This is a genomic window from Enterococcus hermanniensis, from assembly GCF_001885945.1.
Taxonomy (GTDB): Bacteria; Bacillota; Bacilli; order Lactobacillales; family Enterococcaceae; genus Enterococcus_A; species Enterococcus_A hermanniensis.
The window spans coordinates 57,672-173,014 of record NZ_JXKQ01000003.1 but is presented as its reverse complement, the minus strand read 5'-3'; the positions used below and the strand labels follow the sequence as shown (position 1 = coordinate 173,014).

The 115,343-nt window shown below is 36.0% G+C and carries 103 protein-coding genes, 5 pseudogenes, 2 riboswitches and 2 other annotated features (2 of these 112 cut by a window edge); of the genes and pseudogenes, 73 read left to right on the top strand and 35 right to left on the bottom strand.

The annotated features are described in order from the left end of the window. Both RV04_RS04760 and RV04_RS04755 read left to right on the top strand, forming a co-directional pair. Positions 1–1,144, top strand: the 3' portion of a protein-coding gene (locus RV04_RS04760; protein ID WP_071857324.1) for a M20 metallopeptidase family protein. 29 nt of this gene lie to the left of the window's left edge; the window shows 1,144 of its 1,173 coding nt (coding positions 30–1,173); its start codon lies off the left edge, out of view; it ends in the stop codon at positions 1,142–1,144. A 3-nt stretch (positions 1,145–1,147) separates the two neighbouring features. Continuing rightward, entirely contained in the window at positions 1,148–2,356 is a 1,209-nt protein-coding gene (locus RV04_RS04755) for an MFS transporter (RefSeq protein ID WP_071857323.1), read from the top strand. Positions 2,357–2,401: 45 nt separating this feature from the next. Here RV04_RS04755 and RV04_RS04750 read toward each other — a convergent pair whose 3' ends face one another. Continuing rightward, entirely contained in the window at positions 2,402–3,133 is a 732-nt protein-coding gene (locus RV04_RS04750; RefSeq protein WP_071857322.1) for a DUF554 domain-containing protein, read from the bottom strand. Positions 3,134–3,245: 112 nt separating this feature from the next. Between RV04_RS04750 and RV04_RS04745 the strand changes: the two genes are divergently transcribed. The 9 genes from RV04_RS04745 (at position 3,246) to RV04_RS04705 (ending at position 10,904) form a co-directional block, all read left to right on the top strand. After that, positions 3,246–4,118: a LysR family transcriptional regulator gene (locus RV04_RS04745; protein WP_071857321.1), complete on the top strand. Its 873-nt coding sequence runs from the start codon at positions 3,246–3,248 to the stop codon at positions 4,116–4,118. Between the two features lie 98 nt (positions 4,119–4,216). Beyond that, positions 4,217–5,689 (top strand): UbiD family decarboxylase, encoded by a 1,473-nt coding sequence (locus RV04_RS04740; protein ID WP_071857320.1) that lies wholly within the window; start codon positions 4,217–4,219, stop codon positions 5,687–5,689. A 9-nt stretch (positions 5,690–5,698) separates the two neighbouring features. Next, positions 5,699–6,271: a UbiX family flavin prenyltransferase gene (locus RV04_RS04735; protein WP_379952742.1), complete on the top strand. Its 573-nt coding sequence runs from the start codon at positions 5,699–5,701 to the stop codon at positions 6,269–6,271. Further along, positions 6,261–6,671, top strand: coding sequence for a prenylated flavin chaperone LpdD (lpdD, locus tag RV04_RS04730; RefSeq protein ID WP_071857318.1), 411 nt, complete (start codon positions 6,261–6,263; stop codon positions 6,669–6,671). The genes RV04_RS04735 and lpdD overlap by 11 nt, the downstream gene beginning before the upstream one ends. A gap of 217 nt (positions 6,672–6,888) precedes the next feature. After that, entirely contained in the window at positions 6,889–7,584 is a 696-nt protein-coding gene (locus RV04_RS04725; protein WP_071857317.1) for a deoxynucleoside kinase, read from the top strand. Between the two features lie 47 nt (positions 7,585–7,631). After that, a complete protein-coding gene (gene pnuC / locus RV04_RS04720) occupies positions 7,632–8,375 on the top strand; it encodes a nicotinamide riboside transporter PnuC (protein WP_071857316.1) in 744 nt (247 codons plus the stop codon). 134 nt (positions 8,376–8,509) lie between these two features. Beyond that, positions 8,510–9,571, top strand: coding sequence for an ABC transporter permease (locus tag RV04_RS04715; RefSeq protein WP_071857315.1), 1,062 nt, complete (start codon positions 8,510–8,512; stop codon positions 9,569–9,571). Positions 9,572–9,634: 63 nt separating this feature from the next. Continuing rightward, positions 9,635–10,336 (top strand): ABC transporter ATP-binding protein, encoded by a 702-nt coding sequence (locus RV04_RS04710; protein ID WP_071857314.1) that lies wholly within the window; start codon positions 9,635–9,637, stop codon positions 10,334–10,336. A gap of 31 nt (positions 10,337–10,367) precedes the next feature. Continuing rightward, the gene (locus RV04_RS04705) at positions 10,368–10,904 is read left to right on the top strand and encodes a TetR/AcrR family transcriptional regulator (RefSeq protein WP_071857313.1); all 537 of its coding nucleotides are present in this window, start codon (positions 10,368–10,370) and stop codon (positions 10,902–10,904) included. A gap of 35 nt (positions 10,905–10,939) precedes the next feature. On the opposite strand, the gene RV04_RS04700 is transcribed toward RV04_RS04705, so the two are convergent. The 4 genes from RV04_RS04700 to dapA all read right to left on the bottom strand — a co-directional run bounded on the left by RV04_RS04700 (position 10,940) and on the right by dapA (position 14,100). Then, positions 10,940–11,575, bottom strand: coding sequence for a hypothetical protein (locus tag RV04_RS04700; protein ID WP_071857312.1), 636 nt, complete (start codon positions 11,573–11,575; stop codon positions 10,940–10,942). Between the two features lie 120 nt (positions 11,576–11,695). After that, positions 11,696–12,397: a 2,3,4,5-tetrahydropyridine-2,6-dicarboxylate N-acetyltransferase gene (gene dapD, locus RV04_RS04695; RefSeq protein ID WP_071857311.1), complete on the bottom strand. Its 702-nt coding sequence runs from the start codon at positions 12,395–12,397 to the stop codon at positions 11,696–11,698. A gap of 61 nt (positions 12,398–12,458) precedes the next feature. Continuing rightward, on the bottom strand, positions 12,459–13,214 hold the full coding sequence (gene dapB, locus RV04_RS04690; protein WP_071857310.1) for a 4-hydroxy-tetrahydrodipicolinate reductase: 756 nt from the start codon (positions 13,212–13,214) through the stop codon (positions 12,459–12,461). A 1-nt stretch (position 13,215) separates the two neighbouring features. After that, positions 13,216–14,100, bottom strand: a complete 885-nt coding sequence (gene dapA, locus RV04_RS04685; RefSeq protein WP_071857309.1) for a 4-hydroxy-tetrahydrodipicolinate synthase — start codon at positions 14,098–14,100, stop codon at positions 13,216–13,218. Between the two features lie 316 nt (positions 14,101–14,416). Here dapA and RV04_RS04680 point away from each other — a divergent pair, with 316 nt between their 5' ends. The 18 genes and pseudogenes from RV04_RS04680 (at position 14,417) to RV04_RS04595 (ending at position 29,734) form a co-directional block, all read left to right on the top strand. Next, positions 14,417–15,571 carry a M20 metallopeptidase family protein gene (locus RV04_RS04680; protein WP_071857308.1) on the top strand — a complete coding sequence of 385 codons (1,155 nt, stop codon included), beginning with the start codon at positions 14,417–14,419 and terminating at the stop codon, positions 15,569–15,571. A gap of 10 nt (positions 15,572–15,581) precedes the next feature. After that, positions 15,582–16,880: a diaminopimelate decarboxylase gene (lysA, locus tag RV04_RS04675; RefSeq protein WP_071857307.1), complete on the top strand. Its 1,299-nt coding sequence runs from the start codon at positions 15,582–15,584 to the stop codon at positions 16,878–16,880. Between the two features lie 23 nt (positions 16,881–16,903). Beyond that, on the top strand, positions 16,904–17,737 hold the full coding sequence (dapF, locus tag RV04_RS04670) for a diaminopimelate epimerase (protein ID WP_071857306.1): 834 nt from the start codon (positions 16,904–16,906) through the stop codon (positions 17,735–17,737). A 142-nt stretch (positions 17,738–17,879) separates the two neighbouring features. Next, positions 17,880–18,761 carry a LysR family transcriptional regulator gene (locus RV04_RS04665; protein WP_071857305.1) on the top strand — a complete coding sequence of 294 codons (882 nt, stop codon included), beginning with the start codon at positions 17,880–17,882 and terminating at the stop codon, positions 18,759–18,761. Positions 18,762–18,848: 87 nt separating this feature from the next. Continuing rightward, positions 18,849–19,367 carry a flavodoxin gene (locus RV04_RS04660; RefSeq protein ID WP_071857304.1) on the top strand — a complete coding sequence of 173 codons (519 nt, stop codon included), beginning with the start codon at positions 18,849–18,851 and terminating at the stop codon, positions 19,365–19,367. 21 nt (positions 19,368–19,388) lie between these two features. After that, positions 19,389–19,811, top strand: coding sequence for a cupin domain-containing protein (locus RV04_RS04655; RefSeq protein WP_071857303.1), 423 nt, complete (start codon positions 19,389–19,391; stop codon positions 19,809–19,811). A gap of 1 nt (position 19,812) precedes the next feature. After that, positions 19,813–20,124 (top strand): carboxymuconolactone decarboxylase family protein, encoded by a 312-nt coding sequence (locus tag RV04_RS04650; RefSeq protein ID WP_071857302.1) that lies wholly within the window; start codon positions 19,813–19,815, stop codon positions 20,122–20,124. Positions 20,125–20,201: 77 nt separating this feature from the next. Further along, positions 20,202–21,182 carry an aldo/keto reductase gene (locus tag RV04_RS04645; protein ID WP_071857301.1) on the top strand — a complete coding sequence of 327 codons (981 nt, stop codon included), beginning with the start codon at positions 20,202–20,204 and terminating at the stop codon, positions 21,180–21,182. Between the two features lie 43 nt (positions 21,183–21,225). Then, on the top strand, positions 21,226–22,083 hold the full coding sequence (locus RV04_RS04640; RefSeq protein WP_071857300.1) for an aldo/keto reductase: 858 nt from the start codon (positions 21,226–21,228) through the stop codon (positions 22,081–22,083). Positions 22,084–22,274: 191 nt separating this feature from the next. Continuing rightward, positions 22,275–23,195, top strand: a complete 921-nt coding sequence (locus RV04_RS04635; protein ID WP_071857299.1) for an ABC transporter ATP-binding protein — start codon at positions 22,275–22,277, stop codon at positions 23,193–23,195. After that, positions 23,179–24,045 carry an ABC transporter permease gene (locus tag RV04_RS04630; RefSeq protein WP_071857298.1) on the top strand — a complete coding sequence of 289 codons (867 nt, stop codon included), beginning with the start codon at positions 23,179–23,181 and terminating at the stop codon, positions 24,043–24,045. Before RV04_RS04635 ends, RV04_RS04630 begins: the two co-directional genes overlap by 17 nt. 1 nt (position 24,046) lies before the next feature. Further along, a complete protein-coding gene (locus RV04_RS04625; RefSeq protein WP_071857297.1) occupies positions 24,047–24,499 on the top strand; it encodes a LytTR family DNA-binding domain-containing protein in 453 nt (150 codons plus the stop codon). Next, positions 24,492–24,890: a DUF3021 family protein gene (locus RV04_RS13675; protein WP_071857296.1), complete on the top strand. Its 399-nt coding sequence runs from the start codon at positions 24,492–24,494 to the stop codon at positions 24,888–24,890. The genes RV04_RS04625 and RV04_RS13675 overlap by 8 nt, the downstream gene beginning before the upstream one ends. A gap of 216 nt (positions 24,891–25,106) precedes the next feature. Further along, positions 25,107–25,151: riboswitch (PreQ1 riboswitch) on the top strand. Between the two features lie 24 nt (positions 25,152–25,175). Further along, positions 25,176–26,150, top strand: a complete 975-nt coding sequence (locus tag RV04_RS04615; protein ID WP_071857295.1) for a nucleoside hydrolase — start codon at positions 25,176–25,178, stop codon at positions 26,148–26,150. Positions 26,151–26,168: 18 nt separating this feature from the next. Further along, positions 26,169–26,735: an ECF transporter S component gene (locus RV04_RS04610; protein WP_071857449.1), complete on the top strand. Its 567-nt coding sequence runs from the start codon at positions 26,169–26,171 to the stop codon at positions 26,733–26,735. Between the two features lie 407 nt (positions 26,736–27,142). Beyond that, positions 27,143–28,192 (top strand): Cys-Gln thioester bond-forming surface protein, encoded by a 1,050-nt coding sequence (locus RV04_RS04605; protein WP_071857294.1) that lies wholly within the window; start codon positions 27,143–27,145, stop codon positions 28,190–28,192. A gap of 9 nt (positions 28,193–28,201) precedes the next feature. Beyond that, positions 28,202–28,378, top strand: a pseudogene (locus RV04_RS13670) (Cna B-type domain-containing protein); the annotation flags it as partial. A 24-nt stretch (positions 28,379–28,402) separates the two neighbouring features. Then, complete coding sequence (locus RV04_RS04595; protein ID WP_071857293.1) at positions 28,403–29,734, top strand: EF2685/EF0750 family sortase-dependent surface protein; 1,332 nt, start codon at positions 28,403–28,405, stop codon at positions 29,732–29,734. Positions 29,735–29,858: 124 nt separating this feature from the next. On the opposite strand, the gene RV04_RS04590 is transcribed toward RV04_RS04595, so the two are convergent. The 4 genes from RV04_RS04590 to RV04_RS04580 form a co-directional block, all read right to left on the bottom strand. Next, on the bottom strand, positions 29,859–30,500 hold the full coding sequence (locus tag RV04_RS04590; protein ID WP_071857292.1) for a FadR/GntR family transcriptional regulator: 642 nt from the start codon (positions 30,498–30,500) through the stop codon (positions 29,859–29,861). Next, entirely contained in the window at positions 30,490–31,044 is a 555-nt protein-coding gene (locus RV04_RS13480; protein WP_245791042.1) for an MFS transporter, read from the bottom strand. The genes RV04_RS04590 and RV04_RS13480 overlap by 11 nt, the downstream gene beginning before the upstream one ends. 21 nt (positions 31,045–31,065) lie before the next feature. Further along, positions 31,066–31,668: an MFS transporter gene (locus RV04_RS13475; protein WP_245791041.1), complete on the bottom strand. Its 603-nt coding sequence runs from the start codon at positions 31,666–31,668 to the stop codon at positions 31,066–31,068. Positions 31,669–32,216: 548 nt separating this feature from the next. Beyond that, positions 32,217–32,735 carry a VOC family protein gene (locus tag RV04_RS04580; protein WP_071857291.1) on the bottom strand — a complete coding sequence of 173 codons (519 nt, stop codon included), beginning with the start codon at positions 32,733–32,735 and terminating at the stop codon, positions 32,217–32,219. Between the two features lie 266 nt (positions 32,736–33,001). On the opposite strand from RV04_RS04580, the pseudogene RV04_RS04575 reads away from it, so the two are divergent. Continuing rightward, a pseudogene (locus RV04_RS04575) lies at positions 33,002–33,409 on the top strand (NUDIX hydrolase). 45 nt (positions 33,410–33,454) lie between these two features. Here RV04_RS04575 and RV04_RS04570 read toward each other — a convergent pair. From RV04_RS04570 to RV04_RS04560, 3 genes are all read right to left on the bottom strand, one after another. Continuing rightward, the gene (locus RV04_RS04570; protein WP_071857290.1) at positions 33,455–33,793 is read right to left on the bottom strand and encodes a RidA family protein; all 339 of its coding nucleotides are present in this window, start codon (positions 33,791–33,793) and stop codon (positions 33,455–33,457) included. An 86-nt stretch (positions 33,794–33,879) separates the two neighbouring features. Next, the gene (locus tag RV04_RS04565) at positions 33,880–34,185 is read right to left on the bottom strand and encodes a hypothetical protein (protein WP_071857289.1); all 306 of its coding nucleotides are present in this window, start codon (positions 34,183–34,185) and stop codon (positions 33,880–33,882) included. A 180-nt stretch (positions 34,186–34,365) separates the two neighbouring features. Continuing rightward, positions 34,366–35,268, bottom strand: a complete 903-nt coding sequence (locus RV04_RS04560) for an NADP-dependent oxidoreductase (RefSeq protein WP_071857288.1) — start codon at positions 35,266–35,268, stop codon at positions 34,366–34,368. A gap of 125 nt (positions 35,269–35,393) precedes the next feature. Here RV04_RS04560 and RV04_RS04555 point away from each other — a divergent pair, with 125 nt between their 5' ends. After that, positions 35,394–35,957 carry a TetR/AcrR family transcriptional regulator gene (locus RV04_RS04555; protein ID WP_071857287.1) on the top strand — a complete coding sequence of 188 codons (564 nt, stop codon included), beginning with the start codon at positions 35,394–35,396 and terminating at the stop codon, positions 35,955–35,957. 50 nt (positions 35,958–36,007) lie between these two features. Here the strand turns inward: RV04_RS04555 and RV04_RS04550 are convergent, their stop codons facing one another. After that, the gene (locus RV04_RS04550; RefSeq protein WP_071857286.1) at positions 36,008–36,700 is read right to left on the bottom strand and encodes a response regulator transcription factor; all 693 of its coding nucleotides are present in this window, start codon (positions 36,698–36,700) and stop codon (positions 36,008–36,010) included. Beyond that, positions 36,700–38,043, bottom strand: coding sequence for an ATP-binding protein (locus RV04_RS04545; protein ID WP_071857448.1), 1,344 nt, complete (start codon positions 38,041–38,043; stop codon positions 36,700–36,702). Before RV04_RS04545 ends, RV04_RS04550 begins: the two co-directional genes overlap by 1 nt. 311 nt (positions 38,044–38,354) lie before the next feature. On the opposite strand from RV04_RS04545, the gene RV04_RS04540 reads away from it, so the two are divergent. After that, complete coding sequence (locus tag RV04_RS04540) at positions 38,355–39,308, top strand: DUF4822 domain-containing protein (protein WP_071857285.1); 954 nt, start codon at positions 38,355–38,357, stop codon at positions 39,306–39,308. 21 nt (positions 39,309–39,329) lie between these two features. Next, a complete protein-coding gene (locus tag RV04_RS04535) occupies positions 39,330–40,124 on the top strand; it encodes an ankyrin repeat domain-containing protein (protein WP_071857284.1) in 795 nt (264 codons plus the stop codon). Between the two features lie 130 nt (positions 40,125–40,254). Here the strand turns inward: RV04_RS04535 and RV04_RS04530 are convergent, their stop codons facing one another. Both RV04_RS04530 and RV04_RS04525 read right to left on the bottom strand, forming a co-directional pair. After that, positions 40,255–41,439 carry an NADH-dependent flavin oxidoreductase gene (locus tag RV04_RS04530; RefSeq protein WP_071857283.1) on the bottom strand — a complete coding sequence of 395 codons (1,185 nt, stop codon included), beginning with the start codon at positions 41,437–41,439 and terminating at the stop codon, positions 40,255–40,257. A gap of 155 nt (positions 41,440–41,594) precedes the next feature. Then, positions 41,595–41,897 (bottom strand): ArsR/SmtB family transcription factor, encoded by a 303-nt coding sequence (locus RV04_RS04525; RefSeq protein WP_071857282.1) that lies wholly within the window; start codon positions 41,895–41,897, stop codon positions 41,595–41,597. A gap of 161 nt (positions 41,898–42,058) precedes the next feature. On the opposite strand from RV04_RS04525, the gene RV04_RS04520 reads away from it, so the two are divergent. Both RV04_RS04520 and RV04_RS04515 read left to right on the top strand, forming a co-directional pair. Next, positions 42,059–42,925, top strand: a complete 867-nt coding sequence (locus tag RV04_RS04520) for a VOC family protein (RefSeq protein WP_071857281.1) — start codon at positions 42,059–42,061, stop codon at positions 42,923–42,925. Between the two features lie 127 nt (positions 42,926–43,052). Then, the gene (locus tag RV04_RS04515) at positions 43,053–43,967 is read left to right on the top strand and encodes an aldo/keto reductase (protein WP_071857280.1); all 915 of its coding nucleotides are present in this window, start codon (positions 43,053–43,055) and stop codon (positions 43,965–43,967) included. A 67-nt stretch (positions 43,968–44,034) separates the two neighbouring features. Here RV04_RS04515 and RV04_RS13080 read toward each other — a convergent pair. Both RV04_RS13080 and RV04_RS04510 read right to left on the bottom strand, forming a co-directional pair. Beyond that, positions 44,035–44,138, bottom strand: a pseudogene (locus RV04_RS13080) (2-hydroxycarboxylate transporter family protein); the annotation flags it as partial. Positions 44,139–44,366: 228 nt separating this feature from the next. Beyond that, positions 44,367–44,948 carry an isochorismatase family protein gene (locus RV04_RS04510; protein WP_211271176.1) on the bottom strand — a complete coding sequence of 194 codons (582 nt, stop codon included), beginning with the start codon at positions 44,946–44,948 and terminating at the stop codon, positions 44,367–44,369. A 150-nt stretch (positions 44,949–45,098) separates the two neighbouring features. Between RV04_RS04510 and RV04_RS04505 the strand changes: the two genes are divergently transcribed. Next, on the top strand, positions 45,099–45,557 hold the full coding sequence (locus RV04_RS04505) for a MarR family winged helix-turn-helix transcriptional regulator (RefSeq protein WP_071857278.1): 459 nt from the start codon (positions 45,099–45,101) through the stop codon (positions 45,555–45,557). Between the two features lie 113 nt (positions 45,558–45,670). Continuing rightward, positions 45,671–47,023, top strand: coding sequence for a dihydrolipoyl dehydrogenase family protein (locus tag RV04_RS04500; RefSeq protein WP_071857277.1), 1,353 nt, complete (start codon positions 45,671–45,673; stop codon positions 47,021–47,023). 72 nt (positions 47,024–47,095) lie between these two features. On the opposite strand, the gene RV04_RS04495 is transcribed toward RV04_RS04500, so the two are convergent. After that, on the bottom strand, positions 47,096–49,408 hold the full coding sequence (locus RV04_RS04495) for an HAD-IC family P-type ATPase (RefSeq protein ID WP_071857276.1): 2,313 nt from the start codon (positions 49,406–49,408) through the stop codon (positions 47,096–47,098). 293 nt (positions 49,409–49,701) lie between these two features. On the opposite strand from RV04_RS04495, the gene RV04_RS04490 reads away from it, so the two are divergent. The 3 genes from RV04_RS04490 (at position 49,702) to yjeM (ending at position 54,110) form a co-directional block, all read left to right on the top strand. Next, the gene (locus RV04_RS04490; protein WP_071857275.1) at positions 49,702–50,463 is read left to right on the top strand and encodes an ABC transporter ATP-binding protein; all 762 of its coding nucleotides are present in this window, start codon (positions 49,702–49,704) and stop codon (positions 50,461–50,463) included. Then, on the top strand, positions 50,456–52,051 hold the full coding sequence (locus RV04_RS04485) for an ABC transporter (RefSeq protein WP_071857274.1): 1,596 nt from the start codon (positions 50,456–50,458) through the stop codon (positions 52,049–52,051). Before RV04_RS04490 ends, RV04_RS04485 begins: the two co-directional genes overlap by 8 nt. Positions 52,052–52,622: 571 nt before the next feature. After that, a complete protein-coding gene (gene yjeM / locus RV04_RS04480) occupies positions 52,623–54,110 on the top strand; it encodes a glutamate/gamma-aminobutyrate family transporter YjeM (RefSeq protein ID WP_071857273.1) in 1,488 nt (495 codons plus the stop codon). Positions 54,111–54,150: 40 nt separating this feature from the next. On the opposite strand, the gene RV04_RS04475 is transcribed toward yjeM, so the two are convergent. Beyond that, on the bottom strand, positions 54,151–54,450 hold the full coding sequence (locus tag RV04_RS04475; protein WP_071857272.1) for a DUF2316 family protein: 300 nt from the start codon (positions 54,448–54,450) through the stop codon (positions 54,151–54,153). 258 nt (positions 54,451–54,708) lie between these two features. Here RV04_RS04475 and serC point away from each other — a divergent pair, with 258 nt between their 5' ends. The 6 genes from serC to RV04_RS04445 all read left to right on the top strand — a co-directional run bounded on the left by serC (position 54,709) and on the right by RV04_RS04445 (position 61,199). Continuing rightward, positions 54,709–55,791, top strand: a complete 1,083-nt coding sequence (gene serC, locus RV04_RS04470; RefSeq protein ID WP_071857271.1) for a 3-phosphoserine/phosphohydroxythreonine transaminase — start codon at positions 54,709–54,711, stop codon at positions 55,789–55,791. Further along, entirely contained in the window at positions 55,792–56,976 is a 1,185-nt protein-coding gene (locus RV04_RS04465) for a phosphoglycerate dehydrogenase (protein WP_071857270.1), read from the top strand. After that, positions 56,976–58,202, top strand: a complete 1,227-nt coding sequence (locus RV04_RS04460) for a DUF1015 domain-containing protein (RefSeq protein WP_071857269.1) — start codon at positions 56,976–56,978, stop codon at positions 58,200–58,202. Before RV04_RS04465 ends, RV04_RS04460 begins: the two co-directional genes overlap by 1 nt. Before the next feature lie 84 nt (positions 58,203–58,286). Then, positions 58,287–59,387, top strand: coding sequence for an SLC13 family permease (locus RV04_RS04455; RefSeq protein WP_071857268.1), 1,101 nt, complete (start codon positions 58,287–58,289; stop codon positions 59,385–59,387). Positions 59,388–59,502: 115 nt separating this feature from the next. Continuing rightward, complete coding sequence (locus RV04_RS04450; RefSeq protein ID WP_071857267.1) at positions 59,503–60,660, top strand: trans-sulfuration enzyme family protein; 1,158 nt, start codon at positions 59,503–59,505, stop codon at positions 60,658–60,660. An 80-nt stretch (positions 60,661–60,740) separates the two neighbouring features. Further along, the gene (locus RV04_RS04445) at positions 60,741–61,199 is read left to right on the top strand and encodes a hypothetical protein (RefSeq protein ID WP_071857266.1); all 459 of its coding nucleotides are present in this window, start codon (positions 60,741–60,743) and stop codon (positions 61,197–61,199) included. A gap of 144 nt (positions 61,200–61,343) precedes the next feature. Here RV04_RS04445 and RV04_RS04440 read toward each other — a convergent pair whose 3' ends face one another. The 3 genes from RV04_RS04440 to ald all read right to left on the bottom strand — a co-directional run bounded on the left by RV04_RS04440 (position 61,344) and on the right by ald (position 66,192). Beyond that, positions 61,344–63,095: a putative polysaccharide biosynthesis protein gene (locus tag RV04_RS04440; RefSeq protein ID WP_084405521.1), complete on the bottom strand. Its 1,752-nt coding sequence runs from the start codon at positions 63,093–63,095 to the stop codon at positions 61,344–61,346. Positions 63,096–63,263: 168 nt separating this feature from the next. Next, positions 63,264–64,961, bottom strand: a complete 1,698-nt coding sequence (locus RV04_RS04435) for a M3 family oligoendopeptidase (protein WP_071857265.1) — start codon at positions 64,959–64,961, stop codon at positions 63,264–63,266. A 103-nt stretch (positions 64,962–65,064) separates the two neighbouring features. After that, positions 65,065–66,192 (bottom strand): alanine dehydrogenase, encoded by a 1,128-nt coding sequence (gene ald / locus RV04_RS04430; RefSeq protein WP_071857264.1) that lies wholly within the window; start codon positions 66,190–66,192, stop codon positions 65,065–65,067. 319 nt (positions 66,193–66,511) lie between these two features. Between ald and RV04_RS04425 the strand changes: the two genes are divergently transcribed. After that, positions 66,512–66,901, top strand: coding sequence for a hypothetical protein (locus RV04_RS04425; RefSeq protein ID WP_071857263.1), 390 nt, complete (start codon positions 66,512–66,514; stop codon positions 66,899–66,901). On the opposite strand, the gene RV04_RS04420 is transcribed toward RV04_RS04425, so the two are convergent. Together RV04_RS04420 and RV04_RS04415 are read right to left on the bottom strand one after the other, a co-directional pair. Further along, on the bottom strand, positions 66,902–68,437 hold the full coding sequence (locus RV04_RS04420) for an AcpB/EbpR/MafR family transcriptional regulator (RefSeq protein ID WP_071857262.1): 1,536 nt from the start codon (positions 68,435–68,437) through the stop codon (positions 66,902–66,904). Between the two features lie 171 nt (positions 68,438–68,608). Further along, a complete protein-coding gene (locus tag RV04_RS04415) occupies positions 68,609–69,937 on the bottom strand; it encodes an AcpB/EbpR/MafR family transcriptional regulator (protein WP_084405520.1) in 1,329 nt (442 codons plus the stop codon). A 324-nt stretch (positions 69,938–70,261) separates the two neighbouring features. Between RV04_RS04415 and RV04_RS04410 the strand changes: the two genes are divergently transcribed. The 3 genes from RV04_RS04410 to RV04_RS04400 all read left to right on the top strand — a co-directional run bounded on the left by RV04_RS04410 (position 70,262) and on the right by RV04_RS04400 (position 72,489). Then, positions 70,262–70,537: an HU family DNA-binding protein gene (locus RV04_RS04410; protein WP_071857261.1), complete on the top strand. Its 276-nt coding sequence runs from the start codon at positions 70,262–70,264 to the stop codon at positions 70,535–70,537. 178 nt (positions 70,538–70,715) lie between these two features. After that, positions 70,716–71,642, top strand: coding sequence for a permease (locus RV04_RS04405; protein WP_071857260.1), 927 nt, complete (start codon positions 70,716–70,718; stop codon positions 71,640–71,642). Between the two features lie 10 nt (positions 71,643–71,652). Then, on the top strand, positions 71,653–72,489 hold the full coding sequence (locus RV04_RS04400; protein ID WP_071857259.1) for a TIGR03943 family putative permease subunit: 837 nt from the start codon (positions 71,653–71,655) through the stop codon (positions 72,487–72,489). Positions 72,490–72,632: 143 nt separating this feature from the next. On the opposite strand, the gene RV04_RS04395 is transcribed toward RV04_RS04400, so the two are convergent. Beyond that, the gene (locus tag RV04_RS04395) at positions 72,633–73,793 is read right to left on the bottom strand and encodes a cation diffusion facilitator family transporter (RefSeq protein WP_071857258.1); all 1,161 of its coding nucleotides are present in this window, start codon (positions 73,791–73,793) and stop codon (positions 72,633–72,635) included. A gap of 236 nt (positions 73,794–74,029) precedes the next feature. Here RV04_RS04395 and RV04_RS04390 point away from each other — a divergent pair, with 236 nt between their 5' ends. From RV04_RS04390 to RV04_RS04365, 6 genes are all read left to right on the top strand, one after another. Then, positions 74,030–74,368, top strand: a complete 339-nt coding sequence (locus RV04_RS04390) for a hypothetical protein (protein ID WP_071857257.1) — start codon at positions 74,030–74,032, stop codon at positions 74,366–74,368. A gap of 377 nt (positions 74,369–74,745) precedes the next feature. Then, complete coding sequence (locus RV04_RS04385) at positions 74,746–76,773, top strand: glucosaminidase domain-containing protein (RefSeq protein WP_071857446.1); 2,028 nt, start codon at positions 74,746–74,748, stop codon at positions 76,771–76,773. Positions 76,774–76,952: 179 nt separating this feature from the next. Then, positions 76,953–77,810 (top strand): formate/nitrite transporter family protein, encoded by an 858-nt coding sequence (locus RV04_RS04380; protein WP_084405519.1) that lies wholly within the window; start codon positions 76,953–76,955, stop codon positions 77,808–77,810. A 268-nt stretch (positions 77,811–78,078) separates the two neighbouring features. After that, positions 78,079–79,599: a metal ABC transporter solute-binding protein, Zn/Mn family gene (locus RV04_RS04375; RefSeq protein WP_071857256.1), complete on the top strand. Its 1,521-nt coding sequence runs from the start codon at positions 78,079–78,081 to the stop codon at positions 79,597–79,599. A gap of 238 nt (positions 79,600–79,837) precedes the next feature. Continuing rightward, entirely contained in the window at positions 79,838–80,356 is a 519-nt protein-coding gene (locus RV04_RS04370; protein WP_071857255.1) for an RrF2 family transcriptional regulator, read from the top strand. A 122-nt stretch (positions 80,357–80,478) separates the two neighbouring features. Continuing rightward, positions 80,479–83,172: a YhgE/Pip domain-containing protein gene (locus RV04_RS04365; RefSeq protein ID WP_071857254.1), complete on the top strand. Its 2,694-nt coding sequence runs from the start codon at positions 80,479–80,481 to the stop codon at positions 83,170–83,172. 104 nt (positions 83,173–83,276) lie between these two features. Here the strand turns inward: RV04_RS04365 and RV04_RS04360 are convergent, their stop codons facing one another. Continuing rightward, on the bottom strand, positions 83,277–83,558 hold the full coding sequence (locus RV04_RS04360) for a hypothetical protein (RefSeq protein WP_071857444.1): 282 nt from the start codon (positions 83,556–83,558) through the stop codon (positions 83,277–83,279). Between the two features lie 188 nt (positions 83,559–83,746). Then, entirely contained in the window at positions 83,747–84,706 is a 960-nt protein-coding gene (locus tag RV04_RS04355) for a YncE family protein (RefSeq protein WP_071857253.1), read from the bottom strand. Between the two features lie 124 nt (positions 84,707–84,830). Beyond that, positions 84,831–85,068 (top strand) — a binding site (T-box leader). Between the two features lie 46 nt (positions 85,069–85,114). Then, positions 85,115–85,345, top strand: a binding site (T-box leader). A 97-nt stretch (positions 85,346–85,442) separates the two neighbouring features. Here RV04_RS04355 and RV04_RS04350 point away from each other — a divergent pair. From RV04_RS04350 to cydC, 13 genes are all read left to right on the top strand, one after another. Next, the gene (locus RV04_RS04350) at positions 85,443–86,789 is read left to right on the top strand and encodes a chorismate-binding protein (protein WP_071857252.1); all 1,347 of its coding nucleotides are present in this window, start codon (positions 85,443–85,445) and stop codon (positions 86,787–86,789) included. Continuing rightward, positions 86,786–87,316: an anthranilate synthase component II gene (locus tag RV04_RS04345; RefSeq protein WP_071857251.1), complete on the top strand. Its 531-nt coding sequence runs from the start codon at positions 86,786–86,788 to the stop codon at positions 87,314–87,316. Before RV04_RS04350 ends, RV04_RS04345 begins: the two co-directional genes overlap by 4 nt. Further along, positions 87,317–88,330 (top strand): anthranilate phosphoribosyltransferase, encoded by a 1,014-nt coding sequence (gene trpD / locus RV04_RS04340; protein ID WP_071857250.1) that lies wholly within the window; start codon positions 87,317–87,319, stop codon positions 88,328–88,330. Beyond that, the gene (gene trpC, locus RV04_RS04335; RefSeq protein ID WP_071857249.1) at positions 88,330–89,085 is read left to right on the top strand and encodes an indole-3-glycerol phosphate synthase TrpC; all 756 of its coding nucleotides are present in this window, start codon (positions 88,330–88,332) and stop codon (positions 89,083–89,085) included. Before trpD ends, trpC begins: the two co-directional genes overlap by 1 nt. Further along, positions 89,082–89,687 carry a phosphoribosylanthranilate isomerase gene (locus tag RV04_RS04330; RefSeq protein ID WP_071857248.1) on the top strand — a complete coding sequence of 202 codons (606 nt, stop codon included), beginning with the start codon at positions 89,082–89,084 and terminating at the stop codon, positions 89,685–89,687. The genes trpC and RV04_RS04330 overlap by 4 nt, the downstream gene beginning before the upstream one ends. Positions 89,688–89,698: 11 nt before the next feature. Next, a complete protein-coding gene (gene trpB / locus RV04_RS04325; RefSeq protein WP_071857247.1) occupies positions 89,699–90,889 on the top strand; it encodes a tryptophan synthase subunit beta in 1,191 nt (396 codons plus the stop codon). Next, complete coding sequence (trpA, locus tag RV04_RS04320; RefSeq protein ID WP_071857246.1) at positions 90,886–91,638, top strand: tryptophan synthase subunit alpha; 753 nt, start codon at positions 90,886–90,888, stop codon at positions 91,636–91,638. Before trpB ends, trpA begins: the two co-directional genes overlap by 4 nt. Positions 91,639–91,760: 122 nt before the next feature. Further along, complete coding sequence (locus RV04_RS04315) at positions 91,761–93,167, top strand: C69 family dipeptidase (RefSeq protein WP_071857245.1); 1,407 nt, start codon at positions 91,761–91,763, stop codon at positions 93,165–93,167. A 152-nt stretch (positions 93,168–93,319) separates the two neighbouring features. Further along, complete coding sequence (locus RV04_RS04310; RefSeq protein ID WP_071857244.1) at positions 93,320–94,219, top strand: diacylglycerol/lipid kinase family protein; 900 nt, start codon at positions 93,320–93,322, stop codon at positions 94,217–94,219. Between the two features lie 304 nt (positions 94,220–94,523). Then, positions 94,524–95,942, top strand: a complete 1,419-nt coding sequence (locus RV04_RS04305) for a cytochrome ubiquinol oxidase subunit I (RefSeq protein ID WP_071857243.1) — start codon at positions 94,524–94,526, stop codon at positions 95,940–95,942. Beyond that, positions 95,935–96,951, top strand: a complete 1,017-nt coding sequence (gene cydB / locus RV04_RS04300; RefSeq protein ID WP_071857242.1) for a cytochrome d ubiquinol oxidase subunit II — start codon at positions 95,935–95,937, stop codon at positions 96,949–96,951. The genes RV04_RS04305 and cydB overlap by 8 nt, the downstream gene beginning before the upstream one ends. After that, positions 96,948–98,660: a thiol reductant ABC exporter subunit CydD gene (cydD, locus tag RV04_RS04295; protein ID WP_071857241.1), complete on the top strand. Its 1,713-nt coding sequence runs from the start codon at positions 96,948–96,950 to the stop codon at positions 98,658–98,660. Before cydB ends, cydD begins: the two co-directional genes overlap by 4 nt. Continuing rightward, positions 98,657–100,405: a thiol reductant ABC exporter subunit CydC gene (cydC, locus tag RV04_RS04290; RefSeq protein WP_071857240.1), complete on the top strand. Its 1,749-nt coding sequence runs from the start codon at positions 98,657–98,659 to the stop codon at positions 100,403–100,405. The genes cydD and cydC overlap by 4 nt, the downstream gene beginning before the upstream one ends. Before the next feature lie 156 nt (positions 100,406–100,561). Here the strand turns inward: cydC and RV04_RS04285 are convergent, their stop codons facing one another. Next, the gene (locus RV04_RS04285) at positions 100,562–101,857 is read right to left on the bottom strand and encodes a chloride channel protein (protein WP_071857239.1); all 1,296 of its coding nucleotides are present in this window, start codon (positions 101,855–101,857) and stop codon (positions 100,562–100,564) included. A gap of 53 nt (positions 101,858–101,910) precedes the next feature. Then, a riboswitch (Fluoride riboswitch) is annotated at positions 101,911–101,985 on the bottom strand. 361 nt (positions 101,986–102,346) lie between these two features. Here RV04_RS04285 and RV04_RS04280 point away from each other — a divergent pair. Then, complete coding sequence (locus RV04_RS04280) at positions 102,347–103,174, top strand: class F sortase (protein WP_071857238.1); 828 nt, start codon at positions 102,347–102,349, stop codon at positions 103,172–103,174. Between the two features lie 49 nt (positions 103,175–103,223). On the opposite strand, the gene RV04_RS04275 is transcribed toward RV04_RS04280, so the two are convergent. Further along, entirely contained in the window at positions 103,224–104,774 is a 1,551-nt protein-coding gene (locus tag RV04_RS04275; protein WP_071857237.1) for an AcpB/EbpR/MafR family transcriptional regulator, read from the bottom strand. Positions 104,775–104,936: 162 nt separating this feature from the next. Here RV04_RS04275 and RV04_RS04270 point away from each other — a divergent pair, with 162 nt between their 5' ends. The 3 genes from RV04_RS04270 (at position 104,937) to RV04_RS04260 (ending at position 107,704) form a co-directional block, all read left to right on the top strand. After that, positions 104,937–106,310, top strand: a complete 1,374-nt coding sequence (locus RV04_RS04270) for a M24 family metallopeptidase (protein ID WP_071857236.1) — start codon at positions 104,937–104,939, stop codon at positions 106,308–106,310. A gap of 187 nt (positions 106,311–106,497) precedes the next feature. Then, complete coding sequence (locus RV04_RS04265; protein ID WP_071857235.1) at positions 106,498–106,998, top strand: RrF2 family transcriptional regulator; 501 nt, start codon at positions 106,498–106,500, stop codon at positions 106,996–106,998. Next, positions 106,982–107,704: an SDR family oxidoreductase gene (locus RV04_RS04260; protein ID WP_071857234.1), complete on the top strand. Its 723-nt coding sequence runs from the start codon at positions 106,982–106,984 to the stop codon at positions 107,702–107,704. Before RV04_RS04265 ends, RV04_RS04260 begins: the two co-directional genes overlap by 17 nt. Before the next feature lie 1,880 nt (positions 107,705–109,584). Here RV04_RS04260 and RV04_RS04255 read toward each other — a convergent pair. From RV04_RS04255 to uxaC, 5 genes and pseudogenes are all read right to left on the bottom strand, one after another. Continuing rightward, entirely contained in the window at positions 109,585–110,589 is a 1,005-nt protein-coding gene (locus RV04_RS04255; RefSeq protein ID WP_071857233.1) for a sugar kinase, read from the bottom strand. 4 nt (positions 110,590–110,593) lie between these two features. Beyond that, the gene (locus tag RV04_RS04250; RefSeq protein WP_071857232.1) at positions 110,594–111,238 is read right to left on the bottom strand and encodes a bifunctional 4-hydroxy-2-oxoglutarate aldolase/2-dehydro-3-deoxy-phosphogluconate aldolase; all 645 of its coding nucleotides are present in this window, start codon (positions 111,236–111,238) and stop codon (positions 110,594–110,596) included. A 66-nt stretch (positions 111,239–111,304) separates the two neighbouring features. Further along, a pseudogene (locus RV04_RS04245) lies at positions 111,305–112,809 on the bottom strand (UxaA family hydrolase). A 96-nt stretch (positions 112,810–112,905) separates the two neighbouring features. Beyond that, a complete protein-coding gene (locus RV04_RS04240) occupies positions 112,906–114,339 on the bottom strand; it encodes a glycoside-pentoside-hexuronide (GPH):cation symporter (protein ID WP_071857443.1) in 1,434 nt (477 codons plus the stop codon). Between the two features lie 125 nt (positions 114,340–114,464). Next, positions 114,465–115,343 (bottom strand): annotated as a pseudogene (gene uxaC / locus RV04_RS04235) (glucuronate isomerase); it runs 535 nt beyond the window's last position.

Below are 115,343 nucleotides of genomic sequence, written 5' to 3'. Positions count from 1 at the left end.
AACAGAATTGGTCGCTATTCGTCGTCATTTACACCAAAATCCTGAAGTAGGGATGAATTTGTCAGCCACAAAAGAGTTTGTTTGGAATCAATTAATCACCTATGGTTATCAACCAAAAGCATGTGGAAAAATGGGGATCACGTGTACGATTGGTCAGGGAGAACAAGTCTTTTTATTAAGAGCAGATATGGATGCGCTTCCGTTAGCGGAAGATACAGATTTAGCTTATCGTTCAACCAATGGAGCGATGCACGCTTGTGGGCATGATTTACATACGACGATGCTTTTAGGAGCAGCTAAAATTTTAAAAGAACGCGAAGCAAATTTGACCGGCACTGTAAAGTTCCTTTTTCAGCCTGGAGAAGAGATTTTACAAGGCGCAAAAGATTGTTTGGCCGATGGGTTACTAGAAAATCCTAAGGTGGATGCTGGAGCTATGATCCATGTTTTTCCGTTTAGAAATCAACCAAAGAAAAGAATTTTTATTGCACCAGCAGGTACCTTTATGGCAAGTGCCGATTGGTTCGAAATCAAAGTCGAAGGGATTGGTAGCCACGGATCAATGCCAGAAGTATCGATTGATCCCATCAATGTCGCAGCTAAAATCTACGATGCTCTACAAACGCTTTCTGCGCGTGAAATCAGTTCGGCTGAACGTTTTGTATTGACGATTGGAGAATTTGTCGGGGGAACACCAGGATCGTCAAACGTTATTCCAAATTCCGCATATATGAAAGGAACGTTACGGACATTGAAAGAACCCATACGCCAAAAAATCAAGAGTCGAATGGTCGAAATATCTGAAGCAATCGCCCAGGCTTTTGGCGCAAAAGTGACAGTAGACTTTACTAACGGCTGTTGCAGTAATGAGATTGATGAGTCAGTAACAAAAACAGTCAAAACAGGAATTGTAAAAAAATTTCCAGATAACTTGGCGCCAGATACACTGGTTCTACCACCGCTGATGGGGAGTGAGGACTTTGGAGAAATCAGTCACCAAATCCCAACTACCACTATTTTAGTGACCGCAGCGGACACCGAATTGATGTTGCATAATCCTAAAATTGTTCTTGATGAAGAAATATTAGAATTTCGGGCCAATGTTTATGTCGAAGCTGCATTGGCTTATTTGGGACAAGAATAGCTTATGGAGAAGAAGAAAACTAATCGTTCATTGATTTTGATCTTTTTAGGCTATACATGTGTTTATCTAGATAAAAATATCATCAGTCTTTCAGTTATTCCAATTGCTCAAGATCTTGGAATTGATGCGAGTCAAAAAGGATTGATTTTAAGTGCCTTTTTCTTAGGCTACACACTGTTTCAAATTCCCTTTGGCTTTATAGGAAATCGTGTTGGAAGTCGTAAAATCATGACTTTTGCTATTTTCTTGATCGGTCTATTGATGATTTTTCTAGGAATGGGTTTTTCATTATTGTATTTATTATTTATCCGTTTTGCAGCCGGGTCTTTTGCGCATGCGGGCTATCCTTCTGCGGTAAGTGCTTTTGTGACTAAAGAAGTTGAAGCAGAGCGACGTGGCTCGGTCCAGTCTTCCATGATCGCTTCATCAGGATTTGCGGGAATCGTTGGTCCATTATTAGTAGCGCCATTGTTGACGCTGGTTGGTTGGAAAACCACTTATTTTATATACGGCGGAATCGTCTTGTTGATTGGCTTTTTTATGCTCAAGGGAATCCCAAAATCTGAGGGCCAGCCGATCGTATCAGCGAATCAATCAAATGTTTCTTTGGCTGAAGTGATCAAAGATCGAAATGTCTGGATCATGGTCTTAGCTGCGTTTTTTATCAATGCGGCTGTATATGGAATGACAGGTTGGATTGCTTCTTATTTAGTGGATGAGTTTAGTTTAACGATGAATAAAATGGCGATGATGAGTGCGTTGATTGGTTTTGTGATGATGATCAGTGCGATGTTTGCCGGTTCAATGGTTGGGCGACACTTTAAAGATCGAGAGAAACAAGTGATTTTGGTTGCTTCTATTTTAGGAGGGTTAGTGGCTTTCTTACTTTCGCGTAGTCATTCTTTGGTTTTGAGTATGTTGTTCTTAGCACTGGCCGTTGCTGCTGCAAGCATTGGCTTTGCGACATTAATGAGTTTACCGGTAAAATTATTTGCCGAACGAGAAGTTTCAACTAAATATTCGATTATCAATGCAATTGGGGTTTCTGGTGGCTTTTTTGCCCCAATGATCATTGGCTGGTTAGTAAACGCTAGTGGAACATACGGTGGCGCCTTTAGTTTTATTGCCTTAGTTTTTATTTTAGCCGGTTGTGTTTCATTAGGGATCAAAACAAACGAGAAGAAACAAGTAGTTGGAGAATTAGAAAATTAAAACAACAAAAAAAGGTTTGAGTATCATACTCAAACCTTTTTTTTATTAGCTAAGCAAAGGTAAAATCCAATTAGCCCAAATCCAACTACAAGGCATGATTAAAATCATTGCCGGTATCATATCGGCAGTTGGGAACATTTTGACTTTGATCATTCTGAAACCAGTTGCTAACATTAAAATACCACCAGCAGCTTTAAAATCTAAAATCATATCTGGTGTAGTTAATGGGAAGATGAATTTTGCTAATAAGAACAAAATATAGAAAATAATAAATTGTGGAATAGCAATGATTGAAACGACATAGCCTAAATTCGTGGCAAAAATAAGAGCAGTGAAGAAATCCAAGATTGATTTAGCAATCAAAACAGAACTGTCACCAGTCATTCCTGAGTCCAAGCTACCATAAATCCCAGTGCCACTCGCACAAAATAGTACAATCACAGTAACTAATGTAGCAACAAACTCATCATGTGTCATGCCTAAATTTTCATTTGGAAAAATCTTTGAAATCGGCCGTTGCATAACCATCGCTCCACGATTCAATAAATCTCCTAAATGGAAGAAAAGACCCAAAGCAGTTCCGATAACGACCGCAAAAATGACTGCCGGCATATATTTCATCGGTGCGACTGCGTATATCCCCATCGCCATTGAACAAGCTCCAAAAATCATATTGATTTCAGTTTTGAACTTTTCCGATAAATATTTTCCAAAGAACCCTCCAATAATTCCGCCTAATAACACGGATCCAGCATTGATAATAACTCCAGTTGGCATAAAATAAATCCCCTTTCTACAATTGCGATGCTATTGTAGCATCGTTTTTCATTCGCACCAATTCCATTTTTGTGCTAGATTATTCTTAATTAGAATAGTTAGGAGCATCAGTATGGATATTCATAAATTGGAAGTCTTTATCGACCTTTCAGAAACCTTAAATTATACCGAAACAGCTGAGCGGCAATTCACTAGTCAAGGGAATGTTTCAAAACAAATAATTTCCTTAGAAAAAGAGTTAGACACTAAACTATTCACTCGCTCACATAAGAAAATAGAATTAACTGAAGCCGGAAGAGTTGCACTGAACTATGTTCAGACGATTGTAGATCAATACCACCAAATGAAAAATAAGTTAGTCGATTTGAGAACCGGATCAGAAACGATCTTGCACATTTCTACAATCCCTACTTTGATCAAATATGAAGGATTTACGACAATCATGTCTTTCTTAAACAAACACCCTGAAACAACGTTGCAATTGCGAGAAGCAGAGACAGATGCACTAGTGGCAATGCTTGAACATGGGGAAAACCGGTTAGTATTTTCGCGTTTTTTTGAATGGAATCACCCAGATACAGAGGTATTAATAACGGAAGAAGACGAATTTGTAGCAGTATTTACTAAAGAACATCCGCTAGCAAAAAAATCAGAGCTCTCATTAAAAGAGTTAGAACATGAGCGCTTCTTATTATTAAGAGAGACAAGTCAATTAAAACAACCAGTGATTGATTTGTGTCATCAAGCAGGTTTTGAGCCGATTATCGCAAATGTTAGTTCACGGATCGATTTATTGATCCAAATGGCGAAAGAAAATTTAGGAATTGCTATTTTAATGAGTAAAACATTTAAATTAAATCCCGAAGATCATTTAGTGGCATTACCGATTACACCGAATGTCAAAAGTAAATTGGCCTTTATCAAACGCAAAAATGATACATCACTAATCGTAAATGAATTTTGGGACTATTTGAAAAAACAATAATAGTATTCCAGTTTGGAATTTAATTTGACTAAATATGAATTGTTTCCTTTGATTAGATGATTAGAATAGAGAGTGTAATAATCAAAGGAGGTTCAATTATGTCAAATCAACCATATGATTTACGTAAAGTAATTGAAGAATTAAAAGAATTACCTGGCCAATACCATGAAACAGATGTAGAAATCGATCCAGAAGCAGATCTATCTGGTGTATATCGTTATATTGGTGCTGGTGGTACTGTTAAACGTCCGACGCAAGAAGGTCCAGCAATGACTTTCAATAATGTAAAAGGCTTCCCTGGAACTCGTGTCAATATCGGAACCATGGCTAGCCGTCGTCGTGTAGGTGAAATTTTGCATCATGACTATAAAACATTAGGTCGCTACTTAAAAGATGCTGTCGAAAATCCAGTGATGCCTGAAAAAGTTACTAAAGCAGAAGCCCCAGCGCAAGAAGTAATTCATTTAGCAACTGATGAAGGTTTTGATATTCGTAAAATTATTCCTGCTCCTAAAAACACGCCAGAAGATGCGGGTCCTTATATTACTTTAGGTGTTGTTTTGGGTTCAGATCCAGAAAAAACAATGAGTGACGTAACAATTCACCGTATGGTTTTAGAAGATGAAAATACGATTGGAATGTACATCATGCCTGGTGGTCGTCATATCGGACATTTCCATAAACAATATGAAGCATTAAACAAACCAATGCCAATTACAATCAATATCGGTTTAGATCCAGCAATTGCGATCGGTACGACCTTTGAACCACCAACCACACCGCTTGGTTATAATGAATTATGGGCTGTGGGTGCCTTACGTAATGAACCAGTTCAAATCGTGGACGGTGTTGCAGTGGATGAAGTCGGAATCGCTCGTGCTGAATTCATTATTGAAGCAGAACTTATGCCTCACCAAACAATGCAAGAAGATATCAACACAAACACTGGTAAAGCAATGCCTGAATTCCCTGGCTATACTGGCGATGCAAATCCGGCTGTGAATGTGGTAAAAGTAAAAGCTGTAACACACCGCAAAAATCCAATCATGCAAACAACGATCGGACCTTCTGAAGAACACGTATCAATGGCCGGTATCCCAACAGAAGCCAGCATCTTATCATTAGTTGATAAAGCTATCCCAGGAAATGTATTGAACGTCTACAATCCTCCAGCTGGCGGCGGTAAATTAATGTCAATCATGCAAATCAAGAAAAATGCACCTTCAGACGAAGGAATTCAACGTCAAGCAGCTATTTTAGCTTTGTCAGCATTCAAAGAATTAAAAACAGTTATTTTAGTTGATGAAGATGTGGATATTTTTGATATGAACGATGTCATGTGGACATTGAATACTCGTTTCCAAGGAACAAAAGATATCATGGTGCTACCTGGTATGCGGAACCATCCATTAGACCCTTCTGAATTACCAGAATATGATCCAGCAAACATTCGTTTCCGTGGAATGAGTTCAAAAACAATTTTAGATGGAACATACCCATATGATATGAAGGAACATTTTGTTCGTGCGCAATTTAAAGAAGTTCCTGACTGGGAAAAATATTTGAAGTAGGTGGAAAAATTGACCAATAAAAAACGGATCGTGATCGGTATTAGTGGAGCTTCTGGAACTGTTTATGCCATTGATTTGCTAAAGAAATTAAAAACTATTCCTGAAGTTGAAACGCATGTAATCGTTAGTCAATGGGCAAAAGAAAATTTGAAACTTGAAACAGATCTAACAATGAAAGATTTGTCAGAATTGATCGATGTTGAATACAGCAATAAAGATTTAGGTGCGGCGGTAGCTAGTGGTTCATTTTTAACTGAAGGAATGATCATTGTACCGGCAAGTATGAAAACTGTTGCTGGGATTTCGATTGGCTTTGGTGAAAGTTTGATCTCGCGCGCAGCTGATGTCACAATGAAAGAACAACGTAAATTGGTGATTGTCCCACGGGAAACCCCACTGAATGCGATTCACTTAGAAAATCTAACAAAATTAGCACGTTTAGGTGTGCAGATTATCCCACCAATTCCAGCCTTTTACAATCACCCAGAGACAATCGATGATTTATTGCATCATCAAACGATGAAATTATTAGATGCTCTAGGAATTGAAAATGAGGGACGTAGGTGGAAGGATGGAAAGTAAACTCTTTTCGATCCAAAAAGCAGGCTTTACGATCTCGATTTCACTTCAAATTATTGGTCAAGATGTTCTAGCTACAATCACTGGTGGAAATACACCTCATATTGGGACGGTTACAACCTATTCTATAGAAGAAAAAAAAGTCACTCGATTTCCGAGTCACGATGGTCGCTTCCATAAAGACGATGTTCTAGCAGATATTTTTATCAAGTCGGTGGCTAAAACGATTCCTCATTATTTAGTCGTAACCTCGGGTGTCCATGTTGACCATATTTCAAAAGCACAAATTGCGGCCTCTTTTCCAATGGTCGAATCATTGAGTCAAGAAGTGGTTCAATGGTTAGAGACAGTCAATTGGGGTGCTGAAGCAATTTATTATCAAAATGGTGAAACCCCACAATAAAATAAAAACCTTTTCCTTAGTTTTCAGAGGAAAAGGTTTTTTTGCGAAGAAAGCACATACATTTTATAGAAAGCAATTACACTATATGTTGTATGCATTTTCTATATACCATTAAAAAAACACAAAATCTAGTCTTTACTTTACAAAAATTTAGACGTACTATTATCAAGGATCTACTAGGTATTTTTAAATTTATTAAGAAAGGATAGATGAAACAATGTTACTGATAGCGGGAACGATCGGTGCTGGGAAAAGTAGTCTCACAGACATGCTATCCCAGGAAATGAACTCAAGGCCTTTTTATGAAAATGTTGATGATAATGAAATCTTGCCGTTGTTTTACTCGAATCCAGAAAAATATACGTATTTGTCACAAATATTTTTTCTAAACAAGCGATTTTTAGCAATGAAAGATGCCTTGCAACAAGCAAACAATGTCTTGGATCGAACGATTTATGAAGATAGTCTGCTTTTTCATTTAAATGCGGATCTTAAAAGAGTCAGTCAAGACGAAGTTTTCCAGTATGATCATTTGTTAGATACGATGTTAAAAGAATTGGAAAAGGTAGCGCCTAAAAAACGACCGGATTTACTGATCCATATCAATATCTCTTTCGAAGTGATGTTGGAGCGAATTGAAAAGCGTGGCCGTGATTATGAACAAATTTCAACCAATCCAGAATTGTATGAGTATTATCGATTAGTCAATCAGCGTTATCAAGAATGGTATGATCATTTTGATTTATGTCCTAAAATCCAACTCGATGGTGATCGGTATGATTTTGTGGCAGATCCCACAGCTGCGGAGATCGTGATCGCTGAAATTAAAGAGAAAATGCATCAAATGAGTACACTAGAAAATGGATATCCTAAATATTATTCTTCAAATCCACTTGAAAAAGGCATTTTTTAAATTTTTTTAATCAATAAAGAACGACTGTTTTATAGAAGGAGCCAATCATGTTAAATTATTTCAAGTTTTTATTCCATCAATTAAAAGGATGGCCGCAACAAAATTATTACTTATTCTTTTTTAGTTTAGGTTGTCAAATTATGACGCTTGTCAATCAGCCCATAACTTTTTTAACAGTCGTAACGTTTATCGGAACTACTTTAGGCGTACTATGTATTTTATCGATCAACGCCGCTAAATCAGTCAATGGTGTTCTAGGTATCATTTCAGCTATTTGTTTTATCTATGTTGGTTTTTCAGCCAAAAATTATTTGAGTATTGGTGAGCAGATTGCCTATATGATCACGTTAGATATTCCGGTGTTATTGAGCAAAGAATGGAATTATAATATGGCTGCAAAAATACGTAAATTTACCGGGAAAGTCTGGGTGATCGCAATTGTCAGCACGATCATCGTTTATTTTATTTCTGGGACCTTGATTCAACGCTTTACTGATGATCCAAGACCTTGGATCGATGCGATCGCCTTTTCAATCAGTTTGACTGCCGGAGTGATCAGCTTCTTACGTTACAACAATCAATACTATTGGTGGTTAGCTTCAGGTTTAGCCCAAATGGTATTATGGTATATTTCGTTCAGACATGGTTCAGCTAGTCTAGCAATGTTTGTAAATAGCTCCGTTTATTTGATTAACGACGTCTTAGCTTTCACTGTTTCACCTTGGTACAACAAGAAAGAACGTGAACGGATGCAAGCGATGGAAGAAGAATATTATCATTTAAGTCATTGAATTTTCAATGGCTTTTTTTTTTTTGAAAATTTGCCGATCATAACTCTGTGAAGGACACCGCAAGCATTTTAGTAACAAATAGGAAATAAACGTGTTACGGTAATTTTATCAAGTGATAAGTAGGAGGGAAAAGTATGTTTTTAGCAATTAATGAGATTCGACATTCTAAATTACGGTACACATTAGTAATGGGAGTAATGTTTTTGATCGCTTATCTGGTCTTCTTTTTGACTGGTTTAGCGTATGGCTTAGCGCAAGACAATCGGACTGCGGTAGATAAATGGAATGCAGACACGATTCTTCTAGCAGAGGAAGCCAACGATAATTTAAATATGTCGATGATTCCATTGAAAACATTTGATAAAGTGAAAGCGGATCAAAAAGCCTATCTAGCCCAAACGGCTGGGGTCATCAAAGGAGACAATGGGGAAAAAATTGATGTCAGTTTTTTTGGTATCGATAAAGATCAATTTTTGGCCCCTAAAATTACTAGCGGAAAAATGTTTGACTCTGATGGGGAAGCTGTTGCGGATCTTTCTTTGAAAGAACAATATAGCTTAAAGTTAGGAGAAACCGTTAAAATGGCCGGTAATGATAAAACTTTGAAAATTGTTGGCTTTACGGATAATGCAAAATTTAATGTAGCACCCGTTTTATATACTACTTTGGGTGCCTATCAAGAAATTCGGTTTGAAACCCAAGGTACTAGTGAAAACACGCGAATCAATGCAATCGTAACCAAGGGTGTAGTCGATTCGGTTCCAAAAGATCTGGAAAAAACGAGCATCAAAAACTTTATCAATGAATTACCAGGGTATAGTGCGCAAGTTCTGACTTTTGGTTTTATGATCGGTTTTTTAATTGTGATTGCAGCGATCGTCATCGGAATTTTTATTTATGTGTTAACGATGCAAAAATCAGAAATTTTTGGAGTGATGAAAGCACAAGGGATTTCTAGTCGCTATATCGCTATTTCAGTTATTGCCCAAACTTTTTTATTAGCAACTGTCGGAGTAGTGATTGGCTTAGTAGCCACAGTAGGGACTGCTTTCGTATTACCCGACGCAGTGCCTTTCCAAGTCAATAGTTTATTCTTTATTGCCATCAGCTTACTAATGATTGCGGTGGCATTAATTGGCGCCTTTTTCTCAGTTCGTACAATTGTCAAAATCGATCCTTTAAAAGCGATTGGCTAGTTCTTTGGATAAAAATTTAGCTTTACGATGGGTAGAGACATAAAATAAGTTAGGAGGGGTAAAATGAGTGCCATTGAATTTAAACAAGTCAAAAAAGATTTTAAAGATGGAGATACAACAATCGAAGCATTAAAAGAAACCAATTTTTCGGTGGAAAAAGGAGAATTTGTAGCAATTATTGGCCCGTCAGGCTCTGGTAAAAGTACCTTTTTGACGATTGCAGGTGGACTGCAGTCGCCCACTTCAGGAGAAGTCCGGATCAACGATGAAGATTTCAGCGGGAAAAAGGAAAAGGAACGGGCAAAACGACGCTTTAAAGAGATAGGCTTTATTCTTCAAGCGTCAAATCTAGTGCCTTTTCTTACAGTCAAAAAACAATTAACACTGGTAGATAAAGTCAGCAAACAAGAAAATACCGGAAAAGCTACTGAGCTTTTCAAGCAGTTGGCGATTGATCGCTTAGAAAATAAGTATCCCGAAGAGCTTTCTGGCGGTGAACGGCAACGTGTAGCAATCGCTCGAGCATTGTACCATGATCCAACGATTATTTTAGCAGATGAGCCGACAGCTAGTCTGGATTCTGAAAAGGCCTATGAAGTCGTTAAGATCTTAGCTAAAGAAACCAAAGAAAAAAATAAAGCGACGATCATGGTGACTCACGATACTCGTTTAGTGAAATACTGTGATCGAGTACTGGAAATGAGAGATGGGCGGTTGACAGAAAAAGAAATCAATCGAGCAGAGAAGACGGAAACGGTTGTATAATAAAGTTATCAAATTAGAATGAGGCAATGCCATGTATGAAGAAATCTTAGATGTCGCAGAAGAATTATTTATGAAGCAAGGCTATAATGATACCTCGACACGACAAATCGCCAGTATTTTAGGAATCACTCAGCCAAATATCTATTATCATTTTAAAAATAAAGAAACGATTTATTATCAAGTAATGCAACGTTTAGCCAAAGAAGTCCGAAAAAACTTGTTTGAAATCGGGACTAGTGAAGATAGATTCGAAGAAAAAATAATGGCGATGGCTTTTTACCTACAAGCAAGACATCCATTTAGTTTATTCATGATGATGCATGATATCCAGCATGTCTTGCGTCCTGAAACGTCAAAAAAATTATTTGTTTTATGGGAACGTTCGTATAAACAGCCATTTATTGATTTATTTCAGCAAGAGTCAACAGTACGTTCGACTGTAGATACGGATTTTGCGGTGCGCCAATTATTTATCTTGATTTCTGCGTATCTGGATTCACCGATAGAAAATCGCAAAGAAAATCTGCAGGCCTCGATTCAGTTATTTTTTTACGGTATTCTCAAATAAAAAACCCACTACCTTTGAAGGTAGTGGGTTTTTTATTATGCTAAGACAGATGCAATCATATCTGGTAATTCTTTTTTCATTACGCGTTTGGTTGCTAAAGCATCCATGTAAGTAATGGTTTGGTCAGCCGCGACAGTCGCTAATAATTGGCGCTCTTTTTTAGGCGGGTTGTAAAAGACTTCGATTGATTGATCTGCATCAGACCATTCAGCAGAATAGTTAGCTTTCGACTTTAATGCTTGATTCAACGCTTCAGCTTGTTCAGCAGAAACACCAGATGCTGTAGGTTCTTTCACGACATCTGCTAAGATATCTTGGGCTAATTCAGTCGCTTGATCTGTTTCAGAAACAGCAGTTGAATCTTTAAAGCTTTCAGACCATAAATTGTATAGGCTGTTTGTTAGTTGATTTAATGTTTCTGTTTCAGGTTTTTGTAAATAGCTATCAACTAAATTTTTAAATGAATGATCATCTTCAGCACTTACGATTTGACGAGCTTGGCCATCGGGAGTCTTTTCATCCAAATGAATGCGATAAGTTTCAACTTTATCAAAATAAATTTTAACATCGCTGTGGATGTGGTTCGCTAGAGTCTCTTCTACTTGTGCGAATGCTCTGCTGATTTGTTTGTTACGAGTTTTGATAGATTTCTTGATACTTTTTAAATTCACGAGAATAATTCAGTCGCTTTCTTTATAGAGTTTCTTTCCGTTTGTATTATAGCATATTTCCCGCAAAGTGCAGTAAAAATACGCAAAAAAGGCGGAGAGAAGCATCTCTTCGCCGCTTTTTTAACGTAAATCGTCTAAAAACTCTGTTTTCCCAGGATCTACTTCAGCTTTGGTTTTGATAATTTTTGCCGGAGCACCAGCTACAACAGCACCTGCCGGGACATCTTTAGTCACGATCGCCCCTGCAGCTACAACAGCATCTTTGCCGATATGGACTCCTTCTAAAACGACGGCATTTGCACCAATCAAAACATTATCTTCTACAATGACAGGGGAAGCACTTGGTGGCTCTAAAACCCCAGCTAAGACTGAACCAGCCCCAATATGTGCGCGTTTTCCAACTGTTGCGCGGGCACCAAGAATCGCCCCCATATCGATCATTGTTTCTTCGCCAATCGAGGCACCGATGTTGATCACTGCGCCCATCATGATTACCGCTTTGTCACCGATAGATACTCGATCGCGAATCATCGCGCCGGGTTCAATTCGCGCATTGATACTTGTAATATCCAGCATTGGAATCGCAGAGTTACGGCGATCGTTTTCTAGATGGACAGCACTGATTTTTGTTTGTTGTTCATCTAATAGTTCAGTGATCGCTTGGCTTTCACCAATAAGGATCCAAGAATCCCCTTGACCAAAAAATTGAACGTTTTCTTTTTTTACATTGGTCAGAGCGCCTTGTACATAGGCTTTGACGGGCGTTGTTTTTTCAGCATCTTTAATATATTTTGCAATCTCATATGGATCTGTTAACGTCATAAAATTTCTCCTATCTTATCTTAATAGCAAATTACTTTATCTATTTAAAAATGATTATTGATTACTTTTCATCGATCAGCTTTTCCATATCGAATAAACCAATCGTTTTTTGACTGATATATTTTGCTGCTTTGACTGCGCCGCTAGCAAAAATATTCCGAGACAACGCCAAGTGATTTAATTCGAGCACTTCATCAGGACCAGCATAAATCACAGTATGTTCACCGGGAATCGTGCCACCGCGAACGGCATGGATCCCTAACTCAGCCAAAGGATTTTCTAAATCGTTACCATGCCGACCATAAATATAGGTTTTGGGTGTTTTAACAGCGTCATTCACAGCGTCGGCTAATAAAAGGGCCGTTCCACTAGGTGCATCTTTCTTCTGATTATGATGCTTCTCCACGATTTCGATATTGAATTCATCTTCTAATAAGGGGGTAATTTCACGAATTGCTTTAGCTAGAAGATTGATTCCAATCGACATGTTAGCTGAAAAGAAGACAGCTGTTTCTTTGCTGGCAGAAAGTAATTGCGTCTTTACTTCATCAGTCAAACCGGTCGTTGCGATTACGACTGGCAACTGATGCTTGATACAATACGTTAAAACAGCTGGTACTGCACTGTAATGAGAAAAATCAATCACGACATCCGCCGCTTCACGACAATCAGAAATTGCTTGATAAGTAGGAAAGTCTGCCTCAAAAGCTTCACGATCAATCCCCGCAACAACTTGCATCTCAGCTTGTTGGGCAATCAACGCTTGCAATACTTTCCCCATTCTTCCGTTAGCACCGCTTAAGATTACGTTTAACATATTAAACCTCCAATCCGTAGGCAGCCATTTCTTTTTTCAACCGTTCAATCGTTTCTACTTTGGCTGGTGAAAGTGGCAATCTAAAATGAACATCAAATTTTCCAAGCAAACTAACCGCTGTTTTGACTGGAATCGGGTTGACTTCACAGAAAAGTGCGTGAATCAACTGGATTTGTGCTAATTGAAGTGTTTTTGCTTTTGCAAAATCACCAGTTAAAGCTGCAGCTGTCAATTCGTGTGTTTGTCTTGGCGCGATATTTGCAATCGTTGAAATAGATCCATGTCCGCCTAAGGCCATGATGGGTAGGACTTGATCATCATTACCAGAATAAATGGCAAAATCAGCAGGCATTCGTTGAGCGATTTCGGCGATTTGTGAGATATCTCCGCTGGCTTCTTTGATACCAACAATATTTTGGATCTCAGCTAATCGTTTAACCATTTGCGGTGTGAGATTCATATTTGTCCGTGATGCGACTGAATATAAAATAATTGGAAGTTCGACACTTTTGGCAATGGCTTGATAGTGTAAAAATAATCCTTCTTCAGAAGCTTTATTATAATAAGGGGTGACAACTAATAGCGCATTTGCCCCAACACGCTCTGCACCAGTGGATAATTCGATCGCATGACGAGTATCATTTACCCCCGAACCTGCAATAACAGGAATACGACCAGCAACTTTTTTAACTACTGCCTCAATCACAGAAAGATGTTCATCATTGGAAAGAGTAGAGGCTTCACCAGTCGTTCCGCAAGCGATGATTGCGTCGGTTCCTTCGCTGATTTGCCATTCAACTAGTTCATCCAACTTCTTATAATCCACCGCACCATCTGCTTTCATAGGGGTAACTAAAGCGACACCAGATCCTTCGAATATACTCAAGGAAATCAACTCCTTCATTCATAATTATTTTAAAAAACACTAAAAAGGTCTTTAATATTAGAATTATAGCGCAACTGTTAATGAAAGCCAATGCAAATCTCATGATATTTTTACTTTATCTTATTTATAAGAGTAATTTAGGCGCAAGTATAAAAAGAAAACGAATACATAAATTTACTCTTATATTTGTAGAAAGATAATCGCAATAAATTAATGACCATGACAGGTTTCTGTACTATAATATGAGAAACTATCAATTAGATTTTAATCTAAAGAACACTATTATCAGAATATAGATAAGAAATGAGTGGTATAAATGATCGATTCAGAAGTCAAAGGATTAGAAGAATTAGTGACGAGAATGCGGCGTGAATTGCATCAAATCCCTGAGCTAGGATTAAAAGAATACCAAACAGCCGCCTATATCCGTGAAAAATTAGTTTTATTTGGGATAACAGAAACGTATGAAGTACTAGGTACAGGAACAATAGCTGTTTTGCGTGGTAGTAAACCCGGAAAGACGTTAGCTTTTAGAACCGATATCGATGCATTGCCGGTAGAAGAACAAACCGGGTATGATTTTGCCTCAAAAACGCCAGGAAAAATGCATGCCTGTGGTCACGATGGACATATGGCTACAGTCTTAGGCTTTCTTGCGTATCTGCACCAGTATCCGGAAAAAATCCAAGGAACACTTGTCTTTGTTTTCCAACCAGCAGAAGAAGGCCCTGGCGGTGCGGAATTAATTATGAAAGACGGCATTTTACAAAAACTAGGCGTTGAACAAATCGTTGGTCTGCATGTATTCCCAGATCTTCCTGTAGGAAAAATTTCTTGTCGCCCTGGAGCTATGATGGCTCGAAACGCTGAAGTGACGATCACGATCAAAGGAGTTAGTACCCATGGAGCACAACCGCAACTAGGTGAAGATGCTATCGTGGCGGCTGGCGGTGTCATCACTGGTTTAAACAGTATTTTAGCGAGAAATATCAGTCCATTAGACAATGTTGTTTTGACATTTGGGACGATTCATGGTGGAGAGGCGATGAATATCGTGGCCAAAGAAGTCGTTCTTCATGGTACGATGCGAGCGTTCGATGATCGAGTTTATGATGAGGTCGTTCGTCGCGTAGAATTAGTCGCAGGAGAGATTGCTAAAGGCTATGGTTGTGAAGCAATCGTTGAATTCAATCATATGTATCGAGTCGTGGATAATGATCCTGAGATGGTTCATGTGTTAGAAAAAGTGGCGGGCGATTATTATGTTGAAACACCACCGTATTTGATTGCTGAGGATTTTTCTTGGTATCAGCAAGAAATTCCTGGGATGTTTTTCTTCTTAGGTATCCGCGATGAAGAAAAGGGTTATACATATCCGTTACATAGCGGGAAAATGAAATTTGATGAAGTGAATTTATTACTAGGTGTTCAAACCTATATTAATTTGATCACTGGTTTAAATGAAGCGTAGGAGGCTAAGCATGAAATTTGAAACGAACAATGGGCATTTACTTTGGGATGGCTGTGATACAGTAGCATTAGCAAAAGAGTTTGGTACACCACTTTATGTGTTTTCTCAAACGCAGATTGAAGAAAAATGTCATGAGTTGCAAAAGCATTTTGTCCAAAAATATGATCATGTCCGTGTGGCATTTGCTAGTAAAGCTTTTTCAACGTTGGCGATGTTAAAAATAGTTGAGCAACAAGGCTTTTCTTTAGACGTTGTCTCTGATGGGGAATTATATACGGCCATCAAAGCTGATTTCCCGGCAGAACGGATTGAAATGAATGGAAATAATAAATCGATTGAAGAATTAGAAATGGCGATCGACTATGGGGTTGGTCGGATCATTGTTGACAGCTTACAAGAAGTTGGCTTGATTGCAGCAATCGCAAAAGAAAAACAAAAGACTGTCAACATTCTATTTCGGATTACGCCAGAAGTGAATGTAACGACCCATTCATTCATCTCTACCGGTCAAAAAGATTCGAAATTCGGAATTCCGATCGATGAATCTATTTTGTTTCCACAAATAAAGCAGGCAATCGAAACACCTGAAGTTCAATTTTTAGGCTTTCATTTCCATGTGGGTAGTCAATTGTTTGATCATCAAGCCCATTTGGCGGCGGTCGATATTGCCTTAGATTTAGTAAAACTGGTCCAAGAACGTTTTGATTATACAATTAAAGAATTGAACTTTGGTGGTGGTTTTGGTGTTAAATATACAGATAGAGATCAGCCCAAACCGTTCCATTATTTTACGGATCCAATGATGGATAAAGTGCTTGCTTTTTGTGAGCAAGAAAATTATCCGCAACCAGCAATTGTGATCGAACCAGGGCGCAGTATCGTTGCTGAAGCGGGAATCAGCTTGCACACAATCGGTGCAATCAAAGAATTACCTGGGCTAAGAAAATATGTCAGTATTGACGGTGGGATGACGGATAACATTCGCCCAGGTCTTTATGAAGCAGAATACACGGGTGTTTTGGCTAATAAAAGCGATCAAGCAAACGAAGAAATCGTTACTATATCAGGAAAAGCTTGTGAAAGTACTGATATTTTAGTGAAAGATATTAATCTACCTATTGTAGAAACAGGAGATATCTTTGCCACTTTTTCAACGGGTGCCTACGGCTATTCGATGGCCAGCAACTATAATAAATTAGCAATTCCAGCGGTTGTTTTAGTTAAAAAGGGTAAAGCAGAAGTTATCGTGAAAAGACAGACATTGGACCAAATCATCCAAAATGAAGTGATTCCAGAATCATTAAAATAAAAGTCAATGAACGAGGTGAAAAAATGGAAATACCTTTTTATAAGATGCAAGGTGCAGGAAATGATTTTATCTTGATTGATAATCAACCTTTAGGCTTTTCAAGTGAAGAATTGGCAAAATTTGCACTACGAGTTTGTACGCGCCGTGTTTCAGTCGGTGCTGATACATTAATCGTGATCGAAGCACCTCGTGGTGAAGGGGATTTTTATGCGCGTTTTTTCAATGCAGATGGCTCAGAAGCTGAAATGTGTGGGAATGGTGCAAGATGCGTAGCGAGACTTGCTTATGAACAAGGGTTAGCTGAGGAATATATGTTGATCGAAACCATTGCGGGAACCGTCCCGGCTGAACGGCTTGACCAACGAACATATCGTGTGCAATTAAACTCACCAACAATTTTTGAAGCAGATAAAAAAATCGAGCTAGATGGTCAAGTAGTAACCGTTGATTATGTTGAATTAGGTGATCCCGGAATTCCACATTTAGTGGTGGCCTTACCAAATCTAGCAGAAACAGAACGTGAGACTATTTTTGATTTTGCACGTAAATTACGAAATCATAGTGCTTTTGTTAAAGGCGCGAATGTCAATTTTTATGATATTTTAGCGGATCAAACAGTTATTGAACGCACCTATGAACGCGGTGTAGAAGATTTCACTTTAGCATGTGGAACTGGAACTGGCTCAACTGCTTATGCCTTAACAAAAAAAGGATTAGTTAGTGAAAATCCAGTGAATGTCGAAGTACTTGGCGGAAACCTGAAAGTGACGCTCAAAGACGAAAATTTGTATCTAATTGGCGATACAAATCTAGTTGTTAAAGGAACTATTCTCGATGAGGATTTAATGATGAGTTAAAAATAGAGAAACTGTAACTAATGCTTCTTTTTTAGTTACAGTTTCTTTGTGTTATTAGAAGTGATGGCACTTGATTATTTAGATTTAGAGAAATATGATAAACAGATAGTCAATATTAAAATCACAGGATAAGAGGTGTAGCATGGAAACGAGGCTTTTACGGTATTTTTGGACCGTTGCTCAAGAAGGAAATATTTCTAAAGCGGCTAGATTATTAAATATCACCCAGCCAACATTGAGTAGGCAAATCAAAGAACTAGAAGAAATGCTTGGAACCTCTGTGTTCAATCGCGAAAAAAATAAATTAAGTTTAACCACTGATGGTCTATTCTTAAAAGAAAGAGCCGAAGAAATTCTTAGTTTGGACGAAAAACTAGAACAAGCTTTTTTTGATCGGAGAAATGAACAGTTGAGTGGGCATTTTTCAATCGGGTGTGTCGAGGCGGATAATTCAGATACGGTAGCAATGATGATCGAAGAATTGATTAGTGACTATCCTCAAGTTAAATTTAACTTAGTTACGGGTACAAGTGACGATATCGTGGATCGGTTAGAAAAGGGTATTTTAGATTTAGCCGTATTGTTAGAGCCAGTATCCTTAAATGAAGTAGAACAGTTACGACTTCCGAGAGAAGAAAAATGGGGAGTGATCGTTTCAAAAGAACTATTCATTGCCCAAAATAATCAAATCAATCCAGAGGATATCAAGGGGATGCCACTCTTATGTTCGAATCGTCAAGAAGTAAAAGAGCTGTTGTGCGAATGGTCTGGCATGTCTTTAAGTGAGTTGAACATTATTGGAAATTATAATTTATTGTTCAATATACTACCGTTAGTTGAGAATCGAGTAGGAGCGGCCTTCGCTATCGAAGGAGCACTGTATAATCGGCAATTAGAGAATCTAATTTTTTTACCTTTAAATCCGGAAGTAAAAACACAATGTGTCTTAGTATGGAAAAAAAGAGTTCAAACCCCCTTAGTTCAAGAAATCATTAAACGATTTAAATATGCTTTTCAAGCATAGAGGTATTGATAATAGGAATTAGACGAATAGTACGGAGAGTCTTACAATGGATTTATTCATTGTAAGGCTCTTTTTTAAGGAGGGATCATGGAAACAGTTATTATTTTTTTCTCAAAATCTGGGGAGAATTTTATAAACGGGAAAAAGCAAACAATTTTAGTTGGTAATACAAAATTTTTGGCACACAAAATCAATGAACAACTAAATGTTCCGCTGTTCGAATTAATTCCCCAACGTGTTTATCCTAAGGAATATAATCACTTACTCAAACAATCAAAGTTAGAAAAAGAAACTGCTCAAAAAGTTAAGTATCAACAGTTGTTCCTTGATTTAAAAAAAGTTGAAACAATTTTTTTAGGCTTTCCCAATTGGTGGGGAAGTTACCCTGAGATTGTCAAAAGCTTTATACAAGATAACGACTGGGAGAATAAAGTAATTTATCCATTTTGTACTCATGAAGGCAGTGCAATGGGGTCGAGTATTGAGGACCTAAAAAGGGATTGCTCAGGAGCAAGCATCCATACAGGTTTACCGGTCTATGGTTCTCGGGTCAAGAAAGCTGATTTAGCAATCAGCAATTGGTTACTAGAATATAGGAATCAGTGATTTATGAAAGGATGAAAATACATGACAAAATATGAAGAAGTAAAAAATGGTATCATTTTTCCAAGTGGTGAAAAAAATGAGGCTTATGCCCAATATTTTATTGGCCAAAGCTATTTGAAAACATTGATCGCCGATCCAGAGATTAACGTAGGAGTAGGAAATGTAACATTTGAACCTGGCTGCCGCAATAATTGGCATATCCATCATGATGGTTATCAATTATTATTAGTCACTGGTGGTGAAGGTTGGTACCAAGAAGAAGGTAAAAAAGCTCAGTTTCTCCAAGCCGGTGATGTAATCGTGACTCACGATGGTGTAAAACATTGGCATGGTGCAGCAAAAGACAGTTGGTTTGAACATCTTGCAATTACAGCAGGAACACCAGAATGGTTAGAACCAGTCAGTGATGAAGTGTACGATAAATTGGAAAAAGGAGCGGATTAAAATGAAAAAACAAACGGCTGGAAGAGAACAATTAGGAGAATTTGCGCCACAATTCGCAGCTTTAAATGATGATGTTTTGTTCGGTGAGGTTTGGGCGCGAGAAGAAAAATTATCTGCTCATGATCGTAGTATGATCACTTGTTCTGCGCTCTTAGCAATGGGAGCGCCGCAACTGGAGGCACATTTAAAAATTGCTAAACAAAATGGTGTTACAAAAGAAGAAGTAGTGGAATTGATCACTCAACTAGCCTTTTATGTTGGTTGGCCCAAAGCATGGAGTGCTTTTTCATTGGCTAAAGAGTTGTTTGAATAAATTTTTTTAGTTTTGATCCTAAAATTACAGCAGTTAAGATTGAAAACAAAAGATTTTAGTAACGAGAGGAGACGATTATGGAGTATACGAAATTAGGAAATACGGGATTGGATATATCGAGAATTTGTTTAGGCACGATGGGCTTTGGTGATCCTAAAAACTGGATTCATAAATGGGTCTTGGAAGAAGATGATAGCCGTCCATTGATAAAGAAAGCACTTGAATTAGGTATTAATTTTTTTGATACTGCTAACGTGTATTCGCTCGGTCGAAGTGAAGAGATAATAGGCAAAGCTTTAAAGGATTACGCCAAAAGAGATGAAATTGTATTAGCAACCAAGGTTCAGCAAAAAATGTTTGAGGGTCCCAATGGTCAGGGATTGTCGCGAAAAGCAATTATGGCTCAAATAGATCAAAGTTTAGCAAGACTCCAGACAGACTACGTTGATTTATACATTATCCATCGCTGGGATTACCAGACTCCCATTGAGGAAACGATGGAAGCACTTCATGATGTAGTGAAAGCTGGTAAAGCCCGCTATATTGGTACTTCATCGATGTTTGCCTATCAATTCCAACAAGCCAATACGATTGCTGAAAAAAATGGTTGGACAAAGTTTGTTTCTATGCAAAATCATTTAAATCTTATTTATCGTGAAGAAGAACGAGAAATGCTTCCGTATTGTCTTTCCGAAAAAATTGCCTTAACTCCTTATAGTCCATTGGCTTCAGGAAGATTGATAAGAGATAAAACCGAAACGACGACACGTAGCCAAACGGACTATGTGCAAAATAATAAATATGATTTGACAGCTGACAAGGATCAACTCATCATTGATCGAGTAGCGGAATTAGCGAATAAATACGAAACTAACCGAGTGAATATCGCTTTAAGTTGGCTTTTACAAAAACAACCCGTTGCTGCTCCAGTGATTGGAGCAACAAAAATGAGCCATATCGAAGGTGCAGTTGAAGCAGTAGATTTCAAACTTGCTGCAACCGATATCGCTTACTTAGAAGAACCATACCTTCCACATACGATTATTGGACATGTATAGTATAAAAATAATTAATTAGCCGTACTGAGAGGAGAACAGCAAAATGATTTTACAAGAAACTTATGAATTAAATAATGGCATCCACATTCCTAAAGTAGGATTTGGGACTTGGATGATCGATGACAAAGCGGTTGTTCAAGCGGTGAATGATGCACTTGAAATCGGATACCGTCATATCGATACCGCACAAGCATATGAAAATGAGCGTGGGGTCGGTGAAGCCATACGGACTTCTGGAATTGAACGTTCAGAGATTTTTCTAACGAGTAAAGTAGCTGCGGAACACAAGACTTATGAAACAACTGCTCGTTCAATTGATGAATCTTTAGAAAAACTAGGACTAGATCATATTGATTTGATGATCATTCATGCACCACAACCATGGGCTGAATTTAGAGAAGCGAATTATGATGCCGGGAATGTTGAAGCTTGGAAAGCATTAGAAGATGCACAAAAAGCTGGAAAAGTTAAAAGTATCGGACTTTCAAACTTTAATCAGCATGATGTAGAAAATATTTTAGCTCATGCTACGATAAAGCCTGTAGTCAATCAAGTCTTGGCTCATATTTCTAATATGCCGTTTGAATTGATCGACTACTGTAAAGCAAAGGATATTTTAGTAGAAGCCTATTCTCCCGTTGGACATGGCGAACTGTTGAAGAATCCTGAATTAAAGAAAATGGCTGAAAAATATGACGTTAGCGTTCCACAATTGGCTATCCGTTACTGTATTGAATTAGGACTATTACCTTTGCCAAAATCAGCAAATAAAGATCACATCAAAGCAAATGGGAAACTAGATTTTCAATTAACAAAAGAAGATATTGCGTTTTTAACTAAGGTGAAGCCGATTGCTAATTATGGTGAATCAAGCGATTTTCCGGTTTACAATAAGAAATAGCCACTATTTTTACAAATGAATACTGCTTAGGATCAACAACTCACTTCTATCAGAAGTGAGTTTTTTTGTGCAATCAAAAAATCATATATGCCACCTATCGTGAATTTTCTACCACTTATCGAGTAAACCTATCATTTTAAATAAATCTCATTAGAATAACCACTATACATAAATAGAAAAGAGGAACTTATATGCTTGTTATGGAAGCAAAGAATCTGTCAAAAGTGTACGGCAAAACGAATGCTGTACAGAACTTGAATTTGCAAATAAAGGCTGGAGAACTTACCGCGTACTTGGGGACTAATGGTGCAGGTAAGTCAACCACGATTAAAATGCTAACGGGAATACTAAAGCCGACTTCGGGTTCTATTTACTATCAAGGAGAAGTCTTAGATCAAGTTGCTCGTGAAAAATTTGATCAAAATCTGGGTGTTGTTTTTCAAGGAAGCGTTATGGACAATGAACTATCTGTTCAAGAAAATTTGCTGATACGCGCAGCTTTGTATAAAGATATCTCCAAAGATGAAGTGAAGAAGTTAATGGCGAAAACAGGTGTGATCAGTTATGCCCAAAAGAGGTATGGCGATTTATCTGGCGGAATGAGAAGAAAAGTTGATATCACTCGAGCATTGATCAGTTCACCTAAAATATTATTTCTAGATGAACCCACAACTGGATTAGATGCACAATCCCGAGAAGATATTTGGCTGATGTTAAATCTCTTAAAAAAGCAAAATAATTTAGCTATCTTTCTAACAACCCATTACTTGGAAGAGGCAGAAGAAGCGGATAATATTTATATTTTAGAACAAGGAACGATTATAGAAAGTGGATCTGCGCAGCAACTCAAAAAAAACTATGGGCAGCAAAAATTAAGTCTATTCTTAACAGATAATCCAAACTCTTTAATAGACGCATTGAAAGAAAGACATTACAAAGTTGAGCAAGAAGAAGAGAAAGTAACCGTTTATGTAAAGGGAAAGAATGAGGCAATCAAACTATTAAGCCAATATGGTGAAAAAATTACTGATTTTAGTTATCAACCGACCGATATGACTGAAATATTTTTAGCTTTAACAGGAAGGAAGCTGCAGAATGAAGGCAATCGCTAAACGAAATTTTATTTTATATTTTAAAAACCCGACAAATATACTTTTTTCATTGATGGGTTCCTTGATTGTATTTTTTTTATATATTCTTTTTATCAGAAATAATATGATCCAGCAATTTAACCACATACCCAATGGTCCAGTGATCATGGATATGTGGTTAACCGGTGCTCTTTTGACGGTTACGGCTATGACAACTGCTTTTTCTACATTAGGACAATTAATTCGAGACAAAACAACCAATAAGTTTATGGATTTCAAAATTACGGGAACCAAAGCTTTTGATTTGATTTTAGGTTACTTTTTTAGTGCTTTTGGAGTAGCTTTTGTCATGCAAATTTTAGTAGCAATCATTAGTTTGAGCTACTTCTCAATGAAAGAAACACTGTTTTTAACCAGTCATTGGTTAGTAAAAACAGTAGTTTTAATGTTATTAAGTTCATTTGCTGCAACTGCGATGAGTTTGCTGCTGTGTTCCTTTATTAAATCAGAAGCAACACTCAGAACATTTAGTAGTATTTTAGGAGCATTATCCGGTTTTATCACCAGTGCTTATGTACCAATCGGATCCCTTTCAGGTCCGGCACATACAGTCATTAAGCTCTTCCCACTGTCATATGCTACGTCATCATTTAGAAAAGTCTTTATGGAAGGTGGATTAGCTTCATTACCTTCCGCTGAAAAGAACTATTTAAAAAATTACTTAGGTTACGGCTATAACTGGAATGGACTGATTAGTAGTTGGAAATTAGATCTAGCTGTATTAGTGGTATTTTCTATTGTTTGTTTAATTGTGGTATTCTTATTCAGTAAACGATTAATAGAAAGTACATTGTCAGGAAGGAATCAATGAATTGGATATACAGTTTATTAAAAATGAAGAATTGAATGAAGATGAAATTAAGGTAATGATTCAATCACTCCATTATGATGACAAAGTAAACTACCTAAAAAAATACTTAGAAGAATTTTCTTATAATCCAGTAAAGATATTGATCGATACAAAAGGGAGAACAGAAAAATTCAAAGTAAAAACGATTGTATATATTGAAGTATTAGGTGATTATAGTACCTTTCATCTATTAAATAACCAATTTAGTGTTAGGAAGAGTTTAGCTCAACTAATCGATCTATTGGATTCTAACCAATTGATTCAAGTATCTAGAAATACTTTATTGAATATCGAATCCATTGTTCATATTGAAAGTAGCTTTTCTGGCAATATGAAGGCAGTATTAGCAACCGGTGATACCATCATAGTTAGTCGAAAATATTGGAAAAAATTAAAGGAAGTTTTATATGATTAAGAGTATAATGGGTGAATTATTTAGACGTGGGACAAAAGCAATAGGGGTTGGTTCGGTCTGTTTAATCATAAGCAAGCTCATCGAACACGCTCCAGCAGTTATCACCTGGAGAGAATTTGCAGCTTTCTCATTGATGAGCTGTCTGATTGGATGGTATACATTGATTTTTGAGGTTGAATCGTTGACGTATTATGTCTTGTTTCCTATTCATTTGCTGCTTTCTTTTGTTACTAGTTCATTGGTTCAATCTTATTTAATAGCTGATTTTAAGCTGTCTAAGTGGCTGAGTTTCTTTCCGGGCTTTCTCATTATATATTTACTGGTTTGGTTATTCATCATTATCAGACGAAAATTAGTTGTTGAGGTAATCAATCAGAATTTAAGAAGGTAGAATAGCTAAAAACTTGCTAGTAAAGAGAGATCGACGGTATTTTTTTGACAACGATTCTCGATTTATGCGCGTTTTTTAAGTGAATTTAAAAAGGAAACAGTTCAATCATTGATGATTGAACTGTTTTTTTTAGGCTTAAAAGCGGGTCTTAATTTAATCGTCACAGCATCTTTCAAAATGGTATACTAACAACGTGCATTTAAATCAAGACATAGTCTTGGACTGGTTCGTAAACTTCCCAGGTAAAAAAACTAAGTATCTCTCATAGATTGGAGGTTGGAAATAATGCGAAAAGTAATTATTGATTGTGATCCGGGTATTGATGATATGCTGGCGCTGTTGTTAGCGATTCAATCACCAGAGATTGAAGTAGTAGCAATCACCACTGTTTGTGGCAATGTGCCGGTCGAACTAGGCTCACAAAACGTGATCAAATGTTTAGAGCGAACCGATCGACTGGATATCCCGATCTTTCAAGGGGCTAAGCAGCCATTGAAGCGTGATTTTGTCAGTGCTCAAGATACTCATGGTATGGATGGTTTGGGCGAAACGGATATTTTGATCCAAAGTGATAAAAAGATTGAACAGCTGCCTGCTGCAAAATATTTAGCTCAAACGTTCAATAAACCAACAGAAATTTCTGTCATTGCGCTAGGTCCGCTGACGAATATTGCGCAAGCCTTGTTGCTGAATGAGTCGCTAGGAAAAAATATCGATCGTTTTGTATCTATGGGTGGAACATATAAAAGCCATGGAAACTGTTCACCCGTTGGTGAGTATAACTATTGGTGTGATCCAGATGCGGCAGCGCTAGTATTTGAAAAGCTTGGTAAGATAATCGAAATGGTAGGACTCGATGTTACGAGAGAAATCGTCTTTACGCCAACGATTCTTGAATATTGTTGGCAAATGAATCCTGAAATGGGGCATTTTTTGGCAGCTATTACCCGTTTTTATTTTGATTTTCATTGGAAACAAGAACGTATTTTGGGCTGTGTCATCAATGATCCATTAGCTATTGCCTATTTTATCGATGATTCTCTCTGTCAAGGTTTTGAAAGTTATACAGTTGTAGAGACCCAAGGAATCAGTTTGGGTCAAACATTAGTTGATCACCACCAGTTTTGGCAAAAGGCACCCAATAGTAAAATTTTAACAGCTGTCGATTCTCGTCAGTTCTTCACGAAGTTTTTGACCGTTCTTTTAAATGCACAAAAAGAAACGATCGAATCAGATTTAGAAAAACTTCAGATGGGATGATGATAGATGAAACGCACGATGAATGATTCAAGTATAAATATCAGAATAGTAACAATGACGGCCCTATGTATCGGGATCAATTTTTTAGGTGGTTCAATCGCTTTGCTTTTACGATTGCCGATTTATCTTGATAGTATTGGGACCATTTTTGCGGGAGCAATCGGCGGGCCTGTCGTGGGACTTGTTACAGGACTTTTAAGTGGGTTATTGAGTGGCATTACAACAGATGTTTTCTCGTTGTATTATTCACCAGTCCAAATTGTTACAGGGTTACTTGCAGGATTTTTATTAAAAGGAAAGTTAATCAAAAAAGGTTCATGGAAGATTCCTGGCTTAGCATTTTTACTTTCATTTCCGGGCACTTTAGTTTCATCGTTCATCACGGTGTCTTTATTTGGCGGGATCACCTCGTCAGGGTCGAGCATGATTGTTCAAATACTGAGTGGTCTAGGTATGACTCAAACAGTGAGTGTTGTTTTGGTTCAAATGGGTACCGATTATTTGGACCGATTACTATCTGTCTTGGTCGTAGTGGCAGTTATAGCAATATTACCTAAACGTACTTTATTTTTTAGTAGGCTATAAGAATAAAAAACGCTTCAGTTACTAGTTTTCAATCTAGTAACTGAAGCGTTTTTTTATTTTAGATTCAGCCTTTTTGATAATTAATAGGATCGATTATAAAAATTTTTAGTAGGCATCCAGTTTAAATATTCCTAATTCCATAAGATAATAAACGTTATATTTTTTCGTTATAAATTTGTAATTTTATATTGTCGTTTAATAAGACAAAAGTCAAATTAAAATATTTCGAATAAATATTATACTGATTGTATAGCAGAAAACAATGCGGTTTTGAATAAAAAAGGAAGATGAATAGTAAAGTGGAAAATCTGGTTTGTTTATTGCTGTTTTTTTTAAATTAAATAAATGTAATTTTAAAAAAATAATAGAATGATGTTGTATTACTGAAATAAAAAAGGAGTGTTTATATGAAAAGAAAATTATCACTGGTTAGTATTGTGCTATTCTTGGGTATTCTAATGTTTAGCCCACTTACGATCAATGCAGATAAAAAAACGAATCAATTTGAATTACAAACAGGTGGACCGTACTTAACAATCGGAGATAACACTGATTATACATATCCAGAAGGATTTTTAACTGTTCATCGTTTCTTCATTAAAGATCAACCTGATACCGCTTTGTTTTGTTTAAATTGTGAAGTACCCACAGGCGCTGGAAATATTTATGTTGATTCTGGAGAAGTGGACAACATGGCGGTTTCTTGGTTATTAAAAAATTTTAATGAGAAGTACCCAACAGCACCCAGTCCGGACAAACAATCAAAATCTTTTAATAATGATTATGCTGCAACTCAAATAGCCATCTGGAACAATACAAATCCTGAGAATTCGTATGTTACTGATAATGCAGAGGTTTTCAAATTAAACCCGGAAATTGATCAGTTAGCTAAAGAAGCTAAAGAGCATTTGAATGATATTAAAACGACTGATTATCTTAAAAGTTTATCCCTTAATTTGGAAACTAAGTTAGATAATAATACACAAAAAGAAATCGATAGTGGATATCGCTCAAAAACAAAAATGACTATCGAATCAGCAAGTACGTTCGATTCAAGTGAGATGGATGTAGATGTTCAATTTAATAAACCTCACTTGTTTGTAGTTTCTGATAATAAGAAAGAAGATATTACTGATAAAGAGGGTGTAAAAATTGCTCTAAATCAGGAAGAAAGTGAAGTAGATATTCATTTATCACAAGAATATTATGACTCATTGCCGCGAAAAGCTGAATTAATGCTATCCATTGATGCTAATATTACAGCGGATAATAATCTAGCCACATATTTTGATACTTCCAAAGGCGAAACAGTCGATCAACGCTTAGGAGTATTCCATAAACAAACACTGTCAACCGTTTTGAATGGTACTGATGCTTTAACAATCGTAAAGAACGAAAAAATTGATATTACAGGTAACAAGACATGGGAGGATGGAAATAACCAAGATGGTAAGTGACCTAACTCGATTATTGTTAATTTACTAGCCGATGGAGTAAAAGTTGATTCAAAAGAAGTAACGCAAGAAAATAATTGGAGCTATCAGTTTAATGATTTACCAAAATATAATGAAGATAAAGAAATTAATTATACGGTAACTGAAAATGACGTTCCTGAATACTCGGCAACCATAGATGATTTTAATATAGTAAATACGTATAAACCAGAGATGACCCTAATTAAAGGAAAAAAAGTTTGGAAGGATGGAAATAATCAAGATGGTAAACGACCTAACTCAATTATCGTTAATTTATTAGCCGACGGTGTTCAGATCGATGCAAAAGAAGTAACTGCGCAAGATGATTGGGCATACAGTTTTGACAATTTACCAAAATACAACACTGGAAAAATAATCGATTATACAGTCTCAGAAAATACTGTTCCTGAATATCAATCAGCTATCGAAGGAACCACTATCACAAATACTTACGTTCCTAAAGTTATCGACATAAATGTCAAAAAAGAGTGGCGTGATACTAATAATCAAGATGGTATTCGCCCCGAAAGTATCGATGTCCAATTATATGCACATGACAAAAAAATAGGTCGACCTGTTACATTAACTGAAGAAAATGGGTGGACTCATACTTGGGAAAATTTACCCGAAAAAGAAGATGGAAAGACGATCGAATATTCAGTTAAAGAAGTTAGTGATGTACCCGGATATGAATCAGGCCTCAAACAAGAAAATAAAACTGATATTGTGATTACAAATACTCATATACCTGAAGTGACAAAAATAGCAGGTAAAAAAATGTGGAACGATCATCAAGATCGAGAAGGTAAACGCCCAGAAAAAATAACTATAAATTTATTAGCCGATGGATTCAAAGTAGACTCGCAAGAAGTAACTGCACAAGACAATTGGACCTATAGTTTTAACAATTTACCAAAATATAAGGCAGGTAAATTGATTCAGTATACTGTCACAGAAAATACGGTTCCCGATTATTCGACGCATATTGATGGAACAACGATTACTAATGAATATACCCCTGGAAAAACGAGTATTACAGTAACTAAAGCTTGGGATGATAACAATAATCAAGACGGTATTCGTCCAGATAGCATTAGTGTTCAATTCTATGCGAATGGTAAAAAAGTTGGCAAAGTGGTTGAGCTGAATGAGAAAAACAATTGGACCGTGACAAAAGAAGATTTAAAAGAAAAAGAAGCTGGAAAAATGATTGAATATACTGTAAAAGAGGTAGGGAAAGTTGAAGGCTATGAAGTCTCGATCAATAATGATAATAAAGGCAATATAATCCTTACGAATACACATACTCCAGAACAAACGCCCAAAAAAGACGACAATAACTCGACACCGTCACTTAATACGAAGGAGAGCTCGACGAATTCTCCAGTTTCAGGATCAAAGACGGTTGAAGGTACAAAAAATCTTCCTTCTACTGGTGAAAAAAATAATAACTGGTTAATAATTATAGGAAGTATTTTGATTCTATTAGTAGCAGTCTATCTATGGATAAAAAGAAAAAAATAAGCACTAAAAAAGAGATCTGAGAGGATCTCTTTTTTAGTGGAAAAATAAAGAGCAATCTATAAATAAATTTTTAGCAAGTACCTTTATAGTAACCAGAATTATTTGTAGCTCTTTCTTTTAATGATCAAGCATCTACAGCTAGATCATTAATATTGTTTAGTTTAATGTTTTTTATTGCTGTACTACGATCTAAGTTTAACAGGGCGTGATAAAGCTCATTATGAATTAAGGTATTATCGGAATAAGATTCTAGATGCAGGATCTGGGTACTTAAATAAGCACTTAAATCTGTTTGTATTTCTTGATACCATCGTATTAAAAAAGGATTATGTGACATTTCAATCATTTTATAGTGAAACTGTAGATCAGCAGTCACATAAGCAGAAAATTTGCCATCTGCTAATAAAGTATTTCGCTCATATAGAATCTCCTTTAATTGCAACATATCTTCTGTTTGATAACCATTTTTGATGATAAGATCAACAGCTTTAACCTCTAACATTTCTCTCGCATCTAATAATTGAGTATTTGAGAACGTTGAAGCAGTAGTATTTTTGATATATGTTCCTGACCCGTGTCGCACATCAAGTACATTTGAGAAAGATAAAATTTTTACTGCTTCTCGTAAAGTCGAGCGTCCGACATTTAGTGTTTTTGATAATTCAGTTTCATTAGGTAATTTGTCACCGACAGTCAATTTATTTTTATCGATATAAATCATCATTTCGGAAATTGTCTTATTGACTAGACTTCTGTTAGCCGCCATTTTTATTGGTCACCTTTCTACTAGGTAATAATATAGTTAATACAAGTATAAACAGAATGCCTGTAATAATCGAGTAGATGAGATAATTTAAATTATTTGTAGAATCAATGATCACCCCAATGAGGATAGGGATGACACCGCCAATCATATAGCCAAATGCTTGGACCATACTCGTCCAAATACTAGCTTCTACCGGCGAGTGTACAAATTTTAAAGGCAATAAAAGAGCGATGGGAAATAATCCACCAGCACTAAAAGCTAATAGTAAAACGGCAAATAGAAATATCCCTAAGCTATTATATCTACTCAATAAAAGCATTCCTATGAGCATTGAAAGAGAACAGATATAGATCCAGATTTTATCATTGTCAAATTTGTCCATGATAGTTGGAATGATGAAACTAAAAGCCATTTGCATAGCAGTAAAAGTTGTTAGTAAGAGAACACTTTCTTGATTTGAAAGTTCTTTAAACTTGAAGAATTCAACAAACCAAGTGATAAGACTATAAAATATTCCGGATTGGATGCCGAAAAACAGGGCCATTTTCCACGCAGTAGTATTTCTTCAAGGTAAACGAATTTTTTGATTAACTGGCATAATCGATGAAGGTGTATCATCAGAAATTTTATTTTTCCAAAAGATTGCTGAAATCAGGGATAAGCTTCCCCAAATGGCTAAAGACTTATTCCAGCCACCATCAAAGTAATCTGCTAAAAATAAAGCGAAGCCCGAAGCAAAAGTGGATCCTAAACCCATTGCTAGCGAATAAACGCCAATCAACAGGCCTGAATTTTCAGGGAATTCTTGTTTGATGAATCCTGATAAAAGAGGGCCGATAATGGCCACACAAAAACCGATAATAAAGGCTGTGAATAGTAAATAGAAATAATTAGTGAACAGTCCACGTGATAAAGTGCTGATACCTAATAATAATAATAGTAAAAAAATACTACTTTTTTTACCAAATTTTTGTTCAAAAAAAATAACGCAAAATGCAAAAATACCCATACAAATTACTGGGATACTGGTAAGTAAGCTAGCTTGGAAATTAGTGAGCGCCAAGTCTTTTTTTATTACCGTGATGAGTGGTGAAACACTAGAAATTCCTAATCTTAGATTAAAAGAAACCATAAAGATCAGTAAAATATAGTTGAAGTTTTTTTTCATGAGAGCCTCTTTCTATATGCAAAAAGTGATATGATGACTTATAAATCATCGTATCACTTTTGCATGTATAATTCAATTAATAATTTTTTTCACTTGTTCACACCCAAATCCTATTTAAAGTATCAAAAAGGAGCGATTTGAATAAATAAAAGAGGGTAGATGATTAATAGAGGACTTAAATATAAGAAAATTTTTTTTGACGATTTACACTAGCTTATTCATGAGGATCGTGTTCCAATCAAACTCACTGGAGTATTGTAAGTAAATTGATTGCCGAGAATAAGACGATTATTTCTAAAGCTGTGAATTATCAAGTCAAAAAAATTATTGCCAATTGTTTTAAAACAAATATGGAACCTTTATTATCAATAGTGATGTGTATGAAGAAGGTGTGAGGGATTCTAAATATAGAAGACAATGATCAACTATTTTTCATGTTAGGTGTATATAAATAAGAATATCTTTTTTAAAGATACGTCTATTTTTATAGATTTAAATTAAAAACGTATCTCTTTACCGAGATACGTTTTTTTATATAAAAATTAAGATTAAACAGACCATTTTCTTCGTTTAGAATTAGCTAAATAGGGTTGAGGAGTAGGATAAGAGATCAATTCTATCGTTGCCCCCCAAGGAGTTTTGCAATAACAAAATTTATTTCCTTCACCGGCTTCTACTCCTCCAAGATCGATGGGATCAGCATTTCTTTTTCCACCAAATTTTTCAACCTGTTCGACTGCTTGGTCGATGTCATCAACAACAAAGGCGACATGCTGCCAACCAAAATCTGATGGATTGATGGGTCCGTGTTGATCTGGACCTGAAAATTCAAATAGTTCGATTTGCGGTCCATTTGGCAAGCCAATCATTCTGATAGCTCTTTCGGCCATATCCTCGGGAATTCCCAATCGTTTTTTGGTAAAATCAGAATCTCTTATCGGTTCCGTTTTTTGATAGGTATCATAGATAATTTCCGCATTTAAGGCATTAATAAAAAAATCAGTTGCTTCTTCTAAATTAGGAACAGTTAACCCAATATGATCAATACCATGGATATTATTTTTCATAGTAGATGCCTCCGAGTACTATTAAGATAGTTAATATATATTTACTATAAATGATCGTAAAAAAATAGCAAAATAATTGGTTTGATTGTTGTTTTAAGATACTTTAAATAGAAGAAAAATCAGCCTATCAATTTTTACATCTTTTATATTAGAATTTAAAGGTAAAAAAATTCCTATTTCTAACGGGAGATTGATCGTAAAGAAGACTAAGACCTGAATAAAGTTAAAATGATTCGTGTTACTTAAAGGTGAAAGGAGAGATTGAATTGGTTCAAAATAAATTGATTGCCCATGTATTACTATTCACAGAAAAAGGCTATTTGGTGATTAAAAGAACTGAAATTAAAGGGGGAGAAGAAAATGTTTATCCTGGTTATTGGGATATTCCAGGTGGGACTGTAGAGGACGGAGAAATGCCCCAAAGTGCTGCAATACGAGAAGTTTTTGAAGAAATTGGTCAGTAAGTTGAACTTACTAAAATCATTCATGAAGATAGTCATTATGACAAAAAGAAAGAGATTATTTTTACACGTTTAGTTTATCTAGGTAAACTAATTGATTTTAGATCTATTCAGTTAGATCCCGAAGAGCATACGGAATACAACTTTATCTTTGAATTAAATAATGAAGAGAATTTTGTCGACTACCTGAAAGAAATTTTTGATTGTATGTAATATTCTGTTCTATAGAAAAAGGCACATTGATATGTGCCTAAACTGCTATTTGATTGCTACGATACTATCGATTTCTACTTTGAATTTAGGATGGATCAAGCCGGCTACGATCACCAATGTCATTGCTGGTTTATTATCCCCATAAAAATTACTTAATACATTACTAAGTGGACCTAAAAAATCAGCATTTGTTAAGTAGACATTCATTTTAACAATATTTTTAGAAAGTGTGTGATTCTCTAAAATGATAGCATTGATTTTTTCTACAACAAGTTCAATTTGTTCGGTGATATCCTCCGGGATATAGTCATCTTTTTGTGGTGTTTGACCAGAAATAATTAACAAAGGTGAATCTGTGATAATACTGTTAGAATAAATAGTCATAAAATTTCTCCTTTTAGAGGATCAGAGCATAAAACGCTAAAATACTAGCAGTTAAAAACATACAAGCGAACAAGCGCTTGTATGTTTTAGGTTGGGTTTTTATCAAAGTACTCATCAATACAATTATTTATTTCATCAAAATCTTTAGTCATAAAAAGTCTCGCGGGTACTTTAATAATTGGAAGATCATTTTCATTTTCGAAAGGAACAAACGGATCAGGAACGACTAAATAATCTACTTTATCCTTGTCTCTGATATAATTTGTCGAAACAATGTAGTCATCTGAAAAGTATTTTTTTAAGTCTTCGTTGTTTTTGATCAGTGGTACTGATGAAATTGAACCATAATTGATACCAGAACTGACTGTTAATACAAAACATAATTTTTTCATAGTTTCCCTCCCTTATATAAACAATTTTAGAATAATGAAAACGTTTTGTAAATGGTGTTTGAGATATAAGAGCAGTTATTCTATCCAATAATTGACGACAGACAAAACATGGAGCGATTCTTATTTCATCGCATGCTTTCTTATGTAATTAAGAAGGTATTCAATTGGAATAGATTGTTATTAAAATGAAAGAACTAATTTTCCATGTGTGTGTCGAGCCATAGAAGCCGCAATCGCTTCTTTAAAGTTTTCTATTGGAAAATTATTTTCAATTGGAACCTGGATTTTTCCAGAAGCAACCGCATGGATAACCAATTCCATATCTATTGGTGTGGCATTTGAACCGGTGGCATAAGATACGCCTTTTGGAGGCTCTGGAAAACCAATGATAGTCGATAATTTATGGGGTGATACACCTAATTCAATGGCTGCATCTAACGCTTCATGACTATACAAATCGATTGTAGCAGTAATATTTTTATCAGCTAAACGTTTAGCCAAACCAGGACCATAAGTAACTTGTTCTGCTCCTAAAGAAGAAAGAAAATTACTCGTGGCATTTGAAGCAGTACCTATGACTTTTGCGCCTTTTATTTTTGCTAATTGGATTGCAAAAATTCCAACACCACCGGCGGCTCCTCCAATCAGAACAGTATCATCTTTTGTAATCGCTGCTTTATTTACAGCATCAATGGCTGTACCGCCAGCAATTGCTATTGTCGCAGCTACCTCATCTGAAACCGCATCGGGTGTTAAGTAAAGTTGATTTGGTTGGACTAAAATATATTCTGCGGCACTTCCTGTCATAGTGGAACCAAAAACACGATCACCAACTTTAAACATTGAGTCTTTAGGACCGACTGCGGTAACGATACCTGAAAAATCATATCCAAAAATTTGCGGTAATTGAACACCAAAGTTTGTTGCAAGCTCTTTATTCGACATAATGAGCCAATCCATAGGATTAAGACCAATAGTTGTTACGTTTACTTTAATTGTTTCTGCTGTTACGGTCGGTTCAGCAAGTTCGATTAAGTTTAAAACTTCAAGTCCGCCAAAGTCATTATATTGTAAAGTTTTCATATCTTGATTCTCCTTTTAAGTTTTGATAAAATGTCATAAACTGACATTGAGAGTATTTTAGAACAGGGAAGGTTATATGTCAACAAAAAATGTCGTAGTATGACATTTTTAGGAAGGGAACGGCTATGAAAAGTAAAGAGAAACTTCAAACGGCGGCAATGTCGTTATTTATGAGTCAGGGTTACGACCAAACAACGATCAAAGAAATCGCTGCGCTTGCTGGTGTTACGGAAAGAACATTTTTTAGACAGTTTAAAGACAAGGCAGATGTTTTATTTGAACGAGATAATCCGTTGTATCAAGAAGTATCGACTTACATTGATGAAAATTATGAAGAAAGTTCTTCCATAATCAATTTATTGATGCACTCTTTGAAGAAGGTCAAAGTCTTTGATCAAAATAGAAATCGTACTATGATGCGGTCTAAAATTATCGAAGAACATCCCGATTTAATAGAACGAGAGCTATTAAAAATGCAAGAAATGAAGGAATGTATATGTAATCAAGTTGTTATTTTAAAAACTAAATTTGAAATTATAGAGATCGAATTGGCAGTAGGGGTTGCCTTTCAAATTTTTGAATTAGCTTTTCAACAATGGTTAAAAAATGAAGAAATTGATTTTTCAAGCAGTATGGAAATGGTTTGGGAAAAGTATCAGCAATTGATTATTGAAGCAGAAAATAGTTGACGTAATATGAAAAGCATCGAAATTACTTTTGAAAGTAATCTCGATGCTTTTTATGTGTTAAAGCGATATCCGCTACCCCACAAGGTTTCAATCGGTAATTCAGTTAAGTTAGTTTTTCTCAACTTTTCTCGAATTCGTTTAATGTGGACAGTGACCGTGGCTACTTCTGTATCTAAGACATCAAAATCCCAAATCCGTTCAAATAATTCCTCTTTACTCCATACTCGATTCGGATGTTCCATCAAAAATAAGAGTAATTGAAATTCTTTATTAGTAAAAATGATTTCTTCTTCTAAAACATAAACCTTATGAGCATCGATATTGATTGAAATATTAGCTAGCTTAATCATTTTTGGTTGATAATTATTTCCACGTAACAATAGATAACGATTCATATGAGCCTTTACTCGCGCAACGAGCTCGTTAGGACTAAAAGGTTTGATAATATAATCATCTGCTCCTAAACCAAGTCCGCGAATTTTATCAATGTCTTCTGTCTTTGCTGAAACAATAATCAAAGGTGTTTGTTTTTCTTCTCGGATCGCTTTACAAATCTCAAATCCGTTCATGCTAGGGAGCATAATATCTAAAATAATCAAATCAAAGTCTTGTTCTAAAGCTATTTTTAAACCAATTTTCCCATCGCACTCAATAGTAACGTCCATATTATTGATTTCTAAATAATCCTTTTGAAGTTCTGCAATACTCGGATCATCTTCGATAATTAAAATAGTTGCTGTCATTAGTTGGCCTCCTTCGTTAAGGGCATTCGGATTGTTACGACCGTGCCTTTACCTTGATCGCTAGCGATGGAAATGTTTCCTTTATGATGCTCAATGATTTGTTTAGCAATACTTAATCCTAAACCACTGCCTTTAATAGTTGGCGTACGAGACTTGTCCGTTCGATAGAATCGATCAAAAAGGTGAGGCAGTTCTTCTTTAGCAACTCCAATTCCGTTATCAGTAATCGTGAGAATTAGATCATTAGAGGAATAAGTGACAGAGATTAAAATGATCAATCGCTCTTTTTCAGCATGAGAAAATTTTATACTATTTTGAATTAAATTAGTGATTACACGTTTTATTTGAATCTCATCCATAGTAACAACTAAATTTTTATCTGGAACGTCTATTATTACATCGATGTCTTTTTCCCAACGATATTCTTCTAAAATTGGTTGAATAAATGAACTAAAATCTATGGGTTTCATTTCATAAATCGAGTGATCCAAATCGAGTTTTGAATAAAAAAACAGCTCTTCGATCAACTCATTCAGAGCAATACTTTTTTCATAAATCACTTTTAAATAATGCTCCTTTTTTTCGTCAGTATTCGCTACCCCATCTATAAGTCCCTCAACGTACCCCAAAATAGAAGTAACAGGGGTTTTTAAATCATGAGAAATATTGGCTATCAATTCTTTTCGACTATCTTCATCGATGTCTTTTTCCTGTTTAGCTGCTTGTAAGTCTTGCCACATTTGCTCAAAACTGATTTGTAATTGTTTTACTTCAGAGGACAGCTTTTGTTGATTTTTTGTAGTAAAAGGATTGGTAGTTAACGCAGGATCACTAATTTTTTTTGATGCTTTTTCTAAAGCTTCTAATGGTTCGATAGTTGTTTTAGTTAATCTTTTATTGATATACCAAGCAGCAAAAAAGGCTATCACGATAATCAAAATAACTACCCAAATGATCCATCGCGTGATGAATTCGAAGAGGTTGCTTTCTCTTTTTAGAATAATGAAACTTCCTTTACTTCCATCTAAATATTGAAAATCAGATTTAACATAGTGATACAGTCGTCCCGCATTATCTAAAGTCCCTGTTGGCATAAAATTATTCATTTCATAGTCAGGACTATGAACGATCAAAGATTTTTCCACTAGATCCTTTGAATAATAAGGAAAGGAAGCATTTTTTCGAATAACCACTTCTAAGCCTTTATCTTCAATTGAATGAATTGTTTCTGATAATTCGTCACTCATGGGAAGGGCAAGTAGTTCAGGAGAGCGATTGACTAATCGATCTAGTGCGATATAACTATCTTCTTCTGTTTGAGTCAACGGTCGTTGTTTCGTCATCATTTTATAAGCTTGTGGAATACTAGGGACAGTCCCTGAAGTAATATAAAATGCCAAAGAAAGGACCACTAGTACAGCACTCAGTGTAATAATAATGGCACTTATATAGGAAATAAAAAACCGTCGCTTGATCGTCATGACATAGGCTCCTTTATTAGTAACATTTCATTTAGTGTATCGGAAGGAATCAGGAAAGGCGAACGATTTACTTTAAACGGTGAAAGAGTTTATATTTTGTTCATATTTCAGACAGAAGCAGTTTAGAAAGGAATGCTATCCTAAATTTATCCAATAGAAAAGAGGGAACAGTTATGAAAAATAAATTATTGTTAGGATTGATGTTAACGACGATTGGCGTAGTTGCATTAGCAGGTTGCAGTGAAGCAAATCCTACTAAAAAAGCAGCTGATACCGCAACAGCCACAAGTGCCCAAAAGGAAAATTCCACTAAAGGGGACAAACTAACGACTATTTTAGCAAAAACAGATTGGCAAGGAACACGCGTATATGACAAAGATAATAATGATTTAACAGCAGAAAATGCTAATTTTATAGGATTAGCAAAATACGATGGTACAACAGGTCATTATGAATTTTTTGATAAAGAAAGTGGTGACAGCAGAGGCGATGAAGGGACATTCTTTATAACAGCAGATGGGGCAAAACGCATTCTAATTTCATCATCACAAAAGTACCAAGCCGTTGTAGATTTGACCGAAGTAACTAATGAAAAATTTACTTATAAAAGGATGGGTAAAGACCAAAATGGGAAAGAAGTTGAAGTCTTTGTTGAGCATGTTCCATATGAAGAAGAAAAACTGTCCTTTACAAATGAACCTCAAAAATTAAAGACGAGTACAGGAGAAATTGTTACAAGTGAAGATGGAAATCAACTATTAGGCAAAACGTTATGGAAGGGTACAAAAGTAGTAGATGAAGACGGAAATGATCTCACAGCTGAAAATCAGATGTTTATTAGTTTAGCTAAGTTTGATGATGCAACAAATAAATATGAGTTTTTTGATAAAGATTCAGGTAAGAGTCGGGGTGATTTTGGTTACTTTAAGGTATTAGACCATAATAAAATTCGTGCCCATGTTTCTTTAGGCGAGAATAAATATGGTGCTGCATTCGAATTGACTGAGTTAAATGACAAACGATTTACCTATGCTCGGATGGGAAAAGACAAGGCTGGTAAAGAAATCAAAGTTTTTGTTGAGCATGAGCCATATACTGGAAAATTATCGCCAGAATTCACCTTCTAAAAATGAAAGGAGAGATAAAGCATGCGGTTGAGCAAGCCAATCTCAAGTTTAGTAGTTGTAGGTACTTTGCTGCTTCTTAGTGCTTGTCAAACAACGCAAATTAAATCTTCAAAAAGCACTGAGACAGTAACAATTTCAAGTGTTGAGAAAAAAATTAGTACAGAAACAACAACTAGTCAAACACAAACAACTGAAAGTGAGGAAATAACAATGAAGAAATATAATCCAGGATCATTATTAGCAGCAGTTAATCAAAAGGATAACAATTTAGTTGAAGAGATATTGAAGACGAATGATTATGATATCAATGAGAAGGGCACCGAGGGCAATACTCCGTTAAATTTAGCAGTACATGGCAATCAAATAGAGATTGCTAAAATCTTGATTGATCATCAAGCAAATATCAATATTCAGAATACTATGAATGATAGTCCCTATCTTTATGCTGCGGCACAAGGGAAAACGGAAATATTAGCATATATGCTAGAAAAGGCTAACCCTGATTTGACCGTTCATAATCGCTATGGCGGGAATGGATTGATTCCTGCCGCAGAAAAAGGACATATTGATAATGTTAAATTATTATTGGCTGCGAAACAAGAACCAATTAATTTTCAAAATAATTCTGGCTATACAGCCTTGATTGAAGCAGTTGCATTACGAGATGGGTCAAAATTATATCAAGATATCATTAAGCTTCTTTTAGAAAATGGAGCCGATCAACATATTCGCGATAATTCAGGACGTACCGCCCTAGATTATGCAAATCAAAATGACTATGAGGAAATGAAAGAGATTTTAAATGAATACCAATAATTAATGAGCTTTTAATTGATTTATGGTCGGTAATTTAAAGATTTATTTTGATTTTTATGCAAAAAAGGATTGTTCTTCGTTAATGAAAATGAAGAACAATCCTTTTTTTGTATAATTTAACTAGTAAAGCTTACTTTTTATAAAACATGTCAAAGCGGCCAGTGTGTAGATCTTGAATGCTTTCACCACCCGGTAATGGGGGCAGCCCTAAAGAATCCTTACGACTGAAGGCTTCTTTCAATCCTGGTGTCCATTTGACATAATCGATTGTTTCAGGGGATATTTCGTGGTAGATCATCTCACCTTTATTTTCGATAATCTTTTGCGCAAATTTAGGTTCTACTAAAGTTCCTCGGGCAACAGCAATTAAATCTGCATAATTTTCGACAGCATCTTGAGCACTCGCTTCACTAAATACACCACCAACAATGATCAGCTTCGTTTCTTCATCTAAGACGTCTTTAAATAATTTCGCATAAGATTTTTCTGCATTACTTGGACTAGAATCATATCCGCCCCACAATGAAAGATGAATATAATCTAATTCATACTTTGCAACTTCTGCAATTAACTGCGTTGCTTCTTCAGCTGAGTAACCAATTTCAGAACCATGGATTTCATCCGGACTGATTCGATAACCAATAATGAAATTTTCAGGTTTTTCCAAATCAACGACGCGTTTTACTTCTTTAACGACTGCTAGAGGGAAGGCCATTCTTTTTTCTAAGTTACCGCCCCATTGATCTGTTCGATGATTCGATAATTTAGAGAAAAATTGTTGGATCAAGTAGTGATTGGCTCCGTGAATTTCGACACCATCAAAACCAGCAGCAATCGCACGTTTTGTCGCACGCCCGAAATCAGCAATGATCTCTAAAATTTCTTCATTCGTTAATTCTCTTACGGGATAATCTAGAAAAGAAAAATCGATAGTACTTGGAGCAACCACATCTTCACCACTTACTGCCTGACCAATCGCTGCTCGACCGGCATGATGAATCTGTAAAATAGCTTTATTTCCATCTTTTTTCAAGGCTTTGGCAACTTTGCTTAATCCTTCAAGATGTTCATCTGAATAAGCGCCTAATTGTTCAGGATAGCCAGGAGTATAGGCTGGGCCACCATTTTTACTAACATAATGAAACTCAGTAATCAGCATTCCTGCAGCTTGCGAACGGGCAGAATAGTAGTCGACTGTCTCGTCGGAAGCAAAGCCGTCACGTTTTCCTGAATGGGTTTGCATTGGAGACATGACGATACGATTCGTTAAAGTGGCACCATGTCTTAAAGTAATTGAATCTGTTAAGTGCTTCATTTGTTGAGTTCATCCTTTCATATTACACAGTAATTCATACGTTATATTCAAATATCGAATTTTATCGATATGAAAAATTAAAAAATAGAGAAGTAAAGTAATAGATAACAGCATCTCACTCAAGAAGATTTATTGAAAGATCTTCTTGAGTGAATTTACAGATCTTGTTCAATAAATGAACGGAAATTGGCTAAGGTAATTTCATTTCGACGATAGTAAGTCCACTTCCCAATTTTAGTCGCAATCAACAAATTTGCTTTTTGTAAAATTGAAAGGTAATGAGAAGTCGTTGACTGTGTTAGCCCAATTTTCTTTTGGATCTCGCCCACACAGACACCAATTTCAATCATATCAACATCAGTGTCATGTACAAAATAAGCAGTAGGATTTTTTAGCCAAAAAAGAATCTGTAAACGATGTTCATTTGCTAAAGCTTTAAATATTTCAATATTTTCCATAAAATTATTATATCGTAAAACTTCGATATGTAAAGCGATTGGAGTTAAGTGCTATTTAATATAGATGCATTTTTACTGTAGGCAATTAACTTTACTTACTATTAGTTAGCTATATACTGAATATAGTACATAGATTATTCTAATAGAGAGAAGGGCTTAGGGTGAAAACAACTACGGCAAATTTTAAAATCGATTCACAAACTACAATAGGAAAAGTAGTACTTAAAGTGGCAAATATCGAAAAATTAGCGGCATTTTATTCTGAAATCATTGGATTGACTATTTTAGAAAAGAGCGAAAGAACCGTGAGTTTAGGAGTAGCAAGGCATGTGCTACTAGAACTGCAAAAAGTTGACAATCCTTTACCGTTAACTAGAAAAACCGGACTTTTTCATGTAGCATTTTTAGTACCAACACGTAAAGATTTAGGAAATATGTTATACCACTATCTCGAAGCACAAGCCCCGTTACAAGGAGCGAGTGATCATGGGTATAGTGAGGCTCTTTATTTAACGGATCCTGAAGGCAATGGCATCGAAGTTTACCATGATAAATCAAGAAGTGAATGGGATATTCGACCGAATGGAGACATTATTGGGATCACGATCGAGATGGATGCAGCAAGGGTGCTTGCCGTCGCCGATCGTAAGTCTTCAGCTTTTCCTGAAGGTACAACAGTGGGGCATGTCCATTTAAAAGTCTCAGACTTGGCAAAGACGGATGACTTTTATACAAATATACTAGGTTTGACTCGTACTTCTGATTTCGGCTCTCAAGCTAAATTTTTTGCTGCCGGAGACTACCATCATCATATTGGTTCAAATATTTGGCTGGGAAATAATATTCCGGCAATGGAAGAAAATGATTTAGGATTAGATTACTATACCTTTGTTGTCCCTAACCAAGCAACTTTTGACCAGCTAAAAGAACATTTGAAAGCAACGAATACTCGTTTTGAAGTAGAAACGCATCAGAGTCTTTCGTTAAGTGATCCAAGTGGCATTTTGATTCGAGTAGAAGTAAAATAATGATTTTGAAAAAAGGTAATGTAAGTACAATCAATCTCAATATTAAAGCAAAGTGTTGATGTTTTGATTTATTCTTCTTTATATGGTTAATTTATTGCATACGTTACTATGTGTGGAGGGATAAGTTATGAAAACTAGTAAAATTGGATACTCCGAAGTGATCGTCAGTAAGTTAGGATTGGGAACCAATAAAGTTGGTGGACACAATTTGTTTGATAACTTAGACGAAAAAGATGGTTATGATCAAGTAAGAGCAGCGCTTGATGCTGGGATTACTTTATTAGATACAGCCTATGTCTATGGGCTTGGCCGGTCGGAAGAAATCATCGGAGAAGTATTGAAAGAATATGATCGAAGTAAGGTCGTAATTGCAACAAAAGCGGCACAAGATCCGGCTAATGATTTAAAATTAACGAATGATCCGGCATTTCTGACCAAAGCTGTGGATGAGGCCTTAGTACGCCTTCAAACAGATTACATCGATATTTTTTATATTCATTTTCCAGATGAAAAAACAAATAAGTCAGAGGCAGTGGCGGCGCTAGATAAATTGAAAAAAGCTGGAAAGATTCGTGCAGTTGGTGTTTCCAATTTTAGTTTGGAACAATTAAAAGAAGCAAATCGTGATGGATTAGTAGATATCGTGGAAGAACATTATAATTTGGTTCATCGCGAACCAGAGGATCGTCTATTTGAATATTTACGTGAGAATAATATCGCTTTTGTGCCCTATTTTCCTCTGGCTTCCGGATTATTGACTGGAAAATACTCCGAAGCGGATTACGAAAAATTCGATAAATTTTCTAAAGAACAATTTACAAAAATCATCCAAAACTTGGTTGTAGTAAAAGATATTGCGGAAAGTCATGAAGCAACAGTGCTGCAAATTATTTTAGCTTGGTATATGAAAAATCCTGATATCGCTGCGGTAATTCCAGGTGCTCGAAATGCTGAGCAAGTGAGTGGATTAGTCAAAGCAGCAGAAATTTCTTTAAGTGAATCGGAATATGAAAAAATTGATGAAGCTTTTACAAATCGTTAAATAGCCAAGTAAAAAATCCGCAGTAGCTCAAAGTGCTGCGGATTTTTATTTATTTTTATACGAATAGTTACATCAAGAATCCAGAGAAGATAAAACAAATGAGCCACCTAAACGGGTACCCATTTGAGCAAAAACAATTAATTCCATCCAATTTGAAGTTGATAAGACGGCTTTTTCTTTTTTTTGTAACTACAGATATAGTTGATATATCGTTTTGTGAGAGTTCAAAAGATCTTTTATTATACTTTTAAAGACGGATTAAGCAGGGGTTTGCTCACTAGATTTAGCTGTTTGAATCCTAAAGTCAATAAACTAAATTTAAGATAGAAAGCTAGCCCAATAAACAAACGCATCCAAAATTCATTAAAAATTTTGGATGCGTCTTAATTTGAAAAAAGATTATATTGCTTGCTGAATCAAATCTAGTAGTTCAGTTGTTTTCAATGTATAACTGATTTTAGGAAATAATTTTTCAAAAAAGATGGTATGCAATTGTTCATCACGATCTGCACAAGCATCTTCAATAACTAATAGGTGGTAACCGTGTTGATAAGCATCTAATGCAGTCGCATAAACACCATTAGCAGTTGCCACTCCTGTGAGGATCAACGTATCAATTCCGCGGCGGCGCAGTTGTAAATCTAAATCTGTTCCAAAAAAAGCACCTGGGTTGTATTTGGTTACCTTAATAACATTTTTAGCGGTTGAATCAGCGGCTATATTCATAGATAATTCCGCATAGGTTTCGGGCAGTTGCATCGGCTTTGCGTCAGAGTGATGAGGATGCAGATAGTGAAAGGTAGAGACATCAACATTTACTAATGTGATCAGAGCTTTAGTATTTTTAAGTGCAGCGGCGATTTTGTTATTTGCTTCAAGCACTTCGGTATTGGTGTGGGGGAACAGTATACCGGAATTTAAAATTCCTTGTTGTAGGTCAATAGAGATAAAGGCCGTTTTTGATAAATCTAAGTCTAGCATTTGAGTCACTGATATTCCAGCTTTCTTATTTTTTTATAAATGGATCATAGCAGAAAAAGCCGAAATATAAAATAATAATTTTTACTTTACAATAATAAAAAAAAGAATTAAGATAGAATAAATCGCACGCGATATGTTAAGGAGTTTTTTATGACTGAAAATGTTTCTCGAAATGAATTGAATCTGACGAATCAGCTTTGTTTTGCTATTTATGATTCCAATCGTTTATTTAACAAATTTTATCAACAAGCATTGAAGCCGTTTGAGTTGACCTATCCGCAGTACATTGTTTTATTATCACTGTGGGAAACGGATCGCCAAAGTTTGAAGGACTTATCAGAAGAATTATCGCTTAAAAGCAATACGTTGACGCCCTTGTTAAAGCGTTTAGAAGATCATGGTTGGGTTATCAGAAAGCGTCCTACTTCTGATAAACGTCAATTAGAAATTTGTTTGACTGACAAGGCCAATGAAAAAAAAGATACTGTACTTCAAGCTATTGAAACCTGTATTGGAGAGCAATTAGATTCAAATATGCAGTCTTATCAACAGGCATTAAATACTGTTTTGAAGATCAATCAAGGGCTTAAAGAGCTTGTAAATGAATAATTCAGATTCAATTAAAAATCTTGGACACTCTTTGAAATGTACAGGTGTATATTTCAAAGAATTTTTTAGAAAATATATCGCGTGCGACTTAAATTAGAAAAGAAGGTTATATGATGAAAAATTTTGATGTTTTATTTATTGGGAGTGGACAGGCTGCTTGGAACGCTGCCTTGCCCTTGGCAATGGCTGGTAAAAAAGTAGGGGTGATCGAGGAAAATAAAGTGGCTGGTGTTTGTACGAATTTTGGTTGCGATGCAAAAGCGGTTTTAGATGGTCCGGTCAAAGCACTAGAAATAATGAAACAATATGAAGAAGTAAGTTTGAACCCAATGAATGCCTCAATCAATTGGGAAAAATTGATGCAACATAAACATATGATCATTGATCCATTGGCTGATCAAGTCCAAGGGCTTTTAGAACGAGTAGGTGTGACTTTTATCTTTGGTCATGCAGAATTTATAGATCCAACAACGATCGAAGTTAAAAATGAAAAGTATACAGCAGAAAAATTTGTAATTGCTACTGGCCAACGTCCGGCACGATTAAATATTGAAGGCAAGGAATTTCTAAAAAGTAGTACTGATTTTTTCGATTTAGAAACATTACCTAAAGAAATAGTTTTTGTAGGGGCTGGATACGTATCAATGGAATTGGCTTCGATTGCGATTTCATCTGGAGCAAACGTACAAATCGTTGAATTTGGTTCGCGGGCATTGAGTGGTTTTGATTCAGAATTTGCGGATAAATTAGTTAAAAAAATGAGCAATGAGGGTGTAGCATTCCATTTTAACCAAGCAGTAACGAAAGTAGAGAAAAATGAAGCCGATCAGCTTATTGTTACAACTGATGGAGGCAAACAAATCGTAGCAGACTATGTGATCGATGCGACTGGTCGTATTCCAAATGTTGAGCATGTTGGGTTAGATAAAGCTGGCGTAATCTATGATCGTCAAGGAATCGTTGTCAACGGACATCTTCAAACCTCACAAAAAAATATTTATGCAAGCGGAGATGTGGTAAAAAAAGATGTACCTAAATTAACGCCAACAGCTGCTTTTGAAGCGAGATATTTAACACGATTAATTACTGGTCAAACGCAAGCTGAAATTGATTATCCTTTGATTGCTACAGCTGCATTTACACTTCCAAGAATCGCCCAAGTTGGAGTAACCACGAGTGAAGCCGCAGAAAATCCTGAAAAATACACGGTCAAAACAATTGATTTGGCTAATACATGGGATTATAAAGCTATGAATGAAAAAGAGGCTGAAATGAAACTGATTTTTGATCAATCAAAAAATTTAGTCGGAGCTGCTAATTATAGCAATGAAGCACCTGAGGTAATAAATAGTTTAACAACCATCATCCAAAATAAATTGTCTTTAATGGACTTGGATAAAATGTTGTATGCTTTTCCAACGTTAGATTACAATCTACCCTTCTATTTAATGCAAGCAATGGGTTAAAAGACTATTTTAATCAGCGAGAAAAAACGGGAAACAAATCACTCAATGATTTGTTTCCCGTTTTTTTGTAGTTTAAATTTGTAAAAAAGTCAAATTTAACTTTTGAATTTGTTTAGCAAGAGGGTTCCAAAGCAACAGATTTCCTAACATAAAAATGATAAATAATCCGAAAGTCATTAGTGAAAGTGTGCCTACAGATAGCAATTGATGGAATAAAATGATTGCTACATAACTTCCTACAGTAGTGCTTATGGTAAGAAAAAGACGTAATCGATTAAAAGGTTGACACGATTTCATGACCGCAAAACAACTGATTCCAATCAAAAGATAGTACATCAATGTGCGAGCATCAGGCGGTGATAAAAATAGTTTTTCGAACAACCATACTAGTAGAATATTAGCCATAACGAGTAGTCCGCTTGGTAAGGCGCGCTTAATAGCAGTAGGTAAAAAACGCCCGGCGATTTTTTGATTGTCTTTTTCAAAAGATAAGAAAAAGGCTGGATAGCCCTCGATTGCTAAATCAATCAATGTGATTTGCAGTGGGATAAATGGAAAAGTTGAAACTGTTAAAATACAAAATAGTGAAACCAGTAAAGAATAAATCGTCTTAATAAAGAATACTCCTGAGGAACGTGTAATATTATTAACTACACGTCGACCTTCAAAAATGATTGCAGGTAGTTTGCCAAAATCAGAATCTAACAGTACAATATCAGCAATTTGGCGAGTTGCATCATCACCTTCAGCCATCGCAATCGAAATATCCGCTTCACGCAAAGCTAGGATGTCATTGACCCCATCACCCGTCATACCGACAGTTTGATTTTGCTGTTTTAATTCATGAATCAGTAATTTTTTTTGTTGTGGCGTTACTCGACCAAAAATCGAATGGCTATGAGCGAGCTGGCGGATTTCATTTTCGTCTGTGTAGTCAGAAAGATCAATCGCTGTTTGATAATTTTTAAAACCAGCTTTTTCAGCAATCGCTGCGACAGTTTTGGGATTGTCGCCTGAAATGATTTTCAAATCAACTGCTTGTGTTTCAAGAAAATCTAAGGTTTCTTTGGCGTTGGCACGAATCGGATCACTTAGGGTAATAAAGGCAACTGGTAATAAATCAAGCGGAGTATCTTGGATCGCTGCTGGACTGAACGCTATCAAAAGAATCCTTAATCCGGATGTTTGATACTGTTGTATGACCTCAGGAATTTGATTGGTAGCTAATAAATTTTCGGGTGATCCTAGGTATAAAGTTTGGCAATCTTCAAATGTCACAGCCCCATATTTTCTTTCTGATGAAAATGGTAGTACCTGTACAGCAGATTTTGTTTGTCCTTGACCAAAGAATTGTTTAAGGGCTTGCGCAGTTGGATTATTATCGTCTGTAGCGAAGAGATAATTTTTCATCAAATCAGGTAGCGAATTTTTATAAGCGTCCTTTAAATAATGAAGTTCCTCTACTTGCATTTTGCCTTCTGTTAAAGTGCCTGTTTTGTCTAAGCACAAAACATCCATATGGGCTAAGTTCTCGATTGCATACATATTTTGGACTAAGACTTGTTTTTTGGCCAATTTTAAAACGCCAGTCGTCAAAGCAATGCTGATTAATAGAACTAAACCTTTTGGTAGCATTCCTAATAAAGCAGCAACAGAGGCTACGACGGCCGTGCTTGTCGCACTATGTTTTAAGAAGAAGGCTTCTATGAATAATAAAATTCCGATCGGTAAGATGATAAAGCTAGTGAACGTTGATATTTTACGAATCGAGCCAATTAATTCTGATTTTAATGGTTTGGTCGATTTTGTTTCATTAATTATTTTTGCTGCATAATTATCCGCACCTACATGTTCAACTTCTGCAAGTACTTGACCACTAGTCAAAAAACTACCGGATAAAAGTGTATCATCTATTTTTTTTAGGATCGTATCGGATTCCCCAGTCAGTAAAGATTCATTCACTTCGGCTTTACCATCCAATACTTTCATATCACTAGGGATTTGTTCGCCAGATTTTAATTGAACATAGTCACCTAAGACCAATTGGTTGGGCGCAATTTTTTGTTTGCTACCGTCTCGAAGGACGGTAATATCGCTTTGAGCTAATAAAGTTAAACGTTCCACCATTTTTTTCGCTCGTATCTCTTGGACAATTCCAATCGTAATATTCATCATAATAATGACAATGAAAAACATATTGCTATATGCTTTAACTGCAAATAAACAAGCGGCTAATAAAAAATTAAGTAGATTAAACAAGGTAAACGTATTTTCACGGATAATCGTTCCGATCGTTTTGCCGGGCTTTAAATTTTGTTCGTTGCTTTGACCCGCACTTCGTTTTTTTTTCACTTCCTCTGTTGTTAGTCCGGTAAATTTGTGCATAAATAGTGCCTCCGTTAAATAAGAATTTATTCAGTTGTACTAGTTCTAGCTTATACTAATCCGCAAAAAATAACGTCAGCAATACGTAAAAATTAGTAAAATATTTATAAGTTATGAATAATAAGCTTAAGGGACAATCTAAAATGCTTCTATTGGTATCTGGAAAATAATAAAAATAATCAGAAGAATTGCTTTAAAAAAGTCTCTGCAGCTTGACCGTCAAGTCCTTAATTAGAGTGAGGATTGTCAGGTATCGTCTTTTCTCGTATAGTAGAAAAAAGGAGTGAGTAAACATGATTGAATTAGTTGGGGTAACGAAGTCGTATGGAGCTAAAAAGGCGTTAAATAATTTAAATTTAACGATTGAAGCAGGTAAGATTTTTGGTTTTTTGGGGCATAATGGGGCTGGAAAATCAACGACGATCAAAAGTTTGGTAAGTATCTTAGAACCTACTAGCGGAGAAATCTTTTTTGATGGTAAGAATTTAAAAGAGAACCGCTTAGCCATTAAACAGAAAATTGCCTATGTGCCTGATTCGCCAGATATTTTCTTACAACTAACAGCCAATGAGTATTGGGATTTAATATCTGCAGCGTATGAGCTTCAGGACAATGATAAGAGACGTAAAGAATTGATCGAACTATTTGATCTGGTTGGTCATGAAAATGAAACGATCGAAAGTTTTTCTCACGGAATGCGACAAAAAACCATTATTATTGGAGCGTTATTACCTGATCCGGATATTTGGATTTTGGATGAGCCATTGCAAGGGTTAGATCCGCAAGCGGCATTTGATTTGAAGAAAATGATCCGACGTCATGCTGAAAAAGGAAAAACAGTCATTTTTTCAACTCATGTATTAGATAGCGCCCAGCAATTGTGTGATGATTTAGCTATTTTGAAGCAAGGAGAATTGCTTTATAACGGATCTGTAGTTGATTTGCTCGATGCTCATCCCAAAGAGTCTTTAGAAAGTATCTATTTACAAATGACTGGCCGACAATCAGATGGGGAATTGATAGAAGAGTTGGAAATGGGGCTAGATAATGAATAATGCGATCATCAAAAAACTGATTGCGATCAATATGTTATACGTAAATCCATCGGCCACTAATCAAGTTCGTAAAAAGGGACATGTGGGTAAGAAAGTCATTCAGAGTATTCTGAGGCAATATGTGATGTCAGGAATTATTTTTGTCATCGTTTATGGATTGACGATGCTAATGATTGATTTCGGGAAACTACCTGGCTACTTTACTTATTATATGGCCTTGTTCTCTTTGATTGGTTTTTCGCAATCATTATCTGCTATTTTTAATGTTTTTTTCGAGAGCAAAGATTTAGTAGATTATTTACCCTTACCGATTAAACAAAGCTATGTGTTTATGGCTAAGTTTTTGGCTGTTGGGCTGACGATTGTTCCGTTTTTATTGCCATTACTCGTTTTATTCTTTTTAACAGCCTTTAAAAGTGGTGTACCGATTCCCTTAGCTCTGTTTTTAGCAATCGTCCTATTTTTGATTTTTTTCTTTTTATTATTTAGTCTGTGCAGCTTGATTGTTTTTGGTTTAACAAGAACGAAATCATTTCGTCGGCATAAAAAATTATTTACTAGTCTGATGTTAGGCTTTTCAATGCTTATATCTGTCGGTGGGATTCTAGCAATCAATTTTACCCAAAATTCAAGTACCTATGAAAGTGTCCAACAAGACCGGCATCCAATCAGTTTGTTTTTACCTTTTTATCAAGTGATGCATCAGTTAGTTTCTGTCGAAGGTTTGTTGATGCTTTTAGGTATTTTCCTGGTAACTGTTATTTTATTGGTACTACTCAAAGGATTTGTGATCCCTAGTTTATATGAACAATTCAGTGATGAAGGGGCACGAGATTTTGCAATAACAAGAAAATATAAAAGCAATCAATCTTTAACAAAACAATTAACCAATTACAATTTTCAATTGATAAAAAATCCTTCCTTGATCATGCAAGTATTGACTTCGTCTTTGATCATGCCAATTGTGATGGTTGCCACGATAATGTCTACCAAGGTTATAGACTTACAGGCGCTTTCGAATCGATATTTTGGTGTTTTATTTTTAACAGGCATCGTTTTTGCTAGTGTGATGATGAATCAAACATCATTTGTTAGTAACCTCATATCACTAGATCGTGAAAATTTTTCATTTATCCAATCGTTACCATTATCAATGCATCGTTATCTGAAGCAAAAATTTTGGATTGGTTGTATGTTGCAGATGGGCATTTCAGGAATTATTGGTCTTGCCATCGCTGTCATCATTCATTTACCAATAATCTTGATTATGTCGTTTTCAATCGGTGTACTATTTGGGACGTATTTACTCGCTTTATACTTTTTCGCTCGGGATTATCGTTTGTTGAACGTCACATGGACCAATGTGAATCAGCTGTTTACTCGAGGGGGAGGAAACTTTGGATTGGTTGTATGGCTGATGGCGGTCATTTTTGTTGGAGTGATCCTTATTTCATTGTATGCTTTTGCTATTAGTTTAGACTTAAATGCGTTTATCTTAAATGGCAGTGTATTATTATGGCTTCTAATTATGTCAGGTGCTTGGGTCTGGATCAATCATAATAACTTTTGGAAAAGATTCAACTACTAAGTAATTATGATTACTTAATTAAGATTTAGAATTTCTATAATTTAAATAGAGTGGTAAATAAATGGTATTTTGCTAAAAAAAAACAAATTTTTTTAGAGTCTTAAATCAAATGAATACATTAGTAAGATGTTTAAAGAAATTTTAACGTTAATAATCTTAAAAGATAGTCAATAGGGCTGTCTTTTTTTAATTTTTATTGTTAAATAAGATTGTCCAAATAGAAATATTTTATTGGAACGATTAATAATAGCATTTGATATAACAGCTTTTTAGAACTGTTTTTAGTAAATTTTATTTTTAAACGAATTGAAACCACGGCCTGGCACTGGTTGTAAGCGTTATTTTTTAATCTTTTATTTTGATAGGATAAACGATGAACAACTCTATTAAGAAGAGTTTTTTCAGAATATTTATAAAATAATGACAACTTGCAAACTGTATTTTTTCATTGTAAAGTTATAGTTGGGGTTTTACTTTGTTTGAGATATTATTGTTTAATTAATAACTAGTTATACAGATCGAATAAACTAAAAAAAACAACCCCTAAATTAATTGAATAGGAGTGGTTTCAATGTCCAAAGCAGAAAAAGGCATGACGCTTGGCGCTCTGATCATGATGATCTTTACCTCAGTATTCGGGTTTGCCAATGGACCGGTAGCCTTTTACTTGATGGGGTATGGCTCAATCGTCTTTTATGTCGTAGCCGCAATTCTATTTTTCATTCCTTTTGCTTTGATGATGGCAGAGTTTGGGTCAACCATCAAAGGTGAAAATAGTGGGATGTATAAATGGTTAGAAGTCAGCGTAGGACCACGTTTCGCATTTATCGGAACATTTATGTGGTTTGCTTCTTATGTTGTCTGGATGGTATCTACATCATCTAAGGTTTGGATTCCTTTTACTACAGCGTTTGCTGGAAGTGACCAAACTCAAAAATTACACATGTTTGGTTTAAACTCAACACAAATGGTTGGGATCTTAGCCTGTGTCTGGATGGTAATTGTTACTTTAGTCTCTATCAAAGGGGTTAAAGGGATTGTTAAAATTACTAGTCTAGGTGGACTTGCTGTAACGAGTTTAAATGTTGTGTTGATCGTGATTTCAGGAATTATCTTGGTCGCTAATGGTGGACATTTAGCTCAACCATTTGATCACATTTTACACTCTCCAAATCCTAGCTACCAAAGTCCAATTGGTTTATTAGGTTTTGCTGTATTTGCTATTTTCGCTTATGGTGGATTAGAAGCTGTAGGTGGGATGGTCGATAAAACACGTAATCCAGAAAAAACGTTCCCTAAAGCGGTTGTTTTCTCTGCCTTGATCATTTCTGTAGGATACGCACTAGGGATCTTCCTTTGGGGTGTAAGTACAAACTGGCAAGATGTTTTATCAGGTGATACAACGAACTTAGGAAATATCTCATATGTTATGATGAATAACTTAGGAGTAGAGTTCGGTAATGCTATCGGTCTTAGTCATTCGGCCGCTATCAGCATGGGGAACTGGTTTGCTCGTTACACCGGTTTAGGAATGTTTTTAGCCTATAGTGGTGCGTTCTTCACATTGACTTATTCACCATTAAAGACAATGATTATGGGAACACCTAAAAAATTATGGCCTAAGAAATTTACGGAATTGAATGAAAATGGTATGCCTAGTTATGCAATGTGGGCACAATGTTTGATCGTTGTGGCGATTATCTTAATTGCATCATTTGGAACACCTGATCCATCAGCTTTCTATAATATCTTGACTTTGATGGCGAATGTATCAATGACATTGCCATACTTATTCTTGATCTATGCTTTCCCTAAATTTAAACAAAAACCAGGGTTAGATCGTCCATTTGAAGTATATAAATCTCATGGATTAACGATTGCGGTTAGTGTCGTTGTCTTCTTACTTGTTTTAGGTGCGAATGTCTTTACGATTTTCCAACCAATCATTGAAGGCGCTGGTGTCCGTGATACATTATGGATGATTGCCGGTCCAGTTGGATTTACGATTGTTGGTATTATTCTTTACCAAAACTATATTCGTCGTTCGAAAGCAGAATAAAAATAAAAAATCCTCAGCAGAGAATTGCTGAGGATTTTTTTTAACCAATTTTTCTTTTTTCAATTCGGTGGCTATTTAAAAACCAATGATGATGATAATCACCCACTAGTGCACTAAAAGGAATACCGGTGATGTTTTTTTCGTGAAGAACAGCTTCTAAATAATTTTTTAACACCCAAGGATCTTCAATCCGTGAGACGTTTAATGCTAAAGTATCCGCGATGACTTCTGGTGAAGTATGTAGATCTTTGGCTATTTGTTCTAAAGTCAGACCTGTACGTTCAAAATTTTCTTGAAATTCTTTTTTTGTATTATATGTTTGTTGAGCAGTTAAAGACATGGTATCCGCTTCTTTCTTAAAATAAATAGTTGTAATTTAAACTATATGAAGAATAATTCATTCGAGTTTAGTTGTCAAATAAATAGTTGTGATTTTAAGTATATCCTAGTAAATTAAATTGTACTAACCTGGCTTATTTCTCTAAAACAAGTTAATTTTATTGAATTAATTGCTTTTAGATTAATTTTAAATTAACCTTTTATCATTTTTTTACATCTGTTATAATTGGCATCACATCTTAAGGAGGAGCGAAAGCATATGACAATTTATAATTTCTCAGCTGGTCCAGCAGTCTTACCCAAAAAAGTATTAGAAACTGCGCAGTCCGAATTGTTAAATTACCGAGGTAGTGGCATGTCGGTCATGGAGTTGAGTCATCGGTCCTCCTTATTTGATGAAATCATTTGCTCGGCAGAATCTTTATTAAGAGAATTAATGGAGATTCCTGATAACTATAAAGTATTATTTCTTCAGGGTGGAGCCAGTCTACAATTTAGTATGGTGCCATTGAACTTAGCTCAAGGTAAAAAAGCTTTGTATGTAGATACAGGCGCATGGTCTAAAAAAGCGATCAGCGTAGCAAAAGCAATTTCAACACTTGATGTAGAGGTTATTGCCTCAAGTGAAGATAAAAGTTATAACTACATTCCAGAATTGCCACAAACGGTAGATCAAGCAGCGGCTTATGTTCATATCACAACCAATAATACGATCGAAGGGACCGCCTATTCGACGATCCCCAATTTTGGAAAAGTTCCTGTTGTAGCTGATATGTCATCAAATATTCTAGCTAATGATTATCAAGTAACTGATTTTGGCCTGATCTATGCAGGCGCACAAAAAAATATTGGTCCAGCAGGATTAACAGTCGTAATTATTCGTGAAGATTTATTAAATCAAACAGCTATTTTTGCCCCGATGCTCGATTATGCTCTACAGGTTAAAAGTAATTCAATGTACAATACACCACCGACTTATAGTATTTATATGGCCAAGCTAGTTTTTGAATGGTTGAAAGACCAAGGAGGTATCCCAAGTATTTTTGAGAAGAACAAGGAAAAGGCTAAAATTTTATATGATGCTATAGAAAAATCTGAACTTTTCAAAAGTCCAGTTCGGTCTGACAGTCGTTCTTTGACCAATATCCCATTTGTCACAGGAAATGTTGAATTAGATAAAGCTTTCAATCAAGCAGCCCTAGCTGAAGGATTTCAAAACTTAAAAGGGCATCGCTCTGTAGGCGGAATGCGAGCTAGTTTGTATAATGCCTTTCCACTTGAGGGCGTCAGAGCATTCGTGACATTTATGGAAAAATTTGAAAGTGAACAGGGAGGGAAGTAAATGTTCCAAATAAAAACATTCAATACTATTGCCCCTGAAGGATTAGAACGATTTGATCAAAAAAGCTATCAAATCAATAAAAATGAAACTCCAGATGGAATCATCTTAAGAAGCCAAAAGCTCCATGAGTCTGATTTGCCAGCATCTGTATTAGCTGTAGCACGAGCAAGAGTGGGGACAAATAATATTCCGGTAAAAAAATGCACTGAAAAGGGCATCGTTGTTTTTAATACTCCCGGAGCAAATGCGAATGCAGTTAAGGAGTTAGTAATTGCTAGCTTACTATTAGCTGTGCGACCAATGGTAAAAGGAATTAACTGGCTTCAGCAACTTAGTGGTCCAAATGTAGATGAACAAGCTGAAGCCAAAAAAGCTCAGTTTGCTGGAACAGAATTAGAAGGAAAAAAATTAGGGATCATTGGTTTAGGTGCTATCGGAGCAATGGTCGCCAATGATGCGTATCGGCTAGGGATGGAAGTAACTGGATATGATCCGTATGTTTCAGTTGATACGGCATGGAGTATTTCTAGGAGAATAAGACGAGCAAATGATTTAAAAGAGGTTTTAAATCACTGTGATTTTATTACGATGCATGTACCACTGAATGATCAAACACATCACTTGATTGGTGAGAAAGAACTATTACAAATGAAGCCGACCACTCAATTACTAAACTTTGCCCGCGGTGAAGTCATTGATACAGATGCTGTTTTAAATGCAATCAACAAAAATAAACTTGCCGGATTTACGACCGATTTTGCGGAAGAAAAATTGCTTCATAATAAAAAAATTACTGTCTTACCACATTTAGGCGCCTCAACGGCAGAAGCTGAAGTGAATTGTGCCAAAATGGCAGCACGTGGCTTAAAACGATTTTTAGAGACAGGTATCATCAAACGCTCAGTCAATTTTCCTACTGTGGAAATGGCATTCGAATCGCCCTATCGGATCACGGTGATCAATCAAAATATTCCGAATATGTTAGGGGTGATCGCTTCTGAGATTGCGGCTCTGGAAGTCAATATCGATAATATGGTCAATCGAGGAAAAGAAGACTATGCTTATACTTTGGTTGATATTTCTGAAAAAAATCCTAAGAAAATTTCTGCTATTATTGAAAAATTAAATCAACTTGATGGAATTATTCGTGTACGTGTGATCAAACAACAGGAAGGGGAATTTTAATGGTCCAAGTATCGCCATTTAAAGCTATTCGACCGGATAAAAAACTGGCTCATAAAGTAGCTGCCTTGCCTTACGATGTCGTGAACTCACAGGAAGCACAAGAACTCGCACAAGGAAATCCTTATAGTTATTTTCATATTGATAAAGCAGAGATTGATGTATCGCCAACGCTTTCTGCTTACGATCCGCAAGTCTATCAAAAAGCGGCTGAAAATTTAATGGATTTTTTAGCTAAAGGATGGTTAGTCAAAGAAGAAGTAGCGGCCTTTTATTTATATGAGTTAGTGATGGATGGACGTAGTCAAACTGGGCTCGTGACCTGTACGTCGATTCAAGATTATCTAGCAGAAAAAATAAAAAAGCACGAATTTACGCGTCATGAAAAAGAAGTCGATCGAATGAATCACATCCGAACGTGTGATGCTAATACAAGTCCAATTTTTTTGAGCTATCGTCCGCAAGCCGATATTCAAGCATTCATTGAAGAATGGAAAACCGCTCATGCACCAATTTATGACTTTGCTAGTTTTCATGAAGTAACTCATCGCGTATGGATGATTAATAAGCAGCCAGCAATTCAAAAAATCAGCGATTTATTTACAGCAGTTGAAACATTGTATATTGCTGATGGCCATCATCGAACAGAATCAGCAGTGAAAGTTGGCTTAGAGAAACGAAAAAATGGTCAACAAAATAGTGAAACAGAAAAATTTTTAGCGATTATTTTTCCAGAAGACCAGCTAGCGATTTGGGAGTATAATCGAGTACTTAACGTTGATGTACCGCAAGATTTCTTTTCACGTGTGGCTGAAAACTATATAGTGACAAAAACAGAGCGTAAGAAACCAAGTCAAGCGGGTGACTGCCAACTATATGATGGTCAAGCATGGTATACATTAAGAATCAAACCCGAGAAAATCCCTAAGGATCCAGTTGGTAAATTAGATGTTGCTTTATTACAAAAATATATATTGGAAGCTATTTTTGATATTAAGGATATTCGAACGGACCAGCGAATTGATTTTGTTGGTGGGATTCGTGGAACAATGGAATTAGAAGAATTAGTTGACTCTGGTGACTGGCAATTAGCTTTTTCGATGTATCCAACTCAAATGAAGGATTTATTAACAGTGGCTGATGCGAAAAAAATCATGCCACCAAAATCAACTTGGTTTGAGCCTAAATTATTGAGCGGCCTATTTTTACATGACTTAGAAACAAAATAACTATTAAAAGACTCTGGATTTAAGAGTCTTTTTTTTGTAAATTTTTTGTTGGCTAAGGTATTCTAAAGATGGGGGGGAGAATCGATGAAAAATAGCGTCAATTATTTTAAAAATAATAAATTGTTGAGTTTCTCATTTCTATTAGCTGTTATTAGCTGTATCATCGGGAGATTTTCTGTTGAAGATATCGATTTTAAAGTTATCTTGACATTGTTTGGTTTGATGCTATTGATCCAAGGATTTGAAGAAATTGGTTTTTTACGCTTTGTGGCTGAAAGATCACTGCATTATTCAAAAGACAGTCGTCAATTAGTCCAATTAATGATTGCTTTATCTTTGATAGGATCCATGTTTTTGACCAATGATGTAGCAATTTTAACACTATTACCGATCTATTTGAAAATCTTACAATTATTACCACAGTTCAAGGGCCGCTTTTTAGGCGCAGTTTTGATCATTGTAGCCGCAAATTTAGGGAGTAGCTTTTTTCCTTTTGGAAATCCTCAGAACTTATATCTATACGATTTTTATCATGTGGCGTTAGGACAGTTTTTATCTTGGATGGGGGCGGTCTTATTATTGAGTATTGTGTTGCTCGGTATACTTACTTTTTTGATAGAGAAGGATCCTTTGACAGAAATGACGCTTAAAGAGTACCAGGTAGATCGAAAAGCAGGGCTGCTCTTCGCACTGTTGATGCTCGTAATGATCCTAGTCGTTTTGAATATTTTTTCATATTTATGGGCAGTTGCAATGGTTGCAATGATTATTTTATTTTATCGCCGAGAATTATTTGCTCGTGTCGACTATGGTTTGCTACTGACGTTTGTTTTCTTTTTCATCATCGTTGGAAATATTGGGCAAATGGCTACAATCAAAAATGCTTTACAGTCATTGGATGGACGCAACGTTTATTTAGCCAGCTTGGGATTAAGCCAAGTTATTTCAAATGTACCTGCCGCATTTTTGATTGCACCTTTTACGACGGATCAACAAGCCGTGATTTTAGGAGTGAACATCGGTGGTTTAGGTACTTTGATTGCTTCGTTGGCAAATTTGATCGGTTATAATTTATTTCGGGAATACTATCCAGATGAAACAAGAAAATTTTTAGGAGTCTTTAGCGGCGTTAATTTTTCACTCTTACTGGTTTTAGGGGGGCTTTTTTATTTTGTAATCCATTAAAATTGGCTAGCTTTTACTAAAAGTTAACTAAATTTTCTATGGGAATTTCTCTATAAATGATGAAAGCGTTTTTAAAAATGATAAGCTTGAGGTGTAGTTAAAAGGAGGATTTCTGATGGAAAACAATACTAAATTAATACACGGCTATCGCGCCTTTGATGAAACCACTGGTGCATCATCGATTCCCATCTATCAATGCTCAACATTTAAACAAACCACGATTCGAGAAGGACAACCGTATACGTATTCCCGTTTCGGAAATCCGACACGTACGGCTTTAGAAGAGGCTGTGGCTGCGATGGAGAATGGAAAATATGCGACGGCGTTTGCTTCAGGAATGAGCGCTATTTCAGCCGTTTTATTGAGCTTTGGTCAAGGTGATCATTTAGTGATGTGTAAAAGTATTTATGGTGGGACTTTTCAATTAGTCAATGAGGTCATGCAACGTTTTGGAATTGAGGTAACCTTTGTAGATGAAACAAATCTGACTGCTTGGGAAGAGGCGATCCAACCAAATACCAAAGGAATCTACCTGGAGACACCATCCAATCCATTGCTGTCAGTGACAGATATTGCTGGAGTGGTCTCGATCGCCAAAGCACACGGACTAGTCACAATGATCGATAATACCTTTATGACCCCACAATTCCAAAAACCTTTAGATTTAGGGGTAGATATTGTGATCCATAGTGCTACAAAGTTTATCAATGGGCATAGTGACGTTGTTGCAGGACTAGTCATCACCAATAATCCGGTTTGGCATGATCAGATTTATCTTCAACAAAAAGTATTGGGTGGGATTTTAGGTGTCGAAGATTGCTGGTTGACGATGCGGGGACTCAAAACGATGGGGTTACGAATGGAACAAAGTGTTCGTAGCGCAGAAAAAATCAGTCAAATGCTAGAACAACATCCCGCAGTAAAAAAAGTCAATTATCCTGGCTTAAAAAATCATCCCGGATATAAAATCCAAAAGCAGCAAGCATCGTCTGGTGGTGCTGTATTGTCTTTTGAATTAGCCAATCAAGAAGCTGTTTTTACTTTTGCAGAGGCTTTAAAAATTCCGATTGCAGCGGTTAGCCTAGGTGGAGTTGAATCCATCTTATCTTATCCTGTGACTATGAGTCATGCTTGTGTACCAAAAGAAGAACGGGAGAAACAAGGTGTGACTGAAGGGTTACTACGATTGTCTGTAGGCATCGAAGATACAACGGATTTATTGACTGATTTGAGACAAGCATTAGCAAAAATTGACGTAAAAATAGAAAAATAAATAAATAGCGTTGGGATTTTTATCCCAACGCACTTTTTTTTCGGTATAATAGAAACATCTTTTAGAGGAAGTGAACGTGGATGGGAAGTAGTATTGCCCCAAAAATTTTATTAGCAATTATTATTATTTGCTTGATTATATTTTTTTTCTGGCGCTGGAGTAACAAGAAAAAGCAACAAAAAGCTGAAAGAACTGAAGCAATTACCGTACCAGAAAAAACTAACGATATTGTTGCAATAATAGAAGCTTCGATTCAAACAATGCAATCGTATAAGAACAATTTGAATAAATATGGCTACGTTTATTTTCAAGAAACGACCCCATTTGTTGTTCAACAATTAAAAGCTGAAGCAGATAGTTTACTGGTAGCGGAAAGAGAGAATCAAAAAATTTTAATCCAGTTACAAAATAATTATAAAAAACTGGAAAATTTTTACCAATCAGAAGCGACAGATCCTAAAAAAACAGAGTTGGAAGTACTGAATCATGTGAATAAGACAATGATCACTTGGCGGAATCTGTTGAAAGAAAACCGGTAGTTTTCAGGCATCACGCAGCAGCTACAGAATTTTAGCAATTATTAGCCGTCTATTTGAGTATCCCCAAAAAACCGTTTGAACATCATTGTTCAAACGGTTTTTTGGATAAAAAAGACACGTAGTTTCCATACGTGTCAAAATAATTTATTTAATGTGTAAACGACGGCGAATACCATCTACTCTGGGTCCAATTAATTTATCAGCTAACCGCGTTTTTAAAGCTAAGACGATATAACTCAAACCACCAAGAGCTGCAACGATTAAAATAATGATCATCGATTGGATTTTAGAATCAGAACTTAGTACAACTTCACAAGCAGACTTCACAACCAATGCGACGATGCCCATCGCTAGTGCCATCATTGTGATTTTGCCAATAGTTTTCAAGGTATCTCTAAAAGCGAATCCGGTCAGTACATGGATGCGATCCAGTAAAAACATATTTGCAACGAACAGTCCAACAAAAGTAGCAATCAACGGGCCATATGAGCGGAACATGTAGATTAATGGGAACTGAGTCAAAACTTTGACTAAAATACCAACACCTAAGAACCAAACAGCTTGCATATTTCCATCCAGACCTTGAAGCATGGTTGAACAAACCATAAATAATCCCATCATGATCCCAACGATACAAGACGCAGCCAATAGGTGAGCACCTTGTAAATTAGGACGATAGAACAATGTATTCAACGGATATGAAAGAACAATCATCCCAACCGTCGCAGGCATCATTACAAAGAATAATAATTGGATATTATTCGTTACTAATTTGGCTAATCCAATATGATCTTTTTTAGTGAAACGCTCTGTGATCAAGGGAAGTCCGGCAGTTGCCATGGCAGTTCCTAAGGCGATCACGACCATAGTTAATTTATCTGGATTGGCAGAAATCAAAGCAAATAGCTCTGCATTTTTAGCGGCAGAATAATTTGTAACCATTCCCATGATCGATTCAAATGAATATTGATCGATTAGCTTGAAAATACTGATTCCGCTACCGACGATGATAAACGGAATTGCTTGGGCAATCATTTGTAAGACTAATTGACGGCCAGAAAAACTAATTTTATTGCTACTCTCTTTGATTAGTTCTCTGAATGTCGCCCGTTCTTTTAATAATGAAACAAGTAAAACAGCCATTGCGAAAGCCACTCCGATAAACGCGGCAAAAGTTGATTGAACGACGGCAGTTTTGTAGCTGCCTTGATGGACTTGCATGATGATATAAGCTGTAGCTAGCATATAACAAACGCGAGCTATTTGTTCAATGATTTGCGAAATAGCATAAGGTTTCATATTGTTATTTCCTTGGAAGAAGCCACGAATCACGCTCATTGCAGGGAAAATCAATAAAACAACGCTTAGTGATCGCATAACTGGAATCAAATCTGCATTTCCTTGAGCTAAGAAAGGTGCTCCTAGGTACATGATCCCAGCACAGACGATGCCACCAATCGTCATCAAGCGTAACGTGTAGAAGAGCAATTTTTTACTTAATCCATATTCGTTCATAGAATTGTAGCGAGCAGTTTGTTTTGCAACGGCTGCGGGGATACCAGCAGTTGAAATCATCAAGAATAATGCATACACATTATAGCCTTTAGTATATAGATAATTGGCAGCTTCTCCATGAGGCTGCATCCACATATACCATGGGATGACATATACAGCTCCTAAAAGACGAGAAAAGATATTTCCGACAGTCAGCCAAGCGGTGCTTTGGACCATTTTCTCTTGGGCAGTTGCTTGTTTTTTTGGTGCAGTAGTAGCGGTATCAATTGCTACTTTTTCTTCGGGCTCATTTTTAGCGACGGGAGCCTTCTCAGTATGATAACGGGCCATCCGTGAAGAGCTATTTTGCGCTCCCGTTTCATGTAAATTTTTTTCAGTCATATAAACCAGCTTTCTACAAAAGTGTCCTCCATATTTTACCTGTTATTCCGTTAAGATACAATCCTGTCTGTAAATTATTAAAAAAATCGAATGAATACTCTAAGTGATTTTATTTATAGCATTAACGAATAAGCGAAATGAAAAAAGCCCTTATTTAAAAGGGTTTTTTCAACGTAAATCTGCTTCAGTGATCATTGAAAGATAGTCATCCACAACAGTAAGCAAGTTTTTCATTTTAGCTTGGTTGAATGGGGAGTAAAGATTGCCTAGTTTAACGGTTTCTAAGAATGTTTTACTGCCGCCGATTCGACAAATCGCTAGATAATCGGTCCAAGTAGTGGGATCTTTTTCTACGATTGCACGTTGCCAAAATTGTAATGCACACACTTGAGCTAAAGTATAATCAATGTAATAAAATGGGACTTCAAAAATATGGCCTTGACGATACCAATAGATTCCACGGGCCAACGCTTCAGATGCTTGATAATCACGTTCGGGACAATATAATTTTTCGAGTTTCCGCCAACAATTTTTTCGTTCTTTCGGTGTCCATTCAGGATGTGAATAGACTTTTTCTTGAAAATGATCGACTAATGCGCCATAAGGCAGAAATTGTAAGGCACTACTTAAGTGAGCAAATTGATATTTTTTACTTTCGTCTCCAAAAAAGTTAGACATCCAAGGCCAAGTTAAAAACTCCATACTCATCGAATGAATCTCAGCAGTATCTGAAGTTGGAAAAACTAATTCAGGTTCTTCGATCCAACGAGATAGATAGCTTTGGAACGCATGACCAGTCTCATGGGTCAGTACGTCGACATCGTCAGAAGTGCCATTAAAATTTGCGAAAATAAACGGCATTTTTACTTCATCGATGTATTCACAGTACCCACCACTTTGTTTTCCAGGCCGACTAAGCAAGTCCATTAATTGATCTGTGATCATTTGGTTGAAAAATTCACCTGTTTCTGGTGATAGTTCATGATACATTTTTTGTGCTTCATGAACCAATGTTTCCGCATTGCCGCGAGGTTGAGGGTTTCCATTGGGATAGACAAGTGGCAGATCGTAATACTCTAACGAGGTAACATTTAATCGTTCTTTTTGTCTTTGGTATAATTTTTGGTTGATTGGTACGACATCTTCAATGATAAATCTGCGAAAGGCTTGAAGTTGTTCACGGTTATAACTCCAGCGATTCATCAAGCGATCCCCATATTCTACATAATTTGCAAAACCTAATTTTTTCGCTTGTTGGTCTCTTAACTGAACAAGTTGGTCAAAAATTTGATCGAATTCTGCTTCATGATCACTAAAAAATGCAACATAGACTTCTTGCGCTATTTTACGTAGTTCACGATCGGGGTGGCTGAAATAGGCTGCTAATTCGGAAAGAGTACATTTTTTTCCATCAAACAATAATTCCGCAGAGGCAATCAATTGAGTATATTGACTAACTACTTCATTTTCTTTTTGTTTCAATTCAATGACTGATTCGTCTAATAAAGCAAGCTGGTCTTCTGCAAAAAGGAAAAGAGTTTCTGGATAGTCCTTCAGTAATTCCTTTTTAAAGGGAGAAGAGAGCAAACTTTGGTAGAAAGTATTATGTATTTGGTCAACTAGTGGTTCATGATGGTCCCAAAATTCATTTTCTCGATTGTAAAAATCATCTTTTGTATTAATAGAATGGCGGATATAAGCTAATTTCATATTTTTAGCCATGGCACTGCGTAGCGTATTTAATTTTTTCAAGGCTTGTTTAGCCTTAGTGTAATCGGTTGCTGTTGAAAAGGCTTGTGTTGCTGACTCAAAGGTGTCTTTGTATTGTGTTAGATCAGGACGTTCGTAAAGAAAGTCTGAAAACATAAATAAATTCCCCCAATCTTTTAGTAAAATCACTTATTAAAATAAGTACCCTCTATTATACCAAAAAAACCTGCCAGTAAGTTGAACTGACAGGTTTTTAATACTATGAATTTACTGGTGTTAATAAATCATTGATGGGGGTATAATCCATGGCTAAGTCTTTTGCGACCGCTTCTAAAGTTAATTTTCCATTGAAAGTATTTACTCCACGGCGGATCGCTAAGTTGTCAGCCAATACTTTTTCTAATGGATTATTAGCTAAGATATTTGCATAGGCCATCGTACTATTACTTAAAGCATACGTGGCAGTTTGTGGTACTGCACCTGGCATATTAGCCACGGCATAATGCACGACACCTTCTTTAACATACGTAGGATCATCATGGGTCGTTACGCGATCTTCTGTTTCAAATATTCCTCCTTGGTCAATAGCAACATCGACAACCACTGAATGGTCAGGCATTACAGTAACCATTTCTTTCGTTACCAAAGTAGGCGCTTTATGACCCGGAATCAAAACAGCACCAATGACTAAATCAGCTGTTTTCAAGCATCCTTGAATATTAAAACTGTTAGACATCATTGTTTGAACACTATTGCCAAAGATGATGTCTAATTCTTTTAATCGAGCAACACTAACATCTAGGATCGTAACGTTCGCACCTAATCCGACTGCGATTTTTGCTGCATTCAAACCAACGACACCGCCGCCGATGACGACAACATTTCCGCGACGTACGCCAGGAACACCCGACAATAAGATTCCTTTACCGCCATTGATTCGTTCTAAGTAGTTGGCACCGATTTGTGCGGCCATGCGACCAGCAATTTCACTCATTGGAGCAAGCAAAGGAAGTGTGTTATCTGCTGGTTGAACATTTTCATAAGCAATGGCATTTACACCATTTTCGATCAATGCCTCGGTTAGTGGTTTATTGGCAGCTAAATGTAAATAAGTAAATAGGAGTAGTCCTTTGCGGAAATATTTATATTCTTCTTGTAAGGGTTCTTTTACTTTCATAACCATCTCTGCAGCCCAAACATCTTCTGCTTTCTCAATGATCGTAGCACCAGCTTCGATGTATTCATCATCTGAAATAGCAGAACCTTTCCCCGCATCTTTTTCTACTAAAACTTTGTGACCACGATTTGTTAGATCGAAGACACCAGAGGGGGGAAGAGCAACTCGGTTTTCATTGTTTTTGATTTCTTTTGGGATTCCAATAATCATTTGACACACTCCTTTTTACAATTTTTCACGCGAATTTGAATTCGCTTACATTATAATTGTACAGGTTTTTGTGAATATTTCAAATAAGAATTTGCCTAGTATGATTAACTATAGTTGATCTTGAGGTGTGGGAAAAAGTATATAATTAATTAATGACGTGTTCTATTTATTAGAAAGCGTCTAATTATTAAGAAATTGGGTCGATATTTTGTATTTGTTTAATAAAAAGGAAAATATCGATCAGATGGACCAGAAAATATTTGCTTAAAAGGCATTTAGTGGAGATAATAGAGCCAGAGTATAAGGAGCGAAATAAATTATGCCGGAACAACGGATTGACTTATTAAAAGAACAAATTAGTTTTCTAGAAGCGCGATTAATCCGCTATGAAGGGTTACTTAATGGTTCTACCCTAAATAGAATCATCTTTGGCGGTGGTCGTCGAGCAAAATTAAGTATCGTCGAAAGTATTATCGCTGTAATCGTCTTGTTATATACGATACTGCGGGTAAATTTGAATGCTATTGCTATTGTCGTAATCATTTTAGCCTGTGTAGTTATCCTGTTTTCATTGGTCGAATTGAATTTGATTCATAAAAAAAATGGGAAAGAAAAATATCAGCGAATGATCGATAGTTTGACAGCAGAAAAAAAATCGATGGAAAAAGAATTAGTACGTTTAAAAAATGAAAAAGACACAGCAGAATAATTATTCTACTGTGTCTTTATTTGTCTCTATAAATTGTTGACTCTGTTCTTTTTGCAACTGATCGACTAGATTTTGAATTTTATTTAATGATTGGATACTGGGACAAAGTTCAACGGCAATAATCGGCGTTTGACATGTCGGAACATCAAAAGTTGAAGTACTAATCACGATATCGCTCTTGTTAAAAACAGTTAATAAATTATCGCCTTGAATTTCATCCATACTGACTTCTTGAAGTCGATAATTTCCGCGAATCGAAAATTTGATAAATTCTGTTAATAATGCTTCTTGCATTTTTGAATCTGTTGAAATAATCGTGATATCAACAGGCTTTTCACTTTGTTTCATCCCATTCATACAACTAGGAATCGTAGCGATGATTTGATAGACATAATTATCGATAAATTCAGGTGTGTTGAATAATTGATATTGCTCTGTAAATTCAACGACTAATTGTCGTAATTGATAAACACAGTGAGCATGGAAGGCCTCTAGCAATTGAAGACAGTCTCGTTTACGATCTTGAACGACACTGATAAATTCTTTTGTTTTTGCATGAAAAAGGTGTTGATTGATCAAAATCGTAGCAAGTCCATCTTTTTGTTTTTCACTCAACGGTTCAATCAAACGCTCGCTCAACGTCTCAGCAAATTCATAATGGGTCTCATAGTGATAAGCCAGCGAAAAATTTGTGCTTAATGACTTTTCTTTTTGTTTTTCACTTAATAAAAAGAGATCCGCATATAATAACCAAAAACTGTCTTTCATGATATCTTCAGAATAAATCAAGCGTAATTCTTTTCTCAAATAAGGGCTAAAATTATTGATGGTATTTTGATTCGGTGCATCAATACTAGTCGAGCTTAAATTACGGGAAGAGATCCGATGACCTTTAGAAATACGAATTAAACTAATAAAAAAATTCAAATTCAACCGATTATATTGGGCCAATGAAACCGAGAGTTGATTTTCGGTGACCATAGAGCGAACGATTGCATCTCCAAATTGAAAAAATTCAGCACTGTAACGTGTTTGTTCACGGACAAATTTCTTTTCTGAGAAATAGAGGAAGAATAGATGTCGGATCGCAATCTCATTACCAGTTATACGAAAAGGTCGACGTTCAACCGTCAATTTCCATTGTCCTAGTGCATTTTGCAGATCTTTCATTGCAGACTGCACAGTGGTCAAACTACAAAATAGCTTTCGTGACAACTCCTGTAAGGTCGAGCAGTCCTCAAAAAAGATAGCTTCTAAGATTTTAAAAGCCATTGATTGGTTGATCAATGTAGCAAAAAGAACATCGATCGTCGCGTTGTCAGCTAACTCTAAACGGTACAAACTATTTTCACGGACAATCTTGTAATAATCACTTTGGGTATTGATTGAGCGAATATCATTTAAGAGCGCTGGAGTCGTACATTTTGTAATTTTAGAAAGCTCTTCACTAGACCGTGGGTTCGGTGAGTAATACAGCGTTTCGATTAGCTGCAATTGCCGCTGACTGTCTCGTTTAAGTAGATGGCGTAAGTTCATTGCGATAGTCCTTTCGTGATGTTAGTGGTTCGTATTGATTAATAAATTGTTGGATTCGTTCGTAATCTTTATTTGTAGGGTACGTGTTGATGGCAATCAAAGGACAAGTAAAGTGCCAATGATCCATAGTAATATTTGTGATGATCAAATCATAGTGTTTGGTTAAATTAGTCAATTCATTTTGTGAAATGAAGCTATTTCGAAGTATTCGTAGCGGATCGATCCCTTGATGAACGCTGGGAAAATCGATTGCCAAAAGCGCTCATGAGTAGAAGAGGTATCAGAAAGTAATAAAATCTTAATCGGTTCCTCTGCATCGACTAGGCGTTGTAATAACTCATCGATGGTTGTAATCAAATGGCTGACATACATATCTATAAACGAAGGGTGGTATTGTTCAGCTAAAAAATTAGTGACTATTTCTTTTAGTTTACGAATTTCACGACTATACTTTTTATCGACCAAGGTCAACATAGTTTTACTGTTTTGTTGGAGGATCTCGATCAAACGTCCTTGGGGATAATAACAGAATAATTCATTTCCTAGCAAGCGTAAGGTTTCGATTATTTCAGTCCGGGTGATTTGCTGACTTAATTTAAGTGTTAATCGTTCTAATAAAACATTATGGGATTCGTAAAAATCTGATAACTGTTCATCCATTTGATTGGCTAAGGATTGTTGTCGGGTATTTAAAATTAATTGATGAGTAAATAAAGGCCAGAGACATTCTGCTAATTGAGCTTTACCGAAATCCCAATTTGTTTCACGTTTGATCAATTTAGAAAGTCGCTCTAAGTTATCTAGCGAAGGAATGATCAAACCACTATCTGAAGAAAGTTTCTGTATTTGATGACCTTGTTTAATCCGCTGTAATCCAATCAGAAAACTATGCATCAATTGAGAATGAACGTTCATATTATTACTGATCTGATTCATTTCTAATAACTGTTGGATCATTTGATCAATACTTGAAACAAGTTCTTCAGAGAAACCGTACTCATTAAAAGACATACGAGATTCTTTAAAAAATAGGTAATAAAAGTGTCGAATGGTTACTTCATCGCCTGTGACTCGGAGTGGACGATGATAAACATGGATGTTCCAATGAGATAATTTTTGTTTTATCGATTTTAAGTAACGTTGCATATTAGAGAAACTACAGTTTAAACGATCCGCAGCAAGCTGGATCCCTCGATTTTTCTCAAAAAACAGGCTTTCAATTACTTGGAATTCCAAGCTGGTTTTCAAAATATAGGCATACATCACATCGATCGTTGCATGGACATCAAATTCAATCGAGTATAATCCTTTTATTTTTGTAATAGTTAAAGGTAAAGGTTCTTCATTTAAAAAGCGGATGTCACTGATCAAAGCAGGTAATGAACACTGTAATAAATCCATAAGTTGTTCAGAAGTAAGACGGTCTTTTGCATAATATAGTTCTTCGACCAATTGTAATCGTCTAGTTGTTTCTTTTTTCATTAAGCTTCTAAGATTCATAGTAAACTCCTTGAATATTTTTTTATTTAATATAATGTTCAAAGACTGTTAAAACAATCCTAGAGAGTCTAATTTTCGGTTATTTATGTTATTTAACTAAAGGCCGATAAGAATTATTATAATTAAATCTATTAATTTAATAGGAAAAAATGACGATTATTAGAAAAAACTTTTTGACATTTTTTTATTTTTTTTATTTGGATAAATAAAAAAATAAAGTTGGAATAAATTAGCTTAAAAAAAGGGTTAAGTGTTGCCTTTCTTAGGAAGAACGAATAAAATTAACCTTGGAATACATTATAAAGATAGTGGAGGCAATACAATATGATGAATAAACAAAGTTTAGTTGAACAAGTAGCAGAAAAAACTGGGTTAACTAAAAAAGATGCAGCATCTGCAGTGGATGCATTATTTAACGGGATTCAATCATCATTACAAGATGGAGAAAAAGTTCAAGTTATCGGCTTTGGTAACTTTGAAGTACGTGAGCGCGCTGCCCGTAAAGGCCGTAATCCTCAAACTGGTGAAGAAATTACGATTGCTGCAAGTAAATCTCCAGCATTTAAAGCTGGTAAGCAGTTGAAAGATGCTGTGAAATAAAAAACGAATCTGAAGCTGGGACGATAGTAGAAAATACTTCGTCCCAGCTTCTTTTTGCTTGAAAGAGACATTAAAAATATAAAAAAGACTAAAAAAAAACTTTGTGAATCAATCTTTTCTTGTTTCTTACTAAAAAAAAGAGTATATCTGTAAACAGTGAGAAATATGGAGGAATTATATGTTTGATTTTTTACCCCATTCAGTTTTACAGATGAGTACCATTTTTTTATCGATTGTCATTGAGGCAATCCCGTTTGTTTTATTGGGTTGTATTATTTCAGGTGCTTTGCAGGTGTTTTTGACGCCAGAACGCGTTAAAAAGATTATCCCTAAAAATAAATTTTTAGCCATTTTAGTAGGATCTTTTTTAGGCTTTTTCTTTCCTTCTTGTGAGTGTGGAATTGTTCCTATCGTGACACAATTCATGAAAAAGGGAGTGCCTGAACATACAGCCTTTGCTTTTATGGTCACTGCACCGATCATTAATCCAATTGTTTTATTTTCCACCTATATTGCATTTGGAAACAGCACAAAATTTGCCTTATTAAGAGCGTTGGGAAGTTTACTGGTTGCGCTAGTCATTGGTTCTTGGATTGCGTATTTTAATCGCTCACCGATTTTAAAAAATGAAGGAGCCATTAATCAGGAGCATGCCGAGCATGGTCACGTTCATCACGAGGAAAAAAGTCACTCTGAGCATCCAGAAACTGTTTGGACTAAAATTTGGTCGGTCCTAGTCCATGGTATCGATGAATTTTTTGACACAGGCCGCTATTTGATTATTGGTGCACTGCTTGCCAGTGGAATGCAAGTCTTCTTGCCAACCCAATTTATGCTACAACTTACTTCATCAAAAATTATTGGAATTTTGGTGATGCTAGTCTTAGCATTTACGATGTCGCTTTGTTCTGAAGCGGATGCGTTTGTCGGGTCTTCTTTGTTAAGTTTATTTGGGACTAATGCTATCGTAGCCTTTTTAGTCTTTGGACCGATGGTCGATATCAAAAATTTGATGATGATGAAGCATAATTTTCATGGAAAATTTATTGTCCAATTAATCGCTCTGATCAGTGTGGTCGTGACGATTTTTGCACTGGTAGTATAGGAGGGAACGTATGATACGCTTTTTAATTTTATCTGGCTATTTTGAATTAATGATGTATCTTCAAGTCTCAGGAAGACTAGACCAGTACATCAATGTGCATTACCGTTACCTGGTTTTCTTAACTATGGGATTATCGATTTTATTAGCACTAGTTCAATTAAAAATTTGGGCTGACGGCGATAAACATAAACAACACGACCATCATGATGGTCATGAACATGGATTACAGAAACCGTACCAACGTGCCATCGCTTATGTTTTGCTCGTTGTTCCTTTAGTGGTAGGTTTGCTATTCCCTACAATTACTTTGGATACAACCATCGTGGAAGCGAAGGGATTCAGTTTTCCTATCAGTAAAGAATCTGTGGGTGATCCAGAAATGAATACTCAGTATCTAAAACCGGATACGAGTATCTATTACAATAAGAGTGACTACAATGAACAGATGACAAAACTAATGAAAAAGTATGAGACTGATCAAAAATTAGAAATTACGGATGAAAATTATTTAGAAGTGATGGAATTGATCTATAATTATCCAAATTCATTTGTCGGAAAAAAAATATCATTCAATGGTTTTGTTTATGAAACAGCTAAAGACAATCAAACATATGATTTCTTGTTCCGCTTTGGGATCATTCATTGTGTTGCTGACTCGGGTGTCTTTGGTTTGATGACTAAATTGCCAGCCAATATGACAGTCAAGAATAATGAATGGTTACATGTGGAAGGAACGATTACATTAGATTTCTTTGAACCATTTGATCGCCAAATACCGTCAGTCGATGTAACGAGCGCCCAGACAGTATCTGCACCCAAAAATCAATATGTCTATCGTGCATTTTAGAATAAGTCATTCATCTTCATTTTCAGAAGATGGATGACTTATTTTTTTTATAAATTATATTATAATTATAATAGAAGAAAGCGGTGTTATTCTTGGCTAAATAATAAAAACCTGTATCATATTAGTGATACAGGCGAGGTGAACTATAGTAAATAAGTACGGTCAAAAGTAATCGTTAATTTTGCGGGTTCAATTAATACAATAAAGCTCTCACTGATTCGATCGTGTAATTCGGTGTTGCTGATTTTTTTTAAATCACTAGGAACAACCAAATCAAAATAAATCGTTTCTGGTGTAGTGACCTTATCAACACGTAAGTCATGGAAACGCAATTGAGGATGAATTGTTTTCAAAATCATTTTTAATTTGGGGGCGATCCGCTTGAAATCAGGATCATCTAAAGGATAAGGATCCAAATGACAAACTAAATCAAACCCTAGATTTTCTTTGATATCATATTCAATCGTATCAATTACTTCATGTGCATGGGCTAAACTCCAGGTCTCATCTACTTCAATGTGGACAGAAGCAAAAATACTGTTGGGACCATAACTATGGATAAGTAAATCGTGGTAGCCAATAATATCAGGATAGTTATCTAAATGTTTTCTAATGGCTAATATCTCGGTTTCTGGCGCTCTACCGCCCATTAGATCATTGATGAAAGTCAAAATCATTTTAATGCCAGAGTAAATAATATAAAGAGCTATGATAAAACCGATATATCCATCAATTCTCCAACCGCTAAACCATTCAATGATGGCAGAAAGCAAAACCGCAATCGTTGTGTAAACATCGTTGATACTGTCTTGTGCCGTGGCTTTTAAAGTATCCGATTGAATGTCTTTTCCTAGCGTACGGTACATATATGCCTGCCAAAACTTCATTAGAATCGACAATCCAAGAACGATATAGACAATAGGAGACAGAGCAATGCTACTCGGATGTAGAATTTTTATAAATGAACTATCTAAGAAACGAAATCCTACATAAGTAACCAAGAACGAAATCACAAAACCACTGATATATTCAAACCGTTCGTGTCCGTATGGATGTCCTTCGTCTGCGGGTTTTCCGGCAATTTTAAATCCAGCTAAAGTGATAATAGAAGAGGCTGTATCAGAGAGGTTATTCATTGCATCAGCCATGATTGAGACACTACCTGATAAAGAACCAATAAAAAACTTAGCCAAGAATAATAATAGGTTTGAAATTAACCCTAAAATCCCTGCTAAGATTCCGACACTCGTTCGTTTGTTTCCTTTAGAACGAGCAATAATTTTTTTAGTTAAAAAATTCAGCATAAAAATCATCCTAATCAATAAAGTAGTAACAGTATAACGGAAAAATGAAAAGAGAAAAAGTTAAAACCACTAAATTTTATTTATTTTTGAATAAAAGTAAACTTTATATGTTTGGGGTTTACTTTATTTCACCTAATAGTTAGTTTTTAATAAAATTATTTTGGTTATCTCAGGCAATTAAAATAAAAACACTATATAATAACAATGTAAAGGCATTCAAAGATGGAGGTAATATTATGAATAGTCAAATTAATATAACATTATGGAACATCCAAACAACCACTGTCGTTACTGCACTAGAAGATTTTATTGAGGATTGGAAAGTTTCTAAAAATAGTGATCTTGAAGAATATTTGCGTAGTTATCCTGGATATTTTAAAAGTGATAAAGAAACACGCGAAGCAATTCGTTTAGTATTAAGTTATGCCAAAGAATTAATGGACGGGCAAAGAGACTCTGTCGGTTTTTATGAAAATAAAATTTGGCGGACAGAAGATGGGGAGAGTGTCCGGATGACCCATTTCCACGAACGAACAATTTCAAATTTAATGCAAAAAATATTAACTGTGCGATAAATAGAAATTCAAATCATTGGCTTATGAACGATGATTTGAATTTTTTTGCGTAATTTAGGATAATTACTAAAAAAATAATTTGGTCAAAATAAAGGTAGTACTTCTTTAATTAAGAAGAATAGAACTTTTTTTGTTAGATCGTAAAATGGAATTAAAGATAACTAAACATTTTTATACCCATTAAAATTTTAATTTTTCTATTATCTAAAAAGGTATAAATGATAATTGTTAAATCAACTCAAATTAAAACTATGAAAAAATTGTGAAGACGACGGTTCAATTTAGACAGCGCTATAAAATAATGATATTATATTAGAGAATTAAACAAATTAATTGTTAGATCCTTGTATCCAAAAAGAAGAAATGAGGTATAAATGGTGAAGTACAATAAAATTGTAAGTTTAATGGCGATTGGTACTTTGTTTGGACCAACACTGTTATCCTCACAACAAGTTTTAGCTGAAGAAACAAGTACAGTGGGTAGCAGTGCTGTCGCACCAACTTCAACAACTGAAAGTGATTTGAATTTAGAAAATACAGATACTCCGAGCCAACAGGAATCGGAAGTTAATTTAATAGTAAATGGATCGCCATTACCAAGTAAAAATACTTTTGAGTATGAGGGAAATAAAATCCATTTTACAATTTCAGAAAATCAGGTAAGTTTTACTACAGAATTAGTGGCAAATTATGAGCTTAAAAATTTAAGTGTAAAAAATGATTCTGAAGAATCTATTGTTGTACAAAGTAATAATTCTTTTGATGTTTCAAAAGGGAATTTTTATTTAACTGTTGAATTTAAAAAAGTAAATGAGAGTACGGATACATCAGATAGCAATAGTTCTGAAAGTAGTACAACAGAAAGTAGTAGTTCTAATAATAGCAATGATAATGGTTCCTCTAATAGTAGTTCTGGAAGTAGTAGCTCAACTAATAGCGGTACGGGTACTAATGGCTCTTCAAGTACCAACAATAATTCAAACAATAATGCTGGTAGTTCAACTACCGGAAGTAGTAGTAATACTTCAAACAATAACAACACAAATAATAATAAGCAAAATACAACTAAGACACCCGAAGTCCAAGGCCCCTCTGCTGCTCGTCAGCCAGTAAATGATTCATCGGCTACAGATGTGCGCGTTCCTTCAAACCAAAACGTCCCGACCTTTAGTAATGATGTTCAAACAGCTATTGTTCAAGAGGCATACCGTCATTTGGGAAAACCATATGTATGGGGAGCGAAAGGACCAAACGCTTTTGACTGTTCAGGTTTAGCTTATCTTGTTTATGCTAACGCAACAGGACACAATATTGGGGGATGGACAGGCGATCAACAATATGCGGGAACGCAAATTCCTGTCAGCGAGGCACAACCAGGTGATCTACTTTTCTGGGGCGCGCCAACAAGCGTTACGACGCACGTTGCCATTTATATCGGAAATGGTCAATATATTCATGCACCGCAACCAGGTGATGTCGTAAAAATTGGTAATATCAGTGACTTTACACCAACATTTGCAGTCCGAGTGAATGTAGCAGGCTTATCTCAAGCGACGGCTTCAAGCTCTTTATCCAATGCATTTGGTGAATATAGTACTGATACACCATTTATTTTCAATAAAAACCAAACTACTGATCAATTTATCAAAAAAATTGGGGAAACTGCGCGTGAGATTGGACAGAAAAATAATGTTTATTCTTCTGTGATGATCGCTCAAGCTATTTTAGAAAGTGGTTCTGGGAATAGTTCTTTAGCTAGTGAGCCAAATTACAATTTGTTTGGGATCAAAGGTAAATATCAAGGAAAAGGGATCACTTTCCAAACATTAGAGCAGGACGAAGATGGTGCCAACTACCAGATTTCTGCTGAGTTTAGAAAATATCCATCGTATAAAGAATCGTTAGAAGACTATGCAAAATTAATTAAAAACGGCATCTCTGGTAATTCTGATTTCTATAAAGATGCTTGGAAAAACCAAACAAGTTCATATGAAGAAGCAACAAAGCATCTTCAAGGTCGTTATGCTACTGACAAACAATATGCCGAAAAATTGAATGCTATTATTAAAGCTTATGATTTAACAGAGTTCGATCAAGCAAAAAATAGTAGTGCTACAACTTTGAAAGCAACAAAAGGACCTGTAATCAAATCTATGGAAACCTCATTTGATTCCTATGATCGGATTCAAGCAAAACTGATCGCTAGCGTTATTACGAGTTACCAAATTCCACAAGTAATGTCAGCGAAGCATTTTTTCAATCTATTTAGAGGAGATAGTCTAATTGCATTAGCGGCAACAGCAACTCCTAAAATCAGTAATTCTGAATCCCCTTTACCAAAAACCGCTTCAATTTATGTTGCGTTAGGCAACGGATTGCTAGCCGTGATTCCACCATTAAAATAATTATCTTTAAAGCTATCGCGAAAGCGATAGCTTTTTCTTTTTAAAATTTAATATAAATTGATATTTTATGCATTTTTTAGCAATATTTATCTATTTCCTGTTTATTTGGTTGTAAAGACACATTGAATCAGGTATGATATTTTTACATTGTGGAATTTTTCCAAGAAGGAAGGAACTATATGAAATCGGATTTGTTTATGGAAATTGAGGAACAACCAGTTGCTAAGAAAGAAAAATCAGTTACATCAGATTCTAGTTTGATGTCACAATTAGAATATTCAATTAGCAAAAAAATTGATTTATTTAATACAAGTTTACCTAGGTATGCAGTACGGTCGATACTCGCTTGTCTATTTTTGTCATTGGGAACGGCAATTGCTTTTTATATTGCAATTCGAATGCAAGCAGCAATACCCGGATTGGAAAAAATGGCGTATGCATTTATGTTTAGCTGGTCATTAGTCATGATTTTATTTATGAATGCAGAATTAGGTACTTCTAATATGCTGTATACGACGATTGGTGTATACAAGAAAAAGATGGCAGTATCTTTTGCGTTTAAGCTACTTTTTACCTGTATTTTATTTAATTTAATTGGTGGTGTCCTTTGTGGGTATTTACTTTCATTAACAAGTCCATTTGGACATTTAGAAGCCGATAATTATATGTTTACGGGTGTCGCTGCTAAACTTACAAAGTCGACTTGGCAAATTATCATTGAGGGAATGTTTGCGAATATTGTCGTGAATACAGCTGTCTTGATTAGTTTACGGATGAAGGATGATGCAGGGAAAGTATTAGCAATTGTATTTGTTATTTTTATTTTTGCATTTTTAGGATTTGAACACGTAATTGCAAATTTCCCAGCTTTTTCTTTAGTCTATTTTGCCTCGCATGGTACTTTAGCAGAGATGACGGTAAGTAATGTCGTTCATAATTTGAGCTTCGCTTTGATTGGTAATTTCATTGGTGGCGGCCTTGTTATGGGGTTAGGCTACGCGTGGTTAAATAATACAGAATCAAAATATAAAGATTAAACCTCTAAAAGACCTTAAGAACGATTGTTCTTAAGGTCTTTTTTTTGTGGAAATAGATAATGTTTTTGAGTATAACGATTCATATGAATATAATTTCATGTTATTTTTTATTGACGACTCTTTTGACAGATGTTACAGTGTTAAATGTAAATCGTACCAATTACGTTTTAACTTGTTTGAAAGTTTTTAGTCTCAAATGGTTAAAATAGCTGTAATGTACGAAGTTAAAAATAATTTTTTACAAAATAGATAACGAAAGAGGATGAGAATGAAAAAGAAAATAGGATTGTTGATGATGGCTACATTAGTCATATTTGGAATAGCTGGTTGTGGGAATGATGAGTCAGTGCGTGGAGAAGAAACAGATGAAATAAAAATTGTGACGACTTTTTATCCAGTCTATGAATTTACAAAACAAGTAGCGGGTGAAACAGCGGATGTTAGTTTATTAATTCCGGCGGGGACAGAAGCTCATGACTATGAGCCTTCAGCAAAAGACATGGCTAAAATGACCGAAGCTGATGTTTTTGTCTATCATAATGAAAATATGGAGACTTGGGTACCAAGTGCTAAAAAAACGTGGGCTAAAAATGGACCTGAAATCATTGAGGGAACAAAAGAAATGCTGTTACTTCCTGGAGGGGAAGAGGATCATGACCATCATGGGGATGAAGATCATCATCATGAATTAGATCCTCACACCTGGGTTTCACCTTATCGAGCGATACAAGAAGTTACAGCTATCAAAAACCAATTAATAAAATTATATCCTGATAACACAGAATATTTTGAAGAAAACAGTAAAGAATACATTGAGAAGTTAGAAGCCTTAGATCAAGAGTACACAGAAACCTTCCAAAATGCTAAACAGAAAAATTTTGTGACGCAGCATACGGCATTTAGTTATTTAGCTTTGGACTATGGGTTGAATCAAATTGGTATTTCAGGCATTAATCCGGATCAAGAGCCGAGTTCTTCACGAATCGCTGAGTTAAAACATTATGTGGAGGATAATGGCATTAAATATATTTATTTTGAAAATAATAATACGGGTAAAACAGCCCAAACACTTGCTAGTGAAACGAAAGTCGAACTAGAAGTATTGAATCCTTTGGAAAGTTTGACCCAAAAAGAAATAAAAGATGGGAAAGATTATCTGTCGGTGATGAAAGAAAACCTTTCTGCATTGAAAAAAACGACTGATAGTGTTGGAAAGGATATCTCAGCTGAAGAGGAGACTCAGACTGAAGAAACTATTTATAATGGTTATTTTAAGGATTCACAAGTTAAGGATCGTAAACTTTCAGACTATGCTGGAGAATGGCAATCAGTCTATCCGTTATTAGAAGATGGTACTTTGGATCAAGTTTTTGACTATAAAGCGAAGCTTCAAAAAGATAAAACGGCGCAAGAGTATAAAGAATATTATGAAATAGGTTACGAGACGAATGTAGATGAGATTAAGATCAAAGACAATCAAATTGAATTTATCGTCGACGGAAAGGCACAAAAATTTACCTATGAATATTCTGGTTATGAAATTTTGACTTACAAAAAAGGCAATCGTGGGGTTCGCTTTACGTTTGTCACCAATGATCCTGGTGCGGGTGAGTACAGATACGTTCAGTTTAGTGATCACGGTATTGCCCCGGCCAAATCTTCTCATTTTCATATCTATTTGGGCGGAGAAAGCCAAGAAAAATTATTAGCGGAAGTCGATAATTGGCCAACGTATTATCCATCAAATGATTCTGGCCATGAAATTGCACAAGAAATGTTAGCACATTAAAATGAATTGAAAGAACTGTCTCTCAAAAATAGTTTGGAGATAGTTTTTTTTGTTAAATAGATTATACTAAGGAGTGAATAGGCATTTCGGTCCATCAAAATATTGATTTATATTGAAGGTATTTTGGAGACCATCAAATTTAAATAAATAGTGATTATAAGCTAGCTCCTAATAGTACTAGGGGCAAACAATTTCTAAAGGAACTTAGAGAATTATAACAAAGGGAAGTGTCGTTGGATTGAAATTGAACAAAAGTTTTGAACAGTCGATTTGTATTTTATTAGTTTTGGCCATGCAAAAAGATCATTCACCATTATCTAGTCAATTTATTAGTCAAAAATTGGATATATCACAGTCCTATTCAAAAAAAACAATTCGTAAATTAGTTGAAGGCGATCTATTAACTAGTTCTACAGGAAATAACGGTGGGCTTAAACTCAAAAAAAATCTTGACGAAATTAGTCTATTTGATATCTATAAATGCACAGAAGAAGCCGAGATATTTGAAAGTACTAATTTGCCTCAAAAGATATTTTTAATACCAGAAAAAGTTGAAGAACGAGAAGCAATCATCGTATCGGCACTAGAAAAAATCCAAGAAAATTTATTTAGTCAGTTAGATGAAATAAAATTAAGTACAATTTTAGAAGGAACCGATTATATAAATGGTTGTGTAGATTGGAAGGAATTAGCAGCGGTAAAAGATGAAGCTATGCTTGATACGTTTCTGAAAAATTTTGCAGAAAATCTACATTAATATAATTGAAAAAATAAAAAATACAGCCTAACAAGCTGTATTTTTTTATTTTCAAAAAAAAATCTTGCAAATGCATTTCATTAGAGATATTATATGTCCATTATGAAAGAAGGGGAAAAAATATGCTGAAAAAAGAATTACAATTTTTAAAAGAGCATAAATTCTTTTTAATAGTGTTAGCGGTTGTCGCATTGATTCCAATGCTTTATAATCTAATTTTTTTAAGTTCAATGTGGAATCCGTATGGTAAATTGGAGCATTTACCAGTAGCAATTGTTAATGAGGATCAATCTACTACGTATCAAGGAAAAAAATTAGCAATTGGCGATCAACTAGTTAAAAACATGAAAGAAACAAAAAGTTTAGAGTATCATTTTGTTTCAGCAAAAAAAGCGAAGCAAGGAATAAAAAAAGGTGATTACTATATGAAAATCACGATTCCTAAAAATTTTTCTACGAATGCTGCTACATTGATTACCAAGAATCCTAAGAATATGATTATAAATTATGAAACGACGCAGGGTAGAAATCTAACAGCATCAAAAATGTCAGATTCAGCTATGACAACGCTGAAGGATAAAGTATCTACTCAAGTGACAGAATTGTATACGAAAGCAATCTTGACACAGTTTGGAAAAGTAGGGGATGGGATGGCGAATGCAGCTTCTGGCAGCAAGCAGCTGAATTCTGGCACTACTAAAGTTGAAGATGCTAGCAAATTGATTCAAAACAATTTGCAAAAATTAAGTTCAAGTACACTAGAATTTTCAACTGGCACCGAAACGTTAACAGAAGGAATAAAAAAATATGTCTCTGGGGTAGAAAGTGTCGACGAAGGTACCAATCAATTATCCACTGGAATTAGTACGCTCTCAAAAAGCCTTCCTACACTATCATCAGGCATGGATCAATTAAATACTGGAGCCTCATCGCTAGCGAGTGGTGTTCAACAATACACGGATGGGGTAAATTCCGTAAACACCGGAGCCGCTCAATTGGCTACTGGTTTGTCTAAATTAGAAAATCAAACTCAAAATTTACCCGCTCAAACTAAGCAATTAAATGATGGGGTCCAACAGCTAGCTGCGGGGCTGAAGCAAGTCAATTTAAGTAATACTCAAAAAAATCAACTGACCGCTTATGTCACTGGTGTTCAAAGTTATTTGACTCAAGTTTCGGCGATGCTAGTTACTATGGATGCTAGTTCATTAAATTCTGATCAGTTGACAAGTGCAATAACGGATGTAGGTACCGATTTGACGAATATCCAAAATCTCATTGCTCCTATAAATACTAAGATTGAAACAGAAAAATCAGCTATTCAAGCTGCTTATCAAACAGATCTATCAACAAATGCCAATGCAGTTACTGCAGCGTTGAAAACTTCTGGGGTAACCCTAAGCGATGATCAGAAAGCATTAATTTTAAGCACAATGAAAAACCAAGAAAGCCAAACATTAGCGGAGGTAAACAATTTATCTGTTGATGGCGATTCCATGAATGCAGGTTTAAATAAAGCCAACAGTGACTTGCAACAATTAACAACCGGAATGGCGGCTTTAAAAAATCTTCCTATTGATCAGTTAGCAACGCTCAAAACAAGTACAGATAATTTAGCCAACAATAGTTCTGACGCAACTACAGGTTTAACGACAGCGCTAGATGGACTGTATTCGATCGGTACCACCGCAGCACCTGCTGCTGAAAAAATCGCTTCGGCTACTCAAACGTTTAATGAAAGTACGCCTACTTTAGTTTCTGCAATTCAACAATTGAAAGCAGGGAGTGCTACGCTTTTATCCGGAACAACTACCTTAACAGCGAAGTCGCCAATGTTAACTAATGGTATCAATTCATTATCTTCCGGATTAGCCACAGCTGCTAAAAAAATTCCAACGTTAAGTTCGGGCGTCGGTACTTTATTACAAGGATCAGAAAAATTATCTGATGGTACCACTCAATTGGTCAGTAACGGTTCGCAATTAGTCAGTGGAGTCCAGACATTGGGTTCTGGTGCACAGAAGATATCTTCTGGAGCTGGACAGCTGTCCAATGGAGAAGGTAAAGTAACAACTTCTTTAGGTCAGATTAATGATGGAATAAATAGTTTGACGGACAGTCTAAATAACGGAGCAAATAAAGTTCAGCAAGTAAATACTAGTAAATCCGCCGCCGCAGCTATTTCTCAGCCAGTACAAACAACTCATATAGATAAAGATAAAGTTGCAAATAATGGGACAGCTATGGCACCTTACATGATGTCCGTTGCATTGTTTGTCGGTTGTTTGACCACTAATTTACTTTTTGATGTTGTTAAACCTAAGAAAAAACCAACGTCTGGTCTTGCTTGGTGGTCAAGTAAGATGGCTATTGTTGGAACCGTAGCTATCATCCAAGCTATTTTAGTATTTATGGTTTTAACGTTAGGTTTAGGCCTAGATCCGATATATCCCGTAAGAGTACTCTTCTTCTTAATTTTAGAAGCAATCACCTTCATGTCGATTGTAACGATGTTCAACGTTTTATTTGGAAAAGTTGGCTCCTTCTTGATGTTAATATTTATGATGTTACAACTTGGCGGTTCATCGGGAACATATCCGTTGGAACTTTCCAATACATTTTTTGAAAAAATCAGCCCATTTTTACCAATGACTTATAGTATTTCTGCTCTTCGTCAAGGAGTTTCAATGACTGGTGCAATGGGCAGTCAAACTTTGATATTTGCAAGTTTAACGATCATCAGCAATCTGATAATAATCGTTTATTTCACAAGAAAAAAAAGAACATATCAATTTCCGCAAGCAGTAGAAAATTGAGGATGCTCTAAATAAAAAAACGCCCGTTCATAGTGAACGGGCGTTTTTTATTCGGTACTCTTGATTATTAACGAAGGGTCTATTTTTAGGATAGAATCTTTAAACTAAATAAATTGTTGGATAAAGGCCTTGATAATAGGGAGAAAATAAATAAAAGCTACAGCTCCTATTACTACAAGCAACTGCTTGCGTTGTTTTTTTCGTTTTAACATACTTGTTGTAGAATTTATAAAATACATCACACTTTTTGCACCGGCTGTAAGTGTTGATAATAATACAGTAGGAGAATAGGCGTTGTGGTTACTGGTTAGATTTAATAGATTTAGTCCATGGGTGGGGTATTTAATGATTGCTTGATAGCTGGCGATTAAAACAAACAGTCCCATGAGATAATTCAAACCTTTATTGATTCTTTTTTTTATTTTCTTATTCACTAGTAGAACTCCTTTAAAAAACGTTTTAAAAATTTTTAACAGAGTTCATTATACAATAAAGGATTAAAAACATACATAACAATTTATCTTTAAAAATTATTGTAACTAAATTGTCCAAATAGATTAGCATTCACGATAAATTAGGTTGTAAGTAATTTTTTTAAATCAATTCGTAAGACATCGTTCATGATGTAAGGAGTTTTTGTTTGATACTCAGCCGCACCACTTTCAAATAAGGCATACAAGTGATGATCTTCTACCCAAATTTGTTCTAAGTATGGCGGAGTTGGGATGATTTTAGTGGCTTCTTTAAGCACCGAAAAATCATTGGCTGCACAAATATCGAAAATAAAGAGTTTCCCCGCTTTCGGGCCCCAAGATTGAGAAAAAATAACATACTGCTGATAAATTGCTAGTCCTTGAATTTTTGGAGGAATTGTCAATTTTTCGTAAGGAGATTCGATAAATTTTTTAGTAGTGGGCTGTTTTAAATTCCCTTTTTCATCTATCGGGTAACAAGCGAATTCTCCAAGGCTTTTTAGTGAAAATAAGCCGACATAAAGATGGCCTTTAGCGTAGGTCAAAAATGACGCTCGAGGAAGATCTGTTAAAATGTTTTTTTGTTGGTAGCTAATGGGAGCTAGCTTTGTTTTATGCTTCATTAGCTCTGTTAATGAGATTGCAGCAACAGCTGCATAGTTACGATTTGTATTGCTGATCCAGATTCTACGATGAACGGGATCGTAAGCTAACCCGCCTGCATGGGGAAAATCAGGTAAAACCACTGTTTTAAGTTTTATCCCACTGATCCGGTCTAAAATATAAATTACTGAATGATGGCTATGTGCATGACAATAAGCTGAAATCAGTACATAATCCTCGGTAAAAGTTAATCCTTGTGGGGTCATAGTAGTACAAAATTCTATTTGTTGATTTTTATTCAAAGATAGAATTTTTGAAAGTCCTGGAACAGGATAGTCTGATTTTTCTGCGGCATTAAACAATAGGGGGAACTGTTTTGCGGTATTGTTTGTTTTCCAATAGTAAAATTTTATGTTAGAAAAAAACGAATTTTTTTTGATTTTCAGTCTCTTGATCATGGGATACACCTCCAAGTATTCATAGTTTAACAAGTTCGATTTAATCCGGATAGTAAATAAACTTGAAAATATTTTTTTCAAAAATTAATTGACAAAATTTATTATAAAGCGTAGTATTCTAAAAAAATAAGTGTCGAACAAAAGAGGAGTAACATAAAAAAGACTTTTCAGAGAGCTGATGGGACTGCGAATCAGTAGGGATTTTTATGCGAATGGGCTTTTGGACTGAAGTTTTGAATGAAAAAGTAGGAACTTTCGGGAACTCCCGTTATAGAGTAAGGTCGTTGATGGACGGCTGAGAGAGAAATACCTTTTTTAGGTATCTATTATTGAGGTGGCACCGTGGATTATCCGCCCTCAAGTCGATTTGTTTCGACTTGGGGGCTTTTTTGTATTTAAAAAGCAACATAAAAATCTTAAATAAGAGAAGTAACTAGGATCATAAAATGACAGAAAGCTTCGTTTGATGAGAAGAAGTATTTTATCCCTAGCGAATGGACTTATTCGAGCATTCTTGAATCATAGTAGGGAATGACGGGCACTCCCGTTATAGAGTCAAATCGTTGTTAGACGATGAGAGTATTATTGAATATTTTCAATAATAAAGTGAGGTGGTACCGTGCTGTTTGCGCCCTCAGACCAATGTTTTTTTGGTTTGAGGGCTTTTTTTATTTTCTAAGCGGAAGAATTAGATGAAAAACATAGAAGAAGCAATAAACCATGAAGGAGTAATTCAATGCGAATAATAAAAAAAATACCCCAAAATAAGTTATCAGTCAGTGATATCTATTACCGTGTAAAAGGAAAAGGTACGTGTCTTTTTGAACGAAAGTCGTCTAATCGAGCGTATACATTGATTGCGATTAATCCAGTTCAACATCTTTATTTTAAAGATGGAGACTTTCATGTTGATGGGAAAATAATTCCGACCAAGGATCCATTAAAGGAACTTGAAAAGCAAGTCCTGATCAATGAGAATGACCAGTTTACAGATCTTCCCTTTATGGGTGGAGCAATCGGGTATGTCGGCTATGATGTGGCTGCTTGTTATGAAGATATTGGGGATGCACCTTACGATGAATTGGAGTTACCAGACTTAGAATTTTACTCATATAACTTATTTATTATTTTAGAAAATCAAGCGATCACCTTGGTAGCAACGGATAGTTACAGTGATGAAACAGAGTCAGAGTTACGAATAAAATTAGAAGAGCTTGAACAAAAATTAAACCAGGAGCAAACAATTCCAAAGATAGAATTAGCTAAATTAAACTTTTCAAGTAACTTCTCTCAAATTGATTTTGAGCAGATCGTCCAAAAAGCACAGGAAAAGATTATCGCGGGTGATTTGTTTCAAGTTGTTCCTTCGCAACGTTTGACGGCTGATTTTACAATGGATTCTTTTAGTTATTATCGAAAATTAAAGGAGAGCAACCCTTCTTCTTATTTATACCATTTAGAATTTCCGACAGCGACAATCATCGGAAGTTCGCCAGAAAGCCTAGTGACAGTTGAAGGACGTACAGTTACTACCAATCCGATTGCTGGGGCGAGAAAACGTGGACAGGATTTTTTAGAAGATGAATCATTAGCTGCTGAATTGTTAAATGATCCCAAAGAGATAGCAGAACATCGGATGTTAGTCGATTTAGGCAGAAACGACTTAGGGAAAGTGGCTATTAGAGGATCAATCACGGTTCCTACATACTTGACGATTGAACGCTATCGCTATGTAATGCATCTCGTCTCGGTTGTCACAGGTACTTTACAACCGGACTTACGCTCAATGGATGCATTGAAAGCGACGCTGCCTGCTGGAACAGTCAGCGGTGCCCCGAAGATTCGAGCGATGTCGCGTATTTATCAATGGGAACCGGTAAAACGCTCAATTTATGCCGGTGCGGTCGGTTTTTTAAGTCAAGATGATAGCGCTGATTTTGCAATTGCGATTCGGACGATGGTCGTAAAAAATAAAAAAGCATATGTCCAAGCAGGAGCGGGAATCGTCTATGACTCAAACCCAACGAGTGAATATTTTGAAACATTACAAAAAGCGAAGACATTGATGGAGGTAGGAAAATGATTTTATTAGTCGATAATTATGATTCTTTTACCTATAACTTGGTGCAATTATTGCCTGGAGAAATCCAAATTTTACGCAACGATGATCCGGCACTCTTTATGGTCGCAACACAAGCAACTGCCATTATTTTATCACCGGGTCCCGGCAGACCAGCAGAAGCCGGTTTTATGGAATTATTGGTCAAAAAATTTTATCGTAAGAAACCAATTTTAGGAATTTGTTTAGGTCATCAGGCAATTGGCGAAGTTTTTGGGGGAAGAATCATCAGTGCGCCTTCGATTATGCATGGAAAGCAGTCGCTATTAGCAGGGGAGGAAGGTCGGATAGTCATGCGCTACCATTCATTGATCGTTGATGCGCAAACATTGCCCGAAGACTTACAGGTAACAGCTAGAGTAAACGAAGAAATTATGGCCTTTCGTCACAAACGTTACCCAATCTTTGGCTTACAATTCCATCCTGAATCGATCGGTACAGAAAATGGAAAACAATATATCCAAAATTTTTTACAGGAAGCAGGGATCTAAATGCAAGAAATATTTGAAAAGCTATATCGTGGAGAGTATTTAAAAATGGAAGAGATGGAGAAAGTAGGCGATGCTATTTTTGATCATCAGTTAACGGATAGTCAAATCAGCGCCTTATTAATTGGTTTGAAAGTAAAGGGTGTCAGTGCAGATGAACTTACCGGACTAGCTCACGCGATGCAAGGGCGTGGAACAACGATGCAAAAAGCTCCTGCTGGAGTAATGGATAATTGTGGGACCGGTGGGGATCACTCGCAAAGTTTTAATATTAGTACTACGGCTGCTTTTGTCTTAGCAGGTGGTGGTGTACCAATGGCCAAGCATGGGAATCGTAGTATTTCTAGTAAATCAGGGAGTGCGGATGTTCTAGAAGCTTTAGGTGTGTCGCTGAATGTAACACCTGAAAAAATTGCCTACTTGATCAAAGAAACCGGAATTGCCTTTCTCTTTGCGCCCACATTGCATCCGGCAATGAAAGAAGTCATGCAAATTCGGAAAGAATTAGCGACGCCAACGATTTTTAATTTATTGGGCCCAATCATCAACCCTTATCCGTTAGAGTTCCAGCTAATGGGGACATATGCTGGCGATACATTAGTTGAATCAGTCAAAACGTTAGGGAAATTAGGTAGAAAACGAGCGATTGTCGTCCATGGTCATGGAGGAATGGATGAAGCCAATTTAGCAGGTCGGACAGAGTGTGCTTTGTACGAAGCGGGAACGATAAAAGAATTTTCTTTTGAGCCAGAGGAAGTAGGTTTTAAGAAAGTTCCGCTCCAAGGAATTATCGGTGGTTCAGCAGAAAAAAATAAAGAAATTTTATTGTCGGTCTTACGGGGCATTCCATCAGCCTATTATGAAACAGTTTTAATAAATGCTGGGCTAGGGTTTTATGCAAGTGGCAGAGTCAACTCCTTAAGCGAAGGGATCGTTGAAGCAGAAGAATCTATTCTTTCTGGAGCAGCTTATGATTGCTTGCAACAACTAATCAAAAAACAACAGGAGGTTGCTTAATGGATTTTTTAACTAAAATATTGACAGAAAAACAACATGAAATTGAATCACTTGATCCAGTGATAGAAACAGTAAAAAAAATCCGTCCCTCTTTTTATGAGGGTGTTAAAAAAGATCTGGCAACAATTCATATCATTGGCGAAATCAAACGCGCTTCTCCTTCAAAAGGAATCATCAATGAAGCAGTAGATATTTTGGAACAAGCTAAAAAATATGAACAAGCAGGGGTGAGTGCTATTTCGGTCTTGACCGATCCGATTTTTTTTAAGGGTCATATCAATGATTTAGCAGCTGTTGCTACAGTTGTTGATCTCCCTATTTTATGTAAAGACTTTATCATTGATGAACGGCAAATCATTAGAGCCAAACAAGCTGGGGCGAGTATCGTATTACTGATCGTTGCGGCAGTATCACAAGAACGGTTAAATAAATTGTATCAGTTTGCGACAGAACAAGGATTAGAGGTATTAGTTGAGGTCCATGATGCTTCAGAACTACAGCGCGCACAATTATTAGGTGCGAAAATAATCGGGGTAAATAATCGTAACTTAAAAACTTTTCAAGTCTCTATCGAAACAAGTATTCAATTGAAGCAAGCCCTAGGTGAAACGGTTTTTGTCAGTGAGTCAGGATTTAAAAATCGTCAAGACATTAAAAAAATCCTTCCTTATTATCAAGGGGTGCTAATAGGTGAAACGTTAATGACCGTGAGTGATCCAATGAAAAAAATAAAAGAATTGAAGGGATTGCGATGACCAAAATAAAAATTTGTGGGTTAACAAATCGGGCGAGTATTGAGACAGCAGTCATGGCAGGAGCAGAATATTTAGGGTTTGTTTTTGCAGAGAGTACTAGAAAAATTTCACCTGAGAAAGTTCGTTTGCTAACAACTGGCTTACCTAAGGATATAAAAAAGGTAGGTGTCTTTGTTTCACCTAAGCAAGCAGCAGTTGAAAGGATTATTACGGTTGCTGGATTGGATCTGGTCCAAATCCATGGTGAAAATCGATTAGCTAGTTGTTCTCTGCCTATCATCAAAGCCATCAATGTGACGAAAGATCAATCGTTTAGCAATAGGAAGTATCCCTATTTATTATTAGATGCTCCTCCCGAAAAATATATGGGTGGGACTGGGAAAACCTTTGATTGGAATTTAGTTCAAGATCAATCGTTGCCAAAAGAAAAATTATGGATTGCTGGTGGCTTGAACGCAGCCAATGTAACAGAGGCGATTCATCGCTTTAATCCCCAAGTAGTCGATGTCTCTAGCGGAGTCGAAACAAATGGTGAGAAAGATTTGCATAAAATTTTCGCTTTTTGTCGAGCAGTCAACCGAGCGGATAAAGAAAGTTATTAGGAGGAATTAAAATGTATCATGAACCAAATCAAGCAGGATTTTACGGTGAGTACGGTGGGAAATTTGTTCCCGAAACATTAATGTATGCCATTCAAGAATTAGAAGCGACCTACGAGTCTTCAAAAGAAGATGAAGAATTTCAAAAAGAACTGGCTTATTACCTAAAACAATATGTCGGACGAGAAAATCCTTTATACTATGCCGAACGATTGACCAAAGAATTAGGCGGTGCAAAGATTTATTTAAAACGTGAAGACTTAAATCATACAGGAGCGCATAAAATCAACAATGCCTTAGGTCAAGTATTGTTAGCTAAAAGAATGGGCAAACGAAAAGTCGTAGCTGAAACGGGTGCTGGCCAACATGGCGTAGCGACTGCGACTGCGGCTGCACTTTTTGGAATGGAATGTACTATTTTTATGGGGGAAGTCGATGTCAAACGTCAAGCGTTGAATGTGTTTAGAATGGAATTGCTAGGAGCAAAGGTTGAAAGTGTGACTTCCGGCAGTAAAACACTGAAAGATGCCGTTAATGAAGCCTTACGCTACTGGGTCGCAACGGTTGAGGATACACATTATGTTATGGGGTCTGTCTTAGGTCCGCATCCTTTTCCTGAAATTGTCCGTGATTATCAAAGTGTGATCGGGATTGAGACCCGTAAACAAATTCTATTAGCGGAAAATCGTTTGCCGGATCTAGTGATTGCCTGTGTTGGCGGCGGAAGTAATGCGATGGGAATGTTTTATCCCTTTATTGAAGATGGAACAGTTCGTTTAATGGGGGTTGAAGCAGCTGGACGTGGATTGGAAACTAATGAGCATGCGGCTTCAATCAATAAAGGAAGTGTCGGGATATTGCATGGAGCAAAAATGCATTTATTACAAGATGACGATGGTCAGGTTCAAGAAGCCTTTTCTATTTCGGCGGGTTTAGATTATCCTGGTATTGGTCCAGAACATTCATTTTTACATGAAATTGGTCGAGCAGAATACGCAGCGATTACTGACCAAGAAGCCTTAAAAGCCTTTCATTATCTTTCACGATTAGAAGGGATCATTCCGGCCTTAGAAAGTTCCCATGCGCTAGCTCAAGTGATGAAAGTTGCTCCATTGATGTCAAAAGAGCAAATCATCATTATGAATCTATCTGGTCGTGGTGACAAGGATGTTCAACAAATCAAGGAATTGGAGACGGAAAAATGAAACCATTGACGAAAATTCTAAAAGACAAATTGAAAAAAGGAAAATTATTTGTACCTTATATCATGGCCGGCGCGCAAGGATTGGAGCGACTACCAGAAGAAATCGAGATGCTGATTGAAGCAGGTGCTTCTGCGATTGAACTCGGGGTTCCTTTTTCTGACCCAGTAGCAGATGGTCCAGTGATTCAAGCGGCGGGGCTACGAGCTTTTGAACAGCAAGTGACTTTGAAAAAAATCATTCGAGTACTAAAAGAAAATAAATTTTCGGTCCCATTAATATTGATGGGTTACAGTAACTCTTTCTTTCATTATGGGATTAAAAAGTTGATCAACGATCTACAAGTAACTGATGTGAAAGGGTTGATCATTCCAGATTTACCCTATGAACACCAATCTTTGATTTTAGAAGACTTAAAGGAAGTTGCCCTGTTGCCATTAGTCTCGTTGACTAGTTCTAGTGAACGAATTCAGACATTGGTTTCAAACGCTGAAGGCTTTGTTTATGCCGTTACTGTTAATGGCATAACTGGTACAGATCAAAACTATCGAACGGATTTAACAAATCATTTAACCAAAATCAAAGAATTGAGTGCTATTCCAGTGCTTGCGGGATTCGGCATCTCGACGAAAGAGCATGTTGAAAAATTTGAACAAGTTTGCGATGGTGTAGTGATCGGTTCAAAAATCGTCCACTCACTTGATGAAAAAGGAATCGTAGAAACCAAAGAGCTATTAGCAACGATTATCTGATACACAGATTAGATAAAAAAGAATATTTTTTTGTTTGAAAGAGTTGTTTTAGGTTTTCGTTTGGTAATTCTTTTTTTTAGCGTTATACTTGAGTTACCATGAAAAGGGAGAGTGTTTCAAGTATGACAAAACGAGTAAAAGGGTCTTGTACTACTGTACTAGTCGGAAAGAAAGCATCAATCGATGGCTCAACTATTATTTCAAGGAACGATGATGGGCATGAAGCTTTAGACCCACAACGCTTCGTGGTAGTTCAACCAGAAGAACAACCAAAAAATTATCAAGCGGTTATCAGCGGTGTTAAAATCGAATTACCGGATAATCCATTGCGCTATACTTCAATGCCAAACTCTATTTTAACCAATGGTATTTGGCCAGCCGCAGGGATCAATAGCGAAAATATTGCGATGTCAGCAACTGAAACAATCACAACAAATCCTAGAATCCAAGGAATCGATCCCTATGTAGACGGTGGTATCGGGGAAGAAGATATCGTAACATTAGTCTTACCTTACATCCACAGTGCACGTGAAGGGGTAGAACGTTTAGGCGCGTTACTAAAAGAATTCGGTACCTACGAACCAAACGGAATCGCTTTTTCTGATAAAGAAGAAGTGTGGTGGTTAGAAACTATCGGTGGGCATCATTGGGCAGCCGTCCGTATTCCGGATGATGCGTACGTAGTGGCACCAAACCGCATGAATATCGATGCTTTTGATTTTGATTCTGCAGACACTATGTGTTCAGATGATCTAAAAGAATTAATCGAAGAAAATCATTTGAATCCTGATTTTGAAGGATATAATTTACGCCACATCTTTGGTAGTGCATCAATTAAAGATACCGTCTACAACAATCCGCGGGCATGGTACGGCCAAAAATACTTTACACCGGATGTAGAGCAAGACATGATGGATCAAGACTTGCCATTCATTTGTCGCGCAAATCGAAAAATATCAATCGAAGATGTGAAATTTGTTTTGAGTTCACATTTTGAAAACACAAAATATGATCCTTACGGTGATGGTACGGAAACGGAAAAAACATTGATCCGTCCAATCGGTATCAATCGTAACCATAACGTTCATATTCTACAAATTCGTAATGGTGTCGCAGATGAAATCGCTGGGATCCATTGGTTAGCCTATGGAGCAAACACATTTAATACCGTTGTTCCATTTTATGCTAATGTTAATGACACTCCCGCTTGTTACAAGGATGCAACAGGGACATTTGATTTAAATAATATGTATTGGTTGAGCTGTGCGACTGCCTTGCTTGGTGATACAGATTATAGTTTCTACGGAGATTTCCGCAATACCTTTGAATTAGAAGCAATGTCTGCTTATCATCGTATTCAAAACGAAACGGATAAAGCAGTAGCTGATCAAAAAGATGTTCAAAAATTCTTAGAAACAGCCAATGAAAAATTAGCGACTGAATCATTGACTCGTCAAACAAAATTATTTGGCGATATGGTGATTTCTGGTTCTGAACATATGAAGTTACGTTACAATTTGAATGACTAAAATTTTTTTATTTAATAAATAGAAGTAAAAGGACAGAAACGTGGATGTTTCTGTCCTTTTTTTATGGAGTCGTCTTGAATAAGGATATTTAAAAATCCTGTTATACTAATAGAGAAAATAAGCTAGCCAGATATTCGAGAGGATGAGTACGAATGAAAAAAGCAGTATTGATCGTCAACCCAAGCTCCGGTAATGAAGAAGCCGTAGAATATGAAAGCCAAGCTGAACGTAAATTAAGCCTTTTTTTTGATGAGGTAGAAGTCAAACGGACCGAAGAAAAGGGTGATGCAACCCAATTTGCCAAACAAGCGGCTAAAGAAAAAGTTGATAGCGTTTTTGCAATGGGGGGAGATGGCACAGTTAATGAAGTAATCAGCGGATTAGCCGAACAAGACTATCGCCCTAAATTTGGATTTTTTCCATTAGGGACAGTCAATGATTTAGGTCGTTCTCTAAATATCTCGATGAATCCCCAAAAAGCGATCTCTTCTTTTGATGTAGAGCGGATAACAACTTTAGATATCGGTAAAATCAATGCGGATTATTTTATGAATATCGTTGCAATAGGTGGAATACCTGAGGCAATCAGTGATGTCGAAGTAGAAGAAAAGACTAAATTCGGTAAATTAGCGTACTTTATCTCCGGAGTGAAACAAGTATTGAATAATAAAACGTATCACTTTCAATTAGAGATCGATGGAGAAACGATGGAAATAGAGAGTAGTGCAGTAGTCATCGTACTGACTCGAACCGTTGGTGGTTTTCAGAATATTGTCCCTGAGGCAAAAGCAAATGATGGAAATCTTTATTTGCTGTATTTAAAAGATCAAACAATCACCGATACGTTAAAAAGTGTTCCCGATATTGTAAAAGGAGTCGATCAATCGACCGATAATATTGGCTACAAACCATTTACAAAAGGACGCTTAACAATGAAAGCGGAAGCTGACTTACATCCAAGTGTTGATGGCGATGAAGGACCGGAGTTGCCATTGGATTTTGAAGTGTTACCACAACATTTGAAAGTATATTTTGGTTCTGAATCATTGTAGATCACCGCTTTAGGTGGTCTTTTTTTGCCGTTTCATTTAGAAATAAAAATGATTGAAACAAATTTTTCTATGTGAAAAAATAGCATAGTTTAAATAATATTCACCAAATTTATTAGGAAAAGCAAAAATTTGATTTTTAAAGTTATTTATTCGAGCGAGTCTCTGTCATTTAAATTTTCATATATAAGCTCATAAAAACGTAGTTTAAGCTGAAAATTTGGCAATTCTTTTTATTAAGCTTATAGTTAGATAGTAAGGGCTTTATTATCGTTTTTTTATTCACAATAGTAGGGGAGGAATTAATATGGATATAGTGACGTTGGCTCGTTTTCAATTTGCGATGACGACCGTTTTTCACTTTTTCTTCGTGCCATTCTCAATTGGGATGGGATTAGTTGTTGCCATTATGGAAACTTTATATGTTAAAACGAAGAATGAAAAATATCGTCAATTAGCGAAGTTTTGGGGAAATATCTTTTTACTTAGCTTTGCTGTGGGGGTTGTAACAGGAATCATTCAAGAATTTCAATTTGGAATGAATTGGTCTGATTATTCTCGTTTTGTCGGGGATATTTTTGGTGCGCCTTTAGCAGTAGAAGCGTTATTAGCATTCTTTATGGAGTCAACTTTTTTAGGACTCTGGATTTTTACGTGGGATCGAGTAAAACCACTCACCCATGTCATTTTTATGTGGCTAGTAACCATTGCTTCGATCTTATCAGCTTTCTGGATTTTAACTGCGAATAGTTTTATGCAGCATCCAGTGGGCTATACCCTTCGTAACGGTCGAGCAGAAATGACAGATTTTAGTGCATTATTGACGAACCATCAAGTTTGGTATGAATTTTCTCACGTCATTGCAGCCGCGATTACGATGGGCGGAATGATTGCTGCTGGTTTGGCAGCTTTCCAATTAATTAAAAGAAAAGATCCGTTGATGCGGGCGTTCTTTAAAAAATCAATGCGAGTAGGATTAGTGATTACTTTGCTGGGTTCCTTAGCAGTACTGACTGCTGGTGACTTACAGATGAAAGCATTGATCGAAGAACAACCGATGAAATTTGCAGCAATGGAAGGAACGTATGAAGATACGGGCGATCCGGCAGCGTGGACGTTGATTGCTTGGGCGAATGAAAAAGAACATTCACAAGTATTCGGAATCAAAGTGCCTTATGTCTTGAGCATCTTATCTTATGGGAAACCCTCTGGCTCAATCAAAGGGATGAATACGGTCAATCAAGAATTGATTGAAGAACATGGATTTAAAAACTATTATCCACCGGTAAATACGTTATTTTGGAGTTTCCGGATCATGGCTGGTTTCGGTATGTTGATGCTTTTTGTAGCCGTAGCAGGATTATTTTTAACGAGGAAGAAAAAACCGATTTTATACGAGAAAAAATGGATGTTGTGGATTATGGGATTATGTACATTTGCACCATTTTTAGCCAATACTGCTGGCTGGTTAGTGACGGAATTAGGCCGTTATCCATGGACCGTTTATGGCTTATTCACCATCAAAGACAGTGTGTCACCAAATGTATCAGCGACATCCTTATTAATTTCTAATATTGTCTATTTCTTATTATTTTCAGGCTTAGCAATCACGATGATTTATTTAGTGAAACGTGAATTAAATAAAGGACCAGAAATAGAAGGTATGATAGATTCTGATCAAGATTCGATCGATCCTTTTGATAAGGAGGCGTTTACGAATGAGTAGTTTACAATTATTTTGGTTTTTATTGATTGGGATTTTGTTTGCGGGGTTCTTCTTTCTAGAAGGTTTTGACTTTGGCGTCGGTATGTCGGTTCAAACATTAGCTCATGATGAACACGAAAAAGATCAAGTTGTTGAAACGATCGGACCGGTATGGGATGGTAACGAAGTTTGGTTGATTACTGCCGGAGGTGCTATGTTCGCATCATTTCCATATTGGTATGCATCATTGTTTAGCGGCTACTATTTAATATTATTTGCGATTTTATTCGGCTTGATTATTCGAGGTGTTTCGTTTGAATTTCGAAGTCATATGCCTAAAAAATACAAGAATATTTGGAATTGGACACTGACGATTGGTAGTTTTATTGTGCCATTTTTCTTTGGAATTTTATTTATCAGTATGATCCAAGGAATGCCAATGGATGCCAACCACAATATGATGGCAACATTTACTGATTATATCAACTTATTCTCGGTAGTTGGTGGTGTCGCTTTGACGTTATTATGTTATTTGCATGGGTTGAATTATATTTCACTACGCACAGAAGGGCCAATACGGGCGCGTGCGAAAAATTATGCGCAAGTTTTATACGGTTTATTATATGTTGGCTTGATCGCCTTTGCTGTTTTGATGTATTTCAAAACGGACTTTTTCCAAAATAATTTTGTGGTGACTCTTACTTTGCTAGTAGTTATTGTACTATTGACGATCATCGCGAATATTTCTGTATTCAAAGAAAAAGAATTGTTAGCCTTTCTAGCTAGTGGATTTACTATGATTGTTCTAGTCGCATTATTGTTTAGTGGGTTGTTCCCACGCGTTTTGATCAGTTCGATTCCGGGCAATGATTTATTGATCCAACAGGCTTCATCAAGTCCATATACATTACGGATCATGTCTTATATTTCATTGACGATCTTACCATTTGTCCTTGCCTATACAGCATGGACATATTATATTTTCCGTAAACGGATTAAACATCCGCATGCGGTGGGGGTTCAACAATGATCGATAAGAAGTTATTACAACTTCCTGGTATCAAAAAAATTCTTGGATTGCTTGCAGGATCAGCTGTCTTGCAAGCAATCTTTATCATTGGCCAAGCTTATGGATTATCACGGTCAATCACGAATTTATGGAATGGGGAAGTCATACGTAACCAATTTATTTGGCTAGGTCTTTTTTTTGTTTCTTATGCTTTGCGTCATTTAATGACCTTCCTAAGAGAACAAGTTCTAGAGGATTTTGCTTATGAACAAGCACGTGATTTAAGAAGTCAATTATTAACAAAAATATTTCGTCTAGGTCCTCATGTAGTTCAAAAACATGGTACAGGAAGTGTTGTAACGACAGCATTGGATGGAATCAATCAAGTTGAAGAATATCTTCATTTAATCTTACCTAAAATCTTGAATATGATGATCATTCCTTGGATCTTATTAGTAATGATCTTTTTCTTAGACTGGCAGTCAGGCATCGTCTTATTAATTGTCTTTCCGTTGATCATTATTTTTATGATTATTTTGGGTTACGCCGCTCAAAGTAAGGCGGATAAACAATATAAAGTCTTTCAACTATTGTCTAATCATTTTATTGACTCATTGAGAGGAATCGATACATTGAAATTCTTCGGTATCAGTAAACAATACAGTCGTAGTATTTTTACAACTAGTGAACGGTTTCGTGAAGCAACTATGAGTACGTTAAAAGTGGCGATATTATCTACATTTGCTTTGGACTTTTTCACGACACTGTCCGTAGCTGTCGTGGCGGTTTTATTAGGCTTACGTTTGATCAATCAAGAAATTTTTCTTTTCCCAGCGCTAACGGTATTGATTTTGGCACCTGAATATTTTTTACCGATTAGAGATTTTTCGAGTGATTATCATGCGACACTTGATGGGAAAAATGCCATGGATGACGTGAATAAAATTTTAGATATACCTGAAAATCAAGAGGAAATACTTTCACTTCCTAGATGGGATAAGGAAAGTCAATTAAATGTAGCTTTACATTATGATTATGAGAATAATCTAGGAGCTGAGGTTGATTTTTCAGTCAAGGGATTTCAAAAAATTGGGATCATCGGAATGAGTGGTTCGGGAAAATCAACGTTGATTAACTTACTTAGCGGCTTTTTACGTCCAGATAAAAGTCAAATCGTTTTTGAGGATGTAAAGATGAATGCTTTTGACCAACCAAATTGGCAGGAACAATTAATCTACATTCCACAAAATCCCTATGTTTTCCAACGTTCTATGCGAGAGAACATAGCTTTTTATCATCCAGATGCTACTGATGCTGAAGTATTGCAAGCAATTGAAGTCACTGGATTAACGGAGTTACTGGCCGAACTTCCAGCAGGATTAGATACTAAACTTGGTGAGGGAGAACGTGCATTGAGTGGGGGGCAAGCTCAGCGGATTGCTTTAGCGCGTGCTTTTTTGAACCAAGAACGGAAAATATTATTATTTGATGAACCAACAGCTCATTTAGATATAGAAACTGAAGTGGAAATAAAGGCGCGGATGTTACCATTGATGGAAAATCATTTAGTATTTTTTGCAACACATCGACTTCATTGGCTAGCGGAAATGGATTATATTCTTGTGATGGATGAAGGAAAATTAGTGGAACAAGGAACGATCGAAGAATTAAAACAAAAAAATGGCACATTTGTTAAATTGAGCCAGGCATTGCGAGGTGAAAAAGCATGAATCGAATCGGTTTATTTCAAGCATTAAAAACGGATGATTGGGTAAAACCATTTTTTAAACAATATAAAAAATCTTTGATCCTTGCTTTGATCCTAGGTTTTATTACTTTCTTTTGTGCTGGCGCATTAATGTTCAACTCCGGTTATTTGATTAGTCGTGCAGCTTCGTTACCGGAGAATATTTTATTGATTTATATTCCAATTGTTTTAACACGTGCTTTTGGAATCGGTCGACCTGTATTTCGTTATGTTGAACGCTTAGTAAGTCATAATTGGGTATTAAAGATGACGTCTAATTTAAGAGTAAAACTGTATGATTCATTAGAGCAGGATGCGATTTTCTTTAAACAAAATCATCGAACAGGCGATATCTTAGGGCTATTATCCGAGGATATCAATCACATCCAAAATTTGTACTTGAGAACGATCTTTCCAACAATTATTGCATGGATTTTGTATGGTTTTATCATTATTGGCCTAGGGTATTTTTCTCCGTTCTTTGCGTTAGCCATGTTAATATTATTAGGGATCGTGGTGTTTTTATTACCCTTATGGTCAGTGATTGTTAATGGAGCGCGCCAAGAGCAACAAAAACAAATGAAAAATAACTTATATAGTGATTTGACCGATAATGTTTTAGGAGTGTCTGATTGGATTTTTAGTCAACGGGGACAGGATTATGTGAACCATCATGAAACTTCGGAAGCTAAACTATGGGACGTCACTCGTAAGATTCAGAAGTTTCAACGAGAACGCAATCTCATTTTACAATTGATATTTGGGATCATCACACTAGCGTTATTATTGTGGACCAGTCAAATATTTTCAGGAAACCACGGGGGAGCAGCGAATTGGATTGCCGCCTTTGTTTTATCTGTTTTTCCACTGATCGATGCATTTGCACCATTGCCAGCGGCTGCACAAGAAACCAATATTTATAAGGATTCAATTGAAAATTTAAATGCTTTACCTGCAATCAACCAACCAATTATTGAATTTCCAAAGTTGCATTATCCGATAACCTTAGCAGTAGAAGATGTCCATTATCAATACCCCGGTAGTTCAAAAGAGGTTTTAGTAGGGATTGATTTGAAATTAGCTCCGGGTGATAAAATAGCGATTTTAGGTCGGAGTGGGTCGGGGAAAAGTACCTTAGCGAATTTGATTCGCGGTGATTTGCTAGCGACTCAAGGAAAGATTACATTAAATAATGTCGAGACGCATCAATTTGGTGATACAATTAGTCAATATCTAGGCGTTATTCATCAGACCCCTTATCTGTTCCATACAACACTAGCGAATAATCTCCGGATTGGTCGGGAAACAGCAGTAGATAATGAATTATGGTCTGTGCTTGAACGTGTTGGGTTAAAAAATTTAGTTGAAAAGTTGCCTGATAAGTTAGAAACAATGGTCGATGAAGCCGGGTTACGTTTTTCTGGTGGAGAAAGACAGCGACTAGCGTTAGCACGAATTTTATTACAAGAAGTCCCGATTATTTTGTTGGATGAGCCTACTGTTGGATTAGATCCTGTAACGGAACAACAGTTGATCAACACCTTTTTTAAGGAATTGCAAGATAAAACAATTATTTGGATTACTCATCACTTGCAAGGAATAGAAGCAATGGATCAAGTTGTTTTCATCGAAGACGGAGAACTAGCTATGCAAGGGACACCCAATGAGTTGAATAAAAGTAATGAGCACTATCAAAAATTGAAACGCATTGATAATGGAAATATATAATAGCCAATCTCTCTAGAAATTAGGGAGATTTTTTAATTTAACAATAGAAGGGTTAAAAATATCGCATATAAAATATAAAACAATAATTTATTGTCTCTAAGGGACATACTAAAACCCTAGCTTTCCTTCTTATTTATGGCTAGGGTTTTTAGTTATTTATTTTTTAGTTTTAGTCGCATCTTTGACTGTCCCAATGCGATAGCCTTCTTGGTTTTTGAAGAAAATACTTTTTGATCGCACAATTGTTTGTGAAGTATAGATCCCTTGGTGCCCCGATACATAATAACTGATAAAAGCTGCCATAACAAAATAAGGAAGAGCTTTTGATCCAAAAAGGTCTATCCCTAACATAATCGTAGTAAGAGGCGCATTTGCTGCACAGCCAAATACCGAAATCATACCTAATGCTGCTAAGAAGGCTGGAGAGATTCCAAATAAATTTCCAAAACTACTACCTAGAGATGCTCCAATAGTGAAAAGTGGCGTGACTTCACCACCTTGTAATCCAGAACCTAAACTGAGCGCAGTAACGATTAATTTTTCAATTGGTTCATAGAAAGTAGTTTTTCCTGCAAAAGAATCGTCAAGTAAAGGTAAACTTAAGCCCATGAATAACTGATTATGAAATAACCAGATAACGAATACGGCGATTGAAGCAGATAAAAAAGCTCGAACCAAATAGTTTTTGAATAGTTTACTGTATAAGTGCTTCAGTGTATGAGTAAACAAAGCAAATAAATGACCAAAGATACCAAAAAAGACTGAAGCTAGCAAAACAACTAAAACCAACTTAATGTCTAAGTGAGGGATTGCTCCAATTAAATGCTGCTCATGAACAGTTCCCATCGCAAGTGAAACATAGTTAGCTAAATAAGAAGCATAAAAACAAGGAATTAGTGCTGCGCGTTCTAAATTCCCAACATACGCCATCTCCATTCCAAAAAATGCACCTGCTAATGGTGTCCCAAAAATTGAAGAAAAACCTGCACTGATCCCAGCATGAATCAAAGACTTACGATAGTTTTTTTCCAAATGAAAAAAATCAGCTGCTTTGTTGGCAAATACGCCACCGATTTGGACAGCACTTCCTTCACGCCCAACAGAAGCTCCGAATAAGTGAGAGAGTAGGGTGAAAATAAAGGTAAAAATGGCCATTCTACCAGGAACTTTGGTAGATTTTTCTGTACTCTCAATAATTAAGTTATTCCCTTTTTGAGATCCTTTACCAAATTTTTGATAGGTAAAGGCAGTCAGCATACTTATCAACGGTAGAAAATACAATAAGTAATTATGATGCTCCCGATAGCCAGTTACAAAATGGAGACCGGTTAATAAATAATGTGAAACGATCCCCGTGATAATACTTGTTAAGGTCACTAAACAATAAAAAATAATAAGAGCTTTTAGATCCCTTCCTCGTTGATCAAGTTTCTGTGTTTTGTTTATTTCCATGACAATTAAAACCCTCCTAAAAATATAAAAAAAGCCAATGATCCCTACAAAAAAAATTTGTAGAAGTCATCAGCTTGATTAGCGGTTTAAGAAAAAATCTTAGGGAGACACTCATTCCCGTATTTAATTCTTAGTCATTTTACCTTAGGAAAGACTAAATGTAAATAAAAAGGCCGCTTCTTTTACCAGACATTAGAAAAAAATGACAAAAAACTTCTAGTTAAAATTCATTAAAAATATTATTTAATAACCGAATGTATAAATTACTTTCTATTGTGAAGACGATTAAAAATATGACTATTTGCTCGACCACTTTTATCTATGTAATAGAAAGTTATGAAAGTAATCTTATAACGCTTATAAATAATGGTTTTTATTAGAAAAATATAATTACTAATGTTATTTACATTTTCCTTGCAACCTATTTTTTGCTAGGCACGGTATGGTTAAGACAGTTAAAAACAACCAATACCTTTGGAGGAGAATAAAGTGAATACACATATAAAATTTGTCATTATCGCTGCTTTGTTTTTTACCACCAGTGCTGTATATGCAGCTACGGATTCTTTCAATCGCTCACAACCTACCGATAAAATTGGACAATCTATTTCAAGCTCAATGACTAAAAAAGATATGGAAACTACCACTACAAGCACTTTAGAAAACGAATCTACAGCTAATTCAAGTAGTGAAGAAACCGTTCAACCAACTTCTACTGAACCCGTTGTTTCGGAAGAGGCAGTCAGTGAAACAACTACGAGTGAATCAACTATTCCAACTGAAACCGAAACGACAGAACCTGCTGAAACAGTATCCGAAGAAATCAAGACTGAAGAAGCGAATGCATTAACTGAAGAAGTGCCCGAATCTACCGATACAGAAGAAACAGTCACAACTCAACAATCCATTCAAGCGAATCAGTTAAAGATAAATGATCAGTTCATTTCATATACTAACGCTGGTCAAGGGAACGGCCAAGCAATCATTGATGCTGACCATAATCAAGTAGCTACTTGGGGAGGCGCTTCAGTTCAATCTGGTGAAGATGGTTCAAATACACATTTTATTGGACATAATCCAGGTATATTCAGCGTTTTATTTTCGTTAAATACAGGCTCTGTGATTGAAGTATCTGATGCAAATAATAACATGACGCAGTACACCGTTAATCAAATAGTCACTGTTAATGATTCGGCCACTGGAACTGATGGGGTCAATTATTGGGATCAAATCACTAGTACGGATGGTGGAGAGCGGATTACATTACAAACCTGTATCGATGATAATTATAATTTAATTATCTTTGCTAATAAATAAGAGTACCAGTGTAAGCCACGTTAGTGAATAGCTAGCATGGCTTACTTTTTTATTGTAAAAATGATTGTGGGAAATAAATCTTTTTGGCTGTTTTTAATTTGATATCACCTAAATTATTTAGATGATTCTGAGAAGCTCGCTTTTGAATCGCTACAATAAAATTAACTAAATTTTCTCGATCTGACAGAGAAAAAAAATTATTCACGATCAAGATATTTTTCTTGTTGTATCCATTGATTGGGTTGTTGCTTAGGATAATATCGTATTGGTCAAACTGATCGAAATCTTCTTTTCCGGTAAAAAGGACGGCTTCTTTATATGTTGAAACGAGAACACGATCATGATAATTAGCCACTATAAAGTCTTGCAACATCTCAGCATGACGCTGTCCCAAATCACTCACGACTAAGATCGATACTTTACGTCTTAATTTTTCTAATTGACGAAGCAAATGACGCCATTCTTTCATTAAGAGATAATAAACATTTGTTAATCGAATATCCGTCCAGAGCTCGGGCGCTTTTTTTTCGATATCTGCTAAATATAATTTGACTAAGGTTGAAAAAATGGGATAGACTGTTTGGATTTCTCGAGCAAATCGCTGATGTTTGTCATATAACATATCTAAACGGTAAGGATAAAAATTGTATTCAACATACCAGGTCATCATTGTTTGAGTAATTTTTTGTCTATCTTCTTCAGCGATTGGTAATTGAACTGCATCTGAAAGGGCATTTAAAAAGGCCTCAATCTTATTTTGAATTCGAACCATTTGTTGTGGATTGTCCCAATTATAAAATTCGTGGAAGACTGTCCGACTTATCTCACGGTACCACTTTTCAGATAAAGTATATTCAGTATCCCTTACTAAATGTTCCGCAAGAGGTGTACTATAATTTAAAACTTTATCAATAGTATCATCCTCTTCAGCATAAACTTCTTGCGGTAAGAAAAAGCCTTGATGCATGCGTTTTAATGAAACGATAAATAAAAAAGCAGATTCTTGGATTTCTCGGTCATCTAAAGAAACATCAAATTCAGTTGAGACACGCATAATAAAACAAACCGTTTCTTCGTGACTAACAGCAAAAGGCCATTTTTTTACCCCATAAGCCTCAGAAAAGTATTGTTGATAAAAGAAGCGAACCCAGCGTTCATCTGGACCAGTTATTCTAAATGGTGCCCTTTCTAAGGTTAAGCCTCGTCGTTCCAAAAAAGCTTCTAAGGTGTTGACCATTCGATAAAATGATGCCTCGCTAATAAATAATTCATTGATCCAATATTCAGCATCTTGATTCGATTCGGAAAGCATTTTTTCTATAAATTGAAATTCAACTGATTCAGCGTAGACAAGATTATAAATGTTACTTAATTTGTTGGAAGTAATATTATTTAACCGAACACCTTGAAATTTTGAATACTCGATATACAAATATTTTCCCCAGAACTCATTGATGAAAGTAATATCCGACAATAATGTTTTTACAGAACAACCAATTTCCGCTGCGATCTCTTTCGTATCACACCAAGAGGGGAGTTGATCTAATAATTCAATAAAATGAAGTCGGCGATAGGTAGACGAGTTTATTAGTGTTTTCATACGCAACTCCTTTTAATATAATCTTTATAATAATAATTTTACCGATTTTTTGACAATAAAGCGAATTATTAGGTGTAATAATAAAAAATTCAGCAAACTTAAATAGCTATTTTAATACTTATCATTATGATATGATAGAAAAAAATAAAGGAGTTATGACACGTGATCAAATTAGATAAAATAACTATGCCTTCAATCGACAATGATATTAGACCTATCCAATTAACTGATGAAACTTTAAATAATCGGAAGACGAAGTTACTACAAAAAATGACGGAGGAACATCTAGATGCCGTTATCATTTACGCTGACTTAGAACATGGTGGGAATTTTGAATACCTAACAGGCTTTGTCCCACGTTTTGAAGAAGCTTTGTTAGTGCTACATGCAAATGGAAAGGCTTTTTTAATCTTAGGAAATGAAAATCTTAATAAAGCGCCTTTAGCTAGGATAAAAGCGGAAGCTATCCATATGCCGCAGCTATCACTACCAAATCAACCGATGGATACGGCCCTTAGTATCGCTCAAATTCTTAATCAAGCTCAAATCGATCATGCCAAATCAATTGGACTGATTGGTTGGAAAAAATTTACTAGTTCAACTGATGATAATTCCGTTCTCTATGATCTACCTTATTTCTTAGTTGAAGGATTGATGGAAACTTCACCAATCGCCCAATTTAAAAATGCGACTGATCTGATGATTGGTGCAACTGGTGTTCGAACCACAAATAATGAAAATGAGATCGCTCACTATGAATTTGGCGCTATGCTAGCTGGAAATGGTATTTTATCAGCCATGGATCAATTAGAAATCGGAAAAAGCGAAATGGAAGTCGGTAGTTACTTAAACACTGCTGGACAGACACCCAGTGTCGTAACGATTATGGCAACGGGAGAACGTTTTGAAAAAGCCAATCTTTATCCGACAACTAAAAAAATTCAACTAGGTGATTGTATTTCAATGACTGTCGGCTATAAAGGTGGCCTGCAAAGTCGAGGCGGTTATGCGGTGAGAATGACGGAAGAATTACCAGAAGAAGAAAGAGCCTATCTAGATCGCGTAGCCAAACCTTATTTCAATGCAATCACTACTTGGTTAGAAAAAATTAAGATTGGTCGTACTGGCGGAGAAATTTATGAACTAATTGAAGAAGTTCTACCAAAAGAAAAATATGGCTGGCATTTAAATCCAGGTCACTTATGTGCAGATGAAGAATGGCTCGCTTCGCCTATTTATCCAGAATCTACTGAAATCATTCAAAGCGGCATGCTTTTTCAGCTAGATATTATTCCTTCTGTACCTGGTTTTTCTGGTGTTAGTTGTGAGGGTGGGATCGTATTAGCCGATCAAAATCTACGACTTAGAATGCAAGCAGAATACCCTGAGATGTGGACTAGAATGCAAGCAAGACGAAATTATATGATTGAAACACTTGGTATTCATTTATCTGAAGAAATTTTACCCATGAGTAATGCAACAGCTTATTATCGCCCGTATTTTTTAGATAAGGAATCAGCTTTTATCAATTGTTAGTTTAGATAAAGCTGGATATGAAAAGAAGTAAGTCCTAACTACTAGGAATTACTTCTTTTTTTGTAACGTCTTTTATCTACTCGCAACTCGAGTGTTACTTATTGCATTTTTCATTCCATAGTAATATAATATCCAAAGATTTTATTATTCCACGGTTCTTCGGAATAAAATTATGGGAGGGATTCGTATGCGTTTAAGTAAACATGTGGAAGAAGCCTTGTATGTCATTTTAATATTAGCCACACAAAAAGAACATCAACCTTTAAAGAGCAACCAATTAAGTGAAATATTAAATGTATCAGATTCCTCTTTGAAAAAAGTTCTACGACAATTAGTTGTAAATGAGCTTATTATCTCGTCAGCTAGTAAAGATGGGGGATTTGAATTAAAGAAAAAAATTAAGGAAATAACTCTATTAGACATTGTTGAAGCCATTGAGAGTAACACACTGATAACCTATACTCCAAATAATGTTGCTGAAACAATTTTTTCTAGAAAAGAGCACGCAAGGAAGAGTGAGCAATATTTTATTGATGGTTTTAATCAAGCTAGTGAAGCCTATGCCGCAGCATTAAAAAAAATAAAAATAGCCACAATTTTAGAAGAGGAATCCATTCGACTGGGTACGATCGACTGGGCAAAAATAATTTTAAGCAGGAAGGAAAATCAGCATGAAATTGATCAATGATACGATTTTAATTACAGGAGGCTCGTCAGGAATTGGACTTGAAATGGCTAAGCAATTATTAGCTCTAGGAAATACAGTAATTGTTACTGGACGAAATAAAGAAAAAATGAACCAAGCAAAAGAACAGTATCCAAAATTACACACTTATTCAGTGGAAGTAACAGATATTGATTCTATTCAGGATCTGTATGAGCAAGTTACACGAGATTTCCCAACACTGAATGTTTTAATCAACAATGCGGGCATGATGAATGCTATTAAATTTCAAACTGCAAAAGCAAAAGGAATAGCAGATGAAGTTAACACTAATTTAGCAGGCCCAATTTTGATGACACAAATCTTTTTACCGCATTTATTGCAACAAAAAGAGGCCGCTATTTTAAATGTGAACAGCGGTATTGCATACTTTGCATTTGATAAAGCGCCTATTTACAGCGCTTCAAAATTAGGATTACATTCTTATACGCAATCACTACGCAAACAATTAAAGAAGACGCCTGTCAAAGTGTTTGAATTGGCGCCCCCTAGAACTTCAAAACCGATGTTTAGCGGGACTGAAGAAGATAATGCATCCGTCGATCGCGTTCCCGAAGTGCCAATTTCAGAAGTAGTAAGAAAGATGATCGATGGGATCAAAAAAAATCGTGAAACGATTGTTCCTGGAATGAGTAAACTACTAAAACTAGTAGGGAAAATTCAGTTATAAATTAGACAAACAAGTAAGCCCAAATTGAAATTTGGGCTTACTTGTTCATGATTGTTAGAGAGCACAAGACCTCGGTTAAATCAAAGGACGGTCAAATTTTTTTCTAAAAATTTTATTTGTTTATCTTGCTCTCTCATTTCTGGAGCTAGCATTCCAAAATACTTTATATCATTAGAATGAGCGTATTTTCCCAACCTGGATTTCCATTTTTCGCAAATTTAATCCATTGAGGGCAAAGATTTAAATTCAAATAATTATCTCTGACTTATACTTTTTCTAAGAAAAGGTGTTTAAAGCTGCTTTTTTTAGTTTACAACACAGTTATCGTCAGAAGACTATTGATAGTTTTAAGTTTTTTCTTTGGATAATAGTACCCGCAGGTTTGATTATAAATTGCTCCTTTTTATAATTATTGATTGTACAATATCTAGTACTTGACCCAATCAATTCAATTCTTTTTATTCATCACTCGATACATACAATAAGAATATTCACTTTATATAAATGTTTAAATAATGAGTATGCTGTTACATTTAAAAGCGTTATGCTGAAAAATAGTATAGATAATAATCTCTATTACTTTATAAAAACAAAAAAAGAAGGAGGTAATTGACTTTTATGGTTTAAGAATAATGTTAGTTTTTCTCAAACCATAAAAAGAATAAATACCTCCCTTAAAATTCACCGACATTTCATGGCCTTTACGGTTCGCTTTATTCTTGCTCTTTTAACGCTGTAAATTGAAAAAAATATTTTAACTATGTAAGTTGAATTTGTTGTTCGTTCAAATTTAAAAATTTCCTTTCGTTTATCCTCTTAAAAGATAACTTAGTAATTGTAGCGCTTATAGATTAAAATATTATTATTTGAAAATTTTTTAGCTCACTTAATAAAAGCTAAAATTTGTTTTTTTAACTTAATAATTACAACTATTAGTACTTATTAAATTAAACTTGAATACACAAAAAAACTTTTAAAAACCTTTTTCATTTTTGCGAAATATCCTTTTTTATACGTAAAAATCGTTAATCAGCGAATATATACGCATATTTTTTCTAGTAATTGAACTAAAAAAGCGTTAAAGAGAATAAAATCTTTTAAAAGTCTTTGCTAGACTACCTTATAAAATCGAAATATTTTTCCTTTAGATTGTTATTTATATACATCCCCTATTGTCTATTAGATTTTGAAACCTTGATATATCAGCATTTTTAAAATTTTTGGTGAACTTTCTTTGCGCAATTTTGCAAAAAAAAGCATGCGAATAAAAAATAATAATTGGCGCTCTTTTTAGCCCCGTTAATCTCTGGTTCCTATAATTTTGGAACGATTTAGCTATCATCACTCATATAAAAATTTGAAATGAGCTTAAAATGCGTCTCTCGCGACTTTAAAAATTTTCTATTATTTTGCTAGAGAATTAACTGTCAAAATTAAAAACTGGCCCTAATAAGTTAAATGGTCCTTACTCCAATCATGGGTTTAAACTTGTGACACTTGCAAAGGTACACTGTTTTAATTTTAGATTTTTCATTTAGGGATGTTGCCTTGAACTTGTAAAATACTCACTCGCCTTTTTCAATTGTCAATCTTTCATCAAACCATAAATAAAAAAGCATCGGGTTTTGAATACACCTTTCAAAATTTCTGGTCTCTTACCAGCCAATGAAGTTTATTGCCCAGTTACCATGAGCAAGTATGTATTTATTGAATAATCGACTAAAGAATACTACTTCTGAAATTTGGATATGACAAGTGAAAAACAGAAATTACTGTTGCTTTAAATCCATAATTCATCCTACATAATTAGATAGCTAAGTGATCATTTATAAAACATATAATAAGAAAAAAACGTCTGTAAAGACGTTTTTTAGAACTTTCTATCGTAAAACTTCACCAGAACTACTAGCCATATAGGCAATGATTTCACTTTCGGAAAATTGATTTTCATCTCCAAAAACCGTATGTTCTAAGGCTGAGGCTGCTGTTGCAAAATCAACAATTTGTTGCGGTTCTTGATTTGTAAGAATTCCATGAAGAATCCCTCCAGCAAAAGCGTCGCCTCCACCGATACGATCAACAATTGGATTGATTGTGTGCACCCGTGATTCGACATACTTGCCATTTGACCAAAATGTTCCGACTAAATCATTATGACTGGCAGAATAAACGGTGCGGATCGTAGAATAGAAAATCTTGATATTAGGATATAACTGATGCATTTGTTCATTATAATAAATCATTTCATTATCACTACCAGTATAAGGCGAAATCTCTAATAAATATTGGGCATCTAATTTTCCAGCAGAACAGATATCAATTAATGGTAAAACTTCTTTCAAAAAAGCTTTGCAGCCATTAGTTCCCCATAATTTTTGACGATAATTGATATCCAAACTAATCAAACAACCTGAATTTTTAGCTGCTTTAATCAAATCTAGTGTCATCGATCGCCAGGTATCCGACAATGCTGGAGTGATACCTGAAATATGAAATATCGCAACATCTTTAAATAATTGATCTATATCCCATTCTAAGGCTGTCATTTCTGCAAAGCTTGAACCTTTGCGATCATAGATTACTTGTGATGCTCGTGCGCCACTACCCATCTCTAAGTAGTACGTTCCTAATCTTTCACCACCTGCTAGCATAAATTGCGTATCGACACCTGAACGTCGCAAATGTTCGATTGCCGCTTTCCCCAAATGATTTTCTGGTACTTTACTTGCAAATGACACATGGTGTCCGTAATTGGCCAAAGAAATGGCTACATTGGCTTCTCCTCCGCCATAGTGAGCTCTAAATGAATGGGCTCGTGCGACTCTTGTCCCTACAGTTGTAGAAAGTCGTAACATTATTTCCCCTAAAGTAACTATTTTAGCCATCTGATCATCCCTTTATTTCTGCAAATTTTTCCATATATTGCTGTGCAACTTTCGTCACTGTCTCAAAATCTCCGGTTTCCGCTGGTGCTAATAAATTTCCACCGACACCGACAGCAGTTACTCCTGCATCAAACCATTCTTGCATATTTTCTAAACAAACGCCGCCCGTCGGCATAATATTTAAATGAGGCAACGGAGCCTTGAAAGCACTAACGATTGATGGGCCAAATGCTGAACCAGGGAATAACTTGATGATATCACTTCCAGCTTTTAAGGCCTCTTTCATTTCAGTAATCGTCATGCAACCTGGTAAATACGGAATTTGATACAAGTTACAAATCTGCGCAGTTTCAGCATCAAATGAAGGACTGACGATGTATTCTGCACCAGCCATGATGGCAATTCTTGCTGTGATCGCATCTAAGACCGTCCCCGCTCCAATTACCACATCGTGATGATCGGCATACATCTCGACCAATTCTGCAATCACTTCTTCCGCTCGTGGCACGGTAAAGGTTAACTCGATTCCCTTCATTCCTCCAGCAATCAGCGCTTCGGTTGATTTTATTGCTTCAGTTTTATTTTTCCCACGCACTACCGCAATCACACCTGCGGTTTCTAATTTATTCAAAATAATATTTTTTTTCATAATGAATCCCTTTCTTCCTAACAAGAGCTACCAAGAATATTTTTAAGATTTTATCCTACAATTTTTTTATAATGTGACTCCATTTTTGAAAATGGCAATTTCTCTAAAATTATTTTCCTCATTTCGTGTTTCTTCTCCGCTGGCAACAGCAATTATTTTAGCGATAAAATCAGTCAAAACACGTTCTTTATCCTCATTCAATAATCTTCCTGCGTTGAAATCCATCCAATGAGGTTTCGCCTGAAAGATTTCATTGTTGGTTGCGACTTTCATCGTCGGGACATAAGATCCAAAAGGTGTTCCTCTTCCGGTTGTAAATAAGACCAATTGACAATCTGCCGAAGCTAAATTGCTCGCTGCTACTAAATCATTGCCCGGACCTTCTAACAAACTCAGACCTGTTTTTCTCAGTTTTTCTCCGTAATTCAAGACATCAACTACTGGAGCAGTTCCCGCTTTTTGTGTACAACCAAGGGATTTGTCTTCTAATGTCGTGATCCCCCCTCTTTATTTCCTGGAGAAGGATTCTCATAGATAGGTTCGCCATAATTCGTAAAGTAATGCTTGAAGTCATTAATCAGATCAACGATATTTTCAAATACTTCTTGATTTTCTGCCCGAGCCATCAATAGTTGTTCTGCACCAAACATCTCGGGAACTTCTGTTAAGACAGTACTTCCCCCTTGAGAAATCAAGAAATCAGAAAACATCCCTAATAATGGATTCGCAGTGATTCCCGAAAAACCATCTGAACCTCCGCATTTCAACCCTATTTTTAATTCAGCTAAAGGAATCTCTTCACGGTGATCCTTTCTAGCTGCTTGATATATTTCTTCTAATAAGTTTGCACCTGTAATAATTTCATCTTCGACTTTTTGAGCGACTAAGAATTTTACTCGATCAGGATCGACCTCTCCTAATAATTCGCGAAACCCATCAACTGTATTGTTTTCACATCCTAAACCAAATACTAGAACACCCCCCGCATTTGGATGTTTGACTGCATCTGCTAAAATCTTCCGTGTATTTTCGTGATCATTTCCTAATTGTGAACAACCATAAGGATGTTTTAAAATCGTAATATTATCGAAGGGTGCGATTGTTGGATGATTGAGCTTGAACAACTCAACGATACGCTCAGCAATCCCGTTGACACAACCAACTGTTGGAACAATAAATAGATCATTCCTAATGCCAACTTTTCCATTCTTTCTACGATAACCTTGGAATGTTCCTGCTGCTTTTGGGTATGTAATTGTGCGTAATTCTGGCTCATAACTGTATTCTAGCTCATCATTTAGATTGGTTTTTACATTATGTGTGTGTAGCCATTCCCCTTGTTTGACATCTGTAGTGACATGACCGATCGACGCACCGTATTTAATCACGTCTTCATCTTTCTTCAAATCGCACAAGGCAATTTTATGCCCTTGCGGAATATCATTTATTACGTTTAAAGCTAATTCGCCTTCACTAATCATTGTTCCTTTTTTTATTGGATGAAGTGCTACAACAACATTGTCACAGGGATTCAACTCCATGATATCTTTTATTGCACTTTTATTTTCCATCACACCGTTCATCGTTTGATCCCTCCATAACTGAAATAAGTGTTCACGTTAACATATGGAAGAACACTCATTGAGTATTCTTCCTTTGTTAACTAGTTAATCTTCTTTTTTACTTTCACCGATAAGTCCATGTTCCCAACGTCCATTAGAAAGGTCTTCAGCGATTTGACGATATTTATCATCTGATAATCCATATAAGAAGAAGATGATGATCGCAGCCATAACTAATGCGATTGCTGGATATAGCGTCATGGCACTTTTTATTCCTAATAATGTACTGGCTGATTGATGTTCATTAGCAATATAACCTGTTAAGCCCAAAATTCCTGCTGAAATAATTGCTGCTAATGATTGCGCTAATTTTCTTGAGAAGTTGAATGCCGCGTAAGTGATTCCTTCTTTTCTAATTCCTGTATGCCATTCCCCATAATCAATCACATCTGACACAAAGGCCCAGGTGATACCATTGGGAATTGCTAAAGCGACATAACCAATCGTTACTAAAAGAATAAAGGTGATAATATTAGTTGGCAAAATGAAGTTTAGACCATTAGCAACCGCACCAATAATAAATGAAACAATTGCTGTTTGTTTTTTACCGAAACGTTTTACTAAAGTTGGGATCAAAAGAATCGCCACGACTGATGCCCCCATCATGATACCGTTAACAATTGGCTGTAATGCTAAGTTTCCTAAATTATATTGGCAGAAATAAACCATCATTGTATTATTCGTATTCATAGCAGATATCGTAAATAATGTTAATAAAATCATGGCACCTAAAGGTTTATTCGTGAAAATTACTTTGGTATATTCTTTGAAGCCCTCGCGTTTCGTATCTGATGCTTGACGATTTACTTTGACATGTTCACGCGTTCCTAAATAACAAACGACAAAACCTAAAACACCCGCTACAGCCATTACTAAAGCTGCAATTGTATACCCATGAGCACTAGGTTTGCCACCATGATTCGTAAACATCATCACGATTGGTATAAACGCGACTCCCGTTACTAACTGCGCCCCTAAAGAACCCGCTTGTCTTGTCGTTGCTAACTCGGCACGATCTTCAACATTTCTAGTCATGACGGAGGCAAGTGATCCGTAGGGAACATTTGTAAAACTATAGACAACGCCCCAAGCCATATAGGTCAATAATGCGTATATAATTTTACCTTTCATTGAAATGTTAGGCATTGTAAAGGTAACGACGGTTAATACTGCTAAAACACAGGCGGAGACCATCATAACTGGACGGAACTTCCCTCGATGGCTAATCTTCTTACGGCCATCGATAAACGAACCTGCTAAAGGATCCATAAACGCATCGAAAATTTTAGTAACTGCAAAGATAGTACCGACAATTCCAGGAGCGATCATTGCTACATCTGTAAAAAATTTAGTTAAATAGGCTTGACCTAAGTCAAACATAAAGCCATTCCCAAAATCTCCAAAACCATAAGCGATTTTTTCTTTCCAAGACAATTTACCATTGCTCACTTTAGCTACTGGGGCTCCTGGTTTTGGAATCCTAGTTTTATTTCCTACATTTGTTTCCTTCTTCTTTCCTTCTTGATTTAAAGCACCTGTTTTCACCTAATAAAATTTTAAACGAGACAAACAGTCGCTATATCTATCTGTCTCGTCAAAGACAATTATTTTAAAAAGCCAAAATATTCATCGGCATTGTTGAAACTGATATCTTGGACCATTTTTCCTAAACGCTTTTCATCATTAGGAATTTGGCCTCGCTCAACCATTTCCCCAATCAACTCACACAACACACGACGGAAATATTCGTGGCGGGGATAACTTAAGAAACTACGAGAATCAGTCAGCATACCAATAAAATTACCTAATAAACTTTGTTCCATCAGTAGTTGTAATTGATTACGCATCCCTGCTCTAGTATCGTTGAACCACCATGCGGTTCCAAATTGGATTTTTTGTTTCATTCCGCCTTGGAAACAGCCCATGACCGTCAGTAACTGCATCCAATCATTTTGATTCAACGAATAGATGATTGTTTTTGGTAACTCCCCTTCTTTATAACCGGCGTCTAATAATTTACCTAAGAACAGCCACCGTTTCATCATTGATCGCATCATATCCTGTATCTGCCCCCATGCGTTTGAAAGTCGTTGAATTCAAGTTTCTAAGAGCATGCATATGGTATTGCATCGTCCAATCATGCTCTGCATAAACTTTAATCAGTGAAACTAATAATGCTGAACGATATTGTGCGACTTCTTTTGAACTCAATGATTGATTATGAAGCGCTTTACCTAAGATTTCATTTAATTCTTCAACTGTTGCTTCTTGATAATCCATACTGTCTAATGCATGATCACATATGGTACAGCCGTATTTTTCAAAATACTCCACTCGTTTTTCTAACGCATTTACCACATCTTTGAATTGATTTATTTTGATACCACTAACTTCACTCAAACGATCGATATATTCAGAAAAATCAGTTTTATGGATATTTAATGCCTTGTCCGGTCTAAAACCAGGGATCACTTTAAATCCAT

What these genes read in the sequence shown, in the direction of transcription:
- RV04_RS04660 (WP_071857304.1), top strand. Translation starts at nt 18,849, where the DNA reads ATGGAAACAGTTATTATTTTTTTCTCAAAATCTGGGGAGAATTTTATA.
- RV04_RS04610 (WP_071857449.1), top strand. Translation starts at nt 26,169, where the DNA reads ATGAATGATTCAAGTATAAATATCAGAATAGTAACAATGACGGCCCTA.
- RV04_RS04275 (WP_071857237.1), bottom strand. Translation starts at nt 104,774, where the DNA reads ATGAAAACACTAATAAACTCGTCTACCTATCGCCGACTTCATTTTATT.
- RV04_RS04305 (WP_071857243.1), top strand. Translation starts at nt 94,524, where the DNA reads ATGGATATAGTGACGTTGGCTCGTTTTCAATTTGCGATGACGACCGTT.
- lysA (WP_071857307.1), top strand. Translation starts at nt 15,582, where the DNA reads ATGAAATTTGAAACGAACAATGGGCATTTACTTTGGGATGGCTGTGAT.
- RV04_RS04665 (WP_071857305.1), top strand. Translation starts at nt 17,880, where the DNA reads ATGGAAACGAGGCTTTTACGGTATTTTTGGACCGTTGCTCAAGAAGGA.
- RV04_RS04535 (WP_071857284.1), top strand. Translation starts at nt 39,330, where the DNA reads ATGCGGTTGAGCAAGCCAATCTCAAGTTTAGTAGTTGTAGGTACTTTG.
- RV04_RS04405 (WP_071857260.1), top strand. Translation starts at nt 70,716, where the DNA reads ATGTTTGATTTTTTACCCCATTCAGTTTTACAGATGAGTACCATTTTT.
- pnuC (WP_071857316.1), top strand. Translation starts at nt 7,632, where the DNA reads ATGTTAAATTATTTCAAGTTTTTATTCCATCAATTAAAAGGATGGCCG.
- RV04_RS04545 (WP_071857448.1), bottom strand. Translation starts at nt 38,043, where the DNA reads ATGACGAAACAACGACCGTTGACTCAAACAGAAGAAGATAGTTATATC.
- serC (WP_071857271.1), top strand. Translation starts at nt 54,709, where the DNA reads ATGACAATTTATAATTTCTCAGCTGGTCCAGCAGTCTTACCCAAAAAA.
- RV04_RS04745 (WP_071857321.1), top strand. Translation starts at nt 3,246, where the DNA reads ATGGATATTCATAAATTGGAAGTCTTTATCGACCTTTCAGAAACCTTA.
- RV04_RS04400 (WP_071857259.1), top strand. Translation starts at nt 71,653, where the DNA reads ATGATACGCTTTTTAATTTTATCTGGCTATTTTGAATTAATGATGTAT.
- RV04_RS04570 (WP_071857290.1), bottom strand. Translation starts at nt 33,793, where the DNA reads ATGACTATTTATTCTAACAGTATTATCACAGATTCACCTTTGTTAATT.
- ald (WP_071857264.1), bottom strand. Translation starts at nt 66,192, where the DNA reads ATGATTATTGGAATCCCAAAAGAAATCAAAAACAATGAAAACCGAGTT.
- RV04_RS04740 (WP_071857320.1), top strand. Translation starts at nt 4,217, where the DNA reads ATGTCAAATCAACCATATGATTTACGTAAAGTAATTGAAGAATTAAAA.
- RV04_RS04395 (WP_071857258.1), bottom strand. Translation starts at nt 73,793, where the DNA reads ATGCTGAATTTTTTAACTAAAAAAATTATTGCTCGTTCTAAAGGAAAC.
- cydD (WP_071857241.1), top strand. Translation starts at nt 96,948, where the DNA reads ATGATCGATAAGAAGTTATTACAACTTCCTGGTATCAAAAAAATTCTT.
- RV04_RS04650 (WP_071857302.1), top strand. Translation starts at nt 19,813, where the DNA reads ATGAAAAAACAAACGGCTGGAAGAGAACAATTAGGAGAATTTGCGCCA.
- RV04_RS04500 (WP_071857277.1), top strand. Translation starts at nt 45,671, where the DNA reads ATGAAAAATTTTGATGTTTTATTTATTGGGAGTGGACAGGCTGCTTGG.
- cydB (WP_071857242.1), top strand. Translation starts at nt 95,935, where the DNA reads ATGAGTAGTTTACAATTATTTTGGTTTTTATTGATTGGGATTTTGTTT.
- RV04_RS04485 (WP_071857274.1), top strand. Translation starts at nt 50,456, where the DNA reads ATGAATAATGCGATCATCAAAAAACTGATTGCGATCAATATGTTATAC.
- RV04_RS04465 (WP_071857270.1), top strand. Translation starts at nt 55,792, where the DNA reads ATGTTCCAAATAAAAACATTCAATACTATTGCCCCTGAAGGATTAGAA.
- RV04_RS04715 (WP_071857315.1), top strand. Translation starts at nt 8,510, where the DNA reads ATGTTTTTAGCAATTAATGAGATTCGACATTCTAAATTACGGTACACA.
- RV04_RS04375 (WP_071857256.1), top strand. Translation starts at nt 78,079, where the DNA reads ATGAAAAAGAAAATAGGATTGTTGATGATGGCTACATTAGTCATATTT.
- RV04_RS04450 (WP_071857267.1), top strand. Translation starts at nt 59,503, where the DNA reads ATGGAAAACAATACTAAATTAATACACGGCTATCGCGCCTTTGATGAA.
- RV04_RS04365 (WP_071857254.1), top strand. Translation starts at nt 80,479, where the DNA reads ATGCTGAAAAAAGAATTACAATTTTTAAAAGAGCATAAATTCTTTTTA.
- RV04_RS04725 (WP_071857317.1), top strand. Translation starts at nt 6,889, where the DNA reads ATGTTACTGATAGCGGGAACGATCGGTGCTGGGAAAAGTAGTCTCACA.
- RV04_RS13475 (WP_245791041.1), bottom strand. Translation starts at nt 31,668, where the DNA reads ATGAAAAAAAACTTCAACTATATTTTACTGATCTTTATGGTTTCTTTT.
- RV04_RS04750 (WP_071857322.1), bottom strand. Translation starts at nt 3,133, where the DNA reads ATGCCAACTGGAGTTATTATCAATGCTGGATCCGTGTTATTAGGCGGA.
- RV04_RS04590 (WP_071857292.1), bottom strand. Translation starts at nt 30,500, where the DNA reads ATGGCGGCTAACAGAAGTCTAGTCAATAAGACAATTTCCGAAATGATG.
- trpB (WP_071857247.1), top strand. Translation starts at nt 89,699, where the DNA reads ATGTATCATGAACCAAATCAAGCAGGATTTTACGGTGAGTACGGTGGG.
- RV04_RS04565 (WP_071857289.1), bottom strand. Translation starts at nt 34,185, where the DNA reads ATGAAAAAATTATGTTTTGTATTAACAGTCAGTTCTGGTATCAATTAT.
- RV04_RS04580 (WP_071857291.1), bottom strand. Translation starts at nt 32,735, where the DNA reads ATGAAAAATAATATCCATGGTATTGATCATATTGGGTTAACTGTTCCT.
- RV04_RS04435 (WP_071857265.1), bottom strand. Translation starts at nt 64,961, where the DNA reads ATGTTTTCAGACTTTCTTTACGAACGTCCTGATCTAACACAATACAAA.
- RV04_RS04425 (WP_071857263.1), top strand. Translation starts at nt 66,512, where the DNA reads ATGCCGGAACAACGGATTGACTTATTAAAAGAACAAATTAGTTTTCTA.
- RV04_RS04260 (WP_071857234.1), top strand. Translation starts at nt 106,982, where the DNA reads ATGAAATTGATCAATGATACGATTTTAATTACAGGAGGCTCGTCAGGA.
- RV04_RS04605 (WP_071857294.1), top strand. Translation starts at nt 27,143, where the DNA reads ATGAAAAGAAAATTATCACTGGTTAGTATTGTGCTATTCTTGGGTATT.
- RV04_RS04360 (WP_071857444.1), bottom strand. Translation starts at nt 83,558, where the DNA reads ATGGGACTGTTTGTTTTAATCGCCAGCTATCAAGCAATCATTAAATAC.
- RV04_RS13480 (WP_245791042.1), bottom strand. Translation starts at nt 31,044, where the DNA reads ATGGCCCTGTTTTTCGGCATCCAATCCGGAATATTTTATAGTCTTATC.
- cydC (WP_071857240.1), top strand. Translation starts at nt 98,657, where the DNA reads ATGAATCGAATCGGTTTATTTCAAGCATTAAAAACGGATGATTGGGTA.
- yjeM (WP_071857273.1), top strand. Translation starts at nt 52,623, where the DNA reads ATGTCCAAAGCAGAAAAAGGCATGACGCTTGGCGCTCTGATCATGATG.
- RV04_RS04455 (WP_071857268.1), top strand. Translation starts at nt 58,287, where the DNA reads ATGAAAAATAGCGTCAATTATTTTAAAAATAATAAATTGTTGAGTTTC.
- RV04_RS04635 (WP_071857299.1), top strand. Translation starts at nt 22,275, where the DNA reads ATGCTTGTTATGGAAGCAAAGAATCTGTCAAAAGTGTACGGCAAAACG.
- trpD (WP_071857250.1), top strand. Translation starts at nt 87,317, where the DNA reads ATGCAAGAAATATTTGAAAAGCTATATCGTGGAGAGTATTTAAAAATG.
- RV04_RS04755 (WP_071857323.1), top strand. Translation starts at nt 1,148, where the DNA reads ATGGAGAAGAAGAAAACTAATCGTTCATTGATTTTGATCTTTTTAGGC.
- RV04_RS04350 (WP_071857252.1), top strand. Translation starts at nt 85,443, where the DNA reads ATGCGAATAATAAAAAAAATACCCCAAAATAAGTTATCAGTCAGTGAT.
- RV04_RS04705 (WP_071857313.1), top strand. Translation starts at nt 10,368, where the DNA reads ATGTATGAAGAAATCTTAGATGTCGCAGAAGAATTATTTATGAAGCAA.
- RV04_RS04655 (WP_071857303.1), top strand. Translation starts at nt 19,389, where the DNA reads ATGACAAAATATGAAGAAGTAAAAAATGGTATCATTTTTCCAAGTGGT.
- RV04_RS04265 (WP_071857235.1), top strand. Translation starts at nt 106,498, where the DNA reads ATGCGTTTAAGTAAACATGTGGAAGAAGCCTTGTATGTCATTTTAATA.
- RV04_RS04250 (WP_071857232.1), bottom strand. Translation starts at nt 111,238, where the DNA reads ATGAAAAAAAATATTATTTTGAATAAATTAGAAACCGCAGGTGTGATT.
- RV04_RS04440 (WP_084405521.1), bottom strand. Translation starts at nt 63,095, where the DNA reads ATGACTGAAAAAAATTTACATGAAACGGGAGCGCAAAATAGCTCTTCA.
- RV04_RS04310 (WP_071857244.1), top strand. Translation starts at nt 93,320, where the DNA reads ATGAAAAAAGCAGTATTGATCGTCAACCCAAGCTCCGGTAATGAAGAA.
- RV04_RS04555 (WP_071857287.1), top strand. Translation starts at nt 35,394, where the DNA reads ATGAAAAGTAAAGAGAAACTTCAAACGGCGGCAATGTCGTTATTTATG.
- dapB (WP_071857310.1), bottom strand. Translation starts at nt 13,214, where the DNA reads ATGTTAAACGTAATCTTAAGCGGTGCTAACGGAAGAATGGGGAAAGTA.
- RV04_RS04345 (WP_071857251.1), top strand. Translation starts at nt 86,786, where the DNA reads ATGATTTTATTAGTCGATAATTATGATTCTTTTACCTATAACTTGGTG.
- RV04_RS04505 (WP_071857278.1), top strand. Translation starts at nt 45,099, where the DNA reads ATGACTGAAAATGTTTCTCGAAATGAATTGAATCTGACGAATCAGCTT.
- RV04_RS04495 (WP_071857276.1), bottom strand. Translation starts at nt 49,408, where the DNA reads ATGCACAAATTTACCGGACTAACAACAGAGGAAGTGAAAAAAAAACGA.
- RV04_RS04315 (WP_071857245.1), top strand. Translation starts at nt 91,761, where the DNA reads ATGACAAAACGAGTAAAAGGGTCTTGTACTACTGTACTAGTCGGAAAG.
- RV04_RS04445 (WP_071857266.1), top strand. Translation starts at nt 60,741, where the DNA reads ATGGGAAGTAGTATTGCCCCAAAAATTTTATTAGCAATTATTATTATT.
- RV04_RS04530 (WP_071857283.1), bottom strand. Translation starts at nt 41,439, where the DNA reads ATGAAGCACTTAACAGATTCAATTACTTTAAGACATGGTGCCACTTTA.
- RV04_RS04640 (WP_071857300.1), top strand. Translation starts at nt 21,226, where the DNA reads ATGATTTTACAAGAAACTTATGAATTAAATAATGGCATCCACATTCCT.
- RV04_RS04415 (WP_084405520.1), bottom strand. Translation starts at nt 69,937, where the DNA reads ATGAATCTTAGAAGCTTAATGAAAAAAGAAACAACTAGACGATTACAA.
- RV04_RS04330 (WP_071857248.1), top strand. Translation starts at nt 89,082, where the DNA reads ATGACCAAAATAAAAATTTGTGGGTTAACAAATCGGGCGAGTATTGAG.
- RV04_RS04680 (WP_071857308.1), top strand. Translation starts at nt 14,417, where the DNA reads ATGATCGATTCAGAAGTCAAAGGATTAGAAGAATTAGTGACGAGAATG.
- trpA (WP_071857246.1), top strand. Translation starts at nt 90,886, where the DNA reads ATGAAACCATTGACGAAAATTCTAAAAGACAAATTGAAAAAAGGAAAA.
- RV04_RS04550 (WP_071857286.1), bottom strand. Translation starts at nt 36,700, where the DNA reads ATGACAGCAACTATTTTAATTATCGAAGATGATCCGAGTATTGCAGAA.
- RV04_RS04355 (WP_071857253.1), bottom strand. Translation starts at nt 84,706, where the DNA reads ATGATCAAGAGACTGAAAATCAAAAAAAATTCGTTTTTTTCTAACATA.
- RV04_RS04645 (WP_071857301.1), top strand. Translation starts at nt 20,202, where the DNA reads ATGGAGTATACGAAATTAGGAAATACGGGATTGGATATATCGAGAATT.
- lpdD (WP_071857318.1), top strand. Translation starts at nt 6,261, where the DNA reads ATGGAAAGTAAACTCTTTTCGATCCAAAAAGCAGGCTTTACGATCTCG.
- RV04_RS04710 (WP_071857314.1), top strand. Translation starts at nt 9,635, where the DNA reads ATGAGTGCCATTGAATTTAAACAAGTCAAAAAAGATTTTAAAGATGGA.
- RV04_RS04515 (WP_071857280.1), top strand. Translation starts at nt 43,053, where the DNA reads ATGAAAACTAGTAAAATTGGATACTCCGAAGTGATCGTCAGTAAGTTA.
- RV04_RS04390 (WP_071857257.1), top strand. Translation starts at nt 74,030, where the DNA reads ATGAATAGTCAAATTAATATAACATTATGGAACATCCAAACAACCACT.
- RV04_RS04420 (WP_071857262.1), bottom strand. Translation starts at nt 68,437, where the DNA reads ATGAACTTACGCCATCTACTTAAACGAGACAGTCAGCGGCAATTGCAG.
- RV04_RS04460 (WP_071857269.1), top strand. Translation starts at nt 56,976, where the DNA reads ATGGTCCAAGTATCGCCATTTAAAGCTATTCGACCGGATAAAAAACTG.
- RV04_RS04540 (WP_071857285.1), top strand. Translation starts at nt 38,355, where the DNA reads ATGAAAAATAAATTATTGTTAGGATTGATGTTAACGACGATTGGCGTA.
- RV04_RS04525 (WP_071857282.1), bottom strand. Translation starts at nt 41,897, where the DNA reads ATGGAAAATATTGAAATATTTAAAGCTTTAGCAAATGAACATCGTTTA.
- RV04_RS04560 (WP_071857288.1), bottom strand. Translation starts at nt 35,268, where the DNA reads ATGAAAACTTTACAATATAATGACTTTGGCGGACTTGAAGTTTTAAAC.
- RV04_RS13675 (WP_071857296.1), top strand. Translation starts at nt 24,492, where the DNA reads ATGATTAAGAGTATAATGGGTGAATTATTTAGACGTGGGACAAAAGCA.
- RV04_RS04510 (WP_211271176.1), bottom strand. Translation starts at nt 44,948, where the DNA reads ATGCTAGACTTAGATTTATCAAAAACGGCCTTTATCTCTATTGACCTA.
- RV04_RS04255 (WP_071857233.1), bottom strand. Translation starts at nt 110,589, where the DNA reads ATGGCTAAAATAGTTACTTTAGGGGAAATAATGTTACGACTTTCTACA.
- RV04_RS04630 (WP_071857298.1), top strand. Translation starts at nt 23,179, where the DNA reads ATGAAGGCAATCGCTAAACGAAATTTTATTTTATATTTTAAAAACCCG.
- RV04_RS04285 (WP_071857239.1), bottom strand. Translation starts at nt 101,857, where the DNA reads ATGGAAATAAACAAAACACAGAAACTTGATCAACGAGGAAGGGATCTA.
- trpC (WP_071857249.1), top strand. Translation starts at nt 88,330, where the DNA reads ATGGATTTTTTAACTAAAATATTGACAGAAAAACAACATGAAATTGAA.
- dapF (WP_071857306.1), top strand. Translation starts at nt 16,904, where the DNA reads ATGGAAATACCTTTTTATAAGATGCAAGGTGCAGGAAATGATTTTATC.
- RV04_RS04410 (WP_071857261.1), top strand. Translation starts at nt 70,262, where the DNA reads ATGATGAATAAACAAAGTTTAGTTGAACAAGTAGCAGAAAAAACTGGG.
- RV04_RS04615 (WP_071857295.1), top strand. Translation starts at nt 25,176, where the DNA reads ATGCGAAAAGTAATTATTGATTGTGATCCGGGTATTGATGATATGCTG.
- RV04_RS04595 (WP_071857293.1), top strand. Translation starts at nt 28,403, where the DNA reads ATGACCCTAATTAAAGGAAAAAAAGTTTGGAAGGATGGAAATAATCAA.
- RV04_RS04380 (WP_084405519.1), top strand. Translation starts at nt 76,953, where the DNA reads ATGAAATCGGATTTGTTTATGGAAATTGAGGAACAACCAGTTGCTAAG.
- dapD (WP_071857311.1), bottom strand. Translation starts at nt 12,397, where the DNA reads ATGACGTTAACAGATCCATATGAGATTGCAAAATATATTAAAGATGCT.
- RV04_RS04490 (WP_071857275.1), top strand. Translation starts at nt 49,702, where the DNA reads ATGATTGAATTAGTTGGGGTAACGAAGTCGTATGGAGCTAAAAAGGCG.
- RV04_RS04475 (WP_071857272.1), bottom strand. Translation starts at nt 54,450, where the DNA reads ATGTCTTTAACTGCTCAACAAACATATAATACAAAAAAAGAATTTCAA.